Below are 115,343 nucleotides of genomic sequence, written 5' to 3'. Positions count from 1 at the left end.
CACTGGCCACCTTGCCAGCCACCGAAAGCGAAACCGCGCTGCCCCCACCGTTGATCGATACCGATCCGGCCTGGCCGGCCGCACCGACCGTCAAGGACAGCGCACCCGTATTGGCCAGATCAGCCGATTCAAACTTGCCCGACAGTTGGTTGCCCTTGCCATCGAATGTGAAAGCCGAACCGTTGCTGCTGCCAGCGGTTGTGCTGATCAACGAAACGTTGCCGGCGACCTTTCCGTCGATTGCAACCGTCGCAATGCGCGATGTGTTAACGTTTACGGACGCAGCCGAAGCGGTGGCCGCCAGTGTCAGATTCGCCGCTGCATCATTCGCGAGCGCCGCGGAGATTGAACTGAAGGTTTGACCGGTCAGGCCATTGTCGGCGTTGCGGGTTTCGGTGTTGACGATGGAGGTGGTGCTGAAGTTGGTTCCCGCAGTGACGGAAACATTGCTTGCTACCTTGCCGGCGACCTTGGCCGAAGCGACGTTGGCGCTGAACACGGAAAGGCTGCTGATATCGGCTTGCTCGCCAATTGTCGCCGTCGCTTCGCCGCCGGTCCGCGCAACCGTGCGATTGAAGGTGGTCGCCGTCTTGCCCGCCGCGGGTGCGCTGGTCTTGCCGTCAACCGTGGTGGTGGTGCCGGTTGCATTCGCGAAAACATCACCAGCGATCCCGGTCACCTCGACAGAGGCCTTGCCACCGACGCTGGAGACGAAACCGCGCGATGCCTTTGTGCCGACATTCGCGACCGAAACCGAAGCCGCATTGCGCGAATTGACGCTCGTCGTGACGCCATCGGTTGTCTTCGATTCAAAACTGCCGAAGACAAAGCCGTCGACGCCGGAAGAACCAACGCTGCCAGTGGAGCTGAGCGTGATCGGGCCATTGCCATTCAAGAACACGCCACCGACCACGGTCCCCGTATTGGAGAAGGCGGAAGGGCCCGAGATCGAACTCACCGTAACGGTGCCGGTGATCAGCCCGCTGTTCTGGCCGTCAAAGCTTTTTGCGTTGAACACAGAGACGCCAACGAAGTCTGCAATGGCGCCGTCCGTCGTCAGGCTGCCGATCTTGCCGGCGTTCTGGAGGATGAGCGCGCCATCGCCGCGACCGGCACCCTGAGACCCCAGGCTGACCGAGCCGGAACCGGTGACCGCTCCATCGGCCTTGGTCACAACGGTGATGTCCGGATCCGGCGTGTTCGCAGCATTGATCACCAGCGTGTTCAACGCACCAACGTCGATCGGGCTGTTCACCGTGATCAGCTGGACCGCTGCAGCCGGAGACAAGGCCAGCACCGCAAAAGGTAAGGCAACCGACGCCTTGAGCAGCCGCTTCCGGCGCGTCCCCACATTCGACATCTCAGATGACATCATGAAAACCCCCGACATAGTGATTCCTCGCGTGCTAGAGCCGTAAATCTACATTTTGTGTCTTTTCATGATCATTTTGATCATTATTGAAGACACAGTCTCTAATGGACGTCTTTTCAGTATGAAATTGATTAAGACGGCACAAGACCCCCCTTTGGCGTCCGTATGCATCGTAATTGTAGCTACATATTTACATTATGACGCTTGTAAATGGCATTTTAGCGTCGGTAATTTCCGTTTTTAGCCTGTATATTTCCGACAAATTTTATTTTTGAGATCGTCTATTTTTCTAATGCATTGACTGGAAACAGCATCGCGGTTAAAAATTCGAAGGGTCATTCGTTAATATCGGGGACGATTGTGAATGATAGTTAAATCCATGCTGGCTATTCGCCTGGCTGAGCGAAAGATGAAGATATCTGAGCTTTCCCGGCGATCTGGCGTCAACAGAACCACGCTGACGCGAATGTATAATGATCAGATGGACCGAGTTGACTTGCTGATTTTAGCAAAATTGTGCAATATTTTGAACTGCAGTGTAGGCGATATACTGCACTTTGAAAAATTTAACTCAACCCGGCCATCGGAAATTTCCGCCATTTCTGTTCTTGATCCCATCCCGTGAATTAGATTCATTTCAGATCAACGGACACTGACAAAAGCGAAGCTGCCTTGAGCGAAGGATTCTGCAGATGAAGACGTCGCAGTTCACAGGCGAGCAGATCGCGTTCGCCCTTCATCAAGCGGAGATGGACACGTCCGTTGCCGAGCTGTGCCGCAAGGTGGGCAAATCCGAGACCATCCATCACGGCTGGATGCAGCACGACGGCGGCTTTGGGCCATCAGAATAGCCGAGGTCCCTATTGGATACGGTTATCGATGCATCCATGCATGGCTTCGATGGGAAGGCTGGTGGCGGCACGCGGCAAGCCGCTGATGCTGATCAGTGGTAATGGCACCGAACCGACCTCCACCTCGATCCTGCGCTGGTCACAGGAACGCCAAGTCGAACGGCATTGCGTTGTGCCGGGCAAGCCGACGCAGAACGCCTTCGTGGAGAGCTTCAACGGCCGGCTGCACGACGAATGCCTCAACGAGACGCCGTTCACCTCGCTGGCCCACGCCAGGTCGATCCTGGCTGCCGGGTAGCACGATTACAACATGATCAGGCCGCACGCGAAACTGTACGGGCGCACCCCCGCCGAGATCGCCGATCAACGGAGTTGGGGCGTGCGCCCAACCCCGTTGCCATTCCATCAGCCGGTCCCGAACACCGGCTTTACGCCGCCGGGTGAAGCGATTGCTGCAGGTCGTTCACAGCCTGATCCCGTCACGCTGTTGCGCGCTCAATAGCCGACCGTAACGAACACCGAATAGGACAACGCATCGACCGCCGGAGGCGGTGTCAAGCTTCCGGTTTCAAGCGTGATATTCGGCGCGATCTGCACCGCCCGCGGCGCGGAGGTGTCGGTGCGGCTGGCCGGGCCCTGCTCGGCCAACTGCAACACCGGATCACCAACATCTTCGGCGTCTGGCGGCACTGGATAAGGCTCTGCCGGCACCGGCGAGGGCGGGCTCGGCTCCACCGGCGGCGCGACGATCGCAACCAAGCTGGTCCGTACCGCCTCTGCCACCGGCGCAAGGGCAGGTGCTGGCGCAGCGTCGAGCGGCGGCAGTTCCGGCGGCGGCGGCGACGACGCAGGCGCAGGCGCAGGGGCAGGGGCAGGCGCAGGGGCACGCCCGGATGCCGGAAGAGCGGCGGCCGGCTCGCTTGGTGCTGTTGCCGGTGCTTGTGCTTGTGCTTGTGCCGGTGCTTGTGCCGGTGCTTGTGCCGGAGCTGTTGCTGTTGCCGGAGCTGTTGCTGTTGCCGGAGCTGTTACTGTTGCTGTTGCTGTTGCGAGCGAGGGTATGGCGGCCACCGTGGTGGTCACGCTGCTGTTCACTGAGCTGATGGCGGCGGTGATGGTGCTGACAACATTGGACGTGATGGTGAGCGCCGAGTCATTCGTGGGCGCCTGCGCAAAGACATAATTGGTGGCGGTCAGCCCGCTGCCATTGATCGGATAGGGGCCGGCGGGGCTCTTGTCGGTGGCGGTGGTTCCGAACACCAGCGTGCCGGTGGTCGCGCTTGCCAATGTTTCGCTGGCGATGAACCCGGTGACGCTGCCCTTGAACAAGGGATCGACCTGTCCAACCGTCCGCGTTGCGGTTTCGGCGACATAGAGAAGGGTGAGCGGTGTGATTGAACCGATCGCCGCCGAAACCGATTGCGGCAGGCTGTAGTTGGAAAGCAAGGTGCCGGTGCCGGCGGCAAAGTTGCTGCCGCCCAGCGTGGCGGATACCAGAAGGCCGCTGCCGGTATTGGCGCTGGCGAACCTGCCCTGGGCCTGGGTGACGCTGATGCTCTCGCCAGTTGCCAGGCCGGAAAATCCAAAGTTGCTGGCCGACAGCGCAGCCGCGGTGGTGCCGTCATAGGACCGCTGCACCGAACCGATCAGAGCGACAGTGAGCGCACGCGGCGTGACGTTGCCGATCTTGCCGGTGGCACTGGTCGGCAACACGTAGTTCGAAAGGAGCGTGCCCTGCGCGGCGGCAAAGTCCGCTGCGCCCAGGGTCAGCACGGTCGTTATGTTGCTGCCAACATTTGCCGATGCCAGCGTGGCCGCCGTCTTGGTGACGGTGATGCGCTCGCCGCTGACGAGGCCAGTGATGCTGAGATTGCCGGCGGTCAGAAGCACGCTGCTGCTGCCGTCATAAACGCGTTCGACCACGCCGATCAGGCCGACAGCAAGCGGACGCGGCGTAATTGTACCGGGCAAGCCGCCGCCGACCAATTGCGGCACGCTATAGCCCAGCACCGACCGGCCGGCGCTGTCGCGCACGGTAATGGAAAATTCGGGGATCAATAACTTGGTTGCAAGAACGTCGGAGCGATCGAAGCGCACGCCGCCCGACGAAATGGAAATGGTGGCAAGATCGCCGTTGATCGCGCCGGTAAGCCCAACCTGGTCAACGGGCAGGCTGCCGGCGTCGGTGCCGTCGTAAACCTTGGTGACAGGCGCGCTGCTTGTCAGGGACAGCACTGGCGCAATCGCATACAGGAAGCCGTTTGCGTCAGGCAGGGTTTCGGGCGGTGGTGCCCCGCCTTCGACCTGCGCTTCGGTGATGTTGTAATGGCGGAACTGGTAAGCCAGCGCTCCCGGCTTGTCGCCCGTCGTTGCCGAGAAGGGGTTGGCGTTGCCGCTCCACACCAGCCAGTTGGATTCGCCAGGATCAAGCGGCAGCGAGGCGGTCGCGTCGTTGATGAAGCCGGCCTTCCCGGCCAGACCGATCAATCCGGTCGTCTTGATCTGCGCGTCAGGGCCCAGCCTCAGGCGGCCAGCGGACTTGCTGAGGAAGCTTGTCAGCTTCCCGGTGCTGCCGATCACGCCGTTGAGTGTGAGGCCAGCCTGGGCGGTTATTGTCAGCTCGGTGTCGCCGACGGCTGATCTGGCAGCGTCGATTGCCGATATCACGGTCCAATCGGCGGCTCCCTGAAGCTCGATTTCGCCAGACGACCTCACCGTGATGGGGTTGGACAGCGTCGCGGCCACAGCCGATTCAGCCCGCAGCGTGCCGCCACTGATGATGATCGGCGTTTTGGCGATGTTGGCGATATTGCCCGTCACCAGCACCCCGTCCTTGATCACAAGCTCGCCGAGTGTGTTGCTGGCACCGTCAAGCCGGAGCACGCCTGGCCCGCTCTTGCCGAGCGAGACGGACGCAACGCCGCCGCTGATGGTGCCCGTGTTCAGGATTTCCAGGCTGACCGGGGCTGACGACAGCGCGATGGAGCCGGCAGTCAACTGCCCGGCCCGGATGCTGAGCGGCGAAGTCGCCGAACTCGTCAAGGTCGTGGAAGTTGTCGAACTTGTCGAGGTCGACGAGGTCGACGAGGTCGACGTGACATTGACCGTGTCGACCGTGACCGCATTCGACCCGAGACCGATGTTCTGGCTGGCCAAGGGCGTGCCGCTGGACAGGGCTGATCCGAAGGTCCCAGTGGTTGGCGCTGCGGTCACATTGCCTTGCATCAGCAACGTGCCATCGGTGTCGATCAATGTCGGTCCGGTCAATTCGACATTGCCGGTGAACCGGATCTGGCCTTCGGCAAGGCCTTGCGCCATGATGGTGCCGCCGGCCGCGATGCGTCCGCCGGGGCCGGCATCGAGCACGATCTGGCCGGAACGGATGCCCACTTTTTGCGCCATGACCATGCCGTTGGTGTTGATCACCGCTCCAACCGCTTCAGCGGCGGCGCGACCGGTCATCACGATGGTGCCGCCGGCGGCTGAAAGCGTGCCATTGTTGAAAATGCCGCCACCGATCTGCTGCGAGGTCAGATTCTGGGCGACGGCGAAGTTGATCAGACCGTCACCGGCAAAATCCAGCGTGAAGGCATTGCCGGCGCCCAGCGCGATCCTGTTGAGCTCCGCCGCGATCAGCGCGCTGCCGGCCCCGGTCGTGGTGACGCCACTGACAAAACTCTGGCCGTTCTGCACGCGCGTGCCCGCCAGCACGGCATAACCGGTGCCAGCCGCAGCGTTGATGATGATCTGGCCCTGGTTGAAGATGTTGGAATCGGTCACGCCCGTAATCGTCAACTGGTTGGCCGCGGCCATGAAATCGGCGATCTTGATGCTGCCGGTTGACGCCAGGAAGCCAGCGGTGGTGATGCGACCGCCGGTGCCAATGAACAGGCCCGATGGGTTCAGGATCCACACCTTGCCGTTGGCACTGATCGTGCCGTCGATCAACGTTCCCTGCCCGCCGGTCGCGACGCGGTTCAGCGTGATCGCACCGGCATTGGGCTGACTGAACACCAGGGTCTTGCCCGACGCCACCGACAATTGCTGCCAATCCAGCACCGCGCGCTGGCTGGTCTGGGTGATGGTGGTGGTCAAGCCGTCGCCACTGGTGACGACACTGCCGATGGTGCCGGCGCTGACCGCAAACGGCGGCGTCGTGGTCGGCACATTGATCTGCGCGCGCGCCGGCAATGCGGCCAATGAAAGCGCCATCGGCGCGGCAACGGCGAGCAAAGCCATGCGGGCGCGGTGGCCAAAGCAGGGTGGCTTCCTATTGATCATGGCACCCCCCTCAGAACAACAAGGTCGCGGTGAGATTGACGCGTTCGCCGCGCCCGGTCGTTTCCGAAACGGTGCGCCGCGCGCTGGCGATATGGGCATCCAGAGCGATCCGGCGGAAGGCCAGCGCCCGCAGGCCGATCCCCAGCGTCGACAGGCGGCTGGTGGCGGCCGTGCCACCAGCCAGGGGATTGACCACCGTCTCTGCCGCATCGCCAAAGCCATAGAGCTGGAGATTCTCGACACGCCCCTTCACCGAAAGGCGCCGCAGGTTCAGTCGCAGTTCGGCAAGGCCGCCGATGCCCTTGTCGCCGATGATGCTCGACGGATCATAACCACGCCCGATCAGACTGCCGCCGAACATCATCTGCTCGCCCGACAGCAGCCGCTGGCCGCTATACTGGCCCTGCACGACGAACCCGGCGCTCAACGGGCCGAACAGCGGCTGGTTCCGTTGCCACAGCAGGGTCAGCTTGCGGAAATTCGGTGCAAAGCCCAGCACCGACGGCAACCGCACGTCGCGATCATTGGCGCCGAAGGCCAGCACGCCTTGCGAGAAGCCCAGCCGCAGGTTCATGTCGCCGCCCAGCCAGCCGACCTGTCGCCACGCCAGCGCGACATCCGCGACGCTGCTGCGATCCTGTGTCACCGCCTCGCCCAGCGCGGAAACAAAGCTGCGGTTCACGGCGAAGCCAGCCTCCGCAAACAACGCGTCGGCGCGGTTGCGGATGAGCGGCAGCCGCAACCGCACACTGCCCGATCCGGAATGGCTGAGCAGACCGAGCGCCGAAACGTCGCCGCCGGGGCGCGCCTGCGCCACCACCAGACCCACGGCGGCAACGATGCCCCGCCCGCCGATCGGGATCGCATGGCGGATGGTCAACACCTGCAGTTCGTGCAGCCGTTCGCCAGCCGCCTGCAGCGTCAGATCGGTTGCGCCGGCCAGCCCCAGCGGCTGTGAGATCGTGGTGCCCATCGCCAGCGTCATCGGCCCGATCGCATCCGATGCCAGGTTGGAGAAATTGACGAAGGACTGCGGTGGCCGTCGCTCCACCTTCAGCACCAGATCGCTGCTCGCCGGCGCCACGCCGGGCTTGAGCACGCTGGTGGCGCGGATGCCCGGCATGTCGTTCAACAGCAGCATCGGCGATTCCAGATCGACGAGCCGCACCGGCCGCGCGCGGGTGACGGGCCCTACCATCCGCCTGCCCAACGCTGCCATCCTGGCATTGGGCGCTTCGACGAACAGTTCGGCGATGAAGCCTTCCAGCACCTGCACGTCCAGCGTTTCGTCGCGCACCGCCTGCGGCGGCACCAGCACACGGGTGAGGAAATGGCCGCGCGCGCGGTACAGCGCCTCCAGCTTTTCAGTGGCGCGGCGCAGATCATCCAGCGCGATCTTGCGGCCTTCCAGCGGTGCAAAGATGCGGGCAAGTTCGGCATCGCTGAACACGGTGGCGCCGGTCACCCGGATGCGGCGCACCGAAAATTCCAGTTCGTCCACGGCACGTGGCACGGCGGAACGTTCGGGGGTGAGCAGATTGAGATCATAAGTGCGTTCGGGCAGCGGCAGCGGCGCCACGCGCTGGCGCGAGATATCGGCCTGCGGCGGCAGCACCACGCGCGGAACCGTCTGCGCTGCTGCCGGCGCCCCGGCGACCAGCGATAGCACGAGCGCCACGCGGGCCGGATTGCGGTCACTTGTCATCCATCAACACCATCGTTGAGTGCTTGCCGGCCACGAGCCGTTCGTGATGGAATCGGGCCAGCGGATCATCCGGAAAGCGGCCCAGCAGCGCCGCAAAGCGCGGCTCCGCCTCGATCGCTTCGGCAGCCAGCAATTCATAGGCATCGGCATAATCGCCAATCAGCGCCCGATCCTCGGTATCGGCGATCGGCACATACAGGCCGGTCGCTGTCAGCTTGCCCTTCAACTGGATGTCGCCAATCTTGCGGAAGCGGCGTTCCGGGCAGGTATCGACGATCGATTGGGTGCAGCAGATGCGCGTGCCGAAATATTTGTTCACGCCCTCGGTGCGCGCCGCCGTATTCACCGTGTCGCCCAGCGCAGTGAAATCCATGCGCGATTGCGACCCGAAATTGCCGATCACGGCTTCGCCACGATGGATGCCGATGCGCGTCACCCCCATCGGCACGCCGCGCGCCACGGCATCCTTGCGGAACTGTTCGGCATAGACATCCAGGTCGAGCGCACACCTGACGGCGCGGTCGGCATGATCGGCCTGTTCAATCGGTGCGTTGAACACCGCCATGATGGCGTCGCCAATGAATTTGTCGATCGTGCCCTGATGGCGCAGCACGATCGTGCAGGCGCCGTCCAGATAGGCGTTGAGCAGATCCGACAGCGCTTCGGGTTCCAGCCCTTCCGAAAGCGTGGTGAAGCCGGCGATATCGGTGAACAGGAAGCTGGCATCGCGGCGGCGGCCGGACACGGTGGCGCTTTCGGGATTGCGGATCAGTTCCTCCACCACGGCCGGCGACACATAGCGTGAGAAGGTGCGCTGGATGAACTCGCGCTGCTGGCGCTCGCCGCGGCCGATAAGAAGATCCATGATCCACATCGCGCCAGCCAGCGCCAGGCTGGGGCCAAGCAGCGGCAACATCGGCAGGCCGTGGCCAAAGCCGATGATCGCGCCGGCCCACCACGCCGCCAGCAGCACCGCGCCCAGCGTCACATTGACGGCAATGCCCCGCCGCAACAGACTGATGCCGACGCCGGCTGCGGCAAAGGCTGCCGATACGCCGAACAGCATTGCCGGCGGCACCACCGGCGCGGCGCGGCCTTCGAGGAATTGGGCGATGCCGTGCGCCTGCACCAGCACGCCCGGCATATTGCCCAGATCACCATCATCGATGATTGAAAGCGGCGTCAGATGGCGATCGGTGATCGACAGCGCCGCCCCCAGCAGAACGGTGCGCCCGCGCAACAGTTCATCCGGCAGAAAGGGCAGATACAGCGCCGAAAACGTGGGGATCGCGGCGTTTTCGGCATCGGGTCGTGGCCGCCACGCAATGTCCTGCGCGGTGGTCGGCGGGGTGCCGCCCGACAATTTCACCATCGAAGGCACAAAGCCCATCGGCGCTGTCGGCGTGTAACGGCGCTGGCCCTTCACCTCCTCGCCACCCGGATTGATGCGCCGCACCGTGCCGTCGAACGCATCCGTCAACAGCAGGGCCTCCATGCGGTTGGCCGGTGGCACGAACGCCTGTTGATAGGCGTTCTGTTCGGGCGTCATGATCGTTTTCGACGCCGTGAAGCTGAACCGCAACGGCACCTTGGCAGTGGCGATCACGGCCTTTAGCTTGTCGTCCTTGGCGGGTTCAGTGGGCTGATCGATCAGAACGTCGACGCCGATGGCGCGCACGCCCTTGGCTTGCAGCGCAATGATCGCATCGGCCAGAAACGCACGATCAATGGGAGAACGATAGGCGAAGCGCGCCAGTGTGGCCTCGTCGATGGCGATCACCGCCAGATCGGACGACGGCGGCATGGGTGCCTGCATCGCCGCCACGCGGATATCCTGCAACCGGGTTTCCAGTTGCTTCAAGGGGGCGATCAGCAACACCGCGCCTGACGCCACGATGGAGACCACCACGGCCGTCAGAAAAGGGGCCCAACGCGCATTCATGACGAGGGCGGTACCGGGGCAGCCAGGCCGGCCTCGATCTGCCGCATCAGCGCATCGGCCTGCTGCACGCAGGCCTTTTCGAGCATCCACGCCGCCAAAACCGCAGGATCAGTGATGTCGGCCGGGATGATGTTGAGCCGGATGGCGCGTTCCTGCGTGCCGGTCTTGATGACGATCATCTTGGCACCATCCAGCCGCATAAGCGCCGGCGCGGTGATCTGGTCCTCCCCGGGCTTCCACTGGAAATTCGCCCGCCAGGAGCGATCCACCGGATAGACGACAAAGCTGGCCGCATCACTGGTGGCAGGGCGCCACCAAATCGGCGGCGCATCGTCACGGATGCAGCGTTCGCCCGGCCGCGACACGTCGATCAGCCATGGCGCGGGCAGAGCGGCCGCCAGAGCACCCGAGCGTACCGCCCCCACTGTGCTGGCGCGATCGTTGCGCGTGGCGATCAGCGCCGCCAGCGCCAGCCGCGGGTTCTGTACGGGGCCGCCAGCCGCAGCCGGCGGGCCATTGTGCGGCCCCTGTACGATGCTGACCCGGCCATCAGGGCCAACCAGCACGACACGCTCGCCCGGTTTCAGGGACAGCGGGGCCGCACTGTCGACCCGCGCACCAGGGCGGAGCTGGCCACCGCGCGCATCAACCACGACCAGCGGGTAGGCAAAAGCCGTGCCGGCAAGGGCGGCGGCGAGCGTGGCGGCGAACAGATGGACTGCGCGGATCACGGCTGGCTTCCATCGGCGAGCGGGGCGGTCTTCCCGTCGCCGATCACCACGAATGCGCCCCAGAAGAAGGGGTGGGCCGTGCGGGGCGATCGCAGGCTTGCGATCTGCGCCTCGCGCAGGGCCTCGTCCACCGAACGGTTGCGATCCGCGCCCAGCGACCCGAACAGGCCCCGCATCAGGGCGCCGGTGGCCGCCGATGGCACCTGCCAGTGGCTGGCCAGCACCGAACGCGCGCCGGCCCGGAAAAACGCATCGGCCAGCCCAGCCAGCGCGCCGGTACCCGTGCGCCCACCGCCCGGCGTTGCAGTGTTGCACGCCGACAGCACCACCAGATCGGCGCGCAGATCCATCGAAACGATCTCGCCAGCCGCCAGCAGGCCGTCGGCGGCCTCCTGCGCCACGGGTGCGGCGGGCGGAGTGAGCACCAGCCCCGGCTCGTTCTGGCATTGCAGTTCGCCGGGGATCAGACCGTGGGTGGCGAAATAGAGGATGCGGTAATCGCCCGGCGACGCCTTGCGCAACGCGGTTTCCGATGCGCCTTCGCCCATCAGCAGGGTGGCATCGACTGCGCCGATGGCGGCGGCGGCGTCGCGCACCTCCTGCCCCGTATCGGGCAGCGCCACCAGGCTGCGCAGCAGTTGCGGATCGACCGGCCCGCCGCCCCGGCAGCCGGCAAAGGCCCGCGCCAGCACCGAGCCGGCGCTCTGCTGGCCCGAAAGCGCCGGGTTGGCCACCGCCAGCATCATCCTGGGTGCGTGGCGCGCCATCTGCGTGGCGCGCAGCGCCATGAAACTCGACAGGCTGGGCGCGTGCGAGACGGCAAGGCGCTGCACGAGCCAGCTTGCCTCTGCATAGCGGCCGGGCTGCCGCGGCGTGGTGACGAGCACACCGAACGGCAGGCCCGAAAGCGCGCCGGCCGGGATGATGGTGAGCCGGTTGATGCCAGCCAGATCGGCGGGGCCGAGCAGTTGGCGATACAGATCGTGCGAGGCCGCCAGATCGAAATCGCTGACGCTGCCGCCCTCGATCTCCAGCCCGCGGCGCAGGCGGCGGACGGCATCGCCCAACGCCACATCGCCAAGGCCGACAGGGATCAATTGCAGGCCCGTGCGGCGCGCCAGCAGCACATAAGAACGATCGCGGCCAATCAGGAACTGGATCAGCCCTTCATCGTCGCTCAAGCGCGCGCGCACATCATCCAGCGAAACCTGCCGGGGTGTGGCGAGCGCGCCATATTGCGGGAACTGGCCGGCAACCTCGGCCGCAATCGCCGCCAGTTGGCGCTGTCCATCGGCAACCGCTGCTGCCAGCGTCGCCAACGCAGCGGCCGGCAGGCGATCATCGGAATCGGCGCCCTTGGCCTGTTCGCCAGCCAGACGCTCACGGGCTTCGGCAAGGGCTTGCGCGGTGGCGGACTGCCGGCGCAGCAGCGCGGCCAGTGCCGGCGTCTGCTCGGCGAGCCGCGCCGCCGACTGGTTGTTGCTGTGTTCCAGATCCGGCGCGCGCGACAGTTGGAAAGCCGTGAACACTTCGGCCAACAGCCCTTGCCGGTCGCGCGGTTCCGTCAGCGTCGGCAGCATCGCATCGACGGCCTGGGCAAAGGGGATCAGATCGGCATCCGACAACGCGTTGCGGTCGCGCGGTAGCCCCGCCGCCAGCGCAATGGCGCGGCGATAGGTGGCGACCGCGTTGGCCGGCAGCCCGCTCGACTGATAGCTGCGCGCCAACGCCACCCAAAGCCGCATGGTGGCGGTGGCATCGCCGAACAATCCTTCCCGCACCTTGAGAGCGGCCTGGAAATATTTCTCCGCCGCCGACATGCGCCCCAGTCCGGCGGTGGCCTCACCCAGCGTCGCCAGGATCTCGCCGCGCCACCACGGCGGGGCGCCGCTGGCGGCATTGATGCCCACCAGCGCCTCGCTGGCCCGCACGGCTGCGCTGGTGACATCGCCGGCCTTCAACAGCGCCGTTGCCTCCAGATTGAGCGCCATTGCAAGTTCGGCCCCAGCGATACTGCGAACCGACGCCTGCGAAGATGGACCATCATCTTCGTACAGCTGGCGCCATTGCGCCACGGCCGAAGCGGCCTCGCTGATGGCGCGATCTGCATCGCCCCGCAGCAACGCCAGCTGGGTGCGGTAGGCCGCCTGCCGTGCCACACGCGTCGGATCGGCCAGTGCTGCGGTGGCGGTTTCGGCCTGCCGCATCAGGGCATCGGCCTCGTCAGGACGGCCCGAAAGAGCCACGGCCAACGCCAGGTCCATCACCAGGCCGGCATTGCCGGCGGCGTCGTTCGGCAACAGCCGCTGCCGCAGCGACAGCGCCTGCCTGAAGGCGGCTTCGGCTGGCTGCACCGCCAGCTGCGCGATGTCGCGGCGGCCCTGCGACCAATATTGCCTGATCTGTTGCTGATCGCGCACGCTGCCGATCACCGGTTGATCGGGCCACCACTGCGCCACTTGCGCCGCCAGCCCGGCAGGGGCAGCGCGGTCGGTCGCCAGGGTCATCAGCGCAGGCGCTGCCGCCGCACTGCCGATCGCCGCCCGCAACTGGCCACCGACGATGGCGACAACCACCAACTGCTGCCAACCGTCGGCGCTGTTGCGGCAGGTTTCCACCAGCACATCGCCAAATGTCACGGCCGGCCGGCACGCCAGCGCCGCCAGTGGGGCCAATCGCGGGCGGGTTGCCGCCCAGGTGCGCGTCAGCCGTTCGGTCTCGCTTATGCCTGCGGCCTGCACCGGCACGGCAAAGCGCAGCACACGCCCCGCCTCGTTTCCGTCACAACGCAATATCTGCCCGCGCGGTCCGGCATCGGTGACCGTGCATTGCTCGTTTGAAAGACTTGCCAGTTCAAAGGGATCCGGCGCAAGTGCAGCCACCGGGTGTGCAATGGCGACAGCACCAAGCCAAATCGCCACCCTTCCCCAAAGGCCATATGAAACCGTCACCGCACCTCATCCACCAATTCCGAACCAATTGGGCTCCAGAGTGACAACAAAGATGTCCAAACGCACTCTGAGATAGAACCTTGAGCGGTCGTAATTTCCTTGGCCTGCTGCCCGTTTGCTGGACGGTCCGGAGCTGGAACGCTCTGGCGAGGCACGGCCTGGCCTGGACCAGATGAGCTGCTGCCGGATTCGGGGGGCACCGAAACAAGATGCTTTGTGGAACCGGAAAACATGAATGCCACGACGCAAATCCAGCCGCGAATTCAAGCCCGAGGCGGCAACGCTGATCGGGGATCGTGGTTTGACGATGGCGCAAGCCCGACGCCATGCTGCATCAGTGCGAACAGGGCAGCCAATAGACCAGCGAGCAGTTCCAGCAGCGGACGGTCGATAACGGCGTCACCCGTTCGATCAGCCGCTCAGGCAATATTTGGGACAGGTGAGATCGCCTCCGCGCCAAGGGGCGCTGGATCGGCCCCCACTCAGTGCGATCTGCCCGCCTGGGGCAACAGCTTGAACGTAAGTCCGGCATGCGCCTGCAGTCGATCGATCAGCAAATCCCCCATGATCGTCGCAGGCGTCCAGAAACCTCCCGCCACCTCGGCAGGGACGTCTTTGGCAAGGCAGGCGGCGGCCTGAGACAACATCTTGGCGGTTGAGCCATAGCCGGGATCGCGGTCCCCTGTGACCCGGCACCCGATCGTGTCGCCCTTTGCAGTCGACCCGAGGAAAACAAGATCAAAGCCGCCTTCCAGTTGCGCCTTTTCGCTTGGTCCTTCGCCCGGCTTTGGCAGCACCATGGTCTCGAGCAGCCAACGCACAGGCGGCACAGCCAGGCCGACCATAAGCGCATTCACGCCCCAAGTCGCCGCTTGGGCCCTCCGCTTGCCTTTCGCGCCCCCGCCCGTCACCACAGCTTCCTCGTACTGGAATTCAGCACCATAGCTCTTGTTGCCCAGAGCGTTGGAGCGATGCACGACCCGTATATTGATGCCCGCCATGACGAAGGGGGCAAGCCAGCCGCCAGAGACATCATCATAGGCGATCTTCACATCCGGCTGTGTAATCGAGAAGCCATGGCCAGGCGGGCAAAGGCTATAGGGGTCTTTCAACTCGCGCCGCAGATCAGCGTCGCCGACAGCTTCCTTGACCATGTTGATCATGCTCGCGATCGTGCCCCCCGACGCGCCGCCCTTGATGCTGACGACGCGCATCGCGATACGGTCGCAGGGTTGACCATAGTGTTCCAACGCGCGGCGCTGCAGAAAATGGACGCCCAGATCGGAGGGGATGGAGTCGAAACCGCAGCAATGCACGATCCGCGCGCCGCTGGCCTTCGCATCGGCCGCATGGCGTGACTGCATCTTGCGGATCCACTGGGGTTCGCCCGTCAGGTCGCAATAGTGGGTGCCGGTCGTGGCGCACACCTGCACCAAAAGGTCACCATAAAGCGCGTATGGGCCGACGGTGGACATAACGACCTTGGTCCGGGCACATATTTGCACCAACGCGTTTTCGTCAGCCGCGTCGGCCACAATTAGCTCTATCCCCGCCAGCCCGATCGTATCGCTGAGTTGCTGCAGCTTGCTGAGCGAACGCCCGGCGATGGCCCATTTGATGGACCCGTCGGCAAACTGCGTGTGCATATAGCGCGTGATGATCTGGCCGACGAAGCTGGTGGCCCCGTAAACGATGATGTCGAATATCTTGTCTGCCATTTTATCCTGCTGCGTCAGTGATTGTTCAAAAAGCGCCCAGCCTGCTGACGCGCACAAGTGCGGCCAGCGGCCTATCGCTGATAGACCAGCTTGCCGCTGACGATGGTCGCCCGAATCTTGCCGGCCAGGATTTTTTCCGGCGCGGATCCGGCAAGGGCGAAGGGATCAATATCCATGACCGTCAGATCAGCCCATCGGCCCTTGGCAATGATCCCCGTCTGGTCTTCGCGGAAGGCGGCATAGGCCGACCAGTTGGTATAGGCCCGGATCGCTTCTTCGATCGTCAGCCGCTCTGCCGGATACCATCCGCCGGCGGGCTGAAGCTGCTTGTCCTGACGGGTGATCGCGGAATGGAGGCCATAGAAGATGCTGTGATCGGAGCCCGGGTTGTCGGCATTGAAGGTCAGTCGCGCGCCAGCGCGGCGCAGCGTGCGCCAGGCATAGGCGCTAGGCACGCGCTGCGGGCCCAGGCGATCTTCGGCCCAGCTCTTGTCCTCCACCGCGTGGGGCGGTTCCATCGAGGCGATCACCCCCAGCCGGGCAAAGCGCGGCTGGTCTTGCGGAGAGATGACCTGGGCGTGTTCGATCCGGTGGCGGCCCTGTGCGGTGCCCGGATCAGCCTTGAACCCCGCTTCAAGGAAATCGAGCGCTTCGCGGTTGCCTGCATCGCCGATGGCATGGATCCCGAGCTGGAAGCCGGCCTTCATCGCCGCCTTGGCCAAATCCTGGTCAAAGCCATAACCGCCACCGCTGATCCCGCGGTGGCCCGGCTTGTCTTCATAGTCGGCCAGCAGCCGCGCCCCGCGCGATCCCAGCGCGCCGTCGTAATAGGCCTTGACCGCGCGCGTGACGAGCATGGAGTCACTGTCCCGGTCCGGCCCCCTGGCGATCCACTGCCGCATCAAGGGCGGGTCGCGCAGCGAGAGCAAGGCATAGACCCGGATCGGCAGGCGGTTCTGGTCCTCCAGCTGCTGCAGTGCGGCCATCGCCTGGCCGCCCACGCCGGCTTCGTGCACCGAGACATAGCCGTCGCTGGCCATCTGCGTGAGGCCCTTCAGCGCATGGCGCGCGACCACCGCCTGCGGCTCGGGCGGCACCGCCGCGTCGACCATTGTTGCCGCGCGGTTCAGGAACAGGCCATTCGGCTGGCCATCCGGCCCCAGCCGCATCTCGCCCCCGACCGGCACCGGGCTGGCCCTGGTGATCTTGCCGGCATCGAGCGCGGCCTGGTTGGTCCAGATGGCAAAACCGTGCAGACTGCGCAGCACCACCGGATGATCGGGCACCGCTGCGCTCAACTGCTGCTTGTCCGGATAGCGGTTGGCCCAGGCCCCCTCGTCCCAGCCGGCACCGAAGATCCATTCACCCTTGGGGACAGACTTTGCCCGCTCGGCCACCTTTGCGACCGCCTGCGCTTCGGTGGCAACATCGGTCAGGTCGACCGATTCCAGCTTGGCGCCCAGTTCGACGAAATGGGTATGCGAATCGACCAGCCCGGGGACCACGGTCGCGCCGTTCAGATCGATCACCCGGGTCCGCTTGCCGCGCAGCGCCAGCGCCCCCTTGTCGCTGCCGACATAGATGATCTTGCCGCCGCGGATCGCCACCGCTGCGGCATCGGGGTGCCACGTGCCGTTGGCAAAGGGCGCATCGGGCGCAGGCTTGCCATCGCGCGCGGGCTCGCCCCAGAGCAGCGTATAGACATGGGCGTCGGTCAGAATCAGATCCGCACCGCCGGGATCGGCCTTGGCCGTTGACGGGGTAGCACTGACGGATATCAGGACGACGCCGAGCACGCTTGCGAACAGACCCGCCTTCATATCCATTTGCTCCCTGGCATGTTCGTCGTCAGACTATTTGAGCCAGCTGGCGGCGCAGATTGGCGGAGGGTCGGCCCCATATGGGATTGATGTTAGGCGGCGATCTTGCGGTGTTGCAAGCGCCGATGGTCGATACAGTCACACGGAAAACCGGCCTTAGGTCGTGAACTCATAAGCGGGAACGTCTGCAATGGGGTGGGGAGCGGACAGTCAGGTTTCGGGGTCGCCGGTGCCGACAGCTGCCATGACATCCAATTGCCGCCTTTATCGATCGGGGTCGAGTTAAGGAAAAGCGAGCGGTGCCGTGATTTGACTTTTGCCGGCTGCAAGATAATCCTTTGCAATGACTAGTTACACATCCCTGTACGAGCGTCCTGATCTGTCTACCAAGCGCCTGTCGTTGCGCCGTCCGAATGACAGCGACGTGAACGCCATCGTGAGCATCGTCGGGGACTGGGAGGTTGCCCGACGCCTTGCACGTGTTCCCCATCCTTATGGCCCGTCCGACGCTCGGTTTTTTCTAGAACAAGTCGTACCTGCCGGATGGGTATGGGCCATAACCCTGCACGGATTCGATGTGCTTTTAGGCGTGATCGGCCTGTCGCCGGACGAGGCTGCAAACACGGCCGAGTTGGGCTACTGGCTGTCGCCTGCCCATTGGGGTCAGGGGATTGCAACCGAAGCTGCAAGAGCCGTCGTTTCGTTCGGCTTTGAAAACCTTGGCCTTCCCGTTCTCCAGTCCGGCTATTTCGAGGACAATCCAGCTTCGGGGCAAGTGCTTCGAAAGCTTGGTTTTGTTGAAACCGGACGAATAATGCTCCCATGCCTCGCTTCAGGTGGCGAAGTGCCATCGATAAGAATGGAACTGCCGCGCTCTTCATGAGGTGGCCTATGCAAAACGACTGCTAAACCGGCGCTCCTTATCGGGCTTTCTCAAAATTGCTTATCGGGGAAGGAGAATGGGGACGCAGCGATCTGTTTGTATGGTCGGTTTCGGGATCGCTTGGCGATCGATGGATCGACTGAGCTTGGGCGAAAGCAGCCGCGCGGCTTTATGAGTCTACGTCCTGGGGCCATCCCCAAATTATGGGCTTGCGCAGCCGTGGCGTGGCGGCAAGCATGCGGGCGGACAAGAGGACCCTGACCATGACCAATATCTTCACCAATCCCGAGATGAACGATCTGCGCATGTCGGAAAAGGCGCGGCCGCTCTTCGATGCCGTTGTCCGCCACATCAACGACAATGTCGTGCCGATTGCGGAGAAGTTCGAGGAACTGGGCAAGGGCCGCGCCGATCGTTGGAGCTGGGCGCCGGGGCAGCTGGAATTGCTGCAGACGGCGAAGGACAAGGCCAAGGCGGCGGGCCTCTGGAATTTCTTCCTGCCCAATGCCGAAACCGGCGAGGGGCTGAGCAATCTGGACTATGCCTATATCGCCGCCGAACTGGGCAAGGTGCCGCTGGCATCGGAATCATTGAACTGCTCGGCGCCCGACACCGGCAACATGGAAGTGCTGGAACGGGTTGGCACGCACGAGCAGAAAGAGCGCTGGCTGGAGCCGCTGCTGGCAGGCGAAATCCGCTCGGCCTATGCCATGACCGAGCCTGATGTGGCCTCGTCCGATGCCAAGAACATCCGCACCCGCGCCGTGCGGGATGGCAAGGACTGGGTGATCAACGGCGAGAAATTCTATATCTCGGGTGCCGGCGATCCGCGCTGCAAGGTGATGATCGTGATGGTGCGCACCAGCGACGATGGCCCGGCGAGCAGCCAGCAATCCCAGATCCTGGTGCCGATGGACACGCCTGGCGTGAAGATCCTGGGGCCGATGCATGTGTTCAGCGAAGATCACGCGCCGCGCGGCCACATGCATCTGCGCTTTGAAAACGTCCGGGTGCCGTATGGAAACATCCTGCTCGGCGAAGGCCGCGGGTTCGAGATTTCACAAGTGCGGCTGGGGCCGGGGCGTATCCACCACTGCATGCGCACCATCGGCAAGGCCGAGATCGCGCTGGATTACATGGTGAAGCGCGGCAATAGCCGCGAGGCGTTTGGCCGCCCGCTGATCATGCTGGGCAAGAATCTGGAACTGATCGCCCGCGCCCGCATCGAGATCGAGGCGATGCGGTTGATGGTGCTGAAGGCTGCCAAGGCGATGGACGTGCTGGGCAACCGCGAGGCGCGGGTGTGGGTGAGCATGGTGAAAGCGATGGTGCCGGAAAAGACCTGCCAGATCATCGATCAGGCCATCCAGATTCACGGCGCCGCCGGCATCTCGCAATGGACACCGCTGGCCGAACTCTATGCCGACGTTCGCCACCTGCGCTTTGCCGATGGTCCGGACGAGGTGCACCACATGGTTGTCGGACGGCACGAGACGGGGCTGCACTGATCGTTCAGCCCGCCCGTCTCAGATTGAATTGCGTTTTGATTGATGCACTTCAACTCCCTCCCCCTTGCGGGGAGGGCGACTCGCGCCTCTTGGCGCGAGCGGGGTGGGGGTTGCGCCTTCGGTAGCAGCAGGCGGGAACCCCCACCCCGCTTCGGCCTCCTTGCGCGCGACGTCATCGAACCGGGGAAAGTCCTTACAAAGTTGGGCCCGTGTTTTCGTTGGTGCGCCAAAGCTCGACGATCGTGCGCAGCGCCGTGACAAACGCCAGCGGCTGATCGAGCATGAGGTGGTGGCGCGCCTTCGGAATGGCCATGATCGGTATATCGGTGCCGCCCAATTCCCGTAGATATTCAGCCGAGTCCGGTGTGAACAACAGGCTTTCCGCACCATAAACGATGGCCTTGCGGCCCGGAACGGCAACAACGCGCTTGCCCATCGCATGCCACCCCGGCTCCGCGTCGTTCTGACGGAAAACTTGCGGATCAAATTTCCAGGTCCAGTCCTCGCCGGCCCGACGCAGCGAGTGAAAGGCCATATAATCCATCAGGAACGGCTCACCGACAGGCTGTGGCGGGGACAGCACGTATCGGCTGCGCGCGGTGGGATAGTCCGGATAGCGGCGTTGCGGCTTGTCGGGGTCGCCCGAACCCGGACGCCCGTTGCCTTGCCGGTTTCGCGCCTCCAGCACCTCGGGCCGCAGCACCATCATGTCGCACAGGATCAAGCCGGAAAATCGGTCCGCAGCCAACGCCAACGCGGTCAGGCCGACCGAAGCGCCAAAGCTGTGCGCAATGATGACCGGCTTGGCCGGTCCATCGAACAGCCCAAGCGCCTCGGCAACCCCGACCATCTCTGCGCCGCGCGCATGCGCGTCGCAGCCAGGCCGGTTGGCGCTATCGCCCATTCCCGACAGGTCATAGGCGATGACATGATGATCCCCCGCCAGAAACGGTGCGATGAACGCAAAGCACCGCGCATGCGCCAGAAAGCCATGCGTCATCAGGATCGGAGGATGCGAGCGGTCGCCCCACCGAAAATAATGGATGCGCGTTCCCGCTACGTCGATGAAGCCTTCCTCGCGCGGCACGGCGAGTGCTTCATGAAACCAGTCGGGCAGCGCATCGGGCCGCGGTGCCCAAAGCGGGTCGATATCATCACGTGCGTCCACGCAGGGACCTCCTTGCAAACCGTTTGCATTTAGCGGTCCTTTCACGTCAGGACAAAGCCCTGAGATGCTGCAGGTTCAATGGTGAGGTGGTCCCGGAAAACCGGACAGGATGTCAAACCGTTCCCGATCTGAAGCATGGACGGGAGTTAAGACGATGAGAAAGCGGCATTCGGCTGATGTCAGGGCCAAGGTTGCCCTGGAGGCGAGCCGCGCCGACAACGTCCTAACATATTGATTAGGATCGATTTTACCTTCATGGTCGGGGAGACAGGATTCGAACCTGCGGCCCTCTGCTCCCAAAGCAGATGCGCTACCAGACTGCGCCACTCCCCGACGCATGCTTGCCCTAGGTGACGGCCCCGAAAAGTGCAAGGCTGGGCTCTGTTCGGCCTGTCACCGTCCATCTGATTGCAAAAGACCGGCCCCGGCCCGGCATCCCGTCCCGGCTTTTGACACGATTGACGAATCCGGCGGGAATTGGCGTTGAAAAGGCGTCCAGGATCGTCACCGGCACCATTCCCGAACAGCATGATGATGACAGAATGGCGGCGTGCAGGACAGGCCAGCGCGCGGACGATGGACCCGACGGGCGGGTTTCGGTGCGTCGGCCATGGTCGCTGGCGTCCCGGTATTACCAGAATCAAAATACGTAATATTGCCGATTGCTGCCCGGCGGGCGCCCCGGCATGCCGAGGTCGCACAATTTGGGGCAGGTTTATGGGCATGTTTGGCAGGATCATCAGTGGGGCGCTGCTCCTGGCTGCGACCGCCTGCGGCTCCGGCAGCAATGCGCCGCCACCGAAGCGCACGGAATTCAGCGTCGGCTGGTCGATCTATGCCGGCTGGATGCCATGGCCCTATGCCGCCCAGGCCGGCATCGTGAAGAAGTGGGCCGACAAATATGGCCTGAAAATCAGCATCGTGCAGATCAATGACTATGCTGAATCGGTCAACCAGTTCACCGCCGGCAAGCTGGATGGCGTGACCGTGGCCAGCATGGACGCGCTGACCATTCCGGCGGCGGCCGGCAAGGACACCAGCGCGATCATCACCGGCGATTATTCCAACGGCAACGACGGCCTGGTGGCCAAGGGCGCGGCCAGCCTCGCTTCGCTGAAGGGTCGGCCGATCAATCTGGTCGAGCTGTCGGTGTCGCATTATCTGCTGGCGCGCGCGCTCGACAAGGCCGGGATGACGCTGCGCGACGTGAAAACCGTCAACACGGCCGATGCCGACATCGTCGCCGCCTTTGCCAGCCCGGATGTCGAGGCGGCGGTCACCTGGAACCCGCAACTGTCGGCAATCACCGCCCAGCCGGGCGCGAAACTGCTGTTCAGTTCTGCCGACGTGCCCGGCGAGATCATCGATCTGCTGGTGGTCGATACGGCCACGCTGAAGGCCAACCCCGATCTGGGCAAGGCGCTGGCCGGCATCTGGTTTGAAACCGTGGCCTTGCTGCAGCGCCAGGATGCCCAGGGCAAGGCGGCGCGCGCGGCGATGGCGCAAATGGCCGGCGCCAGCCCCGAACAGTTCGACAAGCAACTGGCCACCACCTTCTTCTATGCTGATCCGAAGGCGGCGGTAGCAGCGACGGCCAGCGCGGCGCTGATCACCACCATGACCCGCGTGCGCGATTTCTCCTTCTCGCGCGGGTTGTTCAAGGGCGCTGCCAGCGCCGACGCCGTCGGCATCGGCTTTCCGGGCGGCAAGGCGCTGGGCGATCCGGCACGGATCACGCTGCGCTTTGACGAACGCTTCATGCAGATGGCGGCCGATGGTGCGCTATGATCGGGCGCAGCCACGCACGCCCGCATGCCAGTGATGTTTCGCCTTGTCGGGGGTGAGCCAAAAGATCAGCCGCCAGCAAGCCGTGCTGCTGGGCGCAGTGCCGATGGCGGCGCTGGCCATCGCCTATCTGGTGGCGGCGGCGATGCGGCACGCGGCCAATCCGGCCGATCGCCTGCTGCCGCTGCCCGGCGCGATGGCGTCGGCGCTGTGGGCGCTGGCGGCACAGCCCGATCCGCTCACCGGCAATTATCTGTTCTGGGCCGATACGCTGGCCAGCCTGCAACGGCTGGGGTTGGGCATGGGGATTGCGACGGTAACCGCGTTGCTGATCGGGCTGGCGCTGGGCGCCTTGCCCTTGGCGCGCGCCGCGCTGGGGCCGCTGGTGGTGGGCGTGGCGGTGATCCCGCCGATCGCGCTGCTGCCGATCCTGTTCATCGTATTGGGCCTTGGGGAGACGGCCAAGGTCGCCCTGATCGTCATCGGCGTCGCCCCGGTGATGATCCGCGATCTGGCCGGGCATGTGGCCGGCCTGCCCCCCGAACAGATCATCAAGGCGCAAACCCTGGGGGCCAGCAGTTGGCAGGTGATCCTGCGCGTTGCCCTGCCCCAGGCCATGCCGCGGCTGATCCAGGCCGCGCGGCTGTCGCTGGGCCCTGCGTTCGTGTTCCTGATCACCGCCGAAGCCATCGCGGCGGACGTCGGGCTGGGCTACCGCATCTTTCTGGTGCGGCGTTATCTGTCGATGGACATCATCATTCCCTATGTCGCGTGGATCGCCCTGCTGGCGATCGCGATGGACATGGCGCTGGTGGCGGGCGGGCGCCGGCTGTTCCCGTGGGCCGGGCGGCCATGACCGCGCTGCTGCAGATGCGCGACGTGTGGGTCGAATATGGTGACCGCATCGTGCTGGAACGGCTGAATCTCAGCATCGAGGAAGGCGCGTTCGTCTCCATCGTCGGGCCATCGGGCGCCGGGAAATCCAGCCTGTTGCGGCTGGTGCTGGGGCAGGAAGCGCCGACGCGCGGCCAGATCCTGCTGGATGGGCAACCACTGGCGGCGCAGTGCGGCCCGGACCGCGGCGTGGTGTTCCAACGCTATTCGGTGTTCCCGCATCTGACCGCGCTGGGCAATCTGATGCTGGCCCGCGAGTTCGCCGCCAGCCCGATCCTGGCCCGGCTGTTCGGCACCGCCCGGCGCAGCGCGCGCGAAGACGCGCTGGCGATGATGGCAGCGGTGGGCCTGGGCGATGCCGCCGGCCTGTATCCGGCGCAGATGTCGGGCGGCATGCAGCAGCGCCTCGCCATCGCCCAGGCGCTGATGATGCGCCCGCGCATCCTGTTGCTGGACGAACCGTTCGGCGCGCTCGATCCCGGCATCCGTGCCGACATGCATGTGCTGATCCGCCGGCTGTGGCGGCAGCACCGCCTGACCATCATCATGGTCACCCACGATATCCGCGAAGCCTTCACGCTGGGCACGCGGGTGATCGCGCTCGACAAGCGCCGCCACGATCCGCACGCGCCGCATCGCTTTGGCGCGGTCGCCACCTATGATCTGGCGCTGAAGCCCAAGGACGAGGCGCTCGACACGGTTGCGGTGGCCGGCGCATGAAAACGCAAGGCCCCGCGCCGCTGACCGCCTTGGCCCGGCTCAGCATCAGTCTGCCGGCGGCGCTGATGCGCAAGCTCGATGCGATGCTGCACGAACGCCAGATTGCAACACGATCGCAGTTGATTGCCGAGTTGATCAGCAATGCCGTGGCCGAGCATGAAGCGCTGGCGCACCCCGACGCGATCTTTGCCGGCACCATCACGCTGGTCTATCGCGCCGATCGCGGCCGGGTGCGCACGCAGCTTGCCCAGATCGAATCCGAATTCCTGAAAGAGGTGATTTCGGCCCAGCATGTCTTCCTGGAGGATGACCAGTCGCTGGAGGTGCTGTTGCTGCAGGGGCCGGCATGGCGGCTGCGCGCGCTGGCCGATGCGCTGCGCATGGTGCGCGGCGTGCAGCAACTGGATCTGGTGACCACAACGGCGCTGCTGCCGCCGCTGCATGAACAAGAGCGCACTGCAAATGGGAAACGGCTGCAATGATGGATAACACGCCCCTGCCCGGTCATGCGCTGGCCGATCCGCTGGCCGCGCGCGATCACGCCCGCGCGCAGGGCGGCACGATCGTGGAGGCCATGCCGATGCTGCCGCCGCTGGCCGACGACCTGCCTGCCGGCGTGGCGGCCGACGATCTGCTGTGGGAGGAAACCATCGCGGCGGGCGGCTATGCCACCCGCAGCCTGCCGCGCGGCGCCCGGCTGCGGCTGATCGATCTGCACGGTGATGCGGCGGCGACCATCCAGATTTTCAATGCCGAAATGCCCGGCGAGCGGTTGAATGTCGCCGATACGGTGAAGATCCAGTGGAATGCCTATCTGGGTGCCGGAAAGCTGCTCTTGTCCGACATGGGCCGGGTGCTGATGAGCATCGTTGAGGACAGCGCCGGCACGCATGATGCCTTCTGCGGCGCGTCCAGCCCGGTCAGCAACGCGGCGCGCTATGGTGACGGTGCCAACAGCGGCACGCACCCGTCGGCGCGCGATCGGCTGCTGCTCGGCGCGGCCAAACATGGCCTGGGCCGGCGCGATGTGCATCCGTCGATCACCCTGTTCAAGGGCGCGCGCATCGAAAGCGATGGCACGATCACGCCCCAGATCGGCCCGTTCGCGCCCGGCCGGCACATGTTGCTGCGCGCCGAGATGGACCTGATCTTCGTCGTGGCCAATTGCCCGCACGTGCTCGATCCGCGTGACGGTTACACGGTGACGCCGCTGCGCGCGACCGCCTGGCGCGGGGCCATCACGCCCGTCGATGATCCCATTCGCACCGCGACACCGGAAGGGCTGCGCGCCTTTCTGAATGTCGAAGACCATTATCGCCGCTGAGGATGCCTGCCATGCCCCTTGATCCGCATCTGGCCGGCCTGCCCGGCGCCATTGTCCATGATGACATCGTGCCGGCGCGCGCGCCCTGGCTGCATCCCGTCGCCGCCGGGCAGACGCTGCGCATCGTCGATCTGGAAGGCAATCAGGCGGTGGATTTCCTGATCTACGCCGCCGCCGATGATGCCGAGCGTTACAGCGCCCAGGATACGGTCGCGTGCCAAGCCAATCTGTTCCTGCGCACCGGCACGCGGCTGATGTCGAATGAAGGCCGGCCGATGATGACGATCATCGCCAGCGCCATCCCCTATCACGACACGATCGGCGGCGCCTGCAGTTGCGAATCCAACACGCTGCGTTATGGCCATCACACCAAATCGCAGCACGCCTGTGTGGAAAATTTCCTGGAGGCCAATCTGGGCCAGGGCCGCGGCAAGCGCGACATTGTTTCCAACATCAATTTCTTCATGAACGTGCCCGTCGAAGCCGATGGTGCGCTGGGCATTGTCGATGGCCTGTCGGCTCCCGGCCTGACGGTGGATCTGCGCGCCGAGATGGATGTGATCGTGGTGGTGTCCAACTGCCCGCAGATCAACAATCCCTGCAACGCCTTCAATCCCACGCCCGTGCGCATGATCATCAGCGCATGACATTCGATACCATCCTGATCGCCAATCGCGGCGCCATCGCCACGCGGATCATCCGCACCGTGGGCGCGATGGGCCTGCGTTCGGTCGCGGTGTTCTCCGATGCCGACGAAGCCTCTGCCCATGTCGCAGCCGCGAACGTGGCCGTGCGTTTGCCCGGGGAGCGGCCAGCCGACACCTATCTCGATGGCGTCGCCATCATTGCCGCCGCCAAGGCCACCGGGGCCGGTGCCATCCACCCCGGCTATGGCTTTCTGGCGGAGAACGCCGATTTTGCGGAGGCGTGTGCGGCGGCCGGCATCATCTTCATCGGCCCGACGCCGGACAATATCCGCAGCTTTGGCCTGAAGCACAGTGCGCGCGCCCTCGCCGAAGCCAACGACGTGCCGCTGGCGCCGGGCAGCGGGCTGTTGCGCGATCTTGACGAAGCCAAAACTGCCGCAGCGGCAATCGGTTATCCGGTGATGCTGAAGGCCACGGCGGGCGGCGGCGGCATCGGCATGCGTGTGTGTGCCGATGCCGCGGCGCTGACCGAGGCGTATGATGCGGTGGCGCGGCTGGGGCAGAACAACTTCGGCGATGCCGGCGTGTTTCTGGAACGCTATATTGCGCGCGCCCGCCATATCGAGGTGCAGATCTTCGGTGATGGACAGGGCCGCGTGGTCGCGCTGGGCGAACGCGATTGTTCGTTGCAGCGCCGCAACCAGAAAGTGGTGGAGGAAGCGCCCGCCCCCAATTTGCCCGATGCCGTGCGCACGCAATTGTTTGCCGCCGCAGTGCGGCTGGGCGAAGCCGCGCGGTATCGCAATGCCGGCACGGTGGAATTTCTCTATGATGCCGACACGCGCGACTTCTATTTCCTGGAAGTGAACACCCGGCTGCAGGTCGAACATGGCGTGACCGAAGCGGTGATGGGCATCGATCTGGTCGAATGGATGATCCGCGCTGCGGCCGGCGATTTTGCCATGCTGAACGCGCCGTCGCCGCAGCCGAATGGCCACGCCGTGCAGGTGCGGCTTTATGCCGAAGATCCGGCGCTGGACTATCGACCGACCACCGGGCTCCTCACTGCGGTGGAATTCCCCGCCGATATCCGCACCGAAACCTGGGTGATGGCCGGCACCATGGTCAGCGCCTTTTACGATCCGATGCTGGCCAAGCTGATCGTGCATGCGGCCACCCGCGACGCCGCGGTGGCCGGGATGGCGCGCGCGCTGGACGCGGCCCGCATCGATGGCATCGAAACCAATCTGCGCTGGCTGCGCGAGGTGGTGCGCATGCCCGCCTTCACCAGCGGCGCGGTGTCCACCCGCGCGCTGAACGATGTCGCCTATGCGCCGCGCGGGATCAGGGTGATCTCTGGCGGCACCGCCACCACGGTACAGGATTGGCCGGGCCGGTTGCATTACTGGGCGGTGGGTGTGCCGCCATCCGGGCCGATGGATGATCGCTCGTTCCGGCTCGGCAATCGCCTGCTTGGCAATGCCGAGGGCACCGCCGGGCTGGAGATCACCGTCACCGGGCCGAAGCTGGCCTTCACGGCCGCAACGCGCATCTGCCTGATGGGTGCCGATTTCGGTGCGACGCTGGATGGCGCGCCGGTGGCGCGTGGGCAAGCCATCGACGTGGCGGCGGGGCAAATATTGGCCATGGGCCGCGCGCAAGGGGGCGGTATCCGCGCCTATCTGCTGGTGGCCGGCGGCTTCGATATCGCGCCCTATCTCGGCAGCCGCGCGACGTTTGATCTCGGCGGCTTCGGCGGCCACGGTGCGCGCCGGCTGCTGGCGGGGGACATGCTGCACCTGGGCGACGAACCGGTGGGCGAAGCGCTGCCGGCCGCGCCCTTGCCGGCGCTGCCCAGCCAGTGGAATGTGCGGGTGATCTATGGCCCGCACGGCGCGCCCGAATTCTTCACCCCGGACGATATCGCCACCATCGTCGCCGCCGATTGGCAGGTGCATTACAACAGCAACCGCACCGGCGTGCGCCTGATCGGGCCAAAACCGCACTGGGCGCGCCGCGATGGCGGCGAGGCCGGGCTGCACCCATCCAACATCCACGACAATCCCTATGCCATCGGCGCCGTCGATTTCACCGGCGACATGCCGATCATCCTCGGCCCCGATGGCCCCTCGCTGGGCGGCTTCGTCTGCCCGTTCGTGGTGATCGCTGCCGATCTGTGGAAAATCGGCCAGTTGGTGCCCGGCGATACGCTGCGCTTCGTGCCGGTGACGCAGGATGACGCGCGGACGGCCGATGCGGCGGCCAAGGCACTGCTGGCCAACGGCACTGCACCCACCGAAGGCCCGGCGCGGCCGATCGCGGCGCTGTCCCCGATCCTCGCCGAAACCCCGGCCACAGCTACCCGGCCGCGCGCCGTCTATCGCGCCCAGGGCGATCGCTACATCCTCGTCGAATATGGCGAGATCGTGCTCGATATCGAATTGCGCATCCGGGTGGCGGCGCTGGCCACCGAACTCGATCGCCGCGCCCTGCCCGGCGTCGTTGATATCGTGCCGGGCATCCGATCCCTGCAACTGCATTTCGACGGCGAGCGGCTGGATCAGGCCGGCGCGCTGGCGGCGCTGCTGGCGGCGGACGAGCGGCTGGGCGAACTGGCGGATTTCACCATCCCGTCGCGCATCGTGCATCTGCCCTTGAGCTGGCGCGATCCGGCAACGCTGGAGACCATCCAGAAATACATGTCCGCGGTGCGCGATGATGCGCCCTGGTGCCCGGACAATATCGAATTCATCCGCCGCATCAACGGCCTGCCCGATGTGGCCGCCGTGGAGAATATCATCTGGCAGGCCCGTTATCTCGTGCTGGGCCTGGGCGACGTCTATCTCGGCGCGCCGGTTGCCACGCCGGTCGATCCGCGCCACCGGCTGGTCACCACCAAATACAACCCGGCCCGCACCTGGACCCCGCCCAATGTCGTCGGCATCGGCGGCGCCTATATGTGCATCTATGGCATGGAAGGGCCGGGCGGATATCAATTGTTCGGCCGCACCGTGCAGGTGTGGAACACGCACCGGCAGACCGACGCGTTCATCGAAGGCAAGCCGTGGCTGCTGCGCTTCTTCGATCAGATCCGCTTCTTCCCGGTGAGTGCAGAAGAGCTGGTGGAATGGCGGCGCGATGTGCCCAGCGGCCGCCGCGCCATCCGCATCGAGCCGTCGGAATTCCGCCTGGCCGATTATCGCCAGTTCCTGGCCGACAATGCGGGCGCCATTGCCGAGTTCCAGCACACCCGCCAGGCCGCGTTTGACGAAGAGCGCGCCGATTGGCAGCGCAAGGGCGAATTCGATCGCGTGGCCGATGACGGCGCCGCCGCCCCGACGGCGGCAGCGGTCGAAGTGCCTGAAGGCAGCGACCTGATTGAATCGCCGTTCGGCGGCAGCGTCTGGAAATTGCTGGTCGCCCCCGGCGATACGGTCGCCGCCGGTGACACCATCGCCATCATCGAAGCCATGAAAACCGAATGCCCCGTCGAAAGCCCGATGGCCGGCACGGTGGTGGCGCTTTATCTTGCCGAAGGCCGGCCGGTGCAGCCCGGCGCGCCGATGCTGGCGATCCGGAGGGCATCATGACCCGCATTCACGTCGCCGCCATGGCCAGCGCCGTGCAGAGCGGCAGCAGCAGCGCTGAAGCCGTGATGGCCGAAACGCTGGCCCGCATCGCCGCCTATGATGCGGTGCAGCCGCAGATCTGGATCAGCCGCGCCGCCGATGCCGATCTGTTGGCGCAGGCGCGTGCCGTGGATGCGCGCATCGCCGCCGGCGAAGTATTGCCACTGGCCGGCGTGCCCTTCGCCGCCAAGGACAATATCGACGTGGCGGGCCTCGCCACCACCGCCGCTTGCCCGGAATTTGCCTATCAGCCGGCCAGTGATGCGACCGTGATTGCGCGCCTGAAGGCAGCGGGCGCGATTTGCGTGGGCAAGACCAATCTCGACCAATTCGCCACCGGCCTCAACGGCACGCGCAGCCCCTATGGGCTCCCGCGCAACGCCCATGATCTGGCCTGGGTCAGCGGCGGTTCCTCCTCCGGTTCCTCGGTGGCGGTGGCCGCCGGGCTGGTGCCGTTCGCGCTGGGCACCGATACCGCCGGCTCCGGCCGGGTGCCGGCGGCGTTTCAGCATCTGATCGGCTTCAAACCCAGCCGCGGGCGCTGGAGCGGCACCGGCCTGGTGCCCGCCTGCCGCACGCTGGACTGCATCACCGCCTTCACCAACGATGCCGCCGATGCCGGGCTGGTCGATGCGGTACTGGCCGGCTTTGATGTGGCAGACGCCTATTCCAAGCCGCTGGCGGATCGGGCGCTCGCCGCCCGGCGCTTTGGCGTGCCGCGCCGCGATCAGCGCAACTGGTTTGGCGATATCGAGGCGGAATATCTTTACGAAAAGGCGCTGGCGACTCTCGCCACGCTCGGCGATGTGGTGGAGATCGATATCGCGCCGCTGCTGGAGGCGGCGCAGTTGCTCTATGGCGGACCGTGGGTGGCCGAGCGCACCGCCGCCATGGCTGGCATCCTCGCCAGCAACCCGGATGCCATCGATCCCACCGTGCGCGCCGTGGTCGAACAGGGCTGGCAGCACAGCGCCGTCGATCTGTGGAACGCCGTCTACCGGCTGGCCGCCATCAAGCGCCAAGCTGATCTGCTGTGGCACGATATCGATGTGCTGGCCTTTCCGACCACGCCGACCAGTTACCGCGTCGCGGAAATGCTGGCCGCGCCGGTGGGGCTGAACAGCAATCTGGGCCTGTACACGAATTTCGTGAACCTGCTCGACATGGCGGCGGTGGCGGTGCCGGCCGGGGTGAAGGCCAATGGCGTCGGCTTTGGCATCAGTTTCATCGCGCCGGCCGATACCGATCGGGCGCTGCTTGGCCTTGCCGCTGTCTGGGCCGACGCAACCGGCCACCCCGCACCACCACCACTTGATCTGGAGGGCAAGATGCAGACCGTGAAGCTCGCCGTTGTCGGCGCCCATCTGGAGGGGATGCCGCTGCACTGGCAATTGACGTCCCGCAACGCCGTGTTTGTCGGGGCGTTTGAGACCGCGCCCAGCTATCGCCTCCATGCCATGGCCGACAGCACGCCGCCCAAGCCGGCGCTGGTGTATGATCCGGGCGGCGCAGCGATCAAGATCGAGGTGTATGAACTGGGCGTCGCCGAATTCGGCAGCTTCGTCGTCGATGTGCCGCCACCGCTGGCCATCGGCACGGTCACGCTGGCCGACGGCAGCAGCGTGAAGGGTTTTGTTGCCGAACCGCGCGCGCTGAACGGCGCCACCGACATCACCCATCTCGGCGGCTGGCGCGCCTATATCGCCCAGCGCAGCGCCTGAAGGAGCCTCATGATGCGCCTCGCCTTGCTGGCTGCCCTGGTCGCCACGCCCGCCCTTGCCCAGCCGGCACAGGTGCAGAATGTGCCGGATTTCGGCGATTTCCTGGTCGTCGATGGCCAGACCGTGTGGATGACCAACCGTGGCCGGGTGGAGCATTGGCGCCGCACCGGCCTGGTCGCAGCGGTGAAGATGGCGCGGCCGTGCGGTGCGATGGCCATCCTCGATGGCGGCGTGTGGGTGGCCGATTGCAGGGACGGCACCATCAACCGCATCGACACCAGAACCGCGACCATCACCCAAACGGTGACGACCGGCATCGCCGACAAATCCGGCGAATTGAATGTCGTGGCCGGCGCCGGATCGATCTGGGTGGCCAGCGCTGCCGACGGCGAAGTCGCCCGCGTCGATCCCAAGACCGGCACGATCATAGCGCGCATCAAGGCCGCCAAGGGCACATCCTATCTGGCCTTCGGCCTGGGCGCGCTGTGGGCGGTGAGCGCCCCGACAAGCACGCTGCAGCGCATCGATCCCGCCAGCAACACCGTGGTGGCCACCACGCCGCTTGGGGCTCAGCCGGGCTTCCTCGCCGCCGGGGAAGGCGCGGTGTGGGTGCAGGAACAGGGCGATGGCACGCTGGCGCGCATCGATCCCGGAAACAACACCGTCAGCGGCCGGGTGAAGGTGGGTGCCAATCTGAAGTATGGCGACATCGATACCGGCGCGGGCAAGGTCTGGCTGCGCACCACCGACGATCAGGAATATGCGGTGATCGATGCGAAATCATTGGCGATCATCGCCCGCGTCGGCAAACCGGTGGGCAGCGGCGCGCTGCGCTTCACGAAACGCGGCGTGTGGACCAGCGCCCATGATGTCAAATCGCTGTCGTGGTGGCCCAAACCGGCGCTGGGCGCTGCGGCAAATTAGACAGGATCGGCAGCGCCGGGCGGTCGCGCCCGCCAGGTGGACGCCGTTACGCGAATTGACGTATGTTGAGCACCGGACAATTCCAACACCCGATGGTGTAAGATCGGGAATGGCGGGGAAACGATGACGGGCGTCCGCGTAGGCAAGAGGGTGATCGGGGCCGAGGCACCGGTGACGATCGGCTGGGAAAATGTGCCCCGCGTCGAAGGCGGCCCGTTCAAGCGACTGTTCTTCAGCTGGTTTCAGCCGGCGGTGTTGTTCGGTCTGCTGGCCTTCTGGTATTATGCCCCCAACGATATTGCCAAGGCATCGGTTGCCTTCGGCATCGGGCTGGGCTTTCGCATCCTGCTGTTTGCCCTCGAATGGTTTTTTCCGCGCCACGACAGCTGGCAGATGACCTGGAAGGAAGTGGCGGTCGATCTGTTCTACGTCGGCCTGGGCGCCACCATCCTGGGCGTGGTCGATGGCTTCATCGGTGATGAGGCCATGCTCGGCGTGGTGCAGGATGCCTTTGATTGGGACAAGTTCGCCTGGTTCATCGCTTTGCCGCTGCTGCTGCAGGCCTTCTTGATCACCTTCATTTTCGATTTCGGCCAATATTGGATGCATCGCGCGATGCACCACTGGCATCCCTTGTGGCTGACCCACTCGGTCCATCATTACATCACCCAGTTCAACCTCAACAAGGGCGCGGTCGGCAACCCGATCGAGCTGTTCCTGATCGGTCTGGGCATCGGCGGGCTGTTCGATTTCCTGCCGCGGGCCTTCCTGCTGGCCGGTGCGCTGCGTCTGGCCATCGGGGTCTACATGCACCTCAATGTCCGCTTCAACACGCCGATGTGGTGGCGCTTCCTGTTCAACACCACCGAACACCACAGCGTGCACCACAGCCAGGATTTCGAAGCGACGCGCAGCAACTATGCCGGCATGTATATCTTCATCGATCGCATCTTCGGCACCTGCGTGGATGGCGAAGCCGAAGTGCTCGGCCTGGAAGGCGGCCGCCGCATGTCGATCCGCGAGCAGATGCTGCATCCCTTCACCGAAACCTGGAAGAGCCTCAGGAAACGGCTCAACCCATCGGTTGCGGTGGCCGCCGAGTGACCGGCACCGCACCTCTGCCGCCATCCGCCCTGCCGTCCCGTCCGCAAACACAGTTGCATCTGCCAGCGGATGACGCCAGCATCCTGCAACGCGCCTTCGGCTGGATCTGGCGCGTGGGTGGCACGCTTGATCTGCCGCCCGGCCAGTCGACCGGCGAAGCCCTCGACCGGCTCGCCCCACTGCTCGGCACGCCGGGCACCCATCACGAACGCACCGGCGACGCGCTGGTGTTCATCAAGCGGGACGCAGCCGCGCAAGACAGGTTGGCCGTGTTCGATTCCGGCGTGCTGCGCATCGTTCAGGATGCGGATCAACCGGTTCTGCGCTTTGATCTGGTCAGCCGCAGCCTGCTCGCCTGCTTTGTGGCGCCCTTGCTGTTCCTCGGCTTTGCGCAGGTGATGCTTTATACGGAAAAGCGCGAACGGGCTGAGGCCGCAGCAGAGGAGAAGGCCGAAAAGGCCAAGGAGGCCAAGGACGCCAAGACGGGAAACGCCAAGGCCGTTGAGACCAAGAAGCCCGCGAAGAAGGAACTGGTGCTCAATCCGATCGATGCGGCGCTGGGCGCGCCGGCGCCGAAAACCCGCAAGCAGATGGCCGCCGACAAGGCCGAAAAGGACAAGGAACCGCCCTCGGCCAAGCCGGCCTATGTGTTTGTCGGCATCTTTGCAGCGCTCTATCTGATCGGCCGCATCCTCGAAGCCTGGCTGGCGAAGAAGCTGTTCCGCAAGGCGTTGTTCGGCGAATAAGGCGTTTGCCAACAACGCGCTGGCCTTTGCCGGCAAGCCGCGCCATGCTTGGCCTCGGGAGGATTATCACGATGCTGCTATGGTCTGCGCCGGATCCGGCGCCCAATCCGCGCCGCGTGCGGCTGTTCCTCGCCGCCAAGGGCCTCACCATCCCCGAACGGATGGTCAGCCTGATGGCGCGCGAGCACAAATCCGACGAGGTGCTGGCCCTGAACCCGCGCGGCCAGGTGCCGTTCCTGGAACTGGATGATGGCCGCGTCCTCGCCGAAACCATCAGCATCTGCCGCTATCTCGACGAACTGCACCCCGAACCGCCCTTGCTGGGCAGCACAGCGTTCGAGCGCGCCGAAACCGACATGTGGATCCGCCGCGTCGAAACGGCGCTGGGCACGCCGGTCAGCCTGTTCTGGCAGCACGGCCACCCCTATACCGCGCGCATCGTCAACCAGATCCCGGCCATGGGCGAAGCTGCCAAGCCGCAAGCGCTGGCTATGATGGGCTGGTTCGATACGCAACTGGCGGATCGGCCATGGCTGGTGGGCGATCGCTTCACCCTGGCCGACATCACCCTGCTGACGCTGGTGGATTTCGCCGGCTGGATCGGCCTCGCCATGCCCGACGAGGCTGCAAGCTTGCGCGATTGGCACCAGCGCTGCACGGCACGGCTGCGCGCTTAGAGGCGATTGCACCCGGAACGAGGCCTCTTTGCTCCCGCCCTTCAAGGGAGGGCGAGAGACGAGCCGCAGGCGAGGCCCGGGGTGGGGGTCCACCCTTCGGTTACAACAAGCGACCACCCCCACCCCGCTCGGCTGGCGCCGAGTCGCCTTCCCCTCAAGGGGGAGGGAGCTGGGCGCAAGCCTAGAAAAACAGCTTGCGCAGCGAGAGCGACACGGTGCGGCCGAGCGGATCAAGCTGGTCGCGCTGGAAGCCCAGCGGTTCTGCGCCCAGCCGGTTGCGCACATTGATGCGATCGTTCAGCAGATTGTCGAAATTCAGGCTGATGCGGCTGCCGCGCAGGAACGGGATCTTCGTCACGATCTCCGGTCGCTGGCCCAGATCGACGAACATCCGCAGATTGGCCGTGGTGCGGCCCGAAAAATACAGATCGTCCGGTGATTGGGTGGCGCCAGTGGGATCGACCAGCACCGATGTGGCCGACTGCCAGTTCACCGAAAGCCGCGCGCCCAGCCCGCGCCGGCCGGCGCCCAGCCGCATTTCCACCTGATGGCGCGGCGCGCCGCCCGACGACCCCACCGCCGAACCATTCAGCAGATCGAGCACCGGCACGCCGGGGCGAATGCCGATCTCGTTGCGGAAGGTGACGGTGTGGAACAAGGCCAGTTGCAGGCGGCCATCAAGGAAGCCGCGCGGCGGGCCACCGCCGCCGCCAAAGCCGCGACCACCGCCACCGCCCGGTTGCCCGGCGCGGGGCGGGCCACCCGTCGGCGGCGCAGCAGGCGCAGTTCCCGGCACGGCAGGCGCGGCTGCGGGCGCTCCAGCCGCCGCTGGCGCACCCGGCGGGCGCTGCCCCGGCGTGAAGCCGAAGGGATTGCGGGCCAGCGCGCGGATTTCAGGCGGCAACGGCTGGCCGGCACGGATGGCCTCGGCGGCCTTGGCGCGGGTTTCGGCGATGCGCTTGTCCGCGGCGGCGCGCTCGGCAGGGCTGGGCTTCAGCGCCTGGGTCAACGTGAAGCCCCAGCGCAGTTCGGTACGCTGCGAATAGGCGAAGTTCACCGGCCGGTTGTCGATCTGCAGCAAACGCCCACCGGGGTCGCGCGTGAAGCGGTTCGGGAACGCTGCTTCCAGTTCGGCAGTGGCGGTGGGGAAGGCTGCGATCGGATCATCGATGCGCGTGTCGATGAAATTGGCGTTGAACACCAGGTCGGTGGCTTCCCACGGCTTCAGGTTCAGGCCCAGTTTCCACACCCGGCGCGTGTCGTTGCGCAGGGCGGCATTGCCGCCATCCAGCCGGCTGATGTCCACGGTTTCGCCGCGCAGAAAATCGAACACCCGCACGTTGGGCGTGATGATGGTGGGATCACCCAATTGGCCGATGGTCGGCGGCCCCTGTTCGCGGGTGAAGCTGGCGATCACCGCCCAGCCGCTCTTCGGCTCCCAGTTCATGCCGGCGCCCCAGGTGATCAGCGTGCCGAAATCCGACAAGCTGTCGAGCGCGATATTGCCGTTGAGCGTCAACTTGCCGAGCGCGGACAGCACGTTGTCACGCGCCGACGCGATCGGCAGATCGACATTGGCCTGAAAATTGCCCTGGGTGCGCGCCAGATCGGCATTGCTGGCCAGGCCCGCGCGCAGCGATCGCGTATCGAGCGCCAGATGCTGCACCTGCCCCTTCAACGACACGCCGACATCGCCCGCCGGCACGCCGAAGGCGCGGCCGTTCAACAGCAGATCAACGCTGGCATTGTTGCTGATGCTGCTCGCCGTGTCGGTGAGCAGCGCGCCGGCCAGCACAGATTCGCCAAAGGGCGACAGGCTGGCACTGCCGGCCAAAATCTGTGCCTGCGCGGCGCTGGTATCGATGCCGCGATCGATGCGGCTGCGGCTTTCGGCATGGTTCCAGTTGCCGGTGATGTTCCAGCGCCATTTGCCGATATTGCCATCGAACACCGTGCCCAGCCGGGTCGACCAATTTTCGCCTTCGCGGCGCAGCGGATCGGGGGCCTGGGTGTTGACCAGCACGGCCTGGCTGAACGGCGAAAACGGATTGCCGGCCGGCACGGTCAGGCTGGACGACGGCAGGCCGGCCAGGCTTTGCGTCACGGTGCGTTCAACGCCGCCAGTCAGCGTGGCATTGGCCGCGCCCAGCGATCCGGACACGGTGCCGTTCAGGCTGGTGGTGCGCGTATCGGGCAGCAGGGTGCGGAACGGCCGCAGATCGGTGCTGTTCACTGGCGCCGCACCGAATTGCGCAATTGTCGGCCGGGCAACGCCGGCCGGCACGCCCAGCACGCTGCGGCCGGGCAGCGCCGCATCGACCGTGGCGCCGGGCAGGATCGCACTCACGTTGCCGCCGATGGCAAACGGCCGGCTGGATGCCGGGGTGGTGATGCGGCGTTCGGCTTCCGTCACCATCGTATCGATCTGCACTTCGCCTTCGATGCTGGTGCGGGTGCCGTTGTTCAGCTTGAGCAGATTGACTTCAAGCTCGGTCGAAAAACGCCCGCCGTCGGTCGGCCCGCCGATGTCGAGCTCGCCGGTCCATGCCGAAAAGCGCGGGCGCAGCACGAAGTTGATCACCCGCTGATCAGCGCGGAAGCCATATTTCAGGCTGACTTCCTCGGGCAGCACATCGACGCGCAGGATGGCTTCGGGCGGGATGTTGCGGATTTCGGCAAAGCCCGACACGCGCTTGCCATTGATCAGCACCGCCGGCGGCCCGCCGCCACGGCCGCGGCCGGATCGGGTCTGCGGCGCCAGTTCGCCCAGCAGTTCGGTGATCGATCCGGCACCAATGGCGCGCAGCTCCTGGGCGCCAAAGCTGACCTCCGGCTTGATGTCGCCCACCACCTGACCGGGCAGGCGCGCGGTGGACACTATGATCTGCTCGTCATCCTCCGGCACGGCCTGCGCCACCTGCGTCGGCGCGGTTTGGGCAGAGGCAAGCGCCGCTGGCGCAGTCGCCAACAACAGGGCGAAACGGGAAAGGACATCGGTCAAGCGGGCGGTTCCTGTGCTGGGCCAAGGACAGGCCCGAAATCTGGTGGCCGGAGCCCGTAACCGCTCAAGCAGCTTTGGCAAACCCGTGCGGCAATGACTACGGCCGGGGCGCGTCGATCCCCCGCGCCAGCACAAGCGCGTGATCGGCCAATTTCTTCACCACCAGATCGGCCACCGGCAGGCCGCGGGCGATATGATCCTGCCAGTTGGGCCGGTTGATGCCGGCCCACACATTGAGGGCAAAGGCCCGCGCTTCTTCCTCGCTCATGTGGCGGAAGCGCGCGTAAAAGCTGGTGGGATCATCGGCAGCCGCCTGCCACAGCGCCATGAACCGCGCGAGGAACCAGGCGATGATGTCGGCCTCCTCCGCGTCGATATAGACCAGCAGATCGACCGGCGGACGCTGGCCGTCGGCACCCGGCGCCAGGCCCAGCCCTTCGACCAGCACGATATCAGCACCGCCGATGGTGCGAGCAGCGGCCGGATCGACATCATAGCTGGCGTGGCTATAGGCCGGCACAGTTACCGGGCCGGTTTTCAGGCCGGCAATCGCCGCCGCCAGCGCCGGCGCGTCATAGCTTTCGGGAAAGCCCTTGCGCATCATCAGGCCCTGCGCCTCCAGCACGACATTGGGCTTCAGGAAGCCATCGGTGGAGACAATGTCCACGCCCGGCCCCAAGGCGTCGGCAATCTGTCGGGCCAATGTCGTCTTGCCCACGGCCACCGATCCGGTGACGCCCACCACCAAGGTTTCGCCCAGCCGCCGCCGCGCCGCAATGCGCAGCGCAAGATCGGCGGGGGTGATCGGTGTCATGCCGTCAACTGTGGCGGGAGAAGCCGCGGGCGGCAAGTGCACAGGAGCAAGAGGCAGCAGCGATTCCGATCAACGCTCCGCCTTGTGGAGCGCCGCTTCCAGCGTGTGCCGAACGAAACGCTGATACGACATGCCGAGCACGGCCGCCTGGGCCTTGACGGCGGCGAGCAGCGGTTCGGGAAACCGCATGTTGACCTGAGCGGTTTTGGGCGCGAATTCAAAGCTGTGCGGCACCATGGCGGACAGGTCGTAGGCGGTCAGATCCGCCGTTTCGACAAAGGCTTCGGCTTCGGCATCACTGGCCAGCGCGGGCAATGGCTTGCTCATAATGGGCGATTTCCTTTGCATGCATGTACCGGGCACTGATCGGGCGGATCAGCCGATCATGCCCCCCTTTGGCGCATGGTGAACGCCACGAACACATGTCGGCCCGAACCACCGATGCCGATTGCCAGCAGCCTGGTTTCGCCCGTGGAATGGGCAGGATCGGGGAACACATGGTGCCGGTGGCGAAACACCGCTTCAATCTCATCGACTGAAACGCCATGTTTCAGGCACTTGTCCCGATTGCCCGGATCCCAGTCAAAACCGCCAACACCCAGCATCGGCAACGCGTTATCACACCTTGTCTATACAAACGTCAATACGGGTCACACCAGCCGGCTCTGCGCCATCGCCGCCTTGATGAAGCCGGCGAACAGCGGATGTGGATCGAAGGGCTTGGATTTCAGTTCCGGGTGGAACTGCACGCCGATGAACCAGGGATGGTCCGGCCGTTCGACCACTTCGGGCAACAGGCCGTCGGGCGACATGCCGGAAAAGATCAGGCCGGCAGCTTCCAGTTGCGGGCGATAGGCGACGTTCACCTCATAACGGTGGCGGTGGCGCTCGGCGATGTCGGTCGCGCCATAGACGCTGGCGACCACGCTGTTGTGCGCCAAGGTGGCCGGATAGGCGCCCAGGCGCATGGTGCCGCCCAGATCGCCGCCTTCGGCGCGCGTCTGCAGGCCGGCCGCGCTCATCCATTCGGTGATCAGGCCCACAATGGGCGCGTCGGTCGGCCCGAATTCGGTGGTCGATGCGGCATCGATGCCGGCTTCGTTGCGCGCCGCTTCGATGCAGGCCATCTGCATGCCGAGGCAGATGCCGAAAAACGGCACGCCGCGTTCACGGGCAAAGCGCACGCTGGCGATCTTGCCCTCGCTGCCGCGCTCGCCAAAGCCGCCCGGCACCAATATGCCGTGCATCGGCTCCAGCCGCGCCGCGACATCCTCGGTCTCGAACTCTTCGGCATCCAGCCACTTGATGTTGACCTTCACGCGGTTGGCCAGTCCGCCGTGCACCAGCGCTTCGGTCAGCGATTTATAGGCGTCTTTCATGCCGGTATATTTGCCGACCACGCCGATGGTGACTTCGCCTTCCGGGCTCTGGATACGCGCCGAAATATCCTGCCAGCGGGTCAGAACGGGGGGCGGCGCATCATGCACGCCAAAGGCCCGCAGCACTTCATCGTCCAGCCCTTCGGCATGATATTGCAGCGGCACTTCATAGATGGACGCGGCATCGAGCGCGGAGATCACCGCTTCCTTGCGGACATTGCAGAACAGCGCGATCTTGGCGCGATCGCTTTCGGGCAGTGGATATTCGGATCGGCACACCAGCACGTCGGGCTGGATGCCGATGCCGCGCAATTCGGCCACGCTGTGCTGGGTGGGCTTGGTTTTCAGCTCTCCAGCGGCAGCGATGAACGGCACCAGCGTGACGTGGATATAGCAGACATTGCTGCGCCCATGATCGGCCGACATCTGGCGGATTGCTTCCAGGAACGGCAGGCCTTCGATATCGCCGACGGTGCCGCCGATTTCGCAGATCATGAAATCCAGATCATCGGTCTTCGCGCCGGCAAATTCCTTGATGGCATCGGTCACATGCGGGATCACCTGCACGGTGCCGCCCAGAAATTCGCCGCGGCGTTCGCGGGCGATGATGTCCTGATAGATGCGGCCCGAGGTGATATTGTCGGTCTTCAGCGATGGGACGCCGGTGAAGCGTTCATAATGGCCAAGATCGAGATCGGTTTCCGCACCATCGTCGGTCACGAACACTTCGCCGTGCTGATAGGGGCTCATCGTGCCGGGATCGACATTCAGATAGGGATCGAATTTCCGAATGCGCACCCGGAATCCGCGCGCCTGCAGCAGCGCTGCCAAGGAAGCGCCCATAAGGCCTTTACCGAGCGAGGAGACCACGCCGCCGGTGATGAAAATATACCGCGTCATGGGAGAGAAGCGTTAAGCCGATTCACAGGGTGAGCGCCAGCCCCCGCGTTGACCATAGCCGATATTGCCTGTGGATGAGTTGCACCTACCAACCCCACAGCAGGCGCAGCGCCGCGCCCTGATCCGGCGCTGATGCCGCAATATGGCCCGGATGGTCGCGGTGGAACAGGCTGAACTGCACCTGGCCGCCGCCGGGCAGCACCCGGGCATAGAGGGCTTCCAGCGCGGTCTCGCGTTGCGTTGGCCCCAGTTGCACCGGGCCACGGCCGCCGGCCAGCCACAGCGGCCCCGCCAGCGCCAGCGGGCGCACGACCGCCAGGCTGAGCACATCGCCGGCCCGGCCTGCGCGGCTGAGCGACAGGCTGGCGGCATCACCGGCCAGCGTGCCGGCCGCCGCGATCAGGCCGGGATTGAGCGCCAGCCGGCTGCGCGCGCGGCGCCAATCGCCTGCCAGCGCCCAGCGCCCCACCGCCAGCCGCGCCGCCACGCCAAGGCTGAGCGTGCTGCCGCCGGCCAGGCCGAAGCCGCCCGACAACCGCGTGCCGGCCAGGCTGCCGGTTTCATCATCCATCCGCAGCAGGCCGGCCAGTTCCAGGCCGGGCCAGCGCCGCGACAGCCGCAGCAGCGCGGTGGACTGGCGCGCTGCCGATTCGCCGCGCGTCATCGGCAGCACCGCCTGCCCGAAACCAGCCGCAAGGGTGAAGGCGCCGATCGGCTGCGCCAGCGCGGCCGCGCCCAGCGGGCGGCTGCCGATGGGCAGCGCCGCGTCGGCGGTGATCAGATCGGGCGACGCGGCACTGCTGTCGGCCAGTTGCATCAGGCTGGTCGCTGCCTCGCCATGGCCGGCGGCAATCACCTGGCCCGTGTTCAGCGCAAGCCGCACATGCCCGGCCGGGCTGGCTTGCGGCGCGGCGCCCGGCGCCAGTGCCGCCATGGTGGCACGATCACCAAGCCACAGGTTGCGGGGATCGCCGTTCAGCCGGAACGCCGCCACAGTGCCGCCCTCCTGCGTGACGGCGCTCAGCGCTGCTTGCGCAAACAGCCGTGCCGCCAGACGGCCGGGGGCGGCATTGGCCAGCCCCTGCCCCAGATCGACCGTGAACGGCCGCGCATAGCCATCACGCGCCGGCACCATCGCCAGCGCGCTGCGCAGCGCGCCGCCATCGCCCAGGGGGCCGCCCAGGATGCCGCCCAGCGTGACCGGCGTGCCGCTGGCCGAGGTCAGCCCGGCCACGGGCGCAAAGGCGCGGGCCAGGTTCAATCGGCCCTGGCCATAGATGGCATCGGGCCCCGGCGCGCCCAGATCATCGGCGGTGCGCAGCAGGATCTCGACAATCTGCGCGCCGGTCAGAGCCGGGAAGGCCTGCGCCAGCAACGCCACCGAACCACTCACCACCGGCGCTGCGATCGACGTGCCGCTGTACAGAAACGCCGTGCCATCCTGATTGAAGCTGCGCACCGACACGCCGGGTGCCACCAGATAATTGCTGATCAACACCCCGGCGCGATTGGAAAAATCGGCGATCTCGCCGGCCTCGGTGATGGCGCCCACCACCAGCGTGGTGGTTTGGCCCACGGCGGTCAATTGGTTGGCAAACCCTTCCGGCGTGGGCAGGCTTTCGTTGCCGGCCGACAGCACCAGCACGATGCCGGCACTGCTGACCCGCCCGGCCGCCGCGCGCAGCCCCGAGGTGGTGGTGGTGCCGCCCAAGGACACGTTGACCACCCGCGCACCGCCAGCGATCGCGGCATCCAGCCCGGCGGCAATGGCCGAACTGGCGTAGGTGCAGCCTTCATCGTTGCAACTGCCCGGCGTGTCGGCGCGCAGGGCCAGCAGCGTTGCCAGCGGGGCGATCCCATGGATGCCGCTGCCGTTGCGCGCCGCGACAGCAGCGCCGGCCACCGATGTGCCATGGCCGCGTTCATCGGACAGCACCCGGCTGGACGCCACATCGCGGCTGGCGGCCGAAATGCGGTCGGCAAACTCGCCGAGCGCCGGGTTCACGCCCGAATCGATCACCGCCAGCGTCACGCCCTGCCCCGAAGCGCCGCGATCATAGGCGGCAAGCGCCTGCACACCCACTGCGCCGTTGGAACGGCGATATTCGGCGGTGTTGAAGCTGCTGGTGGTCGGTGGGGGTGTGGGGGTCGGGGTGGGGGTGGGCGCCGGTGTCACCACGGGTGGTGCCGGAATCGTCGGGGCACTGCCGCCGCCGCTGCAGCCTGCAAGCAGCAAGGCCAGCGCACTGGCCTCGCCCATTCCTGTTCCGAAACGCCGACCCGCCATGGCCGCAGCATGCGTCAGCCGAACGACGCTGGCAATTGCCGGCACAGGCATTTGGATGGCGCAGGCCAACAGAGGCTTTGATCGCTGCCGGTTGCGGTCTATGCTTTGTTACGGTCTGGTTCGTACATACCGACACGCCGAGGGGGAGGATCAGGATGCGGGCCAGATTGTTGATGGCAGCGGGGATCGCATTGGGGCTGGTGGCACACGCGCCGTTGCGGGCGCAGGCAGCCCCGCCACCGCCGCCGGTGGAGATCAAGGACCTGCCGATCCTGGGCCTGGCCCAGGTAAGCGTCACGGTGAGCGATCTTGCCAAGGCGCGGGCCTTCTATGGGGATGTGCTGGGCTTTGCCGAGGCCTTCACCTTGAAGGACAAGGCCGGCGCGATCCGTTCGGTCTATTTCAAGGTCAACGACGATCAATATATCGAGCTGCTGCCGGTGGCCAAGGTGGAGCTGATCCGTCAGGCGCGGCTGGTGGTGCAGGCGTCTGACGTGCGCAAGCTGCGCGATATCTATGTGGGACAAGGGTTGGTGCCCGGCGCGATCACGACCGGCGCCGATGGCAATCCGATGTTCCGGATCGTGGCGCCGAACGGCACACCGCTGGATTTCATGGAATATGCCAAAGGCTCACGGCAGAGCCGGCTCATGGGCAAGCTGCTCGGCACAAACCGCGTCTCGACGCGCCTGCTGCACGCCGGCACCATGGTGCGCGACGAGCCGACCAAGGCGTTTTTCCGCAGCTTGGGCTGGGGACGTCTGCTGCCCGGCCCGCGCGGTGATTATATCGAAACCCCGGCAAGCGACCGCAATCTGGAAACCAAGAATCCGCCGCTCGACCCGGAGAACCCGGCGACGCAGCCGCAATATACCCGCGAAGTGTACGGCGCGGTCTATCATTTCGCGCTGGAAATCGATGACATGCATGCCGCGCGCGAAACGCTGAAACGGCGCGGCGGGTTTGACGACATGCGGCTGCGCACCGCGGTGGGCAACAATCGCCACTGGCTGATCCACCTGTTCGATGGCGATGGATCGCGGGTGGAACTGATGAGCCGCGACACGGTGCCGGCCGACATCCCGGCCTTTTCCGTTATGCCGCCGGGGCCACCGGCGCCGCCGATCCTCGCCACCACCCGCGGAGTCTATCCATGGCCATGAGCCGCATCCTGCTTGCCTTTGGTGCCCTGGCCAGCGCAGCCGCTGCCCAGCCGGCGCCCGACCCGGCCCCAGCCACGGCCAGGGCGCGCCCGCCACGTTATGTGGAGCCGGCCGCCTATGATTTTGCAGCACATGAGGGCTGGCAGCCGATGTTCGACGGCCGCACGCTGGCCGGCTGGGAAGGCCAGATGGACGCCTGGCGCGTGAGCGATGGTGCGATCGTGTCGGCCAGCGACGGCAGCAGCAACGCGCCGGTCTATCTGTTCTGGAAGGGCACGTTGGCCGATTTCGAGTTCAAGACCGAAATCAAGCTGGAAGGCGAGAAGGCCAACAGCGGCGTCCAGTTCCGCGCGCAAATGCTGGGCAAGACCGAAAAGCCGAATTCGGAATGGGAAAGCTTTGGCTACCAGGCGGATTTCGATTTTGCCAACAGCCAGACCGGTGCGCTGATCGAATGCTGCGCCGGCCCGCGCCGCGGCCCCAGCCCGCGCCAATATCGCGCCGGCATGGGGCTGGCGCTGCACGTCGCCGGCAGCGCGGCCGGCGGGACGATCATGGGGGCGATTGCGACCCGCGCCGAACTGGAACGCAGCATCAAGGTCGGGGACTGGAACCAGCTCCACATCGTCGCGCGCGGCCACACCATGCTCTATTATCTCAACGGCCGGCTGATGTCGGTGGTGACCGATGATGATCCGCAGCGCTTCATGGCCAGCGGCCGGCTCGCCATCCAGTTGGAAGGCAGTGGTGCGCGCAAGGTTTCGTATCGGGGCCTGTGGTTGAAGGTTCGGCCCTAGAATGGATTGCTCTTGAGCTGAGGCGTTCAACTCCCTCCCCCTTGCGGGGAGGGCGAGAGACGAGCCGAAGGCGAGGCCCGGGGTGGGGGTTCCTCATAAGGCCACATGCGGGCACCCCCACCCCGCTCGGCTGGCGCCGAGTCGCCCTCCCCGCAAGGGGGAGGGAGTTGAGTTTGAGGGTCAGTCGGCCGGATCAGGCAAGCGCTCGGCGCGGTTGACCACGAACACATAGGACAACACGCCCAGCATCGCCATCGCGCCGACATAGGCGAGGCCCAGATAGAAGGAGCCGGTCTGCCCCACCGTCACCCCGATGACGATCGGGGTGATGATGCCGGCCAGATTGGTGCACAGGTTGAACAGGCCACCTGTCAGCCCCGCCAGCTTGGCCGGCGCCAGCTCGGAAATCAGCGTCCAGCCCAGGTTGGACATGCCCTGGCCAAAGAAGGCGATCGACATCACCGCGATCACCGCCGCATCGCTTTCCAGCCAGATTGCCGAGGTGATGACGGTGGAGAGCAGCAGCCCAGTGACCACTGGCAGCTTGCGGGCGAAGGTCAGGCTGCGCCCGGCACGCAGCACGCGATCCGATAACTGCCCGCCGACCAGCACGCCCACCGACGCTGCGATGAACGGCAGCATGGCATATACGCCCGCCTTCATCCAATCCATCTGGCGTTCGGTGGCCAGATAGGTCGGGAACCAGGTGAGGAAGAACACCAAGGTGCTGTTGGTGGCAAATTGGCCGATGGAGGCGCCGATCAGGCTGCGCTGCCGGGCCAGATAGGTCACATCGCTCCAGCGGAAAGCGCGCGGTTCGGCCTTGGCGGTCACGCCGCCATCAGCGCGGATCAACGCCAGTTCGGCCTCGTTCACCCACTTGTGTTCGGATGGATCGCGGTACAGCCGATACCAGACCAGCCCGAACAGGATGCCGATGCCGCCGACAATCCAGAACAGCGACCGCCAGCCCCAATTGGTGGCGATCCAGAACAGCAAGGGACTGCAAAATCCGATCCCGAAATACATGCCCACCGAATAGATGGAGTTGGCCCGCGCGCGTTCGGCGCGCGGGAACCAGGCGATCAGCACCCGGCTGTTCGCCGGGAAACACGGCGCTTCCGCAACGCCCAGCCCCAACCGCACCATGATCAACACGGCGCTGGAACGCACGAAACCCTGCATGACCGTGAAGGCCGACCAGCCAACAAGCGCGACGGCATAGGTGATGCGCGTGCCGAAGCGGTCGAGAAAGACGCCGCCGGGCACCTGGGCGATGGCATAGCTCCAGGAAAAGGCCGCGAACACCACGCCCATCAATTCCGGGCCGATGTCCAGTTCCTTGCTCATCGCCGGCGCGGCGACCCCAAGCAAGGTGCGATCGAGATAGTTCAGCGCGGTGGCAATGGCGATCAGCGCCAGCATGGCATGGCGGGCGCGGGTCGGGCGTTGGGCAGTCACCGTGAATCCCTGCGTTCGAGCGTGTAGGCCACCGCATAAGGCTGCACGATCTGATCGGCGAACCCCGCAGCGGCGATGGCGGCGGCGATGGCCGCAGCGGCGGCTTCCGCTTCGGGCAGGCCGATGGTTTCGGCAAACAGCACCAGATCGAACGGCGCTTCGTGCATCGGCGGCCGCAGCGCGGTTTCCGATGTGGCGCCGCCCGACACGCCGGGACGCGCCCCGGCCAGATGCACGGCGCTGATCAGATCATGCTGTTCCAGCGCGGCGATCACCGGCCCAAGACACGCCACCGCATCGGCTTCGCTCCGCCCGGCCGGCAGGGTGAAGCGCGACGTGACCAGCCCGCCGCCGACCCCGCGGCCGCCGGTATGGAGCACGGTGCAGGCCATGCGCAGGAAGTTGCGGAACGAAGGCGCCACCGCCCGCGTCCAATCGGTCGGGTTGTTCAGGCTGCGCTGATATTCGGGCGAGACAAAGCTGTCCGGCGTCTCGCCTTCATAACAGGTGAAATAGACCTGGCGTTCGAGCCCGCGATTGATGCCGCGGCGCGAGCGCAGGAAGCCGGGATGATCCAGCCGCTCCGGCATATGCTGCCGCGTGTGCCAGCGGTTGTATTCGGCGTCGGCCTCTGCGGCGATGTCGTGCCACATGATGACGAACGCCGTACCCTTGAGCGCCATGCTGGTTCCCGTCTGCTGCAAGGCTGCGCCACGAAACTGTGGTGGGGCGGGAGCAGCCTGCCCCCGCCCCCCGTATTGAAACGCCTGGTATCAGAAGGCTTTCGAGATTTCGAACGTCACGATCCGCCCGAACACATTGTGAACGTTGAGATCAGTCGCCGTCGGCACGCCGCCCGTGTTCTGGGTGCTCAACACCAGCGGCGGCTGCTTGTTGGTGACATTCTGGGCGTTGATGGTGAAGCGCGTGCCGGCGAACATGCCGCTCTTGTTCTGGAACGCATAGGTGAGCGTCAGATCGACGGTCGTCCACGACGGCACATTGTCGTCGGGCAGGCGAACACCGGCCACCGTCGGCCGCAGATTGTTCAGATAGCCACCGATATAGTTGGCGGCGATCAGCCCGGAGAAGCCGCCATTCGTCAGCCCGGCCGCAAAACGGCCACGGTTGCCGATCTGCTCGCCGATCCGGTTGAGCGCATCAAAGATCGGCGCGCCCGGCAGCAGGTTGCGCTGCAGCTTCAGGATCTTGGTGAAGGCACCGTTCAGGTTGATGGTGCCGATGCCGGTATCGGCGACATAGCTGGCATTGAAGTCGATGCCGCTCTGCTTGACCTGGCCAAGGTTGCTGGTGGCGGCATTCAGGATGCCGACCAACTGGCAATCATTGGCCGTGGTCGGAGGGTAGCTGCCCGGTGCGTTCAGGAACTTGAGATAGGCCGGGTTGTAGCTATTATATTCCGGCGCACCCGGATTGCCGTTCACCGAGCCGTTCACGCAGGTATTGGGTTGCGGCGCCAGCGTGATGAACGGCTGGTACAGCGCGAAATTGGCCGCGCTGGTCAGCGCCGAGTTGGTCGCCGGCAAGGCCGAGATACGATCACGATAGACGACGTTGTAATAGGTGGTGCCCAGCTTCAGCCCCGGAATGTAGGACGGCGAATAATCGGCGCCCAACGAAAAGATGTCGGCGGTTTCAGGGCGCAACTGGGCGAAGCGGAAGGTGGAGACCAGGAACAGCGAGGTGCCGTTCGACGCGTTGCTGATCGGGATCTGCGGATTGCCCAGATTGTTGGTGAGGAACGTGCGGTTGGCCGCGCCCACCACGTTGAAGTTGGTTTCCGCCAGGGTCGGGGCGCGGAACGAGGTGCCATAGGAACCGCGCAATTGCAGATCATCGATCGGCTTCCAGGTCAGGCCGAACTTGGGATTGGTGGTGCTGCCGAAGTCCGAATAGCGATCGTGCCGGATGGCGGCCGACAGATCGAGCTTGCGGAACAGGGTCGTCGCGTTGTCGTCGCCGAAGATCGGCACGAACACTTCGCCGAACGCCGAGCTGACGGTGCGGTTGCTGTTGGCGAAGCGGAAGATCACCTGCGTGGTGGTCGGGTTCAGCGAATAATCGGATTGCTGCTTGTAATAGCTCTTGGTCCATTCGCCGCCGACGGCGATGCGCACGGCGCCGCCCGGCAGATTGAACAATGTGCCATCGATCTTGGGCAGGAAGTCGATCATCTCGTTGCGCACGCGCTGCACGAAGATGCCGAAGATCTTTTCCGCCGAAGGCTGCGGGCCCTGCACATAGGGGTTGAACTGCGCGGCGTTTTCCGGCCGCGCGATGAAGCTGGTCAGGATGGTGTTGGCCTGCGGCTGGCACACCGCGCAGCCCTGCGACACGCCCCAGCCGGCCCCCACGGTCAGCCGGAAATTGCTGAACAGGCCGACCTTGTAATCGAACAGCACGTTGTGGGTGTTTTCATAATCATTGCGGTTGAGCGCGCGATCCGGATTGTTGAGCCGGAAGTTGTAGACGATCGACTGGCTGCCGCTGCCCAGGCCAGGCACGAAATAGGGGCTGGTGCTGGGGATGGCGATCGCGATCGACTGGAAGGCACCGTCGCCCTGGCCGCGGGCCGCGTTGGTGCGGCGGTTGAACATCGCGGTCAGCGACACATCGCCCAGATCACCCAGATCCTGCATCACCCGTGCCATCACCGAATACCGGGTGCGGGCGGTGTAATAATCCTGGAAATCCGACGAATCGACCAGCGAGGGGTTGCCGCGCAGCGCCTGAACTTCGGCCGTTGTCGGCGTGCGGCCATTCAGATTGCTCGGCAGGCCATAGACGGTGTTGCCCTGCAGCAGTGCGCCGTTCTGACCGACCGCGTTGAAGACGGTGCCCTGCAAGCGGCTGTCGTTGCCGCCGAAAGCGCGCAGATCGGCCCGCAGTGACGGGATGCTGCCCTGGGTGATGCGGCTGTTGCCTTCATAACCGAAGGCAAGCAGCACGCCGCCACCATTCCATTTGCGCGACAGCACGGCATCGACCGCAGCCTGATCATAAATGCTGGTGGTGTAGCGCGCCGTCACCTCCGCCCCGTCGAAGGGGCGACGGAAGATGTAATTGACCACGCCGGCGACCGCGTCGGAACCATAGATGGCCGAGGCGCCGTCGGTGACGACTTCGACGCGCTCGATGGCGCCGAACGGGATGGTGTTGGGATCGGGCACCAGATTCTGCACGCCCTGCGTGACGGTGCGGTGGCTGTCGAACAGCAGCAGCGTGGCATTGTTGCCAAGGCCGCGCAGGTTGACGCCGGCCGAACGGCCGCCGCTGTTGCCCAGCGTGGTACCCAGCGAGGAGCCCTGCGGCAGTTGCGCGATCAGCGCGCTGGAATCGCGCAAGCCGCTTTGCAGGATGGTGTCGCGGCTGATGTTGACCGTGGCGGAGCCGACCGGCGCGACGCCGCGGATGGCCGTGCCGGTGACGATGATCTCGGCCTCGGCGTTTTCATCGTCAGCTGCCGGTGCAGGGGCCGGCGCCGCCTGCTGGGCATGGGCCAGCCCGCTGAGCGACAAGGTGAACACCGTCGCTGCCAGATAGGTGATCAAACGTGAATGTTGTGCCTGTGTCATGAGACCCCTCCCCATTGATAGTCCGATTGCTTCGACGCGTCTGTGCGCACCTGATGCCGTCAAATCCATTGCCAACCAGCACCAGCTCCCGACCGATGATGGTTTAACAAGTTCGTACATAGAACAGACGATTTGGCTTGGCCATAGGTGGCGTGACCGCCGCTCACGGCAGTTTGAAGGCGATCAGCGTGTCCGCCATCTGCTTCTGGCCCACCGAAGTGCCGCCGCCAGCCGCCACCACGACATATTGTTTGCCATCACTGCCCATGTAGCTGATCGGCGCGGCGGCCGCGCTGGCGTCCAGCGTGGTTTCCCACAGCTTGCGGCCGGTCTTGCCGTCCAGCGCGCGCAGGCGGCGATCGTTGGTGGCACCGACAAACACCAGGCCGGTGGCGGTCGTCAGCGTGGCGCCGATGTTGCTGGTGCCGGTGGTCAGGCCCTTGGGGCCGATGCCTTCGGTGATGCCGAGCGGCACGCGCCAGGCGATCTTCTTCGCCTTCATGTCGACCGCGACCATTTCGCCCCACGGCAGCGCACCGCACGACAGGGTGATGTTGTCCGGCGTGGTGAAGGTGAACGGCTGGTTGCGGCCACCACGCGGCCCGCGCGGGCGCGGCGGTGCGGCGGCAGCGGCGGCAGCAGCAGCGGTGCCCGGCACCGGCGGGCTGGCATGGCCCATGCCCTGCGGCGCGTTCGACGGCAGCGAAAAGGTCACACGGTTCTGCACGGCGATGTAATAGAGGCCGGTTTCCGGATTATAGGCGCCGCCGCCCCAATTCGACCCGCCGACCGAGCTGGGATAGGTGACGACAGCGTGATCGGGATGGCGGCGCGGCGTGTAGAGCGGGCCACTGACCGCCTTGTACTGATCCCAGGTCGCCTGGCAGGCGGCCTTCATGCCGGGCACCAGATCGGGAATCTCGTCACGGGTCATCTGCGTGCGCGCCACCGGTTCCGGCCAGGCCGGGAACGGCTGTGTCGGCCAGATCGACGGATCGGGCTTGTCCATCTGCGGGGTCGGCCGTTCGGCCACACCGTTCAACGGTTCGCCGGTGACGCGGTCGAACAGGAACACCAGGCCATGCTTGCCGGTCACCAGCACGGCCGGGATGGTCTTGCCGTTCTCGACATGGTCCATCAGCACCACCGGGGTCGGCGAATCCCAGTCCCACACATCCTGGTGGGTCAACTGGTGGCTCCACAGCCGTTTGCCGGTGGCGGCGTCGAGCGCAAGGATGGAGGCCGCATAGGGCTGCGACCCGCCGACGGCGGCAGCCACATTGGCATCACCGGTGGTGGCATAGACGATGCCGCGCTCGTCATCGACGCTCATCGTCGACCAGACATTGGCGCCGGTGACATCGCGCCAGCTGCTGCCCGGCCATTGATCACTGCCCTCTTCGCCGGGGTGCGGAATCGTGTGGAATTCCCAGACCTTGCGGCCGGTTCGGGCATCGAAGGCGCGGATATCGCCGCGCGGGCCGGGCGGGCCATCCTCGCCGGGGCGCGACCCGGTGATGAACAGGTTGCGCCAGACGGTGACCGGGTTGGGAATGGTGAAGCTGGAACGGCGGGTTTCGCCGACCACTTCCGACGACACGCCGATATAGGCATCGATCTGGCCGCCCCAGCCGAAATCGGGCGCCAGCCTGCCGGTGGTGACGTCCACCGCCATGATCAGGCCGCCATCGGTGGCGAAGATGATGCGCGGTGCCGTCTTGTCGTCGCCCGGCCAATAGGCGACGCCGCGGCCATGGATGTTGACCGGGCTTTCATATTTCCAGATCAGCGCGCCGGTTTCCGGGCGCAGCGCGGTAATCGACGCCTTCAGGCCCGGCGTCGCCGGTGAGGAGGGCGTGGAGAAATACATGATGCCGCCGATCAGCAGCGGCGTCACTTCGAAGCGATAATCGAGGCCCTGATCCCCCTGCGCCACGACGCCGGCGCCATAATGATAGGACCAGGCCGGCTGCAGCTTGGCGACATTCTTGGGCGTGATCTGGGTAAGGGCGGCGAAGTTGCGGTTGGCGTTGCCGCCGCCATAGGCCGGCCATTGGGCGGGGCCGGTGGGGCGTGGATAGGATTGCGCCGGGCCGGCCTGCTGTGATGCGGCGGCCTGGACGGCGCCGCCGGCGCTGGGCGCGGCAGCGAAATGCGTGGCCAGATAGGCCTGCGCCAGTTTCAACTGCTCCGAATCCAGCTGGGCGCCGCGCGCGACCATGGCGGTCAGCTGCGTGCCCCATTCCTCGGGCGTGCGGCGCTTGCCGAGCGCGAGGCCGAGCGCGTGGCACTGCGAACAGTTGCTGGCGACAAGATCGCGACCCGGCCCGGCCGGCAACTGCATCGCGGCCGGGGTGTTCTGCGAAAAGGCCGCGGTGGCGGCCAGCGCCATCAGGCCGGCAGTGCCCAGAAAGCCGGCGGCAAGCCAGGTGATTTTGCGGTCGGTCGTGTGCATGTCGGTTCCATCTGGCTGCGGTTTGCGGTTGCGGATCATTGGTCGGGTGTCACATCGTGGCTCGTCAGGCCGAGCGCCCATTTGATGCCTTCGAGATACAGGGCCTGGGTCTTGGGTTCATCGAGCAGCGCGTCGTTGTGGCCGCCGGTCATGTTGAACACCCGGCCCTTGCCGTAGGATTTGGCCCAGACGATCGGGAAATAATTGTCGGTGCGGCCCGCGCGCTTCAGCTGTTCGGGCGTCAGCCTGGCCGGATCGAGTTCGATGATGGTGTGGACATCGCCGCGCTTGAACGCCGAGGTGAGCACCGGCCACTGGTCTTTCCACAGGAAGCTTTTCTTGCCGAATGCAGCGGCGGATTTCCACTTCGGATCTTTCACGCGCGCGAACATGCCGGTGGCCGGATATTCGCTGGCCATCACGCCGCCGATCATCACGCCCCATTCCGGCCAGTTGTAGAGATTGATCCCCTGCGCGTGGCCGACGATCAGCCCCTTGCCATCATCGCGCACGAAACTGAGCAGATCGGCCTTTTGCGCGTCGGTCATCGTGCCTTCGCCGCTGCCCAGGATCATCACCGCATCGAAATAATCGAGATTGCGGATATTGGTGTTGCCGCGCGCATAGCGGGCGCTGGTCACCTTGATCGGCTGCTTGGTGATCAACTGACTGTCGGTGCGCAGGAAGCTGACATAGACGCCGGCCTTGCGGCCCAATTGTTCCAGCACCGCCATGGTGTGATTGAGGCTGGCGTGGTGAAAGCCCGATTGCACATCGGCGACGATGAGCAATTTCTTCATGTTTGGATAGGGATCGCACGGCGCGTTGCACAGGCCGCCGGGGCCGCCCTGCGGGGCTGGACCAGCCGGCGGCGCGGCGGGCTGCGCATGGGCGCTGGCGGCGGCGAGCAGGGCCGCCGTCACCACGGCAAGACGGGTTCTGGACATCGGCGTGTCTCCGGGGGCTGGCAGGCGCGGCATGTCAGTCGGGCGCCTTGACCGAAAAGGGCGGCGGTGCGGGCGTGGTCAGCGCCATGGTCCAGGCTTGCCGATAAAATTGCACATCGCGTTGCAGCAGCGCGACGAAGGCGGCTTCGGGGATGGTGAGCTGCCATTTGCCGACATCGGTGCCCAGCATGTCGAACGGGGCCGCAACCCCCGGCACCTGCGCCAGATATTCATAATAGGTCTCCAGCGGGCCGGCAAAGCCGCTGGCTTGCAGATAGCGGAAGAAGTCGCCGAAATTGACCATGCCTTCACCCGGCGGCACCAGCCTTGTGCGCCACGGCCATTGGCCGGCGGGCACCTGGGCCAATTTTTCCCAACGGAAATCCTTGATCGACACCGAATGGAGATAGGGCCCCAGCGCGCGGATGCTCTCGCGCCAACCGGCGCCACCCTTGGCCATGACATGGCCGATATCATAATTGATGCCGACAAAGCGCGGATCGATATCGCGCATCAGCATCCACAAATCCCAGGCGCTGCCGCCGATGGTGTCGGCATAGGCGTGGGTGTGGAAGGCGGCCGTGGTGCCATATTTCTCGTTCAGCCGGGCGAGCTGCTCCAGCTTGGCGCGAAATCCATCATATTGCGGCTGGAACGGCGCCGCATAATCATAGCGCGGCGCGGCGGCGCGATAGAGGCGGATGCCCAGATTTTGCAGCGTCGCCAGCGTGGCCTCGATCCCTTCCGACTGCGCATCGCCGATGCCGGTGATGACCATCGGCGTGGCAAGGCCGGCTGCCTGCGTGGCCTTGATGATGCGCGGCAGTTCGGTGCGCACCGCCGCCGGTTCGACATGGGCGCCGCGCCGCACCGTCCAGATGATCGCCGGAAAGCCGGCACGCTGGGCGACGTCGAGGCCGTGATCGGCGCTGGTCCATTGCAGGTGCCGCGACACCAGCGCCAGTGCGGGCGCAGTGTTGGCAGCGGCACCGACAGCGGGGGGCGCAGTCGGCTGACCGGCCAGCACCTGGGCAGCCGGCAACGCGGCCGCACCCGCCGCCAACAGCGCAAGCGCGCCGCGACGTGTGTGGCCTGAGCCATGGTCGTGCCAAGCCTGCAACGCGTCTGCCCCCCTCGCCCGGCGTGTCGGCGCCCCTGTTGCCGAGGCTGTGCCGCTACCCTCATGTCCGAACTCGTACGTACATGCTATGCCGGCGTGGTGCAGCACGCAATGGGGCCGTGCAGATTGCAGCCCTGCTCAGCCCGGCGTGATCTGCAACCCGGCGGCCGGCCGGCAACTGTGGATCAAGCCCGGCACCCGCCCGACGCTGGCGAAATGCGCAAGTGCGGCTGCGTGCAAGGCCGGCACCCGATCGCCGCGGGCAAGCGCCACCACACAGCCGCCAAAGCCGCCGCCCGTCATCCGCGCCCCGCCAATGCCGCCGGTCGCCGCCGCCAGCCGGGCCACCAGCGCATCGATTTCCGGCAGGGTGATTTCGAAATCATCGCGCATGGAGGCGTGGGATGCCGCCATCAGCGTGCCGATCTGCGGCCAGTCGCTCGCCGCCACGGCCGCGGCCATCGCCAGCGTGCGGGCATTTTCGCTGATCACGTGCCGCGCGCGGCGGCATGCAACCGCGTCCAGCCCCGCTGCGGCGGCCAGCGCCGGCAGATCGGCATCACGCAGCGCCTTCACCCCAAGCCGGGCCGCGACGGCCTCGCAGGCGGCGCGGCGCGCGTTGTAGGCGCTTTCCACCAGCCCGCGCGTAATGCCGGAGTGGATGATGAGCACCGCCATGTCTTCGGGCAGCGCCACGGCCTTGATGGCCAGCGTGCGGCAATCGATGAGCAGCGCCGCGCCCGCCTGGCCATGGGCAGCAATCAGCTGATCCATGTTGCCACACGCCACGCCGACGAAATCATTTTCCGCTGCCTGGGCGATCAGTGCCAATTCGGTGGCGTCAAACCGTTGCTCGCCATCCAGCGCCGCCGCCAGGGCCACCCCGAGCGACGCGGAGGAGGACAGGCCGGCGCCCTGCGGCACGTCCCCGGCGATTCCCAGCCGCGCGCCGGCCAGCGGCAGGCCACGCGCCCGGAATACCGCCGCCACAGCGCGGACATGGCTGCGCCAGCCCGGCGCCGGTTGAAACGGCGCTGCCGGATCAAACACGTCCGTTTCGTCATAATCGGCGCTGGTCACGCTGATCATGCCATCAGCCGCCGGGCCGATGGCCACCGCCGTGCCGCGATCAATGGCGCAGGGCAGCACGAAGCCATCATTGTAATCGGTATGCTCGCCGATCAGATTGACCCGCCCCGGCGCATGGGCAATCCGCGCTGGCGCTTCGCCATGGACGGTGCGAAAGGCGGCGGCGGCGCGGGCGACGGGATCGATCATGTGCGGACATCCGGCACGGCGCGCAGCATCGCGGCGGCGGCTTCCGGGGTCAGGTCGCGCTGCGCTTCGGCCAGCAATTCATAGCCGACCATGAATTTGCGCACGCTGGCCGAGCGCAGCAGCGGCGGATAGAAATGCGCGTGCAATTGCCAGGGATCGGCATCGGCATCGCCGAACGGCGCACCGTGCCAGCCCATCGAATAAGGAAATTGGCAGGCAAACAGATTGTCATAGCGCGCCGTCAGCCGGCACAGGATATCGGCCAGGCTGTCGCGCTGGCCGGGCAAGAGATCGGGCATGCGCGCCACGGCAAAGCGCGGCAGCAGCAGCGTCTCGAACGGCCAGCTCGCCCACCACGGCACGATCGCCAGCCAGTCGGCGTTGTGGGCCACGACGCGCGGCCCATCGGCTTCCCGCGCCGCAAGATCGCGCAACAGCGGCGTGCCATGCCGGGCATGATATTCCTGCTGGTTGGCCGCCTCGATCGCCACTTCGTCGGGCACATGTGCTGTCGCCCAGATCTGACCATGCGGGTGCGGATTGGAACACCCCATCATCGCGCCCTTGTTCTCGAAAATCTGCACCGACGGATAATGCGCGCCCAGCGCAGCGCTTTCATCGGCCCAGCAATCGACGATGCGCCGCACCGCCGGCACCGACAGTTGCGCCATGGTGGCACCATGATCGGGGGAATAGCAGATCACCCGCGCCACACCGCGGGCGCTGGCGCTGGCAAACAGCGGATCGTCACTGTCGGCCGGCGGCGTATCGGGCAGCACGGCGGCAAAATCATTGTCGAACACGAAGGTGGCGGCATAATCCGGGTTGCGCGCGCCGCCGACGCGGGCATTGCCGGGGCACAGGTAACAGGCCGGATCATGGGCAGGGGCCGCTGGGGCCGGCGCATCCTGCTGCCCCTGCCAGGGCCGCGCCAGCCGGTGCGGCGACACCATCACCCAGCGGCCAGTCAAGGGATTGCGCCGGCGATGTGGCTGCGGCGCTGCAGACAAGCTCATGACGCGGCCCGCCGCCATGATATGAACTGGGCACTGCGGCCAAGCACCACGCGATTATAGGCCAGGGCGACCACCACGGAGCTGATCAGCGTGATCGGCATGAAATCGATATAGTGCAAGGGCACCAGGCCGGCCGGTTGCAACCAGAAGCTGTAGAGCGCGTACACGCCGACCCCCCAGATCACGCCCGTTGTCGCCGCACTGGCGCCCACGCCGCGAAACATCAGGCCGACAATGAAGGCCGACAGGATCGGCATCGAGGTCAAGCCGTTCAATTGCTGCAACAGATTGATGATGCTCTGGGCATTCTGATACATCGGCACCAGCGCCACCGACGCGATGGTGATGACCACCGTCACGATGGTGCTCAACCGCCAGTTGTCGGCCACCTTGCCAAAGAAGCCCTTGTGGAAATCCACCGCATAAAGCGCCGCCGTGCTGTTCAGCACCGCGCTGGTGTGGGCGATCACGGCCGCGGCGATCATGGCGGCAAAGCTGCCCGACAGCCAGGCCGGCAGTACCTGCGCCACCAGCAGGCCATAGGCCCGGTCGCCGACATTGCCCATCAGCTTGAAGGCGACGACTCCGGGCACCGTGACGATGACCGGAATGATCAGGATGCGGATCACGGCGGCGGCGAGCACGCCCTTCTGCGCCTCCCGCACGGTTGGCGCGGTCATCGCCTTTTGCGTGATGTTCTGATTGGTCGACCAATAGAAGATCTGGATGAACAACATGCCGGTGAACAAGGTGTGGAACGGAATGGGGGATGCAGCCCCGCCGATCATTGTCGTGCGTTCCGGCGGCACGCCGCCGAACGGATCATAATTCACCGCCGCCACCGCCAGCACGACGACCAGCAGCGCGATTGCCAGCACGCCGAAGCCGGAATAAGTGTCCATCACCGCCACGGCGCGCAGGCCGCCGACGATGGTATAGGCAGCACTGATCATCGCCAGAACCGCCGCAAACACCAGCAGCGACACGCCGCCGCCGAACAGCGATTGCAGGAACAGCGCGCCGCTATACAGCCCGGCCGGCAGATAGATCAGGATGTTGCCGAACAGGAACAGCCCGGAAATCAGCGTGCGCAGGATGCGCGTATCGCCCTGATAACGGCGATCGAGCAGTTCCGTCACCGTGGTACAGGCGTTGCGGTAATAGATGGGCACAAACACCAGCGCGAGGATCAACAGGCCGAAGAAACCCGAGATCTCCCACCAGGCGAGCAGCAGCATCTGGTTGCCGTTCATCCCCACCAGTTGATCGGTGGACAGGTTGGTCAGCGTGATCGAGCCGGCGACAAACACCCAGCCCAGGCCGCCGCCCGCCAGATAGACGTCCTTCTCGCTGCCATCATGGCGGGCGCGCCGCACCTTCAGCCAGGTGGCAAACCCGATCACCGCCAGCCACAAGATGGCCACGCCCAGCTGGATGCCCGTATCAACGGCGATGCCCGACAAGCTGCTCTCCCCCATGGTCGATTTTGCGCAAAGCATAGGCGGTCACACCTTGCGCGCAAGCGGGGCAGCGGCAAGGATATCATGATGGAACGCGATGCCGCCAGCAGCACAGACATTCGGGATGGCCAGGCCTTTCGCATCGATGGCGATGCCATCACACTGGTGTTCGCCCAACAGGGCAGCGTGGTCCCCGCGCTGATCCATGCCGGCGCGGCGCTGCCCGCGGCCGAGGATCTCGGTGCCCTCGCCCGCGCGGTGCAGCCGCCCCGCCATGCCTCGCAGCCGGAGATTGCGCCGCTGGCGTCGCTGTGGCCGCAATCGGGGCGCGGTTACATGGGCCAACCGGCGCTGATCGCCCGACGCGGCGATAAGGCCCTGCCCATGGATCTGGTGCCCGACGCGGGATCGACGGTCGGTCCGCGCAGCTTCCATCTCGTCTTCACCGATCCGGTCGCCGGGATAAGCATCGCCATCGACTGGCAGATCAGCAGCGGCGACGTGATCCGCGCGCGCAGCACGATCACCAACCACGGCACCACCCCCTTGGCGGTGGACCGCATCGCCAGCCTGTGCCTGCCGCTGCCGGCCTGGGCCACCCATGCCGCGCGCTTCCACGGCCGCTGGGCCGCGGAAATGCAGGACGTGACGGCGGCGATCCCCCATGGCCGCAGCGGCGGCGCATCGCGCGGCGGGCGGCCGGGGTTTGATGGCGGCAACTGGCTGATCCTGCATGATGCCGGCTTCAGCGCCGATCAGGGCCATGGGCTGGCGCTGCACCTCGCATGGAGCGGCGATCATGACAGTTTGATCGAGCGCGATGCCGACGGCGCCATCGTTCAGATCGGGCCGCGGCTCGATCCAGGCGAGATCGTGCTGGCGCCGGACGGGCGCTTCGTCACGCCAGACGCTGTGCTGGCGCTGGGCCTGGCCGGCCGCAACGCCGTGCGCCGGGCCTTTCATGCGCATCTGCGCCGGGCTGTGCTGCCGGACCGCGCCAACTGGCCGGCGCGGCGCGTGCATCTCAACAGTTGGGAAGCCGTCGCCTTCGGCATGGATGAGGACCGGCTGGTGCAACTGGCCCGCGCCGGCCAGGCCATCGGCATCGAGCGGTTCGTGGTGGATGACGGCTGGTTTGCCGGCCGCCGCGACGACCGCACCAGCCTGGGCGATTGGGTGCCCGATGCCCAGCGCTTCCCCGCCGGGCTGGATCGATTGATCGCGACGGTCGCGGGCCTCGGCATGGATTTCGGCCTGTGGGTCGAACCGGAAATGATCAGCCCTGATAGCGCGCTCTATCGCGCCCAGCCCGATTGGTGCCTGCACCGGCCGGGCCTGGATCGCCCGACCCAGCGCCACCAACTGGTGCTCGATCTCGCCCGGCCAGCGGTGAGCGCGCATCTGTTCGGCGTGCTTGACCGGTTGCTCATGGCACACGCCATCGCCTATCTGAAATGGGATCATAACCGGGAATTGTTCCCGAATGATGGCGTTGGCCACGCCCAGGCGCAGGCCCACCATGCCCTGATCGACCGGCTGCGGCTGGCGCACCCGAATGTGGAGATCGAAAGCTGCGCCAGCGGCGGTGGGCGCATCGATCATGCCATGCTCAGCCGTTGCCACCGGGTGTGGCCCAGCGACAACAATGATGCCATCGATCGGCTGCGCATCAACCGCGCCTGGAGCCTGTTCCTGCCGCCCGAAGTGCTGGGCAACCATGTTGGCCCCTGCCCCAACCCGATCACCGGCCGCGCGCTGCCGATGGCATTTCGCGCCAAGGTCGCGATGTTCGGCCACATGGGCGTGGAGGCCGATCCGGGCGCCATGGCTGAGGCGGAGCGCCACACGCTGGCGGCGCATATCGCCTGTTACAAGCAATATCGCGGCCTGCTGCACAGCGGGGTGCAGCGCGAATTGGCGTTTGACGATGCGGGCCTGTTCGGCACCATGGTGGCCGATGACACGAACGCGCTGGCGCTGGTGGCGCGCACCGATCTGTCCGGCGATTACAATGCCCGCGCCATGCGGTTTCCAGGGCTGGTGCCTGACGCCTTTTACGAGATCCGCTTTCCGCTCACCGATGGCGCGGCTGGGCTGGTGCTGAGCGGGCGGATGCTGGCCGATGCCGGCCTGGTGCTGCCGTTGTCGCGCCCGGCCACCGCGCATCTGATTGCGTTCACACGACAGGATCACCGCTGATGCGCCTGGGTTGCTGCTATTACCCCGAACATTGGCCAGAAGACTGGTGGGCCGAAGATGCACGCCGCATGGCGGCGCTGGGGCTGACGCGCGTGCGCATCGGCGAATTCGCCTGGAGCCGGATCGAACCCGAAGCCGGCCGCTATGATTGGGGCTGGCTCGACCGCGCCATCGACACGCTGCATGGTGCCGGGCTGGGCATCATATTGGGCACGCCCACCGCGACCCCGCCGAAATGGCTGGTCGATACCATGCCCGACATGCTGGCCATCGATGCCGACGGCCGCGAACGCCGCTTCGGATCGCGGCGGCATTATTGTTTTTCCCACCTTGGCTATCGCGCGCAGTGCCAGCGGATCGTGGCGGCGCTGGCCGATCGCTATGGCACCCACCCCGGCATCGTCGCCTGGCAGACCGACAATGAATATGGCTGCCACGATACCGTCGTCAGCCATTCGGCGGCGGCGGCGCAGGGCTTCCGTCGCTGGCTGGCGGCGCGGCACGGCGATATCGACACGCTGAATGCGGCGTGGGGCAATGTGTTCTGGAGCATGGAATATCGCAGCTTCGACGAAATCGATCCGCCGAACCTGACCGTGACCGAGCCCAACCCCGCCCATGTTCTCGATTATCGGCGCTTTGCGTCGGATGAGGTCGCCCGCTTCAACCGGGCCCAAGTGGATATCCTGCGCAGCCGTTCGCCGGGGCGCGATATCGTCCACAATTTCATGGGGTTCTTCACGCAGTTCGATCACCACAAACTCAGCCGCGATCTCGATGTCGCGACCTGGGATAGTTATCCCATCGGCTTTCTCGATCAATTCTGGTTCAGCGACGCCGAAAAGCTGGCCTATGCCCGCCAGGGCCACCCCGATATCGCCGCCTTCCACCATGATCTCTATCGCGGCTGCGCGCACGGCCGCTGGTGGGTGATGGAGCAGCAACCCGGCCCGGTGAACTGGGCGGCGCACAACCCGGCGCCGCTGGATGGCATGGTGCGGCTGTGGACGCTGGAGGCGGCCGCCCACGGCGCCGAACTGGTCAGCTATTTCCGCTGGCGCCAGGCGCCGTTCGGGCAGGAAGCGCACCACGCCGGCCTGCTGCGCCCCGACAGTGTCGAGGATAGTGGCGCCCACGAGGCGCGCGCCGCGGCGGCCGATCTGGCAGCGCTGGGCGATCTGGGGCCGCCGGCCAAATCGGTGGCGCTGATCTTTTCCTACGAAGCGGCCTGGCTGTTCGAAGCCCAGCCGCAGGGCCGCAGCTTCCGCTATGTCGAACTGGTGTTCCGCTGTTATTCGGCGCTGCGGCAGCTTGGCTTTGACGTCGATATCCTGCCCGCCGATGCCGGGCTGGATGGCTATGCGATGGTGGTGATTCCGTCGCTGCCGCTGCTTGACGACGAACTTGTGGCGCGGCTGGCCGGCCTGGGCGTGCCGGTGCTGTTGGGTCCGCGCAGCGGCAGTCGCACGGTGACGTTCCAGATCCCCGCAGGCCTGCCGCCCGGCCCGCTGCGCACCGCCCTGCCGATCACCATCCCGCGCGTCGAATCGCTGCGCGACGGCCTGGTGGAGACTGGCGACGGCTTTGCCGTGGGGCGCTGGTACGAACATGTCGAAACCAGCCTGACGCCCGAAATCGCCCTGAAGAATGGGCGCGGCATCGTCTATCGCCATCAGACCATGCGCTATCTGGCCGGCTGGCCCGATGATGCCTTGTTGGCCGATGTGCTGGGCCGGATGGCGGCGGAGGCGGGGTTGGCGACGGTCTCGCTGCCGCCGGGCGTGCGGGTGCGCCGGGCCGGCGACATCGTCTTCTGCTTCAACTACGGTCGCGATCCTGTTGATATCGCAGGGATTGCGTCGGCGTCGCTGATCATCGGCACATATTTGCTGCCCGCGGCCAGCGTTGCGGCCTGGCGGGTGGCAAGCTAAGGTCGATTGCAGCCCTCAACGCCCTCCGCTCAAGGGGGAGGGAACCAAAGTGCTTCAATTCACCCCTCGCCCGCATCAAAGCGAACCCGGCTCCATTTTTCCGGTTGGTGCGTGTCATAAACGCCGTGGCTGTTCAGCGCCCAGGCCGGATGCGGCATCACTTCGCCGCCGCTGAGCAGCAGTTTCTGGAAACGCCCCAGGAACATGCGCCAGATGTCGCCATCGGCCGGCGGCAATTGGCGGCCGTCGGCGAGCAGCGCCAGGCTGGCCCAGGGGATGGCAATCTCCAGGCTCCAGCCAGAATCGCGGTCGCTGTTGTCGTTCAATGTGCCCTGCACCTGCACCGCGGTCTGCAGGCCCGGCATGTCAAACCCGGTGAACGCCCAGCGCACGCCGCGCGGATGCGTGCCACGCCAGAAGGTCGGCCCGCTGCGATCATAATCGCCGCCAAAGCTGTAGGTGTTTGCATCATAGAGATCGAACTGCGCCGTATCGAACCGGCTGCCGCGCGTGAACGCATCGCGCCAGATGAAGAACACTTCATACACCGTATTGGCGGCGTTGACTTCCAGTTCATAATAGCAATCACCGCCATCGATGAGCAATTCCAGATCATTCTCGGTGAAGATGATGCTGTCGCGCGTCGTCAGTCGGGCTTCGACAAAGGGCTCTTCAACCTGGAACGCGATGTAAAGATTGCGATCGTTCCACAGGATCGCCGTTCGCGTTTCGAACAAGCCCGGCGCACCGGTTGCCATGTCGACAAAGCTGTCGCTCCATGCCGCCGTTGCCCAAGCCGGCTTGCCGAGATCGCCATCAACAACCAGATCGCCTGCAATCCGGCGTGCGATACAGTCCACCAACCCAGCCTCCCTCGTTGAAAGCCCAGCGCCGGCCGCTGCCGCGCCACAGCAAGAGCTTGAGCATGGCCCAGCCGAAATTTCCAGTTGGCTGGCGGCGGGGACCATCCAACTGCGCTTCATTCAGCGCCCGAATGGACGCCTATCATGGTGTCCCTTTCGCCGGCTGAGGGCGTACGGCTAGAGCCGGACGCTCGCCAACAGGCGCAATCGCAGCGGCGGCGCCGGGAAGCCGGCGGCATCCTGCCAGTCGCCATCCAGCAGATTGTCAGCGGCCAGCCTGATGGCCAGCGCGTCCGTCGCCTGCCAGCGCGCATCCGCCGCCAATTGCCCATAGGCCGACAAGCGCTGCCGCCCGCCGGGCACCGATTCATCATCGCGCGCGCCGACCTGGCCGGCGCGCAGATTGGCGGCAAGCCGGTTGGTCACCTGCCAGCGCACGGCGACATTGGCGCGCCAGCGCGGCCGCAGCAGCAGACCAGACCCGCCGGCCGTATCGCGCGGCCAGATATGCTGCACGGCCAGATCGAACTGCACGTCGCCCAGTTGCTGGGCCAGACTGGCCGAAATCCCGTCCACCGCGACGCGGCCGCGATTGACCAGCGCCGGCGCCGGCTGAAAGATGAAATCGATGAGATCACGATAGCGCGCGACAAAGCCGGTCAGGCGCACGCGGGTACGATCCTGTTGCCACATGAGCGCCACATCGGCCCGTCGGCCGGATTCAGGCCGCAGCGCCGGGTTGCCGACCAGCGGATTGGCCAGCGCGTAGAAGCTCGGCGCCTTGAAGCTGCTGCCGGCCGACGTCTCGACCCGCCAGCCGTCGCCCAGATCGACCGCCGCTGCGACCCGGCCGGACAGTCGGGCCTTCAGGCTGCCGATGCGATCGACGCGCAGCGCGCCCTGGCCCGCCACGGCGCCGGCGCGGCTGGCGATTTCGGCAAAGCCGGCCCAGGCCGCGCGGTCGAGCCGATAGGCAGTGGGCAGCGCGAAAAAGCCGAAATCCAGTTTGCCGCTGGATCGGCCATTCTCGTTGCTGCCCTCGATGCCGGCGGCAATCTGTGTCGTGCCGGCCGTCCACGCCAGGCTGGCCTGGCCGATCAGGCGATCATAGCGCGTCTCATCCGTGCTGGCGGGCAGGCCACCCGGATTGCTGGCCGCGCCAGCCACCCCAGGGCTGGCGAGCGTATCGCTGCGCCCCAGCCAATTGGCGTTGAGATCGAGGATCAGTCCCGCGCCCACGATCTGGCGGGTCCGCGCCGCAGCCAGAAGTTCGCGCGCCCGGCGGGTTTCGGCCAGGCGGCGTGTCGCAAGCAACGCGCCGCCGCTGGCATCGGGAAAGCCGGCCGAATCGATATCGTTGAAGCGCAGCAGCAAGCGATCGCCGCCGGTATCGCGTACCACCCGCAACACAGCGGTGCGCGCCACGAACCGGGCCAGCGGCGTTGGCGTGCCGTCATCGTCGATCTGGCCGGTCAGGCTGCCCCCCCAGCCGCCGCCGATCGGGCCGGACACGCCAGCGGCCAGCGTGTGGCCACCGCGGGTAATGCCGCCGCCCTGCGCGATCAATTCCAGCCGATCGGCGGGGGCCCGCGGCGTGATCGCCAGCACGCCGGCCAGCGCCCCCGAACCATGCACGGCCGACAGTTGCGCCGGCAGCAGATCGATGCCGGCCAGGCCAAAGCTGCCGATCTCGGCAAGATTGACCGCACCGCCGCGCGAACTGGTGGCGTTGTTGATCGGGACGCCATCGAACAGCACCAGCGTGAAATTGGGATCGGCGCCGTCCAGCGTGGCGGCCGCGAAGCCGCTGCGTCCGCCCGGCTGCGCGATGAACAGGTTGGGCACGCCTGCCAGAGCCGAGGCAACGCTGCCGCTGCTGTCGAGCGTCTCGGCATCGATCCGGATCGGCGCAGACACCGGCGGCAGGCGCGAGGCGGTGACCACCAGGGGCGGCGCGGTGGCGGCCAATTGGGCCAGCATCAGGACAACAAGCGACATGGATACTCTTTTGCTTCAGCGGCGACGGAACAGGTGCCAGATGGCATGGCCCAGCGCCGGCAAGGCGATCGCCCCCACCAGCGCCGGCCCCGGATTGCCGGCAGATGACGCGGCGCCCAGCCCGGCCCAGGCGATGGCGAGCGCCGCATTGGCCGGCACGATGGCCAGCAGGAACGGGGCCCACGCCATGCCCGCGGCGCCGGCCATGATCACCACCGCTTCGGCCACCACCGGCACCGGCCGGCTGAGCAGCAGCGCCAGCGGACCCAGGGCGTGCAGCCGCGGGTTCAGCGCCGGCATGGCCGCGTCACCCAGCAGCCGGCTGGTCAGCGCCCGACCCGGATAGCGGCCCAGCCAATAGCCCAGCAGCGCCCCGGCCATCAGACCCAGCCAGATCGCCGTGGCCCCGATCACGGACCCCAGCGCGCTGCCAGCGGCCACCGCGACAATGCTGGATGGCACGGGCAGCAGCGGATCGAGCGCAAGGAGCAGCACCACCAGCCCCATCACCAGCCATGGCCGATCCGCCAGGGCGGTCGCGGTTGCAAACGCCAGCCGCGCCACATCTTCGCCGATCAGCGCCCAGGGCAACAGGATCGCGGCCAGCAGGCCAGCCAGCAGCACCAGCCACCGCGCCCGTCCCGCCCATATTGCTTGCATCTGCCCTTTGCTCCAGGCCGGGGGCATGCGGCACGTCGTCCGCACCGTCAAGCCGACACAAACGTGGCTTGCACGCGGCGCATACTATATACAGTATGGAATTGCCAAGCGCCGCCGCCTGCGGCACGAAGGCACCATCTGCAGGATGAAGACCATGGCACATCGCAGGGCCCTGAACGGCGCCTTTTTCACGCTCCTGGCCGCACCTTTGTTGCTGGCCGCGACCAGCCTGACCGCGCCGCCGCGCAGCGAACTCAATCGGCCCTGGCCGTTTTTCGAATCCAGCGAACCCGATGAGCCGGCGGTCCGCACCCCGCGCGAAGCGCTGAAAAGCTTTGCCATGCCGCCGGGCTATGCCGTGGAACTGGTGGCGGCCGAGCCGCTGGTGCAGGATCCGATCCTGATGGAATTCGATGGCGATGGCCGGCTGTGGGTGATGGAGTTGCCGGGCTGGGCGCACAATCTGTCGATGGACAACAGCCTTGAGCCGGTGAATCGGCTGGTGGTGCTGGACGATACCGACAATGACGGCGTGTTCGATCGCCGCACCGTGTTTGCCGACAAGCTGGTGCTGCCGCGCGCCTTCAAGATCCTGGCCGGCGGCTGCGCGCTGATCGGCGAACCGCCCACCTTGTGGAAAGCCTGCGATACCGACGGCGATCTGAAGGCCGACACCAAGGTGAAGGTGACTGACGGCTTTGCCCGGCTTGGTGTGCTGGAACATGGCGCCAACGGCTTGTTCTGGGGGATGGACAATCTGCTGGTCGTGTCGGAGCATGAATGGAATCTGGCGTACAAGGCCGGCCAGTTCGTCACCGTGCCAGGCCTGCGGCGCGGCCAGTGGGGCGTGACCCAGGATGATGCGGGACGCATCTATCGCAACGTCAACACCGATCCGCTGTTCGTCGATTATCTGTCGCCGGATTATTATGCGCGCAATCCGGATCTGGTGCGCACGCGCGGCCTGTATGAAAATCTCGTCGATCAGGAAAAGACCAACATCTGGCCGGCCCACCCCACCTTCGGCCTCAATCGCGGCTATCGGCGCGAAGTGTTCCGCGCCAACGGCACCGCCAGCTATTATGGCGGCGTGTCTTCGCCGCTCATCTATCGTGGCAACCGCCTGCCGGCCGATGTGCAGGGCATGGGTTTTGTCGCCGATGGGGCCACCAACATCGTCCACCTGCTGCGGCTCAAGGATGATGGCCAGGGCCGCAAGCAGGCCGAGGATTATTACGCCAAGGGCGAATTCCTCGCCTCCAACGATGTGCGCTTCCGTCCGACGGCGCTGGCCAGCGCGCCCGACGGCAGCATCTACATTGCCGACATGTATCGCGGCGTCTCGCAGGATGGCCCGCTGCAGACCGATTATCTGCGGGACTATATCACCAAGCGCGGGCTGTCGCGCGGCACCGGCCACGGCCGCATCTATCGCGTCGTCTATCTGGGCCCTGATGGCCGCGCCGTGCCGACTGCCCCGGTGGCACGGCCGCAGATGAACCGCGACAGCAGCGCCGCGCTGGTCGGCCACCTGTCCAACCCCGACGGCTGGTGGCGCGACACCGCCCAACAATTGCTGGTGCAGCGCGCCGATCCGACCACGGTGCCGTTGTTGGCGAAACTGGCCCGCGATCGCAATGTGGACTGGCGCACTCGCCTGCACGCGCTGTGGACGTTGCAGGGCATGGGCCGGATGCAAGTCGATCTTGCCCAACTGGCGATGGCCGATCCGCGGCCGGAACTGCGTGCCGCCGGGCTGCGGCTGGCCGAACCCTGGCTGGCCACCGCCGCCGCCAAACCGATGAAGGCGGCGCTGGCATTGGCCGGTGATGCCAATTGGCAGGTGCGCGTACAGGCCGCCGCCAGCCTGGGCGTGCTGCCCGCCGAACAGCGCATGGCGCCGATGATTGCTCTGCTGACAGCGCATGGCGATGATCAGGTGCTGGTCGATGCGGCGGTGTCGGGCATGAAGGACGGCGAAATGGCCGTGCTTTCGGCGCTGGCGTCGGCGCCGGCAACGCCGGCCGATGCGCTGGCGATGCTGTCTGGTGCGCTGGCCAAGCGCCGCGAAGGCCCCGCCGGTCAGGCACTGGTGGCGATGGCCAGCAACGAGTCGCTGACGCCGCAGGCCCGTGCCGCGATCATGGATGGGCTGGCGCTGGGCTTTGCCGGCGGCGTACAAGGCGGCGGCAATGCCGTGGCCGGCGGTCGCGCCGGCGGCAATATCCCCGGCGTGTCGCGCCCGCGCAGTGGCGGCAACCGTTTTGATCTGGCCAGCGAACCAACAATGCTGACCCGGCTGGCCGACACCGCCGGCGCCCTTGCCGAACCGGCGCGCAAGCTGCTGGCGCTGGTCAACTGGCCGGGCCGGCCGGCGCCACCGGCGCTGCCACCGCGCAGCGCTGCCGAAGAAGCCCTGTTCGTGCGCGGCCAGGCCATTTATACGGAGCAATGTTCAGGTTGCCATCAGGCGCAGGGCCAGGGCCAGGCCACGGTGGCCCCGCCGCTGGCCGGTTCGAAACGGGTCGCCGCCAATGGCGACGTGCCGGTGCGCATCCTCACCAACGGGCTGGAAGGCAAGATCGGCCTGATGCCGCCGTTGGGCGGCGACATGACCGACGAGGAGGTCGCTGCGGTGCTGACCTATGTGCGCCAATCCTGGGGCAATACCGGCGCGCCCTTGCCGCCGGCGGCGGTGAAGGAATGGCGGCTGGCCTTTGCCCACCGCACCATGCCCTGGTCGGAAAAGGATATCGACGCACCGCAGCGGTGAGGCGATGATCGCAGCTGCACAGGTCTGCCGCAGCCGCGGTGGCCACCGGGTGGTGGACGATGTGTCGTTCAGCGTGGCAGCCGGCGAAATCGTTGGCCTGATCGGCCTGAACGGTGCTGGCAAGACCAGCCTGATCGATTGCCTGGCCGGGCTGGCCGCACCGGATGAAGGCCAGATCCGCGTGGCCGGGCATGCGCCGGGCAGCCGCGCCGCCCGCGCCGCCACCGGCACCCTGTTGCAACAGCCCGGCCTGCCGGCGCGGCTGCGCGTGGCGGAGACGATGGCGCTGTTTGCCGGGCTGCAGGGCCGGCCGGTTTGCCCGAAGCTTGCAGCCGCGCTGGGCCTGGCGGCAATCGCCGACCAGCGGGTGGACCGGCTTTCGGGCGGCCAGCGCCAGCGGCTGGCACTGGCGCTGGCCTTGCAGCATGACCCGGCGGTGATCCTGCTCGATGAACCGGCCACCGCGCTCGATCCCGGCATGCGGCGCGATCTGGCCGCCCTGCTGGCTGACCGGCGCGCGGCGGGCGCGGCAATCCTGATGGCCACCCATGATCTGGCCGAAGCCGCCAGCCTGTGTGACCGGGTGCTGGTGATGGCCGGGGGGCGGCTGTTGACGGGCGGACGCCCCGCCGATCTGATCGCCGGCCTGCCCAGCAAGATCCGGATGGTGACGGCACAAGCGTTGCCAGGGGCCGAAAGCGCCAGCATCGAAATCACGGCGCAGGATGTGGCGGCCGCCGTGCGCCAGTTGCTGGCCCAGGCTGGCGACGTGCCGGTGCTGGAGCTCAGCGTGACCAGCGCCAGCCTTGCCGATGTCGTGCTGGCAGCACAGGAACAGCCGCATGGCTGACATCCCGTTCCGGCCGCTGCTGTGGGCCAATCTGCTGGCCACGCTGCGCAATCCCATGGCGCTGATCTACGGCTGGCTGTTCCCGCTGTTCTTTCTGGTCGGGTTCTGGGCGCTCTATGGCCAGGATCCGGTGCCGCTGGCGCTGCATGCCGGGCCGTTTTTCACCATCACCATCCTGGGCAGCGCCGCCTTTGGCCTGCCGACCCAGATGGTGGCCGAGCGCGAAGCCGGGCTGTGGCGCCATTTTGCCCTGACCCCGGCGCCGCGCTGGCGCTTCGTCGCGGCGCTGGTGCTGGCGCGCGCCCTGTTGCTGGCCGGCGCGCTGATCGTGCAGCATTGGGCCGCCCGAGGCCTGGGCATGCCGCCGCTGCCGCACCCCGTATCCACCGTGCTGGCGCTGGCCACGGCCAGCCTGTGTTTCCTGTGCATCGGCGCGCTGATCGGCAATCTGGCTCCGAATGTGCCGGCCGTGCAGGCGCTGGGCCAGTGCATCTTCCTGCCGATGCTGATCATCGGCGGCGTGGCGGTGCCGCTGGCCAGCCTGCCGGAATGGGCCTTGCCCTTGTCCAACCTGTTGCCCGGCCGCCATGCGGTGGTGGCAATCCAGACCGCGGTGACCGGCACCGGCACGCGCGCCGCCGGATTCGAGCTGGCAGCGCTGACTGGCCACGGCCTGATCGCCCTGCTGGCGGCGGTGCTGCTGTTTCGTTGGGAACCGGCCGCGCCGCCGCCCGCCGGCCGGCGCGGCCTGTGGCTGTTGCCCCTGCTGGCGCTGTGGCTGGCACTGGCCGCCGTCGCGCAGCAGCGCCAGCGATCGGTGCCGGCCGCGCCGGACACCGCGCCGGCCGGACAGGTGGCGGATTATCTGGCGCCGGTGACGTCAGACGCGACCCGTGCAATGGTGGCAGCGTCCGCCCCCGCCGCGCCGCCAGCCACCACGCCGAAAGCGTCGCGTCCACAGGCTGGCCTGCGGCCCGCAGCGCCGGCCACCGCAGAGGCCCCCGCCGCGCTGGCGCTGCCTGCCGAACCGCCGCTCGATCTGGACCGCATTGCCTTTGAACGTCTGCCCGCCGATGCCGGGCTGGTGGCGCCCATCGCCGCCGAGCCGCCGGATGAGGCGCTGGCCAGCGCGCTGGCCCGGATCCGCCGCCAATTGGAACGCTGGCCACCGGCGACGGCCGGGCCGCCCGAACAGCAGGTGCGCACCCTGCTGCTGATCGCCGCCGTACCCGATCTGCTGCAGATGGACCCGCTGGAACGCCATCTGCCCTTGCTGGTGGAAGCCGAATTGAAGCAGCGTTTTGCCGCCGATGTGCTGGCGCGCCTGCTGTTCGAAGCGGCGTTGCACCCCGATGCCCTCAGTGTGGCGGCGCGCAGCGAATTGCCGGCCATTGGCCTGCCTGCCCATGCCGGGCCCGAGGCGCCCTTGCGCGGCCGGGTGATGCTCTATGCCTTCAAATTGCTGGGCCGGATCACCGGCCGCCGGGTCGGCGATCCGCCGCTTCCCGATCAGCGCGAATAGGCCTCGCTGGCGCCGGTGCGTGGATTGGTGATGGTGATGCGGGCATCGCGTCCAACGCTGATCAGCAGATTGCCATGGTCGTCCCGGCCGGCATTGGCGATGCGCGCTGGCAGCGTGTTGGCGGTCGGGCTGCGCAACGCGGCATGGAGTTGCCACAATGCGGATTGCGGCAAGGCCAGGTAGCGTTGCAGCACGGCGGCATCGCCGCCCTTGGTCGGGCCGTTGTTCATCACCACCACCCGCGGGGCCAGGCTGGCGAGCAGGGCCGGCGGATTGGACAGGTCACTGCCATGATTGTCGGCAAACATCAGATCGGCGCGCCCGATGCGATTGACCGGGCACACCAGCGCATGGGCCGGAGTCCAGGTGAGATCGGCCAGGCTGGCGATCCGCGCCTTGCCCCAGCGCAGCATCAGGCTCAGCGAATTGAGATTTTCCACCTCACCATTGTCCACCTTGGTGGCCGGGGTGTCGCAGGCCTGGCCGGGCGTGCCGGCGCCTGGCAGCGGTGAGAGGATCGCGACGCCATCGCTGGTGACGGCGGTCAGTTCCAGCCCGCCGATGCGCAGCCGCTGCCCGGCGGCCAGACGGCGGTGCTTCACGCCGGCGATGGCGGCGGTGTAAAGCGGATAGAGCGTTGCCGGCGCGTTGGCGAGCTGCGCCGGGTTGAGACCTTCGCGCAGTGGCTCGCGATTGGGGCCGTGATCGATCACCTCGCCGATCGGCATCAGCTTGAGCAGATCGAACAGTCCACCGACATGATCGACGTGGAAATGGCTGATCACGACATGGTCGATCCGCATCAGCCCGGCACTGCGGGCAGCCGCGACAATGCGTTCGGCGCTGGAGGGCGACGGCGGCACCGGCGGTTCGCCCGGTGCCGCCCGCGGGCCGCCACGCCCCGTCGGCCAGCCGGTATCGATGAGCAAAGATCGGCCCTCGGGCGTGATGTAGAGTGTGGCGGCCCCGCCATCGACATCGATGCTGATGATCTTCAGATCGTCCGCCTGCACGGGCGCTGCCGCCAGCAGCAGGGCCAGTGCCAGGCGTTTCATTTCACCACACCAAAGGCAAACACCGTGGACGAGAGGAAGGTCTCGCCCGGCCGCAGCAAGGTCGAGGGAAATTCCGGCCGGTTCGGCGTGTCGGGGAAATGCTGGGTCTCAACCGCGATGCCATCCCCCTGGCGTAGCATCAAGCCGCCGGCCGCCGCCTGGCTGCCGTTGAAGCCATTGGCGGTGTAAACCTGCATGCCAGGCTCGGTGGTGCTGATCGCCAGCCGGCGGCCAGAGACGGGATCGACCAGTTCGGCTGCCGGGCGCAGCGTGCCGGGTGCGCCGTCGACGACAAAATTATGATCAAGGCCCTTGGTGTTGAGCATGTGCGGATGCGAACTGCGCAGCGCCGGGCCGATGGGCTTTTCCTGCTGGAAATCGAAAGGCGTGCCGGCGACGGCCGCGATCACGCCTGTCGGCAGATTGCGTTCACTGGACGGCGTGTAGCGGCTGGCGTGCAGCCGCAGCCGGTGCGCGTCGATCGGCGCGCTGCCATGGCCACCAAGGTTGAAATACGTGTGGTTCGTCACATTGACATGGGTCGGGCGCGTGGTGGTCGCGCGCCAGTCAATGCGCAATTCATTGGCATCGTTCAGCGTGTAGGTGGCGGTAACCGCCATCGCGCCCGGAAAGCCATTGTCCCCATCCGGGCTGTTCAGGCTGAGCGCGACGCCGGCCGTCGTCGCGGTCTGGAAACTGCGCGCCGCCCACAGCTTGGTGCCCCAGCCGCCGCCGGTCTGGCTGGTGCCGCCGTGGATGGTGATGCCGGTTTCGGGATTGGCCGGCAGCGCGAACCGCTGGCCATCGATGGTGAAGCCACCGCCGGAAATACGGTTGGCAAAGCGGCCGATCAGCGTGTTGAACGAGCCGCCGCGATCCCACGCGTCGAAATCCGGCCGGGTCAGCACGACATTGGTCAGCTTGCCGGCGCGGTCCGGCACCGAGACTTCGGCAATGGCGCCGCCGCGGGTGAGGATGACCACGCGCATGCCGGCGCGGTTGGTCAGCGTGATGGCATCCACCACTTCGCCCTTGGCGTTGGTGCCCAATGGCGCGACGACGGCCGTGCCGGCCAGCGCCGGTGTGGCGGCCAGCAAGGCGGAGATGGCAACAATCGGCTTCATGGCAACGGCTCCAGACGGATGACGAGGCCGGGCGTCGGCGCCGATAGCGATTGGCCGGTGCCCTGCCCCGTCGGCTGTTGCACCAACACATAGAGCAGACCATCGGGCCCGGTCGTCACCGCGCGCACGCGGCCATAGGCCTTGAACAACACTTCCTGATGGGCAATGCGATCCCCGTCCAGCACCAGCCGGCGCAACTGCTGACCGGCCAGCGCCGCAACGAACAGATTGCCGGTCCAGCCCGGATAGCGCGCCGCCTGCTTGCCGCCCGGCCGGTAAAGATGGATGCCCGACGGTGCGATGGTTGGCGTGTAATAGGTGGCCGGGCCGATCATGCCGGGCGCCTCACGCGCCGAGATGCCGGGCTGCATGCCCATCGTCGCGACGCCCCAGCCATAGTTGACGCCGGGGCGGATCAGGTTGATCTCGTCGCCGCCGCTGGGGCCATGTTCGGCCTCCCACAGCCGGCCAGCCGCATCGAAGGCGAGGCCCTGCGGATTGCGATGGCCATAGCTGAGGATGCTGGGCACAGCGCCCGGCGTGTTCACGAACGGATTGTCGGCGGGAATGCTGCCGTCGCGGTTGATCCGGTGCAGCTTGCCCAGCCCATTGCCGAGCGTCTGCGCATTCTTCATGTCGCCGCGCTCGCCGATGCTGAACAGCAGGCGCCCCTGCGCATCAAAGGCGAAGCGCGCGCCATAATGCGAGCCGCTGGCAGTGTATTGATCCACCGGCGCCTTGAACAGCGTCTGCTGGTCGGTCCATTCGCCGGCCTTGTTGAGCCGGCCGCGCACGATCACCGTCATCGACGGGTGATTGGGCGGCCGCTCGCCGGGCTTCAGCACCGGCGGCGGCGGCAAGACATAACCTGGCTTCAGTTCTGCCAGGCTGAGATAGATCCAGCCGTTGCTGGCGTAATCCGGATCGACGGCGACATCCAACAGGCCGGCATCCTGCCGTTCCCACACCGGCGGCGTGTTCCTGACAGCGTCCGCCAGCAGACCGGCCTTGGCGTCGATGATGCGCAGGCGGCCGGCGCGTTCGGTGACCAGCAGGCGGCCATCGGGCAGGAAGGCCAGGCCCCAGGGCGTGTCGAGCCCGCGCGCCAGCACCTTGATGCGGAATTTCTGCTGTTCGGAGGCGATCACCGCGCCATCGGGATCGGCCACGAACTGCGGGCGCGGGCCGGCGGTGTCGGCCTCCAGCCGCAGCCAGGCAATCAACTGCCAGACCTGGTCGGCCGGCAGCATCTCGCCAAAGGCCGGCATTTCGGCGCCGTCGACACCCTTGGTGATGATGCGGAACAGATCCTCGTCGGAGCGATTGCCGAGCAGGCGCTGATCGAACAGATTGGGCGCGCGACCGGTGGTGCCCGGCGCACCGTGGCAGCCGCTGCAATTTTCGGTGAAACGCTCACCGACGATACGCTGGAGTTCACGGCCGCTCAGGGCGGCGGCCGGTGGCCCAGGCGGCGGCGGTGGTGGCGCCTGGGCCACCAGCAATCCTGCCGCCAGAGCAAGGCCAGTGGCCAGACCCAGCCGATTGATCATCGCGCCGTCCAGCCGCCGTCAATCAGGATATCGGTGCCGGTGACAAAGCCGGCCAGATCGGAACAGAGATAGGTGACGAGCGCGCCGATCTCCTCCACCTTGCCCCAGCGCCCGACCGGCAGGCTGGCCAGGAAGGCGGCGTTGGCGGCCGGGTTGTCCATCACCGCCCGGTTCATTTCGGTGCCGAACGGGCCGGGGCTGATGGCGTTGACCGTGATGCCTTCGGCCGCCAGTTCCAGCGCCAGCGCCTTGGTCAGGCCGAGCAGGCTGGCCTTTGCCGAGGAATAGGCCGTGCGGCCGGGCAGCGAGATATGCGCCATGATCGAGGCGAGATTGATGATGCGGCCATAGCCCGATCCCATCATGCCCGGCACAAAGGCGTGGCAGGCGAGGAAGGTGGAGATCAGGCTGGAATCGATGACGCTGCGAAATTCGGCCAGGCTGAATTCCACCAGATTCTTGCGGATGTTGGTGCCGGCCGAATTGATCAGGATTTGCGGATTGGGGCTCCAGGCGTTCACGTCTGCAACCAATGCCGCGACGCTGGCCTCATCGGTGACATCAGCGGTGAAGGCGGCGGCATCGACACCCTCGGCCGCAAGCGCAGCGACAATGGCATCAAGCTTGGCGCGGTTGCGCCCCACCAGCGCCAGCCGGGCTCCGGCCGCGCCCAGCGTGTGTGCCATCGCCTCCCCAAGACCGCCGCTGGCGCCAATGATCACGGCCGTGCGGCCCGCGAGTGAAATCTGCATGCTGTTATTCCTTTGCGGCGGCGGGCGGGGTGCCCGCTGCGCCCATTGCGATCCAACTGAACGCGCCCAGCCCGGCGACGCCGGACATCAGCCACAGCATCGGCGTCCAATCATTGCCGCTGGCTTCCAGAAGCATCCCGCCCACCACGGGCGCCAGAAAACCGGAGAAATTGGCAAACATGTTCATCGCCGCGCCCATGGTGGCGGTGTAGCCCTGGCCCAGTTCCACGCACTGATTCCAACTGATCGGCACCAGCATGTCGCCGAGAAAGGCAATACTGGCGAGCAGCGCGATCGCCACCCACACGTTCGTCGCCTGCGGCACCAGCGCCATCAATATGGCGACGCTGGTGAAACAGACGATGGCAACAGCGCGGCGCGATACCCACAGCGGCAGCATGCCAGCGGTGAGCGAGCCCAGCCCGCCCATCAGCAGCGGCAGCACCGACAGGCCGGCCATACCCGCCGCGCTCTGCCCATGCACCTCGCCCAGGAAGGTGGGCATCCAGGTCACGAAAAAATACCAGACATAGGACCAGCAGAAATATTGAAGGCACAAGAGCAGCGCCTGCCGGCGCAGCAGCAGCTTCACCCAGGATTCGGGCGCATGGGCGACCAGCGCCTGCGATTCGGCCAGCAGCGCCTGTTCCGCCGCGTTCACGCCCGGATGATCGGCCGGCCGCTCGTGGAAGCGGCGCGAAAACCAGGCCACCCACGCCGCGCCCAACAGCCCGAACAGCACGAAGGCCCAGCGCCAGCCGACGTAATTGATGGCCAGCAACACCAGCGGCGGTGTCACCGCGCCGCCCCAGCGCGTGCAGGCCCACATCAGCGCCTGCGCCTTCACGCGCTCGCCGCGCGGCAGCCACTGGGTGAGCATGCGGGTGAGATTGGGAAAGCAGCCCGCCTCGCCGGCGCCGAACAGGAAGCGGATCACCCACATCGAGCTGAAGCTCCACGCCGCCCCGGTGAGCGCCGTGAACAACGACCATGCCAATACCAGCCGCGAGAGGATCTTCTTCACGCCCAGCTTGTCACCGATCAGCCCCATCGGGATCTCGAACAGCGCATAGGAAAGCCCGAAGGCCCCGAACACCATGCCCATTTCCGATTTGCTGAGGCCCAGATCGGTTGAGATGGGCCCCGCCGCCTGGCTGATCGCCACGCGTTGCACATAGGCCAGGATGGCCAGCGCCAGCGCCATCACCACAACGCCATGGCGCACACGGGTTGGGGGCATGCCTGCAATCTGCGTCACGTACCATTCCCCCCAATTCACCCGGGCAGTGTGCGCTGACTGGTCAGGCGAACGCAAGTGTATACTGAATACGATTTTTGCTTGTCAATTCATCCCGGTCGGGTCAAGGTCACGCTTGGCCGGCTGCCACACGCAATTGACTGGCAAGCTGCGGATGGTTCAGCTTGGGACCAGGCATGGTGGCCAGCGTGGTTTCAGGCGAAGCGCCAGGCCAAAAGGGAGTTGATCATGAACGAGTTGGCGCGGATCAGCATGGCCAGTCTCGCTGGATCCGTGGCGTTGGTAACGGGTTCCGGCCGCGGGCTGGGCCGGGCCATCGCGTCGCGGCTCGCGGAACTGGGTGCCGATGTCGCCGTGCATGATATCTCCGAAAGCGCGCCCGCCCAATTCGGCGAGGAAAAGAGCCTGACCGGCCTTGCCGAGCGCCTAGCGGCGCAGATGGGGGTGAAGACGACGGCTGTCTTGGGCGACATTTCCGACGAAGCCCAGGTGGCCGCGATGGTGGCCGCCACCGAACAGACGCTGGGGCCGATCTCCATCCTGATCAATTGCGCGGGCGGTGACATTGGTGCGGCCGGCGGCAAGCCCGATCCCAATGGCGCGCTCGACATCAGCCTTGCCGACACGCAGGCGATCATCAATCGCAATTTCATCGGCACGATGCTGGTGTGCCGCGCCGTGATGCCCGGCATGGCCGCGCGCAACCAGGGCAGCGTCATCAACTTCGGATCGCTGAACGGCCACCGCGCCGTCACCAGCGAAGTTGTCTATGGCTGCATGAAGGCAGCCATCGTGCATTATACCCGTTGCCTGGCCATGGAGATGCGCCCCCACGGTGTTCGCGTCAACGTGGTGTCGCCCGGCCCGACCACCAGCGCCCGCTTCCTCGCCACCCGCACCACCGATCCGGCGATGATGGCCGCCGGCCCCAACCTTGATCGTTATGCGACGCCAGAAGAGGTTGCCGGGGTGGTGGCCTTTCTGGCCGGCCCAGACAGCCGCTTCGTATCGGGCCAGGTGGTGCGCATCGATGGCGCCGCTGGCCTTTATCCCGCCTGATCGGAACACCCGCACATGAGCAACAGACTTCAGGGCCGCACGGCGCTTGTTACCGGTGCCGCGCAAGGCATTGGGCTGGCGATCGGTCGCGCCTTCCTGGCCGAAGGCGCCATGCTGATCGCCACCGACATTGCGGCCGATCGGCTGGCAGCCGCCTATGCCGGCACTGCCGCCCACTGTGCGGTGCTGGACGTGACCGACGAGGCCGCGGTGAATGAAGCGGCGGTGGCGCACAACCAGGTCGACGTGCTGGTCAACTGTGCCGGCTGGGTGGCCAGTGGCACCATCCTCGACACCACCACGCAGGATCTGAACCGCAGCTGGCAATTGAACGTGCTGGCCATGGCCACGATGATCCGCGCCTTCCTTCCGGCCATGCAGGCCCGGCGGCAGGGATCGATCATCAACATCGCATCGGTGGTGTCCAACGTGATGGCGGCACCCAATCGCTTCGCCTATGGCACCACCAAGGCGGCGGTGGTGGGCCTGACCATGTCGGTCGCCCGCGATTTCATTGCCGATGGCATCCGTTGCAACGCCATCAGCCCCGGCACGGTGGACAGCCCCAGCCTGGCCGACCGGCTTGCCGCCACCGGCGATGCCGAGGCCGCCCGCGCGGCCTTCGTGGCGCGCCAACCGATGGGCCGGATCGGCACGCCCGAAGAAATCGCTGCCGTCGCCGTGCTGCTGGCCAGCAACGACGCGACCTTCATGAGCGGCAGCAATATCGTCATCGATGGCGGGATGAGCCTGTAAGGCCCATCCCGGCCAGCGGTCATCCCGGCCAGCGCTTCACCACCTGGCGCTGCGTGCCCAGGCCGGTGATGCCCAGTTCCATCACATCGCCTTCCTTCAGGAACAAGGGTGGCTTCATGCCCATGCCGACACCGGGCGGCGTGCCGGTGGAGATGATGTCGCCGGGCTGCAGGCTCATGAACTGGCTGACGTAAGACACCACGGTCGCCACATCAAAGATCAGCTTGTCGGTGTTGCCGGTCTGCACGCGCTGGCCGTTGAGGTCGAGCCAAAGATCGAGCTTGTTGATGTCGTCCACCTCATCAAGCGTCACCAGCCACGGGCCGAACGGGCCGAACGTGTCGCAGCCCTTGCCCTTGTCCCACTGGCCACCGCGTTCCAGCTGATATTCGCGTTCCGACAGATCGTTGACCAGCACGAGCCCGGCAACATGCTCCATCGCCGCTTCGCGCGTCACATAACGGGCCTCGCGGCCGATCACCACGCCCAGTTCCACCTCCCAGTCGCTCTTGAGCGATGTGGGCGGCAGCAGCACATCGTCATCCGGCCCGATGATGCTGGACGTGGCCTTCATGAAGATAATCGGTTCGGTCGGCACGGCCATGCCGGCTTCGTTGGCATGGTCGATATAGTTGAGGCCAATGCAGATGAACTTGCCGACCTTGCCGACCGGCTCGGCGCTGCGCACATCTTCGGGCACCAGCGGCAGCGCGCCCACGTCAATGCCGGACAGCGCGTCGGGCAGCCTGGCCAGCAGGGCACCATCGATGTCTGGCACGATGCCGGCCAGGCTGCGGCGCTGGCCGGCGCTGTCAAGCACGCCCGGCTGTTCCTGGCCGCGATCCCCATAACGTAACAATTTCATGGATTTGCCCTTTCATTTGACAGGAATGGCCCTGCCAGTGGGCAAGGCATCAATCGTCGGCCAGCACCATGCTGGAAAACCGCTCCGGCTCGGAATAGGCCATGCGCAGGTGGGTGAGCAGCGCCATGCGCGGATCGGCCTTGCCGCCGGTCACCACGTCGAGCAATTCGCGGTGGTGATTGAGCCGCCACTGGCGCATCTCGCGGCTGACATGTTCCAGCGTCTTGTGGGCGAACAGCGCCAGGGTCAGTTGATCGAGCATGCGTTCCAGCCAGGGGTTGCCGGCGGTACGCCAGATCAACTGGTGGAAACGGCGATCGAGATCGGCGGCTTCGGCCAGCGGCCCTTCCCAATTCTCCATCTGGTCGACCAGCGCTTCCAGTTGGGCGCGGATGTCCGGCGTGAGGTGGGCGCGCGCCAGTTTCATGGCTTCGGCTTCCAGCACGATGCGCAGCGAATTGATCTGCTGCACCTCGGTTTCGGAAAGCTGCATGACAAACATGCCACGGCGTTCCAGGTTCATCACCAGACCCTGTTCCTGCAGGTGGGACAAGGCTTCGCGCACCGGAATGCGGCTGGTGGCAAACTCGCGGGCAATCTGGCTTTCGTTCAATCGATCGCCTGGCTTGTACCGGCCCGCCAGAATCTGCTGCCGCAAGGCACGCGCGATATGATTGCGCAGGGTTGACGGAGTCTCTGTAAGGGCGAGGGGTTCTGCAGTCGCCAATGTGCCAGCTTTCTCTTCGCAGAAGCCGTTGCGCTCCTACCGCGAACGATCCCACAGCAACAGCATATAGACCGCAATAGCCGGCACGCAAGTCAGGAGACACGACAAGCGCCGCTGGCATGGGCAAATGTCTCAACAACTGAGTGGATCAGTGGTTGTGCCGAGGCAGGCGCGCCCCGACTGATTGATAATCGACTGCGAATTCCAGCACGGCGCCGCCCTCCAGGCTGCCGACGTGGGCGCGGTACAGCGCCTCCCACGGCGTTTGGCTGGCCGGGACCGTGAACGGTTGTTCGGCTTGGCGCCGCGCGATCTCCGCATCATCCACGAGTGCGTCGCAGCGGCCGGTGTTGAGATCGATCCGGATGACATCCCCGGTGCGCAGCCAGGCGAGGCCGCCACCCGCCGCCGCTTCCGGCGAACAGTGCACGATCGACGGGCTGTCGGACGTGCCGGATTGGCGACCGTCGCCAATCGTCGGCAGGCTGGTGATACCGGCGCGGATCAGCGCATCGGGCGGCTGCATGTTGACCACTTCGGCGCTGCCGGGCCAGCCCACGGGGCCGGCGCCGCGCATCACCAATATGCAGTGCTCATCAATGGCCAGCGCCGGATCGTTGATGCGATGATGATAATCGTCGCCGCCGTCGAACACGATGGCGCGGCCTTCATAAATGCCCTGTGCCCCGCTCCGCTCCAGATAGCGGCGGCTGAAATCCGCGCTGATCACGCTGGCTTTCAGGATGGCGAAATCAAACAGATTGCCGCTGATCGGCATCAGCCCGGCGGACGCGCGCAAGGGTGCCGCCACCGTGCGGATCACATCACCATCGGCATCGGCTGCATCGGCGATGTTGGCGGCCAGCGTCTGCCCGGTCACGGTGAGCCGATCGGTGTGCAGCAGACCGGCGCGGGCCAGTTCCTTCAACACCACCGGCACGCCGCCGGCGCGGGCAAAGCCTTCGCCCAGATGGGTGCCGGCCGGCGCCATGTTGAGGATCAGCGGCACGCCGATCCGGTCGCGCCAGTCGTCCACCGTCACATTCTGGCCGGCATGACGGGCCATGGCGGTGATGTGCGGCTGCGCGTTGGTGGAACCGCCGATCGCCGCGGTCAGCGTGATGGCATCGAGGAACGCCTCACGCGTGAGAATGCGGCTGGGACGCAGATCCTCCTGCACCATTTCCACGATGCGATGGCCGGTGGCATAGGCATATTGGGCGCGTTGGCGCCAGGCCGCCGGGATCGCCGCACAGCCCGGCAGCGACAGGCCAAGCGCTTCGGCAATGGCGTTCATGGTGGAGGCCGTGCCCATGGTATTGCAATGACCAACCGACGTGGCCGAGGCCGCAGCCGCCGCGATGAAATCCTCCTCGTCGATCTCGCCGGCGGCCAGGCGTTTGCGGCTGGCCCAGATCACCGCGCCGGACCCGACCCGCTTGCCTTCATGCCAGCCATCCAGCATCGGCCCGCCCGACAGCACGATCGCCGGCAGATCCATGGTGGCCGCCGCCATGATGCCGCTGGGGGTGGTCTTGTCACACCCGGTCGTCAACACCACGCCATCGATCGGATAGCCGTTCAAGATCTCCACCAGCCCCAGATAGGCCAGATTGCGATCGAGCGCGGCGGTGGGCCGGCGGCAATTTTCAAAGATCGGATGCATGGGAAATTCCATGGCGATCCCGCCGGCGTCGCGAATGCCTTCCTTTACCCGTTGCGCCAGTTGCAGATGCACGCGGTTGCACGGGTTGAGGTCGCTGCCCGATTGGGCGATGCCGATGATCGGCCGGCCGGAGCGCAGTTCGTTCGGCGTCAGGCCATAATTCATGAAGCGTTCGAGATAGACCGCCACCATGTCGGGCCGATCGGGGTTGGCAAACCAATCCTGCGACCGAAGGCGCCGCCGGCCGGCCCCGGCATCACAATCATCTCCGCCGGCACCTTGACCGTCGGGGTTGCCGCTTTTGGGCTTGACGCCGTCTGCCACTTTGCCTCCCGTGCGTGCGCAGCGTGTCGCCTTGCGCCGCCAGGCAACTGTATATAGACGACAGTTTTCGCCTGTCAAACCAGCGCCCAGCGGCCAAGGATTGATCGCATGAAGATGCCAGAACCCGATGCCGCTGTCATCGCCGATCGTGCGCAGATCGTGGCGGCGCTGGCCCAGATCGTGCCCGATGGCGTGATCGGTGACGATGAAGGCGTGTCGCCCTATGGCAGCGACGGGTTGACCATGTACCGGCAAAGCCCGCTGGCCGTGGTGCTGCCGCGCACGACCGAACAGGTGAGCCAGGTGCTGGCCTGGTGCAATGCCCATGGCGTGAAGGTGGTGGCGCGCGGATCGGGCACCTCGCTTTCGGGCGGGGCGCTGCCGCTGGCCGACGGCATCGTGCTGGGCATGGCGCGGTTCAATCGCATCCTCGACCTTGATTACGACAATCGCTGCGCCGTGGTGCAGCCCGGCGTTACCAATCTGGCCGTCAGCCAGGCCATGGCGCAGCGCGGCTTTTATTATGCGCCGGACCCGTCCAGCCAGATTGCCTGCTCGATCGGCGGCAATGTCGCGGAAAACGCCGGCGGCGTGCATTGCCTGAAATATGGCACGACGTCGCCCAACCTGCTCGGCGTGGAGCTGGTGCTGATGGATGGCACCGTGCTGCGGCTGGGCGGGCCGGGGCAGGAACAGGCCGGCTATGATCTTCTGGGCCTGGTCTGCGGATCGGAAGGCCTGCTGGGCGTGGTGACCGAGGCTACGGTGCGCATCCTGCCCCGCCCTGCCACACAGCGCGCGCTGCTCATCGGCTTTTCCACCGTGGCCGATGCCAGCGATTGTGTCGCGGCGATCATTGCCGCCGGCATCATCCCGGCCGGGCTGGAGATGATGGACGCGCCGGCGATCCGTGCCGCCGAGGATTTCGTGCAGGCCGGCTATCCCACCGATGTCGCCGCCCTGATGATTGCCGAAGCCGATGGCACGAGTGCGCAGGTGGACGACCAGTTGGCGCAGATCACCGCGATTGCCCAGGCGCATCGCTGCACCCACCTGCGCGCCAGCCAGGATGAAGTGCAGCGGCTGTTGTTCTGGGCCGGGCGCAAGGCGGCGTTCCCGGCGGTGGGCCGCATCGCGTCCGATTATTACTGTGTCGATGGCACCATCCCGCGCCGCGCCCTGGCCGGGGTGCTGGCCCGCATTTCCGACATTGTCGCCGGTCATGGCCTGACGGTTGCCAATGTGTTCCACGCCGGAGACGGCAATCTGCACCCGTTGGTGATGTATGACGCCAGCCGGCCCGGCCAGGAAGCGGCCGCCGAAGCGGCTGGCGCCGAAATCCTGTTGGCCTGTGTCGATGCCGGCGGCGTGCTGACCGGCGAACATGGCGTGGGTGTGGAAAAGCGGGATCTGATGCCGCATCAATATGGCGAAATCGATCTGGCGGTGCAGAGCCGGCTGAAGGGCGCCTTTGATGACAATGGCCTGCTCAATCCCGGCAAGCTGTTCCCCACCTTGTCCCGCTGCGCCGAAATGAACGCCATGCATGTGCACGGCGGGCGCCTGCCCTTCCCCGATCTGCCGCGATTCTGATGACGATCCATCGCCCGGACACGATCGACGCGCTGGCCGCGATCATCCGCGAGGCCGCCGCCAGCGGGCAGACCCTGGCCGTGACCGGCACCGGCAGCCGCCCCGGCATCGGCCCGGGGCCGGCGGACGCCATCCTGGACGTGACGGGCCTTGGCGGCGACCTTGTGCATGACCCGGCCGAATTGTTGCTGACGGTGCCCGCGCGTACGCCCCTGGCCGAGGTGGAGGCGCTGTTGGCCCGCGCCGGGCAATGCCTGGCCTTTGAACCGCCATCGCCCGATCCGATCTGGGGGCGCGGCAGCGGCAGCATCGGCGGCGCCATTGCCGCGGGCCTTTCGGGGCCGCGCCGGCCCTTTGCCGGGGCGGCGCGCGATCATGTGCTGGAGGTTGCCGGCGTCACCGGGCGCGGCGAGCTGTTCAGGGCTGGCGGCAAGGTGCTGAAGAATGTGACCGGTTTTGATCTGCCGCGCCTGCTGACGGGCGCGCGCGGCACGCTCGCCGTGTTGACCGAGATCACCCTGAAGGTGCTGCCGCTGGCCCCGGCGCAGGCAACGCTGGCGCTGCCGGCTGAAACGGCCGCTGCCGCCGTGCGGTTGATGGCCGATGCGCTGTTGGTGGATGGCGGCATGACCGGGGCGGCATGGGCCGATGGCCAGGTGCTGCTGCGGCTGGAAGCCAGCGCGGCCGTGCTGCCCGCCCTGATCGATGCGGCGCGATTGCGGCTGCCGGCGTTCGCCGTGCAGGACGATGCCGCCAGTCGCCGCACCTGGGCCGACATGGCCGATCTGAACGGGCTGGCGCTGGCGGACCATATTCTCTGGCGCTGCCCGCTGCCGGCCAGCCGGGCCCCGGCCCTGGCGGCCAGCGTGGCGGCAATGGGCGGCCTGCTCCGGCTCGATTGGGGCGGGGCGCTGGCGTGGATCGCGCTGCCGCCGGCGCTGGCCTATCTGGATGTGCATGCGCTGGTGGCCGATGCGGCCGGGCGCGACGGCCATGCCCAACGGCTGCGGCTGCCCGCGGGCATCCCCTCGGCGGTGCCCGCGCAGCCGCGCCTCGATGCGGGGCTGGCGGCGCTGGCGGCGCGCGTGAAGGCGCAATTTGATCCGGCCGGCATCCTGTCACCGGCGGCCACACCGGGAAGCGGCGCATGACCATGATCGATGTGCCCGCGCAATCGGCCCGCATCCGCAAATGCGTCCACTGTGGATTCTGCACGGCCACCTGCCCGACCTATCTGCTGACCGGCGATGAGCTGGACAGCCCGCGTGGCCGCATCTGGCTGATGAAGGACATGCTGGCCAACCCGTCGGCCCCGCCGTCGCCACGCGCCGTGCATCATGTCGATCGCTGCCTGTCGTGCCTGTCGTGCACCACCACTTGCCCGTCCGGCGTGGATTACATGCACATGGTGGACGCCGCCCGCGCCCATATCGAACAGAAGCACCGTCGGCCCTGGCCGCAGCGGCTGCTGCGCTCTGCGCTGCCGGCGCTGCTGACACGGCGGGTGCTGTTCCGCGCGCTGTTGCGCGCCGGGCAAGGCCTGCGGCCGCTGGCCAACGCCGCGGTTGCCCTGCTGCCAGCCGCGCTGCGCCCGCAGCTTCAGGCGATGCTGGCGATGATCCCGCCACGACTGCCGGCGCCGGGCCTGGCCGAACAACGCCGGCCGCTGCCGGTGGCACGGCCGCTTGGCCGCGTCATCCTGCATCTGGGCTGTGTGCAACCGGTGCTGCGCCCGGCCATCGACGATGCCGCGCTGCGGCTGCTCGCCCGCCATGGCGTCGAAGTGGTGATCACCCGCCAATCCGCCTGCTGCGGCGCGCTCGATCATCATCTCGGCCGGGAAGCCGCCGCCGCCGCCCACGCCAGCGCCAACATCGCCGCCTGGGAAGCGGCAGGCCCGGTGGACGCCATCCTCATCACGGCGTCGGGCTGCGGCACCGTGATCAAGGATTATGCCGCACTGTTCGGCGATGATCCCGCCATGGCCGCCCGCGCCGCCGCCATTGCAGCCAAGGCGCGCGACATTTCCGAATATCTGGCGCTGTTGCCGCCGCTGCCATCCACGCTTGCGCCGGGCCTGCCTGTCGCGTGGCACAGTGCCTGCTCGCTGCAGCACGGCCAGCAGGTCAAGGCCGTGCCGCGCCAATTGCTGATCGACGCCGGCTTTGATGTGCGCGATCCGGCCGAAGCCCATATCTGCTGCGGATCGGCGGGGAGCTATGCCATCCTGCAGCCCGCGCTGTCGGCCGCGTTGAAGGCCCGCAAGCAGGCGGCGCTGGCGGCCACCGGCGCGCAGATCGTGGCCAGCAGCAACATCGGCTGTATCGGTCAGATCGGTGGGGGCCAGATCGGGGGGCCGGAACTGCATACGATCCACATGGTGGAACTGCTGGATTGGGCCAGCGGCGGCCCGCCACCGCCGGGCATCCCAAGGCCCAACTGTTGATTCCGCGCATCACCTGCACGTTCATTGCGGACCGCATGCCGAGCTTGCCGCCTTGCTCAAGATTGGCGTTGACCTAATCTGTATACAGTCTACAAATAACGCAAGCCATCGCCCGGAAGGGGTTGTGGCGGCCAACCGGTATCGTGACAGGCCCTGCCATGCAGCAGGGAAGCGCGGATGGTGGTGCGCGGGGAGGATGCAGTGGGCAGATTGTCTGCCCACAGGGCCGGTGAGACCGGCAGACTGACGTGCATCGTCCCCCCATTGCCTTGAGCCAACCGGTCGGCAGCAATGTGTTTGGGGAGATAACATGACGCGCACCCTTTTCCTGAAATCCGGTGGCCTGCATCGCGCCGCTTTCATGGCTGGCACGGCAGCCCTTGCGTTCACGCTGGCCGCCGCCGCCCAGGCCCAGACGGCCGCAGCCCAACCCGCCGCCGACGCGGCGATGACGGCCGAAGAGGAGGAAGCCGCGGAAATCGTGGTGACCGGCACCAGCATTCGCGGCGTCGCCCCGATCGGGTCGCCGATGGTCGCCATCGATCAGGAATTCGTGAAGGTCAACGCACCGGCCAACCTGTCCGAACTGCTCAGCCTGATCCCGCAGCTCGGCAACTTCGGCGTCAACCACGAAGTGGCCACCACCGGCCGCTTCCGCACCGGCGGTTTCCTGCCCAACATTCATAATATCGGCATCTTCGCCACGCTGGCGCTGTTCAACGGCCACCGCATGGCGGCGGTCGGCGGCGAAGCGGTGCTGCCCGATCCCGGCATGATCCCGGTGCTGGCCATCGGCCGCGTGGAAGTCGTGGCCGACGGTTCGTCGGCGGTCTATGGCTCCGACGCTGTCGCCGGGGTGGCCAATTTTGTCTACCGCCGCGACATGGACGGCTTCGAAGCGCAGGGCACCTATGGTTTCTCGCCCGAGCACAGCTATGAAAAGCGCAACCTGGCCCTGGGCTGGGGCAAGAAGTGGGACACCGGCAATGTGATGATCGTTGGCGAATACAGCGCCAACAAATCGCCCACCAACGAGGAAATCCCGTTCATCCGCGCCAACCAGACCTTCCGCGGCGGGCGTGACCAGCGCGGCACCACCTGCTCGCTGCCCAACGTGACGATCGGCAGCACGGTCTATGCCTACCCGTCGTTCGCCACCGGCAATGCCAACCGCAACCGCTGCGAAAACGCTTTGGCACAGGAAGTGGTGCCGGAATCGAAGCGCTTTTCGCTGTTGGCCACCGTCCGCCAGGAGCTGAACGACACCGTCACCCTGTGGGCTGAAGGCAATTACACCAATCTGGAAACCTCACGCGTTGCCAACCCGCGCAACATGAACATCACGGTGCCGGCCAACAATCCCTATCTGCTGCTGCCGCCCGGCGTGACGCTGGGCGCGAACCAGACGGCAAGCGTTGTGCGCAACGGTGAGGGCCTGTTCCCCAACCCGATCAACAGCCAGAAATCCGAAGTGATCGGCCTCACGCTGGGCGCCGATGTGAAGCTGGGCAGCAGTTGGCTGCTCAACATCATGACCCATTATTCCAAGACCAATGATTTCAACAGCCAGCCGGAAATCGATCTGATCGCGGCGCAGACTCTGGCCAATGCCACCACATTGGCCACCGCCTTCAACCCGTTCGGCCAGGCGGCGCAGAACCAGGCCAGCGTGCTGTCGCAGATCAACAACGGCTTCACCCAGATCAACGACAGCTCGCAATATCTGCGCCAGTTGATGGTGAAGGCCGATGGTCCGCTGTTCGCGCTGGGCGGCGGCGACGCCCGCATGGCCGTTGGTACCGAATTCCGTGACGAACAGACCCAGCAGTTGCAGGTCGGCGGCGTGCCCGGCCCGACCCAGTTGCTGGTGCGGGACGACAATATCTCGCGTTTCGTCGCGGCGGCCTTTGCCGAAGTGAACCTGCCGTTCTTCACCGCGCAGAATGCCACGCCGGGCTTCCAGCGGCTGGAAGTGTCGCTGTCGGCACGCTATGATCATTACCAGCAGCTTGGCGGTACCTTCAATCCCAAGATCGGCGTCGTCTGGGCGCCGGCACGGGACATTTCGCTGCGCGGTTCGTGGAGCACCAGCTTCGTGGCGCCCAACCTTGGCCTGATCACCTCGATCTTCGGCGTGCCGCAGATCGGTCTCAACATCGCCGGCTTCGGCAACAATGTGAACATCTACAACCAGGGCGGCGGCAACCCGGCGCTGACGCCGGAAGAAGCCAAGACCTATTCGTTCGGCGTTGATCTCACCCCGACCTTCATCCCCAACCTGCGGCTGAGCGTCACCTATTACAACGTCACCTACAAGAATCTGGTCTACAAGCCGACACAGGCGGACGCGTTCAACAACCCGTTCTTCAGCTTTGCCGTCATCCGCAACCCCACCCCGGCGCAGGTGGTCGCGGCCATCGCCGCCGCGCCGCCGCAAAGCCCGGTGCCGACCCGCATCGATGCCATCTTCCAGTCGTTCGCCATCAACGTCGGCCAGCGCGTCATCGACGGTCTCGACATCGATCTGAGCTACAAGGTGCCCACCAGCTTCGGCACCTTCAACCTCACGGCCAACGCCAACCGGCAGCTGGGCTTCCGCCAGGAACTGGCGCCGGGCACCGGCTTCCAGGACATCATCGGCCAGCAGAGCGCCATCAAGTGGCGCGGCCGCGGCGGGTTGAGCTGGAACCTCGATGATCTGACCGTGTCGGGCTTCATGACCTATGTCGGCGGCTTCACCAACATCACCACCGGCACCCCCTTCCCCAACGTGAAGAGCTGGGAAACCTTCGACATGACGGTGCAGTACAACCTGCCCAAGGTGCTGAAGGGCAGCCAGATCCAGCTGCGCGGATCGAACATCTTCAACCGCTGGCCGCCATTCTATGACGGCACCCAGGGCTTCTTCTCAAACGCCCACTCACCGTTCGGGCGGACGCTGGAACTGACGCTGCGCACCAGGTTCTGAACCAGCGCATCCTCCTGTGCCGGGCCATTGGCCCGGCACTTTTTTTTTCGTCCCGTCCGGGGAGAATATCGGTGCTGATCACCCGTCGCATGTTTGGCCAGGCCAGTGTGGCGGCCACGCTGTTCGCTGGTTTCCCCAGCCTCGCCATCGCGCAAGCGGAAGGCGCGCTGCCGCCCAAATCGCCGCTTGGCATCGCCGGCACCGGCCTGTCGGCGCATCTGCGCGGCCTGGACGGCGTGGCCAAGGGGCTGCGCGACGATCCGGTGGCCTTCCTGGAATATGTGCGCAGCCTGGGCGGCGGCGGCGTGCAGATTGCCGTGCCCAAGGACCGGGCCCGCTTCAAGGCGCGGCTGGAAGCGCTGGACATGTATTATGAAGGCCAGGCCGCCCTGCCCAGCCGCCGCGATGGCGATTTCGCGCCGTTCGAAGCGAGCATCAAGGCTGCCGCCGAGCTGGGCGCCACCTGCGTGCGCGCCGTGTCCCGCTCGCCCGAAGGCGGCACCGGCCGGCGCTATGAGACCTTCAAGAGCCCGGGAGACTGGTACAGTTGGCTGAGCGAGGCCAACGCCATCATCGAGAAATGCGTGCCGATCGCCGAGAAATATCGCGTCGCCATAGCGCTGGAAAATCACAAGGATCGCACAGTCCACGAGCATGTCGCGCTGCTCAAACGCATCGACAGCGAATATCTGGGCAGCCTGATCGATCCCGGCAACAACATGAGCTTCATGGAAATGCCCGAGGAAACCGTGGCCGCGCTCAGCCCCTGGGTGAAGGCCTGTTCGCTGAAGGACATGGGCGTCGCCCCCTACAAGGACGGGTTCCTGCTATCGGAAGTGTTGTTCGACACCGGCATGACCGATCAGGCCAAGTTGTTCGCACTCATGCGGAAGTCCAACCCGAAGATCTTCCCCACCACGGAACTGATCACCCGCGACCCGCTCAAGGTGCCGGTGCTGACCGATGGCTATCATGTCTCCTTTGCTGACCGTCGAACGCGCGTGGCGACGTGGCTGAAAATGGTCGCCGCGCGCCAGACCAGGCTGCCCACGGTCGAGGGGCTGTCGGCGCAGCAGCAGCTTGCGCTGGAAGAGGATAACACGCGCAAAGTGTTTGCGTGGGGACTGAAGGCCATCAAGGCCTGACCAGCGACACCCAGGCCCCTCTTGGGGCCGAGTGACCCGGTCTTCCAGGCAATTCGCTGCGAATGGCGCGGTCAGGCCAACGCGGCGGTGATCGTCCTGATATAGGACGCGATGGCCCGGTCGGTGTCGGCTGGCGCGGGATTGTTGTACAGTTCGATCGAATAGACTCCCTTGAAGCCCGTGGCCTCGGCGTCACGCACCAGACGCGTGGCATCGAACGAGGTGTGCACATAGGATTCGGGATCGAAGACCAGCCCCTTTGCCGATACGATATGGGCCACGGCCATCGCGGATTTCATCGCTTCATAGCGATCGCCGGGCGGCGACCACGCGCCCCAGTCCGGCTCTGCCCTGACGAACGGATGGTTCACCGCCTTCACCAGGGAAATCAGGCTGGGGATCGTCGATGTCGCCCCGCCATGGTTTTCCAGCAGCACGATGATGCCCAGCTTGCCGCCATGGTCGGCCATCTGGCGCAGCACCGCGATGGCGGCATCGCGGTTGATCTCGCCGCGACTGCGATTGACGTTGAACCGCATGGAGGTGCAACCGAGCACCCGGGCCTTGTCGAGCCAGACCTTGCCTTCGGCAACCGCCTGGGCACGGTCATCGGCATCTGCTGCGTCGATGCGTGGCATGTCTTCCACCTCCACGCTGATCACCTGCACCCCGGCCGCGTCGGCGGCGGCGCGAATGGCCCGGCATTCGGCGAAACTGTGGCCGGCGGGGCCGAACTGCTGATCCCACAGCTCGACCTTGGTTACCCCGAAGCGTTCCCTTGCATAGGCAGGCAAGCTGCGGTGCGACAGCTTTGGCATCGCCGTGGCGACATTGAAGCGGCCTTCATAATTGGCGCGATAGCTGGAACTGCTGATGGCGATCCGCGCCAGCTTGCGGGCCGGCGTGTCGTCAATGGGCTGGGCCCGGGCGGAGAGCGCCAGCAGCGCGGTGCCCGAAGCCAGAAAATGCCGCCTGTCCATGGCTATCCCTTCCGCTGGAACCGGCAGGGCAAGGCAACCGGCCCGCCCTGTTATCCCAGAAAAAAACTCCGGACCATGTCGCCATGGTCCGGAGCCGTATCAGTTATCGGGGCATGACCCCAAGGCGTCAGAACCGCGACCGGAAACCGACCGTGAAGTAGCGGCCGATGATGTCGTGGCCGTTGGTGGTGGCCAGGAACAGGCCGGGCACCGACGACGAGCCACCCGTGTTGCCGTGCACGGCTGGCGCGGTGTTGAACAGGTTCTGCACGTTCAGGAACACCTGGTTGGTGCCACCAAACGCCTTGATGTCATAAGAGACGCTGAGATCGGTGTAGGTGCGTGCCGGGACCGGCCCTTCAGCCCAGACCTGAACGGGATCGGCATCGCGGCGGCTGCTGTTCACATAGCGCTGCAACCAATCGAAGCGGAACGGCCCATTGCTGTATTGCGCATTCAGTGTGGCGCGCAAGCTGGGCAGGCCGGCAGCCCCGGCCGCATCGAGCACGGTGGTGCCTGGCAGGGTCTGGGTGGTCTGGCGCATCGTGTAGGTCACCAGGCCGCGCAGGTTGATCCGGCCTTCGCCAGCGCGGAAGTTGTAGTTCACTTCCGTGTCGATGCCTTCGCTCAGGAAGGCGGCGATGTTTTCCGGCTGCGCGAAGATGCGCGTCGGGAAGTTCGCCGCCGACGTGTTGGTGGGGCCGAGCGGCCGCTGGAACAGTGCGCACAGCGGCGAAGTGCCAGCGCTTTCCACGCAAAGCCGGGCCACGGTGGCGTTGTTGCCGGTGACGTTGGCGAGCGCGTTGTCGATCTTGATCCGGTAATAGTCGATCGAAAGCGAGAAGTTGGGCAGGAAGCTGGGCGTGAACACGACACCGCCGGTCAGCGTGTTGGCCACTTCCGGCACCAGATTGGGGTTGGCGCGGGTTTCCACCGGGGCGACACCGTTGACGCCGGTCAACAGGTCGGTGATGCCCGACGGGTTGACCACGACAGCGCCAAACAATTGCGTCACGCTGGGCGCCAGAATGTCACGCGAGCGGGTGGCGCGCAGACGGATGTCGCGGTTGATGTGCCAGTCAACGCCGACCTTCCACGTCCACACCACGCCGGACGCCGAATAATCGGTGTAACGGGCCGCGCCATTGACGTTCAGCGATTCGGCGATCGCCGAATCCTTCAGCAATGGAATGTCGGTTTCGATCGCGAATTCCTTCACCGACACCGACTGCTTGTTCAGACGGGCGACGACGTTGTTGACCCAGCGCGCCTGGGTGGTGCTGCAGTTCAACGGCCGCGTGGCGCCGGGGAAGTTCGGCAGCGTGGAGCAATCAACCAGGTCGGTCGGCTGGAAATCCGAATTGACCCGCACGGTCGCTTCACGCATTTCGCCGCTGAGCGCGATTTGGACCGGGCCCGCCCAGGTGCTGAACGGCGAACCGGCAAAGCTGGCGTTGACGGCGTTCAGGGTGGTGTAGCGGGTGAACTGCGTTTGCAGCAGGACATAGTCCAGCGCCGCCTGGCTTTCCGACGTCGGCCCGAAAACGTTGATCGGGACGCAGCCCGGATAGGCCGTCGGGTTGGTGAGCGTCACCCGGCAGACAATCTGGCCATTGGCGGGGTTGACCACGGCATCGAGCGCGGCGGCAGCCTTGGCGCCATCCATGTTGGCGTTGTTGAAGGTGTTCTGCTTTTCCTTGCTGATCTGGCCGGCGATCGCCCAGTTCCAGTCCGAACCGCCCAGATTGAGCTTGCCATCAAAGCCGCCGGCAAGATTGAGGGTGTCGAGGAAGGATTCAGGCTGGCGCGGCGTCGCCTGCTCCAGCATCTTGCCATAAAGGAAGCTGCGGACACCGGCGGTGGCCAGCGTCTGCTGGATCGCCGGGCTCAGGAAGGCATTGGTTGCGCTGATGGTATAGTTGCGGAACTCGTTGACTTCGTGATTGTTCTGGTTGTTCGTCTTGACGTAGGTGCCCTGCGCCCAGACATTCACGTTGTCGGCCAGTTCATAATCGGCGCGGCCGAACACCTGCGTGTTGACCAGTTTCGTCTTGAGCGAGGCGAATTTGTGGAAGCCGCCCTCGCCGCCGCTCTGGATCGTGCTGGCACCGGTGGCGGCGCCGTTGACGAACGGCGTCAGCACGCCGTTGGTGGTGAAATTCTGGTTCGCCAGCGGGTTGGTCGGCTGGCCGGGGCTGCTGGCCAGGATCTTGCCGCCGAACGACGTGTTGCTGATGCGGGTGTTGAGGATCGAGCGGAACGGGTTGGCGACGGTGCCGGCGCCCTGGGTGGAATAGACATCACGACCCCACGGACGCACCAGTTTGGACATGATGCCGGGATCGTTGAAATGTTCAACCGAGCCCATCAGGTGCAGACGGCCGAAGGTCTTGCCGCCAGCAATGCCATAGCGCTGAACGAAATTGTCACCATAGGTGGACATGCCGGCCTGGGCATTGAGCTTCAGGCCTTCGAACTTCTTGTCGATGATGAAGTTGACGACGCCGGCGACGGCGTCCGAACCGTACACGGCCGAGGCACCACCGGTGACGATGTCGACGCGGCTGATCAGCATCTGCGGGATCTGGTCGACGTTGTTCACCGGCAGACGCTGACCGTTGAACAGCACCAGCGTGCGTTCGGCACCGATCGAGCGCAGGTTCAGCGCGTTGGCGCCGGAGTTGCCGCCGGAGTTGCCGGGGTTGCGCTGTTGCGCCGGGAGACCGGCAAACACCGGCAGCTTGTACAACGCATCCGCCAGGATGGTCGGCGTGGTCTGCAACAGATCGGTGGTGGACACGGCCGTCAGCGGCGTCGGGCTGATGGTCCCGCTGTTCAGCAGGCGTGACCCGGTGACGACCATTTCGATTTCGGCCGGCGCTTCGGTTTCGGCGGCCGCCATCTGCGTCGCCCCGGCATTGTTGCCGGCTGGCGGTGCCGGTTGCGCACCCTGCGCCCAGGCGGCCGGGGCCACCGCAACCATGCTCGCCCCTGCCAGCAGATAGCCGATCATCAAATTCTTCGTGCGCATGTTACCCCCCAAGGATGCCAATGGCCTTATTGACCGTAATCGTTTTCATTCCTTGATCCAGCCCTTCAACCGCGCATTCGGTTTGGATTGTGAAGGGATTGATCAAGGGCAATCACTGCGTGGCAGGGCACTGCGACCCCTATTCGCAAGGGGATACTGCCCATGCTCTGCCCGAAACGCAATATCGGAATCCGCAGGGCGACATCGGTTGGCAATTGTTGCGGATGTGCCACAGGCCGCATCCGCGGTTGCAAACATGCGGCAGACATGAAAACGAAATCATGCTAGGCCGCCGCAAGGATGCCGCTCAAGGGGAATGGGGAACTCTGCGATGGAAGCCAAGAACAGTCCAAGCGCGGCTGCAGCGGACACCGGCATGGCCACGCGGGATGATCGCCGCACCCTTCTGAAGGCCATGGCGGCGGCCATGCTGCTGCCGAGCGCCGCGCGGACCATGCCAGTGCCAAGCCCCGATCCCGAAGCGCCGCAAGCGCCAGCGGTGCAGATCGACAACGGTCTGGTGCGGGCCGTCCTGTTCATGCCCGATGCCGAACGGGGCTATTATCGCGGCACACGCTTCGATTGGTCAGGCGCCGTCGCGGATCTGCAGGCCGGCGGCCACAGCTATTTCGGGCGCTGGTTCCCGGACTATGACCCCAGGAAGCATGATGCCATTCCAGGGCCGGTGCAGGATTATGTGACCGGGCAGGGATTTGATGCCGCACCGGTTGGCGGCACCTTCGTCAAGATCGGCGTCGGCGTGCTGCGCAAGCCGGCGGAACCGATCCGCGGCTTTCCCACGCTGGAAATCGTCGATGGCGGCAAGTGGACGACAAGGGTCCGCCGCAATGCGGTGGTGTTCATCCACGAAGTCAGTGATCCGGCGTCGGGCTATGGCTATCGCTATGTCAAGACCGTCGCGCTGCCGCCTGGCCGCCGGCAACTGACCCTGACCCATCGCCTCGAATCGACGGGCAAGAACCCGATCGACACCGAGATGTACGATCATAATTTCTTCGTGCTGGACGGGCAGCCGAGTGGCCCGGATGTCGAGGTGCGGTTTCCCTGGACGCTGGAGGCCTTCAACGTGCGCGGCGACATGGTCGCGGTGTCGGCCAACAAATTGAATTACCGCGGCGCCATCGACCGGCCGGTCCGCATGCAGCTGAAAGGTTTCGGCCCTGACAGCCGCGATTACGACATAAGGGTCGAAAACCGTCGCACCGGTGCCGGTGTTCGGGTCACCGCCGACAAGCCGCTTTCGGATTTCGTGTTCTGGACCTCGCCGCGCACCACCTGCCCGGAAGCCTATATCCACGTGCATGCCGAACGCGGACGTCCGATGACCTGGCAGATCACCTATGATTTCTATTCGCTGCCCGCGGCCGAACGCCTCGCTGGCCAGCCGGCCTGAGCCTGCAACCTGGACGGGAGCGCTGCGATGCGAATGGACTTGAGGATCTTTGCGGTGTTGGGCTTGGCGCTCGTGCCGCTGGCGGTGGCGGCCCAGCCGGCGCCGAACAGCGAGCGGCAGGACGCGCTCGATCCCAGTCCGGTCAACCCGGCGACCGATCCCGATGTCGGGATGTTCCTGGGCGATTGGCGGGCGGCGAAGCCGCGGACGCAGTTCGGCGCCCTGGTCGTTCACGACATCCTGACCCCGCTGGGCGATGCCGATCCGCTGCGTCCGCGCGGCCGCGGGGCCGTGTTGATCGACATCACCACGGTCAGCCGGGCAACGCTGGCGCCGGGCGCCACGGCGAAGGGCCGGATGCCGGCCGGCAGCCGCGCGATCTTCTACACCGCCGAAGGCGCCGGCACGGTGCAGGTGAATGGCAACAGCCATGGCCTGCGCGAGGGTCTGGGCTTTGTGCTGACGCCGGATTTCGATTTCACCCTGACCAACAGTAACAAGGCCCCGATCGTCTTTTATGTGCGCAATGAGCCCGTGCCCGCCGGCACTGCGCCGACGGCGACGTTCTCGGTCGTCAGCCGTTGGGACAATGATCGCCGCATCGGTGCGCATTGGCTGCATATCTGCAACGGCGGGCCGCCGGGCATGCTGCTGTGCACGATCGCGCCGCGCACCATGCCGCAACCCCACAGCCACAATTGGGAAGAATTGTGGCTGGCGGTAAAGGGTGAATCGGTGCTGATGCTGGGCAAGCAACTCGTGCGGATGCGCCCCGGCCAGGCCTACAAGATCCCGCCGAGTGGCCTTGCTGCGCACAGCAATCTGAACCCCGGCAAGGACCCGATCCAGTTGATCTACATGGGGCCCGCGACCCGCAAGCCGCGGCCACCGCTGCCAGACTATGCCCAGTTGGAGAACAAGCCGATCGACCCCGCCAATGCGCCTGACATCGATCTGTTCATGGGGCAGCGGGACGATGCCTATCCGCGCATCGCCCACGGCAATCTCTACATGCGCGACATGCTCACCGGGCTGACCGGCGGCGATCCGGTGCGCCCGATCCGCAAAGGCGCGGTGCTGACCGCCGCAACCGCCGTCAGCTACGCCATGCTCGAGCCCGGTTCGACCGCACATCCCGCCGATGGCGACGCAAAGGATGTGCAGGAGATTTTCATCGTCGAGGCGGGCACCGGCACGCTGGTTGCCGATGGCCGCGCACTGGCGCTGTCTGCTGGCAAGGCGTTCATCCTGCCGCCCGGCCGCGATTTCCGCCTGACCGCCACGGGCAGCGAATATCTCACCTTCCATGTCGTCGCCGAGCGGCTGGCGCCGGGCGGCGCGCCAGCCACCACGATTTCCCTTATCGATCACCAGAGCGAGCGCATGATTGTCACCGACTGGCACAACAGGACGCGGCCGGTCGTGACGCCGGCCGATGGCCTCGGCCGCATTGGCACGATCAGCGCGGTTTCGCTGCAGCCGCTGGCCATCGCGCGGCCAGCCAGCGCGGCGGCTGGCAGCGAGGAGATCTGGATCGCGCTGGATGAGGTCGACGCGCTGATCGGCAAGCAGTTGCGCACGCTGCGGGCCGGCACAGCCTACAAGGTGCCGCCCACCGGCATCACCGCCCACGCCAACATCAACCTGACCGACAAGCCGGCGCGCTTCCTGCACATCACGACGGCGCGGTGATGGCAGGCCGGCGCGCCGGCCTGCAATGCCGGATTATCTGGCCAGCTTGAAGGCCACGATGGCCGCGCCCTTGGGGCCCTTGCGGTCGCGGGCACCGCTGGCGGCGATCACCACATATTGCTCGCCACCCGCCAGATAGGTCGCCGGGGTCGCCACGCCACCATAGGGCAGTTCGGCCTTCCACAGCTCCTTGCCCGTGGCCGCTTCAAAGGCCCGGAACTGGCGATCATAGATGGTGGCGCCGATGAACAGCAGGCCGGTGGCGGTGACCACCGGGCCGCCATAGCTTTCGCTGCCGGTGTTCGCCATGCCCTTGGCGGCCAGATCGGGATAATAGCCGAACGGGATTTTCCACAGATATTTGCCGGTATTGAGATCGATGGCGTTCAATGTGCCCCACGGCGGTTTGGTGGCCGGATAGCCATCGGGATCGAGGAACTTGTTGTAGCCGGAGAAATTATATTTCGACCGGCCAGGCCCCGGCCGGTTCTGATCGATGATCGATGTGTACCAGGCGATATTCTCGCTGTTGGCATAGAGGATGCCCTTGGGATCGGCCGCCATGCCGCCCCATTCCACCCCGCCGCTGAAACCGGGGATGACGATCGTGTCCTTGTCCTTGGCGATCGGCGTGAAGACAGGGCCGGTTTTCATCGTGGCCAGCCTGGCGCGGGCCGCAGCGTTGGCCTCGGGCGTGCGGTTGGTCAATGTATCGGGGCTGATTTCGTGCAGGCCCAGCGGCGCCGGCAGCACCGGGATCGGCTGGGTGGGCGATGCCACTTCGCCTTCCACATCCGACGGCGGCACCGTCACTTCCTTGATGTCGAACAAGGGCTTGCCGGTCTTGCGGTCGAACAGGAAAATGAAGCCGGCCTTGTTGGTCACCGCCACCGCCTGCACCGGGCGGCCACCGCGCCGCACGGTTGTCAGGATCGGCTGGGCGGAAAAATCGGCATCCCACATGTCGTGGTGCACGGTCTGGAAATGCCAGAGCCGCTTGCCGGTCTTGCCATCGATGGCGACCAGGCTGTTGCCGTAAAGATTGTTGCCCGGCCGCTCCCCGCCCCAGAAATCGTCGGCGGGCGAGCCGAGCGCGGCAAAGACGATGCCATTGGCTTCATCGACAATGGTGCCCTGCCAGGCGTTGACGCCGCCGGCCGTCTTGTAGGCCTCGGCCGGCCAACTGTCGTGACCCAGTTCGCCGGGATAGGGAATGGTGTGGAAGGTCCACAGCAATTTGCCGGTGCGCACATCCCAGCCGCGAATGTCGCCGGGCGCAGAGGGTGAGGTTTCGGGCACGCCGCCAGCGGTGATGAAGATATCGCCATACAGGCTGGGCGGGGTGCCCAGATTGATCAGATTCTGCGTGGGATCATCGCCGCGCAATTGCAGGCGCAGATCGATCTTGCCGCCATCGCCGAACGACGGGATCAACTGCCCGGTGTCGGCATTGATCTGATAGACATAGGCGCTGCCCGGCACCAGAATGCGCCGGTCCTTGCCGCTTTGCCAGAAGGTCAGCCCGCGGCCGCGCCCACCCCCGGCGCCGGGAAAGCCCGTTGACCATTTCAGCGCGCCGGTGGCGGCATCCAATGCCACCACCTTGCCATCGGTTGTGGTCGCATACAGCACGCCACCGACGATGATCGGCTGCATCTGCAGGCCGCCGCTGGGCATGTCGAACCGCCAGGCCTGCACCAGCTTGCCGACATTGGCCTTGTTGATCAGCGTCAGCTCCGAATAGCGGGTGGCGCCCTGATCGCCGCCATAGCCCGGATAATCGGCCTTTGAGGCGGCAAAACCGGCACTGGCCAGCCCGAGGGCGGCGCTGCCGAGGAGGCCGGCGGCAAAAAGCGCCCGGCGGCCGAAAACTGCGTTCATCATGAGCCTCCCCAAAGCAGCGGTCGCCCGCCTTCCATCAATGATATCGATTTCATGCCGATGCAAGCCATGCCTGCCGGGCGGCACCGAATTGCCGCCCGTGCGCCCCCATCATCGCAGCGCCTGCAGCGCCGCAACGGCGGCGACGGCGCGCGCGCCCACATCTGCGGGGCTCATGCCGGGACGATAGAGATCGCTGCCCAGGCCAAAGCCGCGCGCGCCGGCCGCCCACCAGTCCGCCATCTGGGCCGGGCCGACTCCGCCCACCGGCAACAGCACGGCATCAGGCGGCAACACGGCGCCCAGCGCCTTCAAATGGCCGGCGCCATAGCTGGCAGCCGGAAACAATTTGAGGATGCGCGCGCCGGCCGCCAGCGCGGCAAAGGCTTCGGTGGCCGTGGCCACCCCTGGCATGGGCACGGCGCCGAGCGCGATGGCCCGGCCGATCACGGCCGGATCGGTGTTGGGTGAAACGATGATCTGCCCGCCGGCCGTCACCACCGCATCAACATCGGCCGCGGTGACCACGGTGCCGGCCCCGGACACGATGTGCCCGCGCAGCGGTTGCAGCCGCGCGATGCTTGCCAGCGGGGACGGGGAATTGAGCGGCACCTCGACGATCTTGATGCCGGCGGCATGAATGGCTTCGGCGATACCGACAACCTCGTCCGGCGATACGCCGCGCAATATGGCGACCAGCGGCATGGCCGCAAAGGCCTGTTCCACGCTCAGCATGGCATCATCTCCCTCATACGCCCCGGTAGAAGGCAGCCAGGCCGGCCAGCACGGCAGCTTCACCGTCGAACACATCGGCTTCAAAGCCATGCCATGTCAGGGCACGCCGATAGCGCGCGCACAAGGCAAGATCGCCGATGATCGCCACCTTGGCCGGCGCGGCGACCCCCAACAGCGCCGGGGTTGCGGCCACCTCGGCGCCGATCAACAGACCGGAAAGATAGGATTCCACCTGATCCGAAGGCATGTCGCCGCCGACAACCCGCGATCGGGCGGTGAACAGCCGCGAGGCCAATGCGCCGCCATCGCCGGAGGCCTTCAGGCCCAGTTCAAAGGCGTCTTCATTCTCGATCGCCTCGGCAACCCGCAGCGCGCTGTGCTGGCGAAGCAGCGCAAACAATTCGCCCGTCATCGCCGTCACGAAGTTTTCGAGGCGGTTGTCGACCAGCCGCGCCCATTTGGCATGGGTGCCCGGGTGACAGATCAGATGCGTGCCGCGCTGCCGGGAAGCCTCGCTCATCGCCCAGCCGAAGATGTGGGTTTCCTCGCCGCGCATCACATCGGGGCCACAGCCATCCGCGCGTTGGGTGCGCACGCCGGGCACAATCCATACGGGCGCGCCCGGCTGGTCAATCCGGTGCAGCGCGCCTTGCAGCGCCGCGAACGACGCTGGGCAATCGGCATAGGCAACGGCCTGCCAACCCAGCGTGGAGCCGATCATGCCGCACAGCACAGCGGGCAATTGCTCGGCAGCCATGGCCGGGCGCACGTCGGCCGCGAATCGCTGCGCCGCTTCACCGGGAGCAAGGCCGGCAACCCCGAGCGGAAAATCGCGCCGCAAACGGACCTTGCCGTCCCGATCGGCAACCCAGGCGCGCAAATTCGTGGTGCCCCAATCCAGGGCCAGAAAATGATCAGACATCATCCGGCCCGCCGGGCGCCGCTGTCAGCCCCCTCACCGCAGGCCGAGCCGGATCGGCGCGCTGAATCCACTGACCTGGCCGACATGCCACCCTCCCCGAATCCGATTCGCACGCTGCATATGACAGTCGATCCCGCCATGTCCGAGCCTAGTGATTTTCCATCTTCTCATCCGGCCGACAACGATGCAAAGGTTTACATGACTGCCAGGCCAGCTTGCCGCATGGCCTCGCGCGCCGCAACCTGTGATCCGATCCGGAGAGACGACATGCTGAAGATCTTCAACGAATTCGAACGGCGGCCCGATCTGCTGGCGCGCTTCGATGCCTTGCTGCCGACCTATTCGATCTCCTGCATCTTTGCCGACGTGATGTATCGACAGAATGTGATGCACTCGGCGATCAAGCCGGCGTTCAAGGCCAAGGTGACCGGCCAGGCCATCACCGTGCAGCTTTCGGGCGGCGATCTGGTCGATCCGCTGCGTGCGCTGGAAATGGGCCAGCCGGGCGATGTGATCTGCGTCGATGCCGGCGGTGATACAGAGGTTTCGGTGTGCGGCGGCCTGATGGGCGGCCTGGCACAGAACCGCGGCATCCGCGGCATGATCGTTGATGGTGCCGGGCGCGACATCGATGAGCTGGAAGACATCAACTGGCCGATCTGGACGCGCGCCATCACGGCGCGCGGCACCCACACGATGTTCTCGCAGCGCAAGGAAGAATTGTCGATCAACGTGCCGATCCAGTGCGGCGGTGTGGTCGTGCGGCCCGGCGATTTCATCGTGGCCGATACCATTGGCGTGTGCGTGGTCCCGCTCGACAAGGCCGAAGAGATGCTGACCCTGGCCGAAGAACAGGCGGAGCGGGAGAAGAACACCCGCGCCTGGGTCAAGCAGGGCAAGACGGTCGAAGATCTGCTGCGCGAATTCGGCCGGATCTGATCCCAGCATAACGCGAACCAGCGGGGCAACCAGCATCATCATGAAAACCGCTCGGCTGAAGCGAATCCAGACGGCTGCTCTCGTCCTCCTCGTGCTGTCGGGGCTGATCAATTATCTTGATCGCAGCACATTATCGATCGCCAACAGTGCGGTCAGCGGTGAAATGGGCCTCAGCGCGTCCGAAATGGGGCTGCTGCTGTCGGCCTTCTCGCTGCCCTATGCCTTTGCCCAACTGCCGATGGGCGCGCTGCTCGATCGGCTGGGCGCGCGGGTGACGCTGGGCTTCGGCATGCTGCTCTGGTCGGTGGCCCAACTGGCCGGCGGCTTCGTGCGCACGGTCAACCAGTTCTTCATTGCCCGCCTGCTGCTCGGCGTGGGGGAAGCGCCGCAGTTTCCGGCGGGTGCCAAGGTGTTCAGCGAGTGGTTCGCGTTGAAGGAACGCGGGCGTCCGACGGGCATTTTCGTGGCCTCCACCACCATCGCGCCCGCCCTGGCGCCGCCGGTGCTCACCGCGTTGATGTTCGCCTTTAGCTGGCGCGGCATGTTCATCATCATGGGGGTGCTGGGCATCCTGATCGCCGTGGCCTGGTATGCCATCTATCGCGATCGCCGCGACGTGCCGCTGACAGCGGAGGAAATCGCCTATCTGGAAGATGGGCAGCCCGCCGATGATCGGTCGATGACGTCGGCCGAATGGCGCGGGCTGTTCCGGCAGCGCACCACCTGGGGGCTGATCTTCGGCTTCATGGGCGTCATCTACATGGTGTGGCTGTATCTCACCTGGCTGCCCGCCTATCTGGAAAAGGAACGCGGCCTGCCGCTGGCCACCGCTGGCTGGGTGATGATCATCCCCTATCTCGCCGGCACCTTAGGGCAGCTCTCCAGCGGCGTGCTGGCCGATTGGCTGCTGGCGCGCGGCCTGCAGCCGATCAACAGCCGCCGCCTGCCGCTGTGCATCGGGCTGGTCTTTGCCGCGCTGTTCACCATCCCGGCGGCCTATACGCCCAGCCTGACTCTGGCCATCGCCTGCATTTCGGGCGCGATGTATTTCATCAACCTGGCCAGCGGCAGCAGTTGGGCGCTGGTCAGCGTGGCAGCGCCGCGCCGGCTGGTGGCCTCGCTGGGCAGCCTGCAGAATTTCGGCGGCTATCTGGGCGGGTCGCTGGCCCCGGTCATCACCGGCGTGATTGTCGATCGCACCGGCAGCTTTGTCTATGCGCTGGTGATCGCCGCCGCGGTCGCGCTGGCCGGCGCCGTTTCCTACGTCTTCCTGGTGCGTGACCCGATCCGGGACGTGCCGGCCCCCGCCTGATCTTCGCCCTGATCTTCGCCCTGATCCCCGGCCACCGCGCATGAAAATACCGGCGCCCGCAGCCTGCGGGCGCCGGTATTTTCATGCCGCCAGCGTGCCGGGCCAGCGCTTACTGGCGTTTGAACACTTCGCTGAAGCGCTGTGTCGTCGCCGGCATTTCCCGCACGACATCGATGGTCAATTCCTTGCCGTCGGCCGACAGCGACCAGGTTTCGGTGGCGGTCATCGTGACATTGCCCGGCATGCCGCCGAACGGCTGCACCATGGTCACCTTCAGCGACTCGCCGGCCATGGCGGCGCTGGTGGTGGCCGGCACCAGCCCGGTATAGGCCGGCGCGGTACGGGCCTTGCCATCCAGCATCAAAGTGCGCTGCGGCAACACCGGATGGATGATCTTCACATCGCTCGCGCTCTGTTCGACGCGCACCACGAAGGCGTTGTTGTTGCCGCCCCCGCCGCCCGGCGCGGCGCGGGTGATCCAGTAATTGGGGTGCGGCGCCGGCTTGCTGCGGGCCTGATCCCGCACCCAGCTGCCGCTGAAATCGGCGGCCATGGCCATCGCCGGTGCCAATGCGGCGGCCAGCAGGGCCGTGCGCAGTGCGAATGTGCTGAAATTGCGCATAAATCCTCCTTCAGACCTGGGTGCCGTGGATCTTCACGCCAAGCTTGGCGGCAATGGCGCGGATGTTGCGCTGCGCCTGTTGATATTCCTCGTTCACCGTCAGGAACTCGACCAGCATGTACGGATTGCTCTTCAGCCGGCTGAGCCGCGCCAGGAACAGCTCGTAATCCATGTTGCCGGTGCCGTTCATCGCCCAGCTCATGCCCGGCAGCATGTCGTTCCAGACAAAATCCTTGGCGTGGACATAGGCAATCTGGTCCCCCAGCATGTCGAAGGTCAGGTCGAGCATTTCGCTCATCCGGAAGGCGACGTTCGGAAACACCATGTTGGTGATGTCGAGGCCGACGGTGATGCGTTCATCACCGACATCCTCACGCAGCCGCTTGTGCGCCCAGGGATTGTTGATGCTTTCGGTGTTGACCGCCTCGATGGCGATCTTCACCTTGCTGCCGGCGGTGTCGCGGCAGATGCGCTTCAGCGCGCCCACCGTGCGCATCCACGCCTCGCGGCTCCAGTTCTGCGGATGCGACCAGTTGCGGTTGGTGTGCATGGAGCCGGCATGGGTGAGGATCAGCTCACAGCCCATTTCCTCGGCAGCGTGGATGGTATCGACGATGTGGCGCTGCCAGCGATCGGCATCCGGATCGGGCGCGATGATGTTGCCGGCACAATGCAGGCCGTAGAACACGACGTCATTGGCCTTCAATTGGGCCTTGATCTCACGGATTTCGCTGTCGGGCCGCTTGCGTTCCAGCCAGGCGTTGGAAGCGGCTTCGCAAGCGCTCCAGCCGCCATCGTGCATGCCCTTGAACAGCGCACCATAATCGGTGCCTTCCGCGCCGGACAGTCGCGGCGTTGATTGGCTGCTCAGGCGGATGGTGCGCGGGCCAGCGGTCAGGTTGCGCTTGTAATCGGCCGGTGGGCTCCATTGATACAGGAAATCCTGCCCCCAGACATCGGCCAGCCCCGGGCCACCGCCGCCCGGGCCGGGCATGGGCCCTGCAGCCGCTGGCGCCGCGGCCAGGCCGAGGCCGCCGCTGGCCGCCACCCCCGCGGCAGCGCCTGCTGCGAACAAATTGCGCCGAGTGACGTCTGTCATGCTCTCTCCCCTCGTGCTCCGGATGGTCTCCGGTTGATCCGCCGGTCGCTGCCGGTTGTCCTGTTGTCAGCCGGGCGTTGCCCGATCACTGGCTTGCGCCAGGTAGGTGATGATCTCTTCGTACTTGGCCTCTTCGACATTGGCGCCGCGGGCGATCATCTGATCGACCAGGTCGCGCCAGGCCGCCGCGTCGCGCTTCTGCCCGATGACGATATCGGGCTGGTGGCAACCACTGCAGGACAGGATGACCAGATCCTTGCCCGGACGATCGGGCAGATTGGCCGCCGCACCGGTGGCGCCCGCCGCTGCCGGCGGGTGTGCCCCCTGCGCCATGGCCGCTGCACAGGTCAGGGCCAGCGCCACTGCTGCCGGTGCCGCAACAAGGGAGAAGGACAAACGCTTCACCGGTGAAATCCCATGCCAAGGCAGATCATGGCCGCGCCGACCCACCAACCGGCTTGCGCGCGGCGGCCGCAACCAGGGGTTCCGGGGCGACGTTTGCCGCCACGATCGCCGCGGCAAAGGCCGGATCGGGCACTTGTGCCGGGCGCGGCGGCCCAGCGGGGCGCGGCATGGTGGAGAAATAGAACCAGGCCTGGCGCTGGTCGCTGTGGTTGATCGCGGCGTGCACGGTGCGGCCGTTGGGCGGCACCACAAAGCCCTGATCCTGCTTCCACTGGCGGATCTCGCTGCCAACCTGCAGCAACGCCGGCGCAGCGGTCAACTTGATCCAGGCTTCCTCGGTGCCCGGCACATGGGCATGCGCACCGGCGACGGTCATCGGCGCCATGTACACCAGCAGGAAGCGTTCCCCGACATCGCGGAACGGCGCCTTCGACAGGTTCACCCAATGCGCACCCTGCTCCACATACAGCAGCTTGGCGCTGTCGCGCACCAATATGGCCGGGCTGGGCGTGGCACCAGCCTGCGGCGGGCCGGCCAGGATCGTCATCTGCAGCGCGCCGTCGCCGTTGGCGGCGATGCGGTGGGCCAGCCCGGCCGGTACCAGAAACGCAAAGCCCGGCTTCAGCGCCCAGCGCTGCTTGCCGTCGTCGAGCGTGCCCTGGCCGGCCTTCACATAGCCGATCCACTGTTCCGCCTGCTGCATCATGCTGGTTGCCTCGCCGGCTTCCAGGCCGGCGGCAAAGATCTCGCTCTTGTGGACGAGCAGCGCGCCGGGCCAGCCGGGCTGGCTGGGATCGCCCTTTGACAGGATGGTGCGCGCCAGCATGGCGTTGCCGATGATGCGCGGCGCTGCCAGCGCGGCATCGCCGATGAAGCGCTCCACGGTGATGCCGGTGACGGCGTTTGACTCGCTTTCGCGCGGCACCGGGCGCGCCTCCGCAGGCGCAGATTGCGCGAGCGCCGCGCCACCGGACAGCGCCGCAAGCGTCAGCAGGGCAAGCGCCAGCCGGATCATCGCGTCAAACCTCGTCAAACAGCGAAACGTGGAAATTCTTGTCCGTCAGCGTGTTCTCGATGCCGGGCCACAGATCGGCATGGACCTTCGAGGCGATCCAGATCTGCCGCAGTTCCTCGTTCTCATAGGTCAGCTGGAACCGGTAATTCACGGCTGGCGGCAGCTTGTCGCCCTGGATCAGCGTGCGCAGCTTCAGCATCTTCAGATCGATGAAGCCCTTGAACTTGGCCCCGGCCGGCTTGAACCGCTTGTGGAAATGCTCGAGCATTTCCGCCTCGCGCGCCGGATCGACCTTCAGATCGCAATAAAGCAGGATCGGCTTGGCCGTTGGGCTCTGCGCGCGGGCCGGCCCCGCGATGGCAGCCGCGGCGGCCGCCCCGCCAGCCAGCGTGGCCAACGCGTCACGGCGCCCCATGGACCTGGCGATACCGCCCCCACTCATTTGGCGGCGGCCTTGCTGTACAGCGGCGTCTGTCCGGCCACTTCGGTGCGCAGCTTGTACACGTTGCCGGCGCCCATGATGTAGAGCGTCTTCAGATCATCGCCGCCCCAGATCATGTTGGCCTGGGCACGGTCCGGCGTCTTGATCTGGCCGAGCACCTTGCCGTCGGCGCTGATGATGCGGATGCCGCCGGGGCCGGACGCCCAGACATTGCCGGCGGTATCGACCTTCAGGCCATCGGGCACATCGGTCGGATTCGGGCCGGGGAAGGTGATGAAGCGGCGCGCCTTGGACACCGTGCCATCGGCGTTCACGTCATAGACGTTGACGAACATCTCCGGCTCGCTGTTGGAAATATAGAGTTTCTTGCCATCGGCCGAGAAGCCGATGCCGTTCGGGCGCGGCAGATCGGTGATCACCGGCGTCGCCTTGCCGCCGGCATAGCGCCAGACGGCGTTGAACTTCAGATCCTTGGCCGGATCCTTGTCCTGGCCCACCAGGCCATAGGGCGGATCGGTGAACCACAGCGCGCCATCGGGCGTGAAGGTCAGGTCGTTCGGGCTGTTCAGCCGCTTGCCATCAACCTTGTCGAGAACGACCGTCGCGTTCATCTTGTCATCAAGCCGCACGATGCGGCGCGCGCCATGCTGCGTCATCAGGATGCTGCCATCCTTGTCGACGATGGTGCCGTTCGATCCCTGGAAACTGTCGGGTGCCATCGGATCGAGCCCGCCCGACTTGTCCATGATCAGCTTGGGCTCACCGCCATCGGCCAGTTCGAACAATTTGTTGTCCATCAGGTCGGAAAAGCGCAGCCGGTCGCTCAACCACAACGGGCCTTCGACAAAGCGGAAGCCGCTGGCGATCTTCACCGGCACGGCATCCGACTTGATGATGGCATCGAGCGCCGGATCGAGGCGTTCGACGGCCGTTGTCGCCTGTGCGGTGCCGGCTGCGTCCGCCGGCTTGGCATCCTTGCTGTCCGATGCGGGCGAACAGGCCACGGCAACCAGTGCGACGCCCGACAGCAATGCAAGGCCGATAAATTGCTTCATTCAGTCCATCCCCACAATTTTGAACCGAAGCCAGCGTGCGTGTGGCATCGGTTGCGGATCCAGGTCCCACCCGGAACCGCACGTGATTTATGAAAACGATTGATCACCGTTCGCACCCTGCCTGTCAATGGCCGAAACGCAAGGGCGCGGCCGCTGGTGGATCAGTTGGCTGATTTTGGTTGCAGCGCCCGCGGCGGCCCGGCCGATCGACGGACGACCACTTCGGCTTCCAGAGTCGTATCCTGCTCAATTGGTTGTGATGCAAGGAGAAGTATCATTTTCTGCATGGCCCGAAAGCCGATCTGATAGGTCGGGACATGCACGGTCGACAGCGCGGGGGAGGCAATTGCCGCGAGCCGTTCATCGTCGAATCCAACCACCGAAATGTCTTCCGGCACACGCCAATCCACGCTTTTGAAAAACTGCAGCGCGCCGATCGCCGTCTGATCATTGGCGGCAAACACCGCCGTTGGCGGATCGGCCATGGTGACGATTGCGGCCGCTGCGGTCGCGCCACCATCCACCGTGAAATCCCCCGGCAGGCACAATGCGGGATCATAGGCGATGCCGCGCCGCGCCAGGGCCCGTTGAAACCCGTCCAGGCGATGGCTGGTCAGGCTGGAACCCGGCGCGCCCAGAATATGGGCAATGCGGCGATGGCCCAGATCGATCAGATAGCTGGTGATCATCTCGGCCGCCGCGACGTGATCGATCTGAACCTTCGGCAGATCATTGGCCTCGCCCACATCCAGCGCGATCACCGAGGGCGGCATCCGCGTGATGTCGTCGCTATCATAACCACCAACGGTGGTGACCAGGATCAGGCCATCGGCGCGCCCTGCCGCCACCTGTTCGACAAAATCCCGCTCGCGCGACAGCACCCGCTCGCTGTGGCCCACCAGCACGCCATAGCCTGCGGCCTTGGCCGCATCTTCGGCCCCGGCAAAAATATCAAGGAAATACGGATTCAAGCTGGGGACCACCACCAGAATGAGGTTTGTCCGGCTGCCGCGCAGTCGTCTCGCCGCAACATGGGGGCGGTAATTCAACACCTGCACGGCCTGTTCGATGGCGCCGCGTGCGTCCGGGCTCAACAGTTCGGGATTGTTGAAGGCGCGCGACACGGTGGCGATCGATACGCCTGCAACACGGGCGACATCGTGGATTGTCACGGATCGCTTGGGTTTGTGCATGCGTCGGTTGTTCCCTTGATCCTGCTGGCCGTCACTCGGCTGCCGGCCGGCCGGTCGTGCCCCGAATCTCCAGCGATGTGGGCAGTGTCAAGTCAGGGAGATCGGTTTGCCCCGCAATGCTGGCGACCAGCGCCCTGATCGCCGACCGACCAAGCTCGACCTTGTCGAAGCCGATGGTTGTCAACGGCGGATCATAGAGCATGCCGATCCGCAGATCATCAAACCCGATCACCGAAATATCTTCGCCGATGCGCATATTGTCCCGCTTGATCGCCTGCAACGCGCCAACGGCAATCTCGTCATTGGCCGCAAACACGGCGGTGGGGCGCGGATAACGCGTCAGCAATCGCGCCATCAGCGCCTCGCCCGATGCCAGGCTGAATTCGCCGGTCACGCGGGGACAATGCCACGGCTCAAGCCCGGCGGCGGCGATGGTCTGGGCAAACCCATCCGCCCGATCCCGGGCCATCGCCTGGTCGACCGGGCCGCCAATATGCGCGATGCGCCGATGGCCAAGATCGATCAGATGCTGCACCGCCGCACGGGCGCCGGCGATATTGTCGATCCGCATGTTGGGCACGCCGATGTCGGAAATACGGTCCAGCGCGGCCACCATGACAGGCAGGCTTGTCCGGCGCTTGGCCAGCCGATCCTGATCGCCCGTCGTCACCAGCACGATGCCATCGGCCTGCTGGCTCAGGACCTGATCGAGAAACACATGTTCCCGATCCGCATCACTGCCCGTGTGCGCCATCAGCACGCTATAGCCCAGCTTGACCGCTTCCTGCTCTGCGCCGCGAAAGATCTCCAGAAACAACGGGCTGAAACTGGGCACCGCCACCAGCAGCGCGCGCGTCGCCCGCGTGCGCAGATCACGCGCGGCCAGATTCGGGCGATACTTCATGCGCGACGTCATCTCGCCCACCCGGTCGAGCGTCTCGACCGACACGAGCCGCGGCTGCGACAAGGCCCGCGACACGGTCGAAACCGACACGCCAAGCGCACGCGCCACGTCGCGCATGCGCACCAGTGGTTTCGTATCGATCTGCGGATCATCGTCAGACATGGGATCCTCCACCGGCATGGCCATGGCCGGCCTCTTCCACTCGCAAGACATCAGTTCTGACGCGCAACCCCGAATGCTCCTGCAGATACATGCTGGCGGAAAAACAATAGCTCCGCATTGCTCTTACGGAGAATGGCGACAAAGTGCCAGTGGCGGAAGGATCGGGAATCAATTGCGCGGCCTGCCGGCACCGTTTGCGGCCCTGTTGCCCCGGTCGACGCGACACGCACCGTCGGGCCTATTGCCAATGCTTTGCGGCCCCATGACAAGGCGGTTGCATTTTCGGTGGCACGCCGTTGGTGCCGGGCTTTCATGCAATCGGTTTCATGGCTTGGCAGACGGCGGCCCTCACGGCCCATGGTTCCGGGCGCAGCCGGCCTGGCCACTATCGGTTTTCAAAGCATATTGCCCTTGCCAACGACCCGTATCTGCCGGATTGAATTCGGGATGATGGGGGAATATCTGCCATTCCTGCTCGATCGGGCTGAGGCCGTGTTGCTGCAAATGTGCGATGTAATCGATTTCTGCACACGGCTGGGCTTGGCGATTGTGACGGCGCCAACCGGCGCTGGCTTTCGATCTGATGCTGGCAGGGCCGGTTGGCGAGGACTGTCATGACCCAACATATCGTCTGTTTTGGTGAGTTGCTGATCCGGCTGTCCGCCCCGGGCCGAACCCTGTTGATGCAAACGCCGTCGCTCGATCTGCACGTCGGCGGTGCCGAAGCCAATGTGGCGGTGGGGCTGGCCCGGCTGGGCCACAGGACGGCCATGGTCAGCGCCGTGCCAGACAACAGCCTGGGCCGCGGTGCTGTTGCCGCCTTGCGGGCCAGTGGCGTCGATACCAGCGGCATCATCACCCGCGACGGCCGCATGGGGCTGTATTTCCTGTCGCCCGGTGCGGGATTGCGCGCGTCTGAAATCGTCTATGATCGCAGCCACAGCAGCTTTGCCACGGCGCCGGTCGACTGTTTCGATTGGCATCGGCTGCTTGCCGGCGCATCCCGACTGCATCTCACGGGCATCACGCCCGCACTGGGGCCGGTGCCGGCGGCAGCCGCCCTCGCCGCTGCCGAAGCCGCCGCAGCGCTGGGCGTGCCGATCTCGTTCGACGGAAATTTCCGCGCCCAATTGTGGGCGCAGTGGAACGGCGATCCCAGATCGATCCTGTCGCGGCTGATCGCGCACGCCGATATCCTGTTTGGCAATCATCGGGATGTGGCCTTGCTGCTCGGCAGGCCGTTTCCGGGTTCCGGCGAGGCGCTGTACCGGGCAGCCGCCGAAGCGGCATTTGCGGCATTTCCCAAGCTGGCGATCATCGCATCGACGGCACGGCACATTGAAGACGCCGATCGCCACCGCATCACGGCGCGGATCGATCTGCGCGACCGCCATGTGCAAACCGACGAGATCCTGGTTTCGGGCATCGTCGATCGCATCGGCGCGGGCGATGCCTTTGCAGCCGGCGTGCTGCATGGGCTGTCCCAGGGCACGGCCGATCATGCCGCCAGGATCGGCCTTGCGCTGACAGGCCTCAAGCACGCGCTGCCAGGTGACGCCAGCCTGTTTGGCCAGGCGGATATCGACGCGTTTCTGTCTGGCGAACTCGATGTGCGACGCTGACCGACAAGGCGTGTCATGGTCCTGCCCGTCCGGGCTGTTGGGCGGCAGCGAAGCGCTATCGCGAACAGTCGAACCCAAGCGGCCGACGCGATTGCGCCGGTCTGAAACGCCCGACATTCAGATCAATCGAAATTCCCGCCCTGAAACAGGATGGTGGCCGTTGTGGCATCGATGGTTTTTGCGCCAATCGCCTTTGCTGGATCCTTGGCAACGCGGTTGACATCAAGGGACGGTGCGACAAGCGCCTGTTCCAGGCTCAGTTGCTGCTTGAGCGCCTGAAGCTCTTCGCCCGCGCAGGCCGCATTTTCCGGGTCCTGGCAAGGGCTGGTGCCTTTGGCCTGCGCCATGATGGCGCTCTGGCCATTGGCCGGAGCAGGTGCCGGCAGTGCGGTCACGTTGACGCTGGGCCGCGTCGCACCGGCCATCCCCGGCTCGGTTTGAATTTGCACCTGCGCCCGGTCCTTTGGCAGCGGAGGCGTGTCAATGCGTGTGCGATTTCCCATGGTCGGGGCAACTTGTTCCATCCCGGACGAAGGCGCCCGCGCGCCCCTCGCCGTGGCGGCCGGATCGGCGACAAGGGCGGGGGCAAGAAGCAGGGCGAGGAGTGGCAGACTGGGCAAGCTGGGGGTCCGATCGCTGTTCAGGGGTAGCTGGATACGCCGCCGGACGTTTGGGTCACGGTGACGCTTGTGCCTGGAATGGACAGGACGTCGCCACCCACGGTCACAAAGGTAATGCCGCCGCTCTGTGCGATCATCACGTCTGGCAGGCTGATCCCCGTTTGGGTGAGACTGGCCGAATTACTGTCTCCGGTCTGGCTGATGGCGCCATTCAGGCCGGCACCTGATTGGGCCAGCGAAGCCTCGTTGCGGTTCCCCTGCTGCATTATGCTGGCGAGGTTGGGTTCCAGCCCCTGTTGCGTCAAACCCTGGGTGATGTCGGCTTGATTGCCGCTGCCCAACTGGCCGATTTCCGCATAGGCGGCATTGTTGCCAACATCCTGCAGCACGCTCGCCTCATTGCCGGCGCCTGACGACTGCAACACGACGGCCGAATGGCTGGCGACATCGGCGAAGTTCAGCGCCCCGGCAAGCAAGCTGGTGAAATCGGCCAGACCCTGCATCAGCGGCGGGGAACTGGAAACCAAACCGTCCGCTTGCCTCTGGGTGATTGTGACCGTTCCGGCGGAACCCCCTTGCAGGACATAGGCGCTCTGATCTGGGCCGCCGGATTGTTCAACCGTTACCGAACCCGTCGAACCGATCTGGACAATGGTCGCCAGCGGCGAGCTACCATCCTGATCGATGCAGGCCACATTGCCACTGGCACCGCCGGATTGATCGATCGTGCCCGTTGCAAGCGCGGCACCGGATTGCTGCGCCACGGCGGCATGGTTGCCGGAACTGGTCGTGGGGCAAGCGGCCTTGGCAAGATCAGCCCCCGCACAGGCCAGTGCCAGCGCGCACAGCGGCCCCTGCCAAGCGCCAAAGGCCTTGACCGAGAGGCGTTGAGCCGGGCGCCTGACAGGGTGCATGGATCGGTCCGAGGTTCAGAGGAAGGCCGGAGCGGGATCAGACCCACCCCGGCCAACCAGACTATTGGTTGATGGTCGCAATGCCATTGCCGCCGAGCTGTACGATGAAGGCCGTGTTCCCAGAACGAATAGTCTGGTTGATCGTCGCCGCGTTTCCGGTGCCGTTCTGATAAATGCGGCCCACGTTGTCGGCGGTGTTCTGGGTCAAGTTGGCTGTATTGTACGTTCCATACTGCTCAATGGTCAATCTTGAATAGAAAAGATCAAAGACGGTGGCTGCGCTGCCATAGCCATTGGTGCCATCGTCATCGCTATTGTTATCGCTGCTACCATTACCTCTGTTGACGCTGATGCTGTTGTCGCCGCCATTCTGCAGAACGGCGACACTTGAAGCCGAAGTATCGTAACTTTCGACTGTGATCAAGTTGTTGCCGCCATTCGATCCAGCCCTCTGTTCAATCAACCCGGTCCCACCGCTGAATGCGGCGATGGTAACAGTGCCGTAGCCTTGGTTTTCGTCAAGCTGCTTGATGTCCAGCGTGCCCCCGGACATAGTCAAATTGACAATATAGAAGGATCCTGCCGTGGTCTGGTTGATTGTCAGGGTGCCACCTGTCACACTGACAGCGGAGTCCACGCCGATGTTGTTCTCACCAGATCCAGTGGAAGTCTGATTGATCGTGACTGTGGCATTGGTTACATCCACGGTCGTGGAGAAGCCGATATAGTTGTTGCCGGACAAAGCGCTCTGGGTGATGGTAGAATTCGTGCCGCCACCCGAAAAATTCCGCAACGAGTTGGTGCCGGCCTCAGAATCCTGATTGACGGTCAAATTCCCGCTGGCAGTGACACTGTATATTTCATTGGAGCCCCCGGAACTCATCGATTGGCCCTGATTGACCGTGAAATTCGTACTGGTGCCTGTTTGCATCACCCCAGACATGCTGTTGGTCGCGCCAATAGACCTCTGATTAATGGTTGCGGTATTCCCTGTGCCCATTTGCGTGAAGCCCGCGGAATCGTTCAGAATTGATTGATTACTAGTCGACGAAAATTGTTTACCGATCGTGTTCGTGCCGCCAGCTCCGGAATATTGCGTGATCGTCGCACTGCCCCCATCAAGCGCGCTCTGGAGGACATCGGCATAGTTCGTGCCACCAGCCTCGCCATACTGGAACAGCGTGATGTCGGCTCCATTGGAAACTGATTGTTGCGTGACCTTCGCAGTATTGCTGGCCGCATTTCCAGACCCATCACCCTGGGTGATCGCAACCGTTGCGCGATCGTTTCCGGATCCAGCCGCGTCCTGAACAATATAGGCCGACGACGCTGTGATGGAGTTGATCTGCGAGATCGTCGCAGTGGTCTGGGAGCTGCTCGCAGCCTGCGTGATCGACGCTATATTGATATCGACTGCAGCCTGAACCGCCCCGCTGCTCAGCAGTGCGATGGCGGAAACGGCAGCATAAAATCCAGACTTCATTTTGAATTCCCCTGTCAATGCTTGAATCTTGCTTGTTGATACGGC

At 65.7% G+C, this 115,343-nt stretch carries 86 protein-coding genes, 1 tRNA gene and 2 pseudogenes (1 of these 89 running past the window's edge); 37 read left to right on the top strand and 52 right to left on the bottom strand.

Annotation, left to right across the window (positions count from 1 at the left end):
• Positions 1 to 1,390, bottom strand: the beginning of a protein-coding gene (locus ABWP22_RS05575; RefSeq protein ID WP_353198970.1) for an autotransporter outer membrane beta-barrel domain-containing protein. 5,018 nt of this gene lie to the left of the window's left edge; the window shows 1,390 of its 6,408 coding nt (coding positions 1-1,390); it begins with the start codon at positions 1,388 to 1,390; the stop codon falls past the left edge of the window.
• Between the two features lie 361 nt (positions 1,391 to 1,751).
• Between ABWP22_RS05575 and ABWP22_RS05570 the strand changes: the two genes are divergently transcribed.
• From ABWP22_RS05570 to ABWP22_RS05560, 3 genes and pseudogenes are all read left to right on the top strand, one after another.
• The gene (locus ABWP22_RS05570; RefSeq protein ID WP_353198969.1) at positions 1,752 to 1,997 is read left to right on the top strand and encodes a helix-turn-helix domain-containing protein; all 246 of its coding nucleotides are present in this window, start codon (positions 1,752 to 1,754) and stop codon (positions 1,995 to 1,997) included.
• Positions 1,998 to 2,064: 67 nt separating this feature from the next.
• On the top strand, positions 2,065 to 2,223 hold the full coding sequence (locus tag ABWP22_RS05565; protein ID WP_353198968.1) for a transposase: 159 nt from the start codon (positions 2,065 to 2,067) through the stop codon (positions 2,221 to 2,223).
• 64 nt (positions 2,224 to 2,287) lie between these two features.
• Positions 2,288 to 2,584 (top strand): annotated as a pseudogene (locus ABWP22_RS05560) (integrase core domain-containing protein); the annotation flags it as partial.
• Positions 2,585 to 2,718: 134 nt separating this feature from the next.
• Here the strand turns inward: ABWP22_RS05560 and ABWP22_RS05555 are convergent.
• The 5 genes from ABWP22_RS05555 to ABWP22_RS05535 are packed head-to-tail and all read right to left on the bottom strand — an operon-like array spanning position 2,719 to position 13,761.
• Entirely contained in the window at positions 2,719 to 6,459 is a 3,741-nt protein-coding gene (locus tag ABWP22_RS05555; RefSeq protein WP_353198967.1) for a beta strand repeat-containing protein, read from the bottom strand.
• 52 nt (positions 6,460 to 6,511) lie between these two features.
• Positions 6,512 to 8,206, bottom strand: a complete 1,695-nt coding sequence (locus tag ABWP22_RS05550) for a ShlB/FhaC/HecB family hemolysin secretion/activation protein (RefSeq protein ID WP_353198966.1) — start codon at positions 8,204 to 8,206, stop codon at positions 6,512 to 6,514.
• A complete protein-coding gene (locus ABWP22_RS05545) occupies positions 8,196 to 10,148 on the bottom strand; it encodes a CHASE2 domain-containing protein (protein WP_353198965.1) in 1,953 nt (650 codons plus the stop codon). The genes ABWP22_RS05550 and ABWP22_RS05545 overlap by 11 nt, the downstream gene beginning before the upstream one ends.
• A complete protein-coding gene (locus ABWP22_RS05540; RefSeq protein ID WP_353198964.1) occupies positions 10,145 to 10,879 on the bottom strand; it encodes a hypothetical protein in 735 nt (244 codons plus the stop codon). Before ABWP22_RS05540 ends, ABWP22_RS05545 begins: the two co-directional genes overlap by 4 nt.
• Positions 10,876 to 13,761, bottom strand: a complete 2,886-nt coding sequence (locus ABWP22_RS05535) for a CHAT domain-containing protein (RefSeq protein ID WP_353198963.1) — start codon at positions 13,759 to 13,761, stop codon at positions 10,876 to 10,878. The genes ABWP22_RS05540 and ABWP22_RS05535 overlap by 4 nt, the downstream gene beginning before the upstream one ends.
• 377 nt (positions 13,762 to 14,138) lie before the next feature.
• On the opposite strand from ABWP22_RS05535, the pseudogene ABWP22_RS05530 reads away from it, so the two are divergent.
• A pseudogene (locus tag ABWP22_RS05530) lies at positions 14,139 to 14,267 on the top strand (IS3 family transposase); the annotation flags it as partial.
• Positions 14,268 to 14,312: 45 nt separating this feature from the next.
• On the opposite strand, the gene ABWP22_RS05525 reads toward ABWP22_RS05530, so the two are convergent.
• Both ABWP22_RS05525 and ABWP22_RS05520 read right to left on the bottom strand, forming a co-directional pair.
• Positions 14,313 to 15,548: a saccharopine dehydrogenase family protein gene (locus tag ABWP22_RS05525; RefSeq protein WP_353198962.1), complete on the bottom strand. Its 1,236-nt coding sequence runs from the start codon at positions 15,546 to 15,548 to the stop codon at positions 14,313 to 14,315.
• A gap of 71 nt (positions 15,549 to 15,619) precedes the next feature.
• Entirely contained in the window at positions 15,620 to 17,368 is a 1,749-nt protein-coding gene (locus ABWP22_RS05520; RefSeq protein ID WP_353198961.1) for an amidohydrolase, read from the bottom strand.
• Positions 17,369 to 17,711: 343 nt separating this feature from the next.
• Between ABWP22_RS05520 and ABWP22_RS05515 the strand changes: the two genes are divergently transcribed.
• Positions 17,712 to 18,251 (top strand): GNAT family N-acetyltransferase, encoded by a 540-nt coding sequence (locus tag ABWP22_RS05515; RefSeq protein WP_353198960.1) that lies wholly within the window; start codon positions 17,712 to 17,714, stop codon positions 18,249 to 18,251.
• A gap of 263 nt (positions 18,252 to 18,514) precedes the next feature.
• Entirely contained in the window at positions 18,515 to 19,759 is a 1,245-nt protein-coding gene (locus tag ABWP22_RS05510) for an acyl-CoA dehydrogenase family protein (protein ID WP_353198959.1), read from the top strand.
• A 193-nt stretch (positions 19,760 to 19,952) separates the two neighbouring features.
• On the opposite strand, the gene ABWP22_RS05505 is transcribed toward ABWP22_RS05510, so the two are convergent.
• Both ABWP22_RS05505 and ABWP22_RS05500 read right to left on the bottom strand, forming a co-directional pair.
• Entirely contained in the window at positions 19,953 to 20,972 is a 1,020-nt protein-coding gene (locus tag ABWP22_RS05505; protein ID WP_353198958.1) for an alpha/beta fold hydrolase, read from the bottom strand.
• A gap of 211 nt (positions 20,973 to 21,183) precedes the next feature.
• Positions 21,184 to 21,260: transfer RNA gene (locus tag ABWP22_RS05500), tRNA-Pro, on the bottom strand.
• 390 nt (positions 21,261 to 21,650) lie between these two features.
• Between ABWP22_RS05500 and ABWP22_RS05495 the strand changes: the two genes are divergently transcribed.
• From ABWP22_RS05495 to ABWP22_RS05440, 12 genes are all read left to right on the top strand, one after another.
• Positions 21,651 to 22,715, top strand: coding sequence for a putative urea ABC transporter substrate-binding protein (locus ABWP22_RS05495; protein ID WP_502951090.1), 1,065 nt, complete (start codon positions 21,651 to 21,653; stop codon positions 22,713 to 22,715).
• Between the two features lie 103 nt (positions 22,716 to 22,818).
• Complete coding sequence (locus tag ABWP22_RS05490) at positions 22,819 to 23,568, top strand: ABC transporter permease (RefSeq protein WP_502951092.1); 750 nt, start codon at positions 22,819 to 22,821, stop codon at positions 23,566 to 23,568.
• Complete coding sequence (locus tag ABWP22_RS05485; protein ID WP_353198955.1) at positions 23,565 to 24,326, top strand: ABC transporter ATP-binding protein; 762 nt, start codon at positions 23,565 to 23,567, stop codon at positions 24,324 to 24,326. The genes ABWP22_RS05490 and ABWP22_RS05485 overlap by 4 nt, the downstream gene beginning before the upstream one ends.
• Positions 24,323 to 24,808 (top strand): CopG family ribbon-helix-helix protein, encoded by a 486-nt coding sequence (locus ABWP22_RS05480; RefSeq protein WP_353198954.1) that lies wholly within the window; start codon positions 24,323 to 24,325, stop codon positions 24,806 to 24,808. Before ABWP22_RS05485 ends, ABWP22_RS05480 begins: the two co-directional genes overlap by 4 nt.
• Positions 24,805 to 25,650, top strand: a complete 846-nt coding sequence (locus ABWP22_RS05475; protein ID WP_353198953.1) for an urea amidolyase associated protein UAAP1 — start codon at positions 24,805 to 24,807, stop codon at positions 25,648 to 25,650. Before ABWP22_RS05480 ends, ABWP22_RS05475 begins: the two co-directional genes overlap by 4 nt.
• An 11-nt stretch (positions 25,651 to 25,661) precedes the next feature.
• Positions 25,662 to 26,297: an urea amidolyase associated protein UAAP2 gene (locus ABWP22_RS05470; RefSeq protein WP_353198952.1), complete on the top strand. Its 636-nt coding sequence runs from the start codon at positions 25,662 to 25,664 to the stop codon at positions 26,295 to 26,297.
• Positions 26,294 to 29,887, top strand: a complete 3,594-nt coding sequence (uca, locus tag ABWP22_RS05465; protein ID WP_353198951.1) for an urea carboxylase — start codon at positions 26,294 to 26,296, stop codon at positions 29,885 to 29,887. The genes ABWP22_RS05470 and uca overlap by 4 nt, the downstream gene beginning before the upstream one ends.
• Positions 29,884 to 31,647, top strand: a complete 1,764-nt coding sequence (gene atzF, locus ABWP22_RS05460) for an allophanate hydrolase (RefSeq protein ID WP_353198950.1) — start codon at positions 29,884 to 29,886, stop codon at positions 31,645 to 31,647. Before uca ends, atzF begins: the two co-directional genes overlap by 4 nt.
• A 9-nt stretch (positions 31,648 to 31,656) precedes the next feature.
• Positions 31,657 to 32,571 carry a Vgb family protein gene (locus tag ABWP22_RS05455; RefSeq protein WP_353198949.1) on the top strand — a complete coding sequence of 305 codons (915 nt, stop codon included), beginning with the start codon at positions 31,657 to 31,659 and terminating at the stop codon, positions 32,569 to 32,571.
• Positions 32,572 to 32,694: 123 nt separating this feature from the next.
• Positions 32,695 to 33,675, top strand: a complete 981-nt coding sequence (locus ABWP22_RS05450) for a sterol desaturase family protein (RefSeq protein WP_353198948.1) — start codon at positions 32,695 to 32,697, stop codon at positions 33,673 to 33,675.
• Positions 33,672 to 34,421: a hypothetical protein gene (locus ABWP22_RS05445; RefSeq protein ID WP_353198947.1), complete on the top strand. Its 750-nt coding sequence runs from the start codon at positions 33,672 to 33,674 to the stop codon at positions 34,419 to 34,421. The genes ABWP22_RS05450 and ABWP22_RS05445 overlap by 4 nt, the downstream gene beginning before the upstream one ends.
• 71 nt (positions 34,422 to 34,492) lie before the next feature.
• Positions 34,493 to 35,098: a glutathione S-transferase family protein gene (locus ABWP22_RS05440; RefSeq protein ID WP_353198946.1), complete on the top strand. Its 606-nt coding sequence runs from the start codon at positions 34,493 to 34,495 to the stop codon at positions 35,096 to 35,098.
• A gap of 181 nt (positions 35,099 to 35,279) precedes the next feature.
• On the opposite strand, the gene ABWP22_RS05435 is transcribed toward ABWP22_RS05440, so the two are convergent.
• The 6 genes from ABWP22_RS05435 to ABWP22_RS05410 form a co-directional block, all read right to left on the bottom strand.
• A complete protein-coding gene (locus ABWP22_RS05435) occupies positions 35,280 to 38,099 on the bottom strand; it encodes a TonB-dependent receptor domain-containing protein (RefSeq protein ID WP_353198945.1) in 2,820 nt (939 codons plus the stop codon).
• Positions 38,100 to 38,196: 97 nt separating this feature from the next.
• Positions 38,197 to 38,913 carry a type I pantothenate kinase gene (locus ABWP22_RS05430; RefSeq protein WP_353198944.1) on the bottom strand — a complete coding sequence of 239 codons (717 nt, stop codon included), beginning with the start codon at positions 38,911 to 38,913 and terminating at the stop codon, positions 38,197 to 38,199.
• 69 nt (positions 38,914 to 38,982) lie between these two features.
• Entirely contained in the window at positions 38,983 to 39,240 is a 258-nt protein-coding gene (locus ABWP22_RS05425) for a CopG family antitoxin (RefSeq protein WP_353198943.1), read from the bottom strand.
• 56 nt (positions 39,241 to 39,296) lie between these two features.
• Positions 39,297 to 39,518, bottom strand: coding sequence for a BrnT family toxin (locus tag ABWP22_RS05420; protein ID WP_353198942.1), 222 nt, complete (start codon positions 39,516 to 39,518; stop codon positions 39,297 to 39,299).
• 45 nt (positions 39,519 to 39,563) lie between these two features.
• Entirely contained in the window at positions 39,564 to 41,192 is a 1,629-nt protein-coding gene (pyrG, locus tag ABWP22_RS05415) for a CTP synthase (protein ID WP_353198941.1), read from the bottom strand.
• 85 nt (positions 41,193 to 41,277) lie between these two features.
• The gene (locus ABWP22_RS05410; protein ID WP_353198940.1) at positions 41,278 to 43,479 is read right to left on the bottom strand and encodes a S8 family serine peptidase; all 2,202 of its coding nucleotides are present in this window, start codon (positions 43,477 to 43,479) and stop codon (positions 41,278 to 41,280) included.
• 155 nt (positions 43,480 to 43,634) lie between these two features.
• On the opposite strand from ABWP22_RS05410, the gene ABWP22_RS05405 reads away from it, so the two are divergent.
• Both ABWP22_RS05405 and ABWP22_RS05400 read left to right on the top strand, forming a co-directional pair.
• Positions 43,635 to 44,642 carry a VOC family protein gene (locus ABWP22_RS05405; protein ID WP_353198939.1) on the top strand — a complete coding sequence of 336 codons (1,008 nt, stop codon included), beginning with the start codon at positions 43,635 to 43,637 and terminating at the stop codon, positions 44,640 to 44,642.
• On the top strand, positions 44,633 to 45,439 hold the full coding sequence (locus ABWP22_RS05400) for a 3-keto-disaccharide hydrolase (RefSeq protein ID WP_353198938.1): 807 nt from the start codon (positions 44,633 to 44,635) through the stop codon (positions 45,437 to 45,439). The genes ABWP22_RS05405 and ABWP22_RS05400 overlap by 10 nt, the downstream gene beginning before the upstream one ends.
• 180 nt (positions 45,440 to 45,619) lie before the next feature.
• Here the strand turns inward: ABWP22_RS05400 and ABWP22_RS05395 are convergent, their stop codons facing one another.
• From ABWP22_RS05395 to ABWP22_RS05355, 9 genes are all read right to left on the bottom strand, one after another.
• Positions 45,620 to 46,900: an MFS transporter gene (locus ABWP22_RS05395; RefSeq protein WP_353198937.1), complete on the bottom strand. Its 1,281-nt coding sequence runs from the start codon at positions 46,898 to 46,900 to the stop codon at positions 45,620 to 45,622.
• Entirely contained in the window at positions 46,897 to 47,583 is a 687-nt protein-coding gene (locus tag ABWP22_RS05390; RefSeq protein WP_353198936.1) for a hypothetical protein, read from the bottom strand. The genes ABWP22_RS05395 and ABWP22_RS05390 overlap by 4 nt, the downstream gene beginning before the upstream one ends.
• A gap of 90 nt (positions 47,584 to 47,673) precedes the next feature.
• Positions 47,674 to 50,496 carry a TonB-dependent receptor plug domain-containing protein gene (locus ABWP22_RS05385; RefSeq protein WP_353198935.1) on the bottom strand — a complete coding sequence of 941 codons (2,823 nt, stop codon included), beginning with the start codon at positions 50,494 to 50,496 and terminating at the stop codon, positions 47,674 to 47,676.
• Between the two features lie 163 nt (positions 50,497 to 50,659).
• On the bottom strand, positions 50,660 to 52,951 hold the full coding sequence (locus ABWP22_RS05380; protein ID WP_353198934.1) for an outer membrane protein assembly factor BamB family protein: 2,292 nt from the start codon (positions 52,949 to 52,951) through the stop codon (positions 50,660 to 50,662).
• Positions 52,952 to 52,986: 35 nt separating this feature from the next.
• Entirely contained in the window at positions 52,987 to 53,898 is a 912-nt protein-coding gene (locus tag ABWP22_RS05375; protein WP_353198933.1) for a ThuA domain-containing protein, read from the bottom strand.
• A gap of 34 nt (positions 53,899 to 53,932) precedes the next feature.
• On the bottom strand, positions 53,933 to 54,961 hold the full coding sequence (locus ABWP22_RS05370) for a sugar phosphate isomerase/epimerase family protein (RefSeq protein ID WP_353198932.1): 1,029 nt from the start codon (positions 54,959 to 54,961) through the stop codon (positions 53,933 to 53,935).
• A gap of 195 nt (positions 54,962 to 55,156) precedes the next feature.
• Positions 55,157 to 56,296 (bottom strand): galactokinase, encoded by a 1,140-nt coding sequence (galK, locus tag ABWP22_RS05365; protein ID WP_353198931.1) that lies wholly within the window; start codon positions 56,294 to 56,296, stop codon positions 55,157 to 55,159.
• A complete protein-coding gene (locus ABWP22_RS05360; RefSeq protein ID WP_353198930.1) occupies positions 56,293 to 57,312 on the bottom strand; it encodes a UDP-glucose--hexose-1-phosphate uridylyltransferase in 1,020 nt (339 codons plus the stop codon). Before ABWP22_RS05360 ends, galK begins: the two co-directional genes overlap by 4 nt.
• Positions 57,309 to 58,790: a sodium:solute symporter family transporter gene (locus ABWP22_RS05355; RefSeq protein WP_353198929.1), complete on the bottom strand. Its 1,482-nt coding sequence runs from the start codon at positions 58,788 to 58,790 to the stop codon at positions 57,309 to 57,311. Before ABWP22_RS05355 ends, ABWP22_RS05360 begins: the two co-directional genes overlap by 4 nt.
• 69 nt (positions 58,791 to 58,859) lie before the next feature.
• Here ABWP22_RS05355 and ABWP22_RS05350 point away from each other — a divergent pair, with 69 nt between their 5' ends.
• Both ABWP22_RS05350 and ABWP22_RS05345 read left to right on the top strand, forming a co-directional pair.
• The gene (locus tag ABWP22_RS05350; RefSeq protein WP_353198928.1) at positions 58,860 to 60,971 is read left to right on the top strand and encodes an alpha-galactosidase; all 2,112 of its coding nucleotides are present in this window, start codon (positions 58,860 to 58,862) and stop codon (positions 60,969 to 60,971) included.
• Entirely contained in the window at positions 60,971 to 62,902 is a 1,932-nt protein-coding gene (locus ABWP22_RS05345) for a beta-galactosidase (protein ID WP_353198927.1), read from the top strand. The genes ABWP22_RS05350 and ABWP22_RS05345 overlap by 1 nt, the downstream gene beginning before the upstream one ends.
• Before the next feature lie 59 nt (positions 62,903 to 62,961).
• On the opposite strand, the gene ABWP22_RS05340 is transcribed toward ABWP22_RS05345, so the two are convergent.
• From ABWP22_RS05340 to ABWP22_RS05330, 3 genes are all read right to left on the bottom strand, one after another.
• The gene (locus tag ABWP22_RS05340) at positions 62,962 to 63,762 is read right to left on the bottom strand and encodes a carbohydrate-binding family 9-like protein (protein WP_353198926.1); all 801 of its coding nucleotides are present in this window, start codon (positions 63,760 to 63,762) and stop codon (positions 62,962 to 62,964) included.
• 180 nt (positions 63,763 to 63,942) lie between these two features.
• On the bottom strand, positions 63,943 to 65,763 hold the full coding sequence (locus tag ABWP22_RS05335; protein ID WP_353198925.1) for a TonB-dependent receptor plug domain-containing protein: 1,821 nt from the start codon (positions 65,761 to 65,763) through the stop codon (positions 63,943 to 63,945).
• A gap of 15 nt (positions 65,764 to 65,778) precedes the next feature.
• On the bottom strand, positions 65,779 to 66,423 hold the full coding sequence (locus tag ABWP22_RS05330; RefSeq protein WP_353198924.1) for a VTT domain-containing protein: 645 nt from the start codon (positions 66,421 to 66,423) through the stop codon (positions 65,779 to 65,781).
• A 154-nt stretch (positions 66,424 to 66,577) separates the two neighbouring features.
• On the opposite strand from ABWP22_RS05330, the gene ABWP22_RS05325 reads away from it, so the two are divergent.
• Genes ABWP22_RS05325 through ABWP22_RS05315 form a run of 3 tightly spaced genes read left to right on the top strand, consistent with a single transcriptional unit; the run spans position 66,578 to position 71,568 of the window.
• Positions 66,578 to 69,196: a DUF7133 domain-containing protein gene (locus ABWP22_RS05325; RefSeq protein WP_353198923.1), complete on the top strand. Its 2,619-nt coding sequence runs from the start codon at positions 66,578 to 66,580 to the stop codon at positions 69,194 to 69,196.
• A 4-nt stretch (positions 69,197 to 69,200) separates the two neighbouring features.
• Positions 69,201 to 70,046 carry an ABC transporter ATP-binding protein gene (locus tag ABWP22_RS05320; protein WP_353198922.1) on the top strand — a complete coding sequence of 282 codons (846 nt, stop codon included), beginning with the start codon at positions 69,201 to 69,203 and terminating at the stop codon, positions 70,044 to 70,046.
• Positions 70,039 to 71,568 carry an ABC transporter permease gene (locus tag ABWP22_RS05315; protein ID WP_353198921.1) on the top strand — a complete coding sequence of 510 codons (1,530 nt, stop codon included), beginning with the start codon at positions 70,039 to 70,041 and terminating at the stop codon, positions 71,566 to 71,568. The genes ABWP22_RS05320 and ABWP22_RS05315 overlap by 8 nt, the downstream gene beginning before the upstream one ends.
• Here ABWP22_RS05315 and ABWP22_RS05310 read toward each other — a convergent pair.
• From ABWP22_RS05310 to ABWP22_RS05290, 5 genes are read right to left on the bottom strand one after another with little or no spacing between them, the layout of a single operon-like run.
• A complete protein-coding gene (locus ABWP22_RS05310; RefSeq protein ID WP_353198920.1) occupies positions 71,556 to 72,623 on the bottom strand; it encodes a ComEC/Rec2 family competence protein in 1,068 nt (355 codons plus the stop codon). The two genes, ABWP22_RS05315 and ABWP22_RS05310, sit on opposite strands and share 13 nt — an antisense overlap.
• A complete protein-coding gene (locus tag ABWP22_RS05305; RefSeq protein WP_353198919.1) occupies positions 72,620 to 73,747 on the bottom strand; it encodes an aldose epimerase family protein in 1,128 nt (375 codons plus the stop codon). The genes ABWP22_RS05310 and ABWP22_RS05305 overlap by 4 nt, the downstream gene beginning before the upstream one ends.
• Complete coding sequence (locus ABWP22_RS05300) at positions 73,744 to 75,297, bottom strand: PQQ-dependent sugar dehydrogenase (RefSeq protein WP_353198918.1); 1,554 nt, start codon at positions 75,295 to 75,297, stop codon at positions 73,744 to 73,746. The genes ABWP22_RS05305 and ABWP22_RS05300 overlap by 4 nt, the downstream gene beginning before the upstream one ends.
• Positions 75,294 to 76,049, bottom strand: a complete 756-nt coding sequence (locus ABWP22_RS05295) for an SDR family NAD(P)-dependent oxidoreductase (protein ID WP_353198917.1) — start codon at positions 76,047 to 76,049, stop codon at positions 75,294 to 75,296. The genes ABWP22_RS05300 and ABWP22_RS05295 overlap by 4 nt, the downstream gene beginning before the upstream one ends.
• Before the next feature lie 4 nt (positions 76,050 to 76,053).
• Positions 76,054 to 77,307 carry an MFS transporter gene (locus ABWP22_RS05290; RefSeq protein WP_353198916.1) on the bottom strand — a complete coding sequence of 418 codons (1,254 nt, stop codon included), beginning with the start codon at positions 77,305 to 77,307 and terminating at the stop codon, positions 76,054 to 76,056.
• Between the two features lie 228 nt (positions 77,308 to 77,535).
• Here ABWP22_RS05290 and ABWP22_RS05285 point away from each other — a divergent pair, with 228 nt between their 5' ends.
• Both ABWP22_RS05285 and ABWP22_RS05280 read left to right on the top strand, forming a co-directional pair.
• The gene (locus ABWP22_RS05285) at positions 77,536 to 78,366 is read left to right on the top strand and encodes an SDR family NAD(P)-dependent oxidoreductase (RefSeq protein WP_353198915.1); all 831 of its coding nucleotides are present in this window, start codon (positions 77,536 to 77,538) and stop codon (positions 78,364 to 78,366) included.
• A 15-nt stretch (positions 78,367 to 78,381) separates the two neighbouring features.
• Positions 78,382 to 79,122: an SDR family oxidoreductase gene (locus ABWP22_RS05280; RefSeq protein ID WP_353198914.1), complete on the top strand. Its 741-nt coding sequence runs from the start codon at positions 78,382 to 78,384 to the stop codon at positions 79,120 to 79,122.
• A 19-nt stretch (positions 79,123 to 79,141) separates the two neighbouring features.
• Here the strand turns inward: ABWP22_RS05280 and ABWP22_RS05275 are convergent, their stop codons facing one another.
• The 3 genes from ABWP22_RS05275 to ABWP22_RS05265 form a co-directional block, all read right to left on the bottom strand.
• Positions 79,142 to 79,987 (bottom strand): fumarylacetoacetate hydrolase family protein, encoded by an 846-nt coding sequence (locus ABWP22_RS05275; RefSeq protein WP_353198913.1) that lies wholly within the window; start codon positions 79,985 to 79,987, stop codon positions 79,142 to 79,144.
• Positions 79,988 to 80,036: 49 nt separating this feature from the next.
• Positions 80,037 to 80,714 (bottom strand): GntR family transcriptional regulator, encoded by a 678-nt coding sequence (locus ABWP22_RS05270; RefSeq protein WP_353198912.1) that lies wholly within the window; start codon positions 80,712 to 80,714, stop codon positions 80,037 to 80,039.
• A 148-nt stretch (positions 80,715 to 80,862) separates the two neighbouring features.
• Positions 80,863 to 82,572, bottom strand: coding sequence for an IlvD/Edd family dehydratase (locus ABWP22_RS05265; protein WP_502951089.1), 1,710 nt, complete (start codon positions 82,570 to 82,572; stop codon positions 80,863 to 80,865).
• A 240-nt stretch (positions 82,573 to 82,812) separates the two neighbouring features.
• Here ABWP22_RS05265 and ABWP22_RS05260 point away from each other — a divergent pair, with 240 nt between their 5' ends.
• From ABWP22_RS05260 to ABWP22_RS05240, 5 genes are all read left to right on the top strand, one after another.
• Positions 82,813 to 84,297 (top strand): FAD-linked oxidase C-terminal domain-containing protein, encoded by a 1,485-nt coding sequence (locus tag ABWP22_RS05260; protein WP_353198911.1) that lies wholly within the window; start codon positions 82,813 to 82,815, stop codon positions 84,295 to 84,297.
• Positions 84,297 to 85,448, top strand: coding sequence for an FAD-binding protein (locus ABWP22_RS05255; RefSeq protein WP_353198910.1), 1,152 nt, complete (start codon positions 84,297 to 84,299; stop codon positions 85,446 to 85,448). Before ABWP22_RS05260 ends, ABWP22_RS05255 begins: the two co-directional genes overlap by 1 nt.
• Entirely contained in the window at positions 85,445 to 86,743 is a 1,299-nt protein-coding gene (glcF, locus tag ABWP22_RS05250) for a glycolate oxidase subunit GlcF (protein WP_353198909.1), read from the top strand. The genes ABWP22_RS05255 and glcF overlap by 4 nt, the downstream gene beginning before the upstream one ends.
• A 310-nt stretch (positions 86,744 to 87,053) precedes the next feature.
• Positions 87,054 to 89,711 carry a TonB-dependent receptor domain-containing protein gene (locus ABWP22_RS05245; RefSeq protein WP_353198908.1) on the top strand — a complete coding sequence of 886 codons (2,658 nt, stop codon included), beginning with the start codon at positions 87,054 to 87,056 and terminating at the stop codon, positions 89,709 to 89,711.
• A 71-nt stretch (positions 89,712 to 89,782) separates the two neighbouring features.
• Entirely contained in the window at positions 89,783 to 90,856 is a 1,074-nt protein-coding gene (locus tag ABWP22_RS05240) for a sugar phosphate isomerase/epimerase family protein (protein ID WP_353198907.1), read from the top strand.
• A gap of 71 nt (positions 90,857 to 90,927) precedes the next feature.
• Here ABWP22_RS05240 and ABWP22_RS05235 read toward each other — a convergent pair whose 3' ends face one another.
• Both ABWP22_RS05235 and ABWP22_RS05230 read right to left on the bottom strand, forming a co-directional pair.
• A complete protein-coding gene (locus tag ABWP22_RS05235; protein WP_353198906.1) occupies positions 90,928 to 91,836 on the bottom strand; it encodes a sugar phosphate isomerase/epimerase family protein in 909 nt (302 codons plus the stop codon).
• 127 nt (positions 91,837 to 91,963) lie between these two features.
• Complete coding sequence (locus tag ABWP22_RS05230) at positions 91,964 to 94,867, bottom strand: TonB-dependent receptor domain-containing protein (RefSeq protein WP_353198905.1); 2,904 nt, start codon at positions 94,865 to 94,867, stop codon at positions 91,964 to 91,966.
• 316 nt (positions 94,868 to 95,183) lie between these two features.
• Here ABWP22_RS05230 and ABWP22_RS05225 point away from each other — a divergent pair, with 316 nt between their 5' ends.
• Together ABWP22_RS05225 and ABWP22_RS05220 are read left to right on the top strand one after the other, a co-directional pair.
• Complete coding sequence (locus tag ABWP22_RS05225; RefSeq protein ID WP_353198904.1) at positions 95,184 to 96,281, top strand: hypothetical protein; 1,098 nt, start codon at positions 95,184 to 95,186, stop codon at positions 96,279 to 96,281.
• A gap of 33 nt (positions 96,282 to 96,314) precedes the next feature.
• Positions 96,315 to 97,973 (top strand): cupin domain-containing protein, encoded by a 1,659-nt coding sequence (locus ABWP22_RS05220; protein ID WP_353198903.1) that lies wholly within the window; start codon positions 96,315 to 96,317, stop codon positions 97,971 to 97,973.
• 33 nt (positions 97,974 to 98,006) lie between these two features.
• On the opposite strand, the gene ABWP22_RS05215 is transcribed toward ABWP22_RS05220, so the two are convergent.
• The 3 genes from ABWP22_RS05215 to ABWP22_RS05205 form a co-directional block, all read right to left on the bottom strand.
• Positions 98,007 to 99,854 (bottom strand): pyrroloquinoline quinone-dependent dehydrogenase, encoded by a 1,848-nt coding sequence (locus ABWP22_RS05215; RefSeq protein WP_353198902.1) that lies wholly within the window; start codon positions 99,852 to 99,854, stop codon positions 98,007 to 98,009.
• A gap of 111 nt (positions 99,855 to 99,965) precedes the next feature.
• Entirely contained in the window at positions 99,966 to 100,589 is a 624-nt protein-coding gene (locus tag ABWP22_RS05210; RefSeq protein ID WP_353198901.1) for a 2-dehydro-3-deoxy-6-phosphogalactonate aldolase, read from the bottom strand.
• Between the two features lie 13 nt (positions 100,590 to 100,602).
• On the bottom strand, positions 100,603 to 101,514 hold the full coding sequence (locus tag ABWP22_RS05205; RefSeq protein WP_353198900.1) for a 2-dehydro-3-deoxygalactonokinase: 912 nt from the start codon (positions 101,512 to 101,514) through the stop codon (positions 100,603 to 100,605).
• 264 nt (positions 101,515 to 101,778) lie between these two features.
• Here ABWP22_RS05205 and ABWP22_RS05200 point away from each other — a divergent pair, with 264 nt between their 5' ends.
• A complete protein-coding gene (locus ABWP22_RS05200; protein WP_353198899.1) occupies positions 101,779 to 102,450 on the top strand; it encodes an RraA family protein in 672 nt (223 codons plus the stop codon).
• Between the two features lie 40 nt (positions 102,451 to 102,490).
• Positions 102,491 to 103,762 carry an MFS transporter gene (locus tag ABWP22_RS05195; protein WP_353198898.1) on the top strand — a complete coding sequence of 424 codons (1,272 nt, stop codon included), beginning with the start codon at positions 102,491 to 102,493 and terminating at the stop codon, positions 103,760 to 103,762.
• 109 nt (positions 103,763 to 103,871) lie between these two features.
• On the opposite strand, the gene ABWP22_RS05190 is transcribed toward ABWP22_RS05195, so the two are convergent.
• The 8 genes from ABWP22_RS05190 to ABWP22_RS05155 form a co-directional block, all read right to left on the bottom strand.
• The gene (locus tag ABWP22_RS05190; protein WP_353198897.1) at positions 103,872 to 104,384 is read right to left on the bottom strand and encodes a hypothetical protein; all 513 of its coding nucleotides are present in this window, start codon (positions 104,382 to 104,384) and stop codon (positions 103,872 to 103,874) included.
• 10 nt (positions 104,385 to 104,394) lie between these two features.
• Positions 104,395 to 105,483 (bottom strand): sugar phosphate isomerase/epimerase family protein, encoded by a 1,089-nt coding sequence (locus ABWP22_RS05185; RefSeq protein WP_353198896.1) that lies wholly within the window; start codon positions 105,481 to 105,483, stop codon positions 104,395 to 104,397.
• Between the two features lie 66 nt (positions 105,484 to 105,549).
• Positions 105,550 to 105,888, bottom strand: a complete 339-nt coding sequence (locus ABWP22_RS05180) for a hypothetical protein (RefSeq protein WP_353198895.1) — start codon at positions 105,886 to 105,888, stop codon at positions 105,550 to 105,552.
• 25 nt (positions 105,889 to 105,913) lie between these two features.
• The gene (locus ABWP22_RS05175) at positions 105,914 to 106,903 is read right to left on the bottom strand and encodes a cupin domain-containing protein (protein WP_353198894.1); all 990 of its coding nucleotides are present in this window, start codon (positions 106,901 to 106,903) and stop codon (positions 105,914 to 105,916) included.
• 4 nt (positions 106,904 to 106,907) lie between these two features.
• Positions 106,908 to 107,318, bottom strand: a complete 411-nt coding sequence (locus tag ABWP22_RS05170; RefSeq protein ID WP_353198893.1) for a hypothetical protein — start codon at positions 107,316 to 107,318, stop codon at positions 106,908 to 106,910.
• A gap of 23 nt (positions 107,319 to 107,341) precedes the next feature.
• Positions 107,342 to 108,400, bottom strand: a complete 1,059-nt coding sequence (locus ABWP22_RS05165; RefSeq protein ID WP_353198892.1) for an SMP-30/gluconolactonase/LRE family protein — start codon at positions 108,398 to 108,400, stop codon at positions 107,342 to 107,344.
• A gap of 161 nt (positions 108,401 to 108,561) precedes the next feature.
• Positions 108,562 to 109,572, bottom strand: a complete 1,011-nt coding sequence (locus ABWP22_RS05160; RefSeq protein WP_353198891.1) for a LacI family DNA-binding transcriptional regulator — start codon at positions 109,570 to 109,572, stop codon at positions 108,562 to 108,564.
• A 52-nt stretch (positions 109,573 to 109,624) separates the two neighbouring features.
• Positions 109,625 to 110,659: a LacI family DNA-binding transcriptional regulator gene (locus ABWP22_RS05155; protein WP_353198890.1), complete on the bottom strand. Its 1,035-nt coding sequence runs from the start codon at positions 110,657 to 110,659 to the stop codon at positions 109,625 to 109,627.
• Positions 110,660 to 111,273: 614 nt separating this feature from the next.
• On the opposite strand from ABWP22_RS05155, the gene ABWP22_RS05150 reads away from it, so the two are divergent.
• A complete protein-coding gene (locus ABWP22_RS05150) occupies positions 111,274 to 112,281 on the top strand; it encodes a PfkB family carbohydrate kinase (protein WP_353198889.1) in 1,008 nt (335 codons plus the stop codon).
• 122 nt (positions 112,282 to 112,403) lie between these two features.
• Here ABWP22_RS05150 and ABWP22_RS05145 read toward each other — a convergent pair whose 3' ends face one another.
• The 3 genes from ABWP22_RS05145 to ABWP22_RS05135 form a co-directional block, all read right to left on the bottom strand.
• A complete protein-coding gene (locus ABWP22_RS05145; protein WP_353198888.1) occupies positions 112,404 to 112,730 on the bottom strand; it encodes a hypothetical protein in 327 nt (108 codons plus the stop codon).
• 191 nt (positions 112,731 to 112,921) lie between these two features.
• Positions 112,922 to 113,596, bottom strand: a complete 675-nt coding sequence (locus ABWP22_RS05140; protein ID WP_353198887.1) for a hypothetical protein — start codon at positions 113,594 to 113,596, stop codon at positions 112,922 to 112,924.
• Between the two features lie 280 nt (positions 113,597 to 113,876).
• A partial coding sequence (locus tag ABWP22_RS05135) for a beta strand repeat-containing protein (RefSeq protein WP_353198886.1) occupies positions 113,877 to 115,343 on the bottom strand: 1,467 nt, incomplete at its 5' end.

Source organism: Sandarakinorhabdus sp., from assembly GCF_040398665.1.
GTDB lineage: Bacteria > Pseudomonadota > Alphaproteobacteria > Sphingomonadales > Sphingomonadaceae > Sandarakinorhabdus.
Note: the sequence above shows the minus strand (reverse complement) of the source record. Positions and strands in the feature narration are given on the sequence as shown.

Bases quoted from the DNA above. Each gene is read 5' to 3' on its own strand.
- ABWP22_RS05570 (WP_353198969.1), top strand. From the start codon at position 1,752: ATGCTGGCTATTCGCCTGGCTGAGCGAAAGATGAAGATATCTGAGCTT.
- ABWP22_RS05565 (WP_353198968.1), top strand. From the start codon at position 2,065: ATGAAGACGTCGCAGTTCACAGGCGAGCAGATCGCGTTCGCCCTTCAT.
- ABWP22_RS05555 (WP_353198967.1), bottom strand. From the start codon at position 6,459: ATGGCTTTGCTCGCCGTTGCCGCGCCGATGGCGCTTTCATTGGCCGCA.
- ABWP22_RS05550 (WP_353198966.1), bottom strand. From the start codon at position 8,206: ATGACAAGTGACCGCAATCCGGCCCGCGTGGCGCTCGTGCTATCGCTG.
- ABWP22_RS05545 (WP_353198965.1), bottom strand. From the start codon at position 10,148: ATGAATGCGCGTTGGGCCCCTTTTCTGACGGCCGTGGTGGTCTCCATC.
- ABWP22_RS05525 (WP_353198962.1), bottom strand. From the start codon at position 15,548: ATGGCAGACAAGATATTCGACATCATCGTTTACGGGGCCACCAGCTTC.
- ABWP22_RS05520 (WP_353198961.1), bottom strand. From the start codon at position 17,368: ATGAAGGCGGGTCTGTTCGCAAGCGTGCTCGGCGTCGTCCTGATATCC.
- ABWP22_RS05515 (WP_353198960.1), top strand. From the start codon at position 17,712: ATGACTAGTTACACATCCCTGTACGAGCGTCCTGATCTGTCTACCAAG.
- ABWP22_RS05510 (WP_353198959.1), top strand. From the start codon at position 18,515: ATGACCAATATCTTCACCAATCCCGAGATGAACGATCTGCGCATGTCG.
- ABWP22_RS05495 (WP_502951090.1), top strand. From the start codon at position 21,651: ATGTTTGGCAGGATCATCAGTGGGGCGCTGCTCCTGGCTGCGACCGCC.
- ABWP22_RS05490 (WP_502951092.1), top strand. From the start codon at position 22,819: ATGGCGGCGCTGGCCATCGCCTATCTGGTGGCGGCGGCGATGCGGCAC.
- ABWP22_RS05485 (WP_353198955.1), top strand. From the start codon at position 23,565: ATGACCGCGCTGCTGCAGATGCGCGACGTGTGGGTCGAATATGGTGAC.
- ABWP22_RS05480 (WP_353198954.1), top strand. From the start codon at position 24,323: ATGAAAACGCAAGGCCCCGCGCCGCTGACCGCCTTGGCCCGGCTCAGC.
- ABWP22_RS05475 (WP_353198953.1), top strand. From the start codon at position 24,805: ATGATGGATAACACGCCCCTGCCCGGTCATGCGCTGGCCGATCCGCTG.
- ABWP22_RS05470 (WP_353198952.1), top strand. From the start codon at position 25,662: ATGCCCCTTGATCCGCATCTGGCCGGCCTGCCCGGCGCCATTGTCCAT.
- uca (WP_353198951.1), top strand. From the start codon at position 26,294: ATGACATTCGATACCATCCTGATCGCCAATCGCGGCGCCATCGCCACG.
- atzF (WP_353198950.1), top strand. From the start codon at position 29,884: ATGACCCGCATTCACGTCGCCGCCATGGCCAGCGCCGTGCAGAGCGGC.
- ABWP22_RS05455 (WP_353198949.1), top strand. From the start codon at position 31,657: ATGATGCGCCTCGCCTTGCTGGCTGCCCTGGTCGCCACGCCCGCCCTT.
- ABWP22_RS05450 (WP_353198948.1), top strand. From the start codon at position 32,695: ATGACGGGCGTCCGCGTAGGCAAGAGGGTGATCGGGGCCGAGGCACCG.
- ABWP22_RS05440 (WP_353198946.1), top strand. From the start codon at position 34,493: ATGCTGCTATGGTCTGCGCCGGATCCGGCGCCCAATCCGCGCCGCGTG.
- ABWP22_RS05430 (WP_353198944.1), bottom strand. From the start codon at position 38,913: ATGACACCGATCACCCCCGCCGATCTTGCGCTGCGCATTGCGGCGCGG.
- ABWP22_RS05425 (WP_353198943.1), bottom strand. From the start codon at position 39,240: ATGAGCAAGCCATTGCCCGCGCTGGCCAGTGATGCCGAAGCCGAAGCC.
- ABWP22_RS05420 (WP_353198942.1), bottom strand. From the start codon at position 39,518: ATGCTGGGTGTTGGCGGTTTTGACTGGGATCCGGGCAATCGGGACAAG.
- pyrG (WP_353198941.1), bottom strand. From the start codon at position 41,192: ATGACGCGGTATATTTTCATCACCGGCGGCGTGGTCTCCTCGCTCGGT.
- ABWP22_RS05410 (WP_353198940.1), bottom strand. From the start codon at position 43,479: ATGGCGGGTCGGCGTTTCGGAACAGGAATGGGCGAGGCCAGTGCGCTG.
- ABWP22_RS05405 (WP_353198939.1), top strand. From the start codon at position 43,635: ATGCGGGCCAGATTGTTGATGGCAGCGGGGATCGCATTGGGGCTGGTG.
- ABWP22_RS05400 (WP_353198938.1), top strand. From the start codon at position 44,633: ATGGCCATGAGCCGCATCCTGCTTGCCTTTGGTGCCCTGGCCAGCGCA.
- ABWP22_RS05390 (WP_353198936.1), bottom strand. From the start codon at position 47,583: ATGGCGCTCAAGGGTACGGCGTTCGTCATCATGTGGCACGACATCGCC.
- ABWP22_RS05385 (WP_353198935.1), bottom strand. From the start codon at position 50,496: ATGACACAGGCACAACATTCACGTTTGATCACCTATCTGGCAGCGACG.
- ABWP22_RS05380 (WP_353198934.1), bottom strand. From the start codon at position 52,951: ATGCACACGACCGACCGCAAAATCACCTGGCTTGCCGCCGGCTTTCTG.
- ABWP22_RS05375 (WP_353198933.1), bottom strand. From the start codon at position 53,898: ATGTCCAGAACCCGTCTTGCCGTGGTGACGGCGGCCCTGCTCGCCGCC.
- galK (WP_353198931.1), bottom strand. From the start codon at position 56,296: ATGATCGATCCCGTCGCCCGCGCCGCCGCCGCCTTTCGCACCGTCCAT.
- ABWP22_RS05360 (WP_353198930.1), bottom strand. From the start codon at position 57,312: ATGAGCTTGTCTGCAGCGCCGCAGCCACATCGCCGGCGCAATCCCTTG.
- ABWP22_RS05355 (WP_353198929.1), bottom strand. From the start codon at position 58,790: ATGGGGGAGAGCAGCTTGTCGGGCATCGCCGTTGATACGGGCATCCAG.
- ABWP22_RS05350 (WP_353198928.1), top strand. From the start codon at position 58,860: ATGGAACGCGATGCCGCCAGCAGCACAGACATTCGGGATGGCCAGGCC.
- ABWP22_RS05345 (WP_353198927.1), top strand. From the start codon at position 60,971: ATGCGCCTGGGTTGCTGCTATTACCCCGAACATTGGCCAGAAGACTGG.
- ABWP22_RS05335 (WP_353198925.1), bottom strand. From the start codon at position 65,763: ATGTCGCTTGTTGTCCTGATGCTGGCCCAATTGGCCGCCACCGCGCCG.
- ABWP22_RS05330 (WP_353198924.1), bottom strand. From the start codon at position 66,423: ATGCAAGCAATATGGGCGGGACGGGCGCGGTGGCTGGTGCTGCTGGCT.
- ABWP22_RS05325 (WP_353198923.1), top strand. From the start codon at position 66,578: ATGGCACATCGCAGGGCCCTGAACGGCGCCTTTTTCACGCTCCTGGCC.
- ABWP22_RS05320 (WP_353198922.1), top strand. From the start codon at position 69,201: ATGATCGCAGCTGCACAGGTCTGCCGCAGCCGCGGTGGCCACCGGGTG.
- ABWP22_RS05315 (WP_353198921.1), top strand. From the start codon at position 70,039: ATGGCTGACATCCCGTTCCGGCCGCTGCTGTGGGCCAATCTGCTGGCC.
- ABWP22_RS05310 (WP_353198920.1), bottom strand. From the start codon at position 72,623: ATGAAACGCCTGGCACTGGCCCTGCTGCTGGCGGCAGCGCCCGTGCAG.
- ABWP22_RS05305 (WP_353198919.1), bottom strand. From the start codon at position 73,747: ATGAAGCCGATTGTTGCCATCTCCGCCTTGCTGGCCGCCACACCGGCG.
- ABWP22_RS05300 (WP_353198918.1), bottom strand. From the start codon at position 75,297: ATGATCAATCGGCTGGGTCTGGCCACTGGCCTTGCTCTGGCGGCAGGA.
- ABWP22_RS05295 (WP_353198917.1), bottom strand. From the start codon at position 76,049: ATGCAGATTTCACTCGCGGGCCGCACGGCCGTGATCATTGGCGCCAGC.
- ABWP22_RS05285 (WP_353198915.1), top strand. From the start codon at position 77,536: ATGAACGAGTTGGCGCGGATCAGCATGGCCAGTCTCGCTGGATCCGTG.
- ABWP22_RS05280 (WP_353198914.1), top strand. From the start codon at position 78,382: ATGAGCAACAGACTTCAGGGCCGCACGGCGCTTGTTACCGGTGCCGCG.
- ABWP22_RS05275 (WP_353198913.1), bottom strand. From the start codon at position 79,987: ATGAAATTGTTACGTTATGGGGATCGCGGCCAGGAACAGCCGGGCGTG.
- ABWP22_RS05265 (WP_502951089.1), bottom strand. From the start codon at position 82,572: ATGGTGGCGGTCTATCTCGAACGCTTCATGAATTATGGCCTGACGCCG.
- ABWP22_RS05260 (WP_353198911.1), top strand. From the start codon at position 82,813: ATGAAGATGCCAGAACCCGATGCCGCTGTCATCGCCGATCGTGCGCAG.
- ABWP22_RS05255 (WP_353198910.1), top strand. From the start codon at position 84,297: ATGACGATCCATCGCCCGGACACGATCGACGCGCTGGCCGCGATCATC.
- glcF (WP_353198909.1), top strand. From the start codon at position 85,445: ATGACCATGATCGATGTGCCCGCGCAATCGGCCCGCATCCGCAAATGC.
- ABWP22_RS05245 (WP_353198908.1), top strand. From the start codon at position 87,054: ATGACGCGCACCCTTTTCCTGAAATCCGGTGGCCTGCATCGCGCCGCT.
- ABWP22_RS05235 (WP_353198906.1), bottom strand. From the start codon at position 91,836: ATGGACAGGCGGCATTTTCTGGCTTCGGGCACCGCGCTGCTGGCGCTC.
- ABWP22_RS05230 (WP_353198905.1), bottom strand. From the start codon at position 94,867: ATGCGCACGAAGAATTTGATGATCGGCTATCTGCTGGCAGGGGCGAGC.
- ABWP22_RS05225 (WP_353198904.1), top strand. From the start codon at position 95,184: ATGGGGAACTCTGCGATGGAAGCCAAGAACAGTCCAAGCGCGGCTGCA.
- ABWP22_RS05220 (WP_353198903.1), top strand. From the start codon at position 96,315: ATGGACTTGAGGATCTTTGCGGTGTTGGGCTTGGCGCTCGTGCCGCTG.
- ABWP22_RS05215 (WP_353198902.1), bottom strand. From the start codon at position 99,854: ATGAACGCAGTTTTCGGCCGCCGGGCGCTTTTTGCCGCCGGCCTCCTC.
- ABWP22_RS05210 (WP_353198901.1), bottom strand. From the start codon at position 100,589: ATGCTGAGCGTGGAACAGGCCTTTGCGGCCATGCCGCTGGTCGCCATA.
- ABWP22_RS05205 (WP_353198900.1), bottom strand. From the start codon at position 101,514: ATGATGTCTGATCATTTTCTGGCCCTGGATTGGGGCACCACGAATTTG.
- ABWP22_RS05200 (WP_353198899.1), top strand. From the start codon at position 101,779: ATGCTGAAGATCTTCAACGAATTCGAACGGCGGCCCGATCTGCTGGCG.
- ABWP22_RS05195 (WP_353198898.1), top strand. From the start codon at position 102,491: ATGAAAACCGCTCGGCTGAAGCGAATCCAGACGGCTGCTCTCGTCCTC.
- ABWP22_RS05190 (WP_353198897.1), bottom strand. From the start codon at position 104,384: ATGCGCAATTTCAGCACATTCGCACTGCGCACGGCCCTGCTGGCCGCC.
- ABWP22_RS05185 (WP_353198896.1), bottom strand. From the start codon at position 105,483: ATGACAGACGTCACTCGGCGCAATTTGTTCGCAGCAGGCGCTGCCGCG.
- ABWP22_RS05175 (WP_353198894.1), bottom strand. From the start codon at position 106,903: ATGATCCGGCTGGCGCTTGCCCTGCTGACGCTTGCGGCGCTGTCCGGT.
- ABWP22_RS05170 (WP_353198893.1), bottom strand. From the start codon at position 107,318: ATGGGGCGCCGTGACGCGTTGGCCACGCTGGCTGGCGGGGCGGCCGCC.
- ABWP22_RS05165 (WP_353198892.1), bottom strand. From the start codon at position 108,400: ATGAAGCAATTTATCGGCCTTGCATTGCTGTCGGGCGTCGCACTGGTT.
- ABWP22_RS05155 (WP_353198890.1), bottom strand. From the start codon at position 110,659: ATGTCTGACGATGATCCGCAGATCGATACGAAACCACTGGTGCGCATG.
- ABWP22_RS05150 (WP_353198889.1), top strand. From the start codon at position 111,274: ATGACCCAACATATCGTCTGTTTTGGTGAGTTGCTGATCCGGCTGTCC.